Source organism: Ruegeria sp. AL2 (genome assembly GCF_056540845.1).
This window is the reverse complement of sequence record NZ_JBQFXM010000005.1, coordinates 1-109,503: the sequence shown is the minus strand read 5'-3', so window position 1 is coordinate 109,503 and position 109,503 is coordinate 1. Positions and strand designations below refer to the sequence as shown.

Sequence of the window (109,503 nt, the reverse complement as noted above, 5' to 3'; positions counted from 1 at the left end):
CGGTTGACCCGGCTGTTCAGACTGATGGATTTGCCGAACGCAACCAGATAGATGCCCTCGACCAGGGCAAGAACCCCCACAAAGATGGCGACATAGATGATCGCCTCCATAGGCAATTGCATACCCGGTTCTCCTACATTGTGGTTGGGTCGTAGATGGATGCGGGCAGATCAAAACCCCACAGACGGAAGCGTTCCGAATAGTGGCTGCGCACCCCAGTTGCCGTAAAGTGACCGATGATCTTGTTGTCAGGTGTCAGGCCAACACGTTGAAAACGAAAGATTTCCTGCATCGAAATCACGTCACCTTCCATACCGGTAATCTCGGTGATCGAGGTCATCCGGCGCGAGCCATCCTGCAATCGGCTGGCCTGAACGATTAGGTTCACAGCGCTTGCGATCTGGCTGCGGACGGCCTTAATGGGCATTTCGATGCCAGCCATCGCGATCATGTTCTCCAAACGTGAAATCCCGTCACGGGCCGAGTTCGCGTGGATCGTGGTCATCGAACCGTCGTGGCCAGTGTTCATGGCCTGCAACATGTCGATCACCTCGGCGCCGCGTGTCTCGCCGACGATGATGCGGTCAGGTCGCATACGCAGGGCGTTTTTCAGACAGTCGCGCGGGCTGACCTCACCTTTGCCTTCCACGTTAGGCGGTCGGCTTTCCATCCGGCCCACATGGGTTTGTTGCAGCTGAAGTTCCGCCGTATCCTCGATGGTCAGGATGCGTTCGGCATCGTCGATAAAGCTGGACAGAGCGTTGAGTGTGGTCGTTTTACCGGAACCGGTACCGCCCGACACGATGATATTAAGACGGGTTGATACGGCAGCCTGCAAATAGGCAGCCATTTCCTCGGTGAACGCACCGAAACTGACCAGATCATCAATACCCAGCTTGTCTTTTTTAAACTTACGAATCGAAACCAGAGACCCATCTACCGCGATAGGGGGCACCATGGCGTTGAATCGCGATCCATCGGCCAGTCGGGCGTCAACATAAGGGTTGGATTCATCAACACGACGGCCCACCGCAGACACGATCTTGTCGATGATCCGCATCAGGTGCTTTTCATCCTTGAACGTGATGTCGCTGATTTCCAGCTTACCAGCACGTTCCACGAATATCTGATGCGGTCCGTTGACCAGAATATCGTTGACCGTATCGTCCTGTAGCAGCGTCTCAAGCGGACCAAGACCCGTTACTTCGTCGTACAGTTCTTTGTTCAACTGCGATCGGTCATCGCGATTCAGAACGATGTTCCTGGTTTCCAGAACTTCGCTGGCGATTGCGCTGATTTCGGCTCGTAGCTCCGCTTCGGCTGCGGTCTCCAGAGCCGCTAGGTTCAGGTTCTCCAGCAACTCGCGATGCAGTTCGATCTTGATCTCACTCAGCCGTTCCTTGCGTTTTCGATCACGATCGGCCCCGGCAACCTCAGCCGTTTTTTTCTGAGGTTTACGTACGACGGCCGTTGCTGCGGGGCTGGGGGCAGCTTGTGCGGCGGGTGCCGCCGTTTCGACCGGCTGCGCTGCCGCTTTGACGGGCTGCGCTGCTGGCTGTTTTTTATATCTTGAGAACACGGCGATCCCCCCTTGGGATGATGTTACGCAGCTTCAGCGCTGTTGCTGCCAAGGCTGTGAAGTGATTTCGCCAGCTTCGCGATTTCCCGGCGAAGCGGGTTCTTGGCGGCTGAATTGGCCAGCGGCAAACCATGGTCGCCACTTTGCATGACAGGCTTGCCCCCATCAGGCAGCAGCAGGTCAATTGAGATGCCAAGGCTTTCCCCCATGCGTTTCACGCGGCTTTTTCCATTCAGGTCGGTGAATTTTGGGGCCCGGTTCAGCGCAAAGCGCAGCTTGTTGAAGGGCAGTTCTTCGGCCTGCAACGCGCGCTTGAGGCGCAGGGCATTCTGAGCGGACCGCATGTCGAGTTCGATCATTGCAAAATACACATGTGCCGCCTGCAAGATCGTTTCCGACCACAAGACCAGCGTCTTGGGCATATCCACAACCACATAGTCGAAATGCGTGCGGGCCATGTCAATCACGCGCTGGATGTCTTCGGGCGTAATCAGGTCCAATGGCACCATGTCGGATGGCGCGGTCAGAACTTGCAGTTTTTCTTCATATGTTTGAAGGGCTTGCGAGAAAACCTCGCTGTCCATCGAATCCGTGTCGGACAGCATTTCAAACACCGTCTCGCGACGCGCCAGGTCCAGATAGGTTGAAACCGTGCCGTATTGCAGATCCAGATCGATCAGACAGACGGACGGGGCATCCTTGTCCGATGCACAGGCCAGCTCCCAGGCCAGGTTCACCGCCAAAGTCGTGGAGCCCACGCCACCGGCAAGTCCCTGAACGACGAACAAAGCGCCTTCCTTTGATTCGCCATTTGCCAATGGAACAGCTGCGGCTTGTGCCATGACAACCGGATCGGGCTGCTTCATGCGTTCTACCGCTTCCTGCAATTCACCTTCCGGAAGCGGGTAGGGGACAAACTCGTCCGCGCCCTTGCGCAGCAGTTGGTGGAGCGAAGCAGGCGTGACGTCCTCGGCGATCAGGACGACCTTGATTTTCTTTTCCTTGGCCCGCGTGATGATTTCACCCATCAATGACAGGTTGTCTTCATCTTCCCCGTCGATTGCCAATGCAACGAATTCAAGCGCTTCGGCTTCTGGCTGGCTGAAAAAGGCCAGCGCTTCGGCAAAGCCCAAGTCGCCCCAGCGCTCGCCCAGAATGGTTTCCATGTCTTCAATCAGAAGATCAAAATTCTGGACATCCCGGCTTATGGTGCAGGCCAGGATTGCAGAAGTTTCGTCTTGCGGCGTTGCGCTGGTCATAAACACTATCCTCGTCGTGAGGGCTCAGCATGTCATATGAACGAATTCCGCCAGATTGATGTGCTGTCGCCCCAATACGGTCAAATTTGGCCGCAGGTCACCCTATTGTTCACAAAGTTGCTCTGAAGTTGGGCAAGAATTGGGCGCAAAAGAACCAATTGTAGGGAAATGGGCGACGATGTCGCCCATTTCGCGTATATTATTCACCCGCATCAGATGCGTCTGTCGCGGTCACCTGTTCAATCGTGCTCTTCCACGTCGCGCTTTCAACGTATTCGCGATAAATGACGTTGGCGTATTTGCCGTCCAGCAGTTGCGGGTGACGGTCAACAAAGCCAGAAACTTCCGTTACAGTCCGGCGGTTGCGGCGGTCCCGATTCGGTGTCGCGATCAACGGCTGCGTTTTTCCAAAGGATACAACGGCTTCAAGACGTGAACGCGAGATTCCTTGCCGTTCAAGGAATGCGACTACCGCTTGTGCGCGGCGCATCCCAAGACTCTTGTTGTAACTGGTTGATCCTACGGCATCCGTATGTCCGTAAACCCGGAACCTGGCTTCGGGGAACTGTTTGATCCAGTCAGCTTGCTGCAGCAGAATGCGTTGAGCTGATGCGTCCAGTTGCGAACTGTTGAAGGCAAAGTTCACTTGGCTGGGTACATCTGCGGCAAATCTGCGACCGAGAATCTGAGCATATGTCAACTCGCCGTTTTGAACCTGTATATTGTTCAATGTCGCGTTTCCGAAGGTTCCGGCATCGATCTCGTATCCGGCCTCGCGCGTACATGCGGCAACGGCGACCGTAAGACCCAGTGTGATGATCCACTTCTGCATTGGTCCTATCCTCCTGATCAATCTAGGACGTAGCCGTACGAGCTGCCGAAGTCCTGTTTGGCAACTTCGGATGCTCCGCCGGCTCCGGGACGCTGTGTACGAGCAACCCGACCATTCACGAACAGGTCAAATTCGCTGGGCGGTTTGACACGATCGGTAGGAAGGGCTAGCGCCTCGCCGCGTGTCGGCGTTACAAGATGCGCCGTGATGATGATCACAAGTTCGCTTTGAGCGCGTTGATAGTTCGCGCTGCGAAACAATGCGCCCAGCACCGGTACATCTCCCAGCCACGGAACCTGATTGCTGAGATCAGCAAAATCATCCTGAATCAGACCCGCAATGGCAAAGCTTTCCCCATCGCGCAGTTCAATCGTGGTCGTCGCACGACGGGTAATGAAGCTGGGAACAGAATCGCCGTTGATCGTAAAGTCCGAGCTTTGATCGATGCTGGAAACGGCAGTTCCCATTTCAAGGTTGATCAGGTTACCATCCACAACACGTGGGATGAAGTCCATCTCGACCCCGAAAGCCTTATATTCAATAGCTACGACGCCATCATCCTGTGGTACAGGAATCGGAACTTCGCCGCCGGCCAGGAATGTTGCTTCTTGCCCAGACAGGGCAGACAAATTTGGTTCGGCTAGGCTGCGGGCCAAACCCTTGCTTTCAAGCGCTTCCAGCAACAAGCGAACCTGCGTCGAGCCCGCGCCAAACCCAAACAGGATCGCGCCTGTATTTGTTTGAACGTTTGGGATGTTGTTCGCGATAGCGTTGTTCAGCGAAAGCTGGTTGTTGAGTGTGTTGAAACCGCCGGTAACGTCACTGCCGCCGAAACCAAGCGACGCTGTTAGGTTTTTGGCAACAGTACGATTCATCTCGGCAAAGCGTACTTTCAACATCACTTGCTGCACGCCACCTACAGACATCAGGTTCGATACACGTTCGGGCGCGTAGCGTTCAGCCAATTCAAGTGCGCGGGCCAGTTTGGCGGCGCTTGAAACCGTGCCGGACAGTACGATGCCATCATTGGCGGTGCGCACTTCAATCTGCTCGCTTGGCAGGATCTGACGCAGACGCTCTTTAAATTCGGTTACATCGGGCGAGACCCGGACACGTACGTTGGCAAGCAGATTTCCTGCGCCATCAAACAGTGTTAGCGTGGTCAGGCCAGGGGCCTTACCCAAAACATAGATTGTGCGATCCGAAAGCGAAGAGATATCCGCAATGCCTGCGTTGGCAATGCTGAGCTCTGCAAACGGTTGTTCGCTTTCCACAACAATCGCGCGATTCATCGGAACTTCCAGCGTTTCCACTGTGCCCTTTTTCACCACGCGAAGGGTTTCAGCCCAGGCGGCATCGCCGACAGGGCTCATAACAAGCGACAACCCCAGCAGGGTTGCGCTGATCCAGGAACGTATTGTCATGTGACCTGCCTCTCCGATCACGCCTCGTTTTTTGGGTCTTATGCCCTATGTGCTAAGAGACTGCGCGAAATCCGAATTTATTGCAATAATCAATGGTTTCTGGAATTTTCCTTATGTGGAGAATTGGCAACAACAACAAGAAAAGAGCCGCATCTGAGATGCGGCTCCGATCTTGTAACACTCTGAATTGGCGTCAATTTGTACAGGGTATAGGCACGTTGACAATCTCGCCGCCGCGTCTAATGCGTGTCGTGCAAACCTGTTCAACTTCTTTTTCGGGTTCCGGTGCGGCTGCCGTAATTCCAAGCAGTTTGCGCTGATCCACCTCGATTGCCGACGCAACTGAGTCATCCTGCACCCCAACAAGGGCCAGCGACAGGCGACCAGTGTTCTGCGCCTGCGCCAGCGCAGCAACCTGTTCCGGTGTGGCTGCGACCGTAACTGTGCGTGCAATCGTTGCACTTGCGACGTCCGAACCAGCGGTCTGGTCGACGGCGATGAGCTGAACGTTGGTTTCGATCAGTTTGGTGATGCCGCCAGAATTCCCTTCTACCGTTCCGCTCGATCCGGTCCAGTATATGTCGACATTATCGCCGGGGCGCAGGAATCCTGAAACACCAGAGGCCACGTCAACGCTAATCGCAAAGGCGCGCATACCTCTTTCAAGACGAGAGGTCAAACCGGCCGATTCGCCAGGCTGTGTGATCTTGACCTCCATGATCGCCTCATCCTTTTCCATGGTCCTCAGAACATAACGCTCATTGGCGCCTCTTTCGGGAAAGAGCACAGCGAGATCAGAGAATGTACCTGCGGGAATCGCGTTTTCCGGCCAGTCTACGGCGCGAATGTCCTCCTGCGTCAGGCGTTCACCGTATTTCAGCGCACGATTTGAAACGTAAACGGTTACCGTTGGAATGACATCGACTTTGGCATTGGCCAGCGCTTCTTCTGCCGCTTGTTTCTGCCGCGCCAATTCGCTTTGATAAGCCGCAATATAGTTGCGCGCCATGTAAACGGCGCCCCCAGCCAGAGCAACGCCGACAATCAGGACAAGTCCGAATACCGCTCGCATACATGCACCTCTTTCTTATTTAGTCGGATACTAAGCGGCCAAAGGGCCACTTTGAAACAGCCCAAGTGTTAAATGTAAATTGTGTCGAAATGTGGGACAAAAATGTCTGCTTGTTAGATTCTGCGTCAGCTTTCGCACAATTCCGCAAAACGACTGCTGTCATTTCCTTGCGGCAGGCCAGACGAAGAACAACGAAACAAACGCCGCGCCCCAAAAGGTCGCCGCGTTTATTTGCCCTACACGTTCGCCAACAAGCTCAGGAAGGCGCGTGAATGTGAAAACTCGCTGTGGTTCAGTTGGTTCCCGCTGTGACGAGACCGCCAGGCCCGGTGTTCGAGCCGGTGCTGACAACAGAGGAACTCATGGCTTGGTTGATGTTACCGCCGATACCATCAACACTTGAGCTGATGACGAGGTAGGTCGCGCTTGACAGACCGATGAGCACCGCGGTCAAAACCACCCAGTCAACGGTCACCGCTCCTGCTTCGTCCGATTTGAAGCGAGTAAGGAACTTTAGCATCTACTTATCTCCAATACGACAATTCAGTGTTTCCCATAACGTCGCCCAACAGTGGTTCGTTCGGATGGCGGAAATCAGGCCAAAAGTTGATTTTGGTGGAAATATCTAAGATTCTGCACTTTTTCACGTGTTACTTGTTGCGGTGAGACCTGAAAAAGGGCGTGACTAATTCGGTGGCGCTCGTGGTGTGGCGCGCGGAGTCATGTCTATTAGCCTGAATCTTTGCCTCAGAAGGTACCGGTCTTCTGAAACAAAAAAAACCGCGCCTGAAGGCGCGGTCTCGAAATCTTGCTAAACCAAAGGCTTAGTTGGTGCCTGCAGCTGTGATACCACCTGTTGCGGTGTTGCTGCCGGTGCTGATCGACGATGCTTGCAGAGCGGTGTTCACGTCTGTTGCCAGGCCGGTCGCGCCAGCCGAGATCTGCTGGTATGCAACGGCTGCCAGGCCGATGACTGCTGCGGTCAGAACAACCCAGTCAACTGTTACTGCGCCGTCTTCGTCTTTGCGGAAGTTCTTGATGAACTTGATCATGTTACGTCCCTCCTAAAGGATCAAAAAGAGTTTAACAAACCTCGGCGTTCTTCAGAGCTTTCTCTCTCAGTCCGCTCATGTCCGTCTCGGTATGGATTAATGTTTGCCTGTTGTGCGTGGCAGGAATTGGGCCAAACACAGATTTTTTTTCGTGCGGCTTAACTTTTTGGTCACTAAATGGGCAAAGCATTGTAAATAAAATAAAAAAAAATTCTTTGATCCGCACCAAGAGCTCCACAGCGGTGCAAATTTACGCCAAATGAGGCGAAATTGCCCCAATTCGCTTTGTTTTTCTGGCTTTGGGCGAAGATTCGCGGTTCAAATCGGGTAAAAAGAATACATGAGGCAGGCACATGACTCTCCGGAACGCACTTCAATGCGCCGGTGTACTGGCGTTTCTACTATCTGGTGTCGCACCCGGGTATGCGACCGAGGTTGAGCCGCGCGGAGTTTACAAGCGGATCAAAGCGCCCAAGCCGGGTGAGCGTCCTCGCGTGACCATTCAGATCACACCCGAGGAACACGCGGCCAAGCCCTCAGCCCCCAGCACAGGGGTGGAGCTGGTGGTTCCAGAAATCATAGCAAGAACCAAAGTGGTTCAGCCCACAGTGCCGGGAATCGGTGCCGCGCCTGACCCTAAAGGGTCGTACAAGGCATTCTGGGACCGCATCTCACCGCACATTGATGAAGGCGGGGCCGGGCGGCTTGATGCTGCAATAAACGCGCTGGCGGCGACGAATGTAAGATCACCCCGGCTGCAATCGCTGCAAGACATAGCGAAAGAACGTGGGATCGAGATTTTGCGATCAACCGTGGGAACCAATGTGTCGCCAGCACTGGTGCTGGCTGTCATTTCGGTTGAATCGGCCGGTCGCGCGGATGCCGTCAGTTCGGCCGGTGCACAGGGTCTTATGCAGTTGATGCCGGCCACAGCTGCCCGCTTTGGAGTTAAGGACAGTCTGCAACCCTCGCAGAACATCGCCGGGGGTGTGAAATACCTCAACTGGCTGATGGAAGAGTTCGGAAATGATCCGATCTTGGTTCTGGCCGGTTACAACGCTGGTGAGGGGGCTGTGCGTAAACACAGCGGCGTGCCGCCTTATGCCGAAACCCGAGACTATGTGCCCAAGGTTCTGGCCGCTTTCCAGATCGCGCGGGCTTTGTGCGCGACACCGCCGGATCTGATTTCAGATGGGTGCGTGTTCCAGACCTCAAACTGAAAAAGGCCCGCCTCGTTCCGGCGGGCCTTTTCTTTTGTTCAGCCGACGATTGTCGCTTCGGTCGCAGCGCGCATTTCGTCTTCACTGACACCTTCTGCCAGTTCAACGATCCTCAATCCGCCCTCGACCACGTCCAGAACGCCAAGATTGGTGATGATGCGATCCACGACGCCCTTGCCGGTCAGTGGCAGAGTGCATTCCTTCAGGACCTTGCTTTCACCGTGCTTGTTGGTGTGGTCCATAACCACGATCACGCGCCCAACGCCTGCAACCAGATCCATGGCACCGCCCATGCCTTTCACCAGCTTGCCAGGAATCATCCAGTTTGCCAGGTCGCCTTTCTCATCCACTTCCATGGCACCCAGGATCGCAGCAGCGATCTTGCCGCCCCGGATCATCGCAAAGGACGTAGCGCTGTCGAAATAGGCGGTGCGGGACAGTTCGGTGATTGTCTGTTTGCCCGCGTTGATCAGGTCCGGGTCTTCTTCACCCTCGTACGGGAAGGGACCCATACCCAGCATTCCGTTTTCGGATTGCAGAGTGATGTCCTTGTCGCCCACATAGTTCGCCACCAGCGTCGGAATACCGATGCCGAGGTTCACATACATGCCGTCGTCCAGTTCCTCTGCCGCGCGTGCGGCCATTTGATTGCGGTCCCAGGGCATTATGCGTCCTCCTTCTTGCGGGTGGTGCGCTGTTCGATGCGCTTTTCATGATCGCCCTGAATGATGCGATGCACATAGATGCCGGGCAGGTGGATCTTGTCCGGGTCCAGTGAGCCGCGCGGAACAATCTCTTCCACTTCGGCCACGCAGATCTTGCCGCAGGTGGCTGCGGGCACATTAAAGTTGCGGGCGGTCTTGCGGAACACCAGATTGCCGGTGTCGTCAGCTTTCCAGGCCTTGACGATGGCCAGATCGGCGAAGATTCCTTCCTCAAGGATGTAGGTCTCGCCGTTGAAATCCTTGTGCTCTTTCCCTTCCGCAATCACGGTGCCGACGCCCGTCTTGGTGTAGAAACCGGGAATACCGGCCCCACCGGCGCGCATCCGTTCGGCCAGTGTTCCTTGCGGGTTGAATTCCAGTTCCAGCTCACCGCTCAGATACTGGCGCATGAATTCGGCGTTTTCGCCCACATACGAGCTGATCATCTTTTTGACCTGCTTGGTCTGCAACAGGATGCCGATGCCGAAATCGTCCACACCGGCGTTATTCGACGCAAAGCTCAGGTCTTTGACGCCCGAATCCCTGATGGCAGCAAGCAACAGTTCGGGAATGCCGCACAGGCCAAACCCGCCCGCGGCAATCAGCATGCCATCCGTCAGCACCCCATCGAGTGCCTCGGCGGCATTGGCATAGACTTTCTTCATGGAAAACTCCCCCAATGACATGGTGATGGGCAGGTTTTGCCGCCACGTCATGGGGAAGTCAATGAAACCAGAAGGTTCAGGTATTTCTACGGTAGTTCAGCTTACAATAATGTCAGTCGGCGATCAGGATTCCGCAGGCGATGCGCCCCCCGGCACCGCCAATGGGTTGGCTAATGTGATCGTCGCCAGCTTCGTGGATGATGAAAGTTGACCCGTCCGCATCCAGCAATGCGCTCCCGTCACCCTCAAGTGAAACAAGGTTTGTAAAGGCCTCCATCTCGCCCACACCATCCTGTCCCACATATAGATTGGGCAGATCGCCGGGCTCGGGGCCCTCAGGGTTCAGCAGCCCATGTGCGCCTTCAACTTTGCCAACATGGCCTTGGGCCGTCTTGAACCCTTCACCGGCCTCGCAGACACCATGGCTGTGCAGGTGTAACCCATGTTTTCCCGGCGGCAGGTCAGTGACGCGTACGTGCAGCAGAACACCATTGGGCCCTTGCGTCGCCTTCGCCTGACCAATGACGTCGCCTTGCGCGTTGATGATTTCGGCTGTGGCAGATTTGACGTGATGCGCGGCCTGGCCCTGCGTGGCAGCCGCAACGCCTATCGCCGCAACAAGAATGGCGGTTCTGAACATGTCTCAACTCCTTTACTGATCAACGCAATCCTGTATCGCGTCAGTCCATAAACACGCAGGCCGGTTCCTTTATTCAGAAACCGGCCTGCGCGCTTTGTGACATGTCCCGGTCAAACGTCCGGATTATTCAGCCGCTTTCTTTGCTGCCTTCTTTTGGGGTGCAGCCTTTTTTTGGTGCCTTTCTTGGATGCGCGCTCATTGACCAGTTCTATGGCCATTTCCTGCGTCAGCTCTTCGGGCTTGATGTCTTTCGGGATGGTCGCGTTGACCTTTTCCCATTTTACATATGGCCCGTACCGTCCGTCCAGAACCTGCATCGCGCCGCCGTCTGGATGCTCGCCCAGGTCTTTCAAAGCTTTTGCCGCGGCGCGCCCGCGTCCGCCGGGATTGGCCCGTTTCTCGGCCAAAAGCTCAACGGCGCGGTTCATACCGATTTCGAACACATCGTTTGGGTCTTTGAGATTGGCATAGACCGGCTTGGCTTCATCGGCCAGCTGATGCATCAGATAGGGGCCAAAACGCCCGAAGTTCGCTGTGATCATGCCGCCTTCGGGGTGTTCACCGATCTGACGGGGCAGGGACAGAAGCGTCAGCGCCTTGTCCAGATCCATGTCATCCTTGCTCCAGCCGCGTGGAAGCGAGGAGCGCGGCGGCTTTTTGTTCTCGGGCGTGGGTTCGCCTCGCTGGACATACGGCCCAAAGCGACCGGATTTCAGCCAGATCTCATCCCCGGCGTCTTCGCCCAGCAATTGTTCGTCGCCTTCCGCGCCTTCACCGGCGATGGGCCGTGTATAGTTGCACTCCGGATAATTGCCGCAGCCCACGAACCCGCCAGTGCGCGAGGTTTTCAAGTGCAATTGCCCCAAACCGCATTTCGGGCAGATGCGCGGGTCGGACCCGTCCTCACGCGGGGGGTAAAGCTGTGGCGCCAATGCTTCGTCCAGCTTGTCCAGCACTTCCGAGATGCGCAGTTCGGATGTTTCACCAATCGCTACTGAGAAATCACGCCAGAACTTGCCCAGCAGATCCTTGTAGTCACGATCACCGGCGCTGACGTCATCCAGTTGCTCTTCCAGATTCGCGGTGAACTCGTAGCCAACATACTGGCGGAAGAAATTCAGCAGAAAGATAGTGACGATCCGGCCCTTTTCCTCGGGGATCAGCCGGTTCTTGTCCTTGCGTACATATTCGCGGTCCTGAATCGTGGTCACGATCGAGGCATAGGTCGACGGACGTCCGATCCCCAGCTCCTCCATCCGCTTGACCAAAGTGGCCTCGGTATAGCGCGGCGGCGGTTGCGTGTGATGCTGCAACGCCAGAACGGCTTCGTTATCTGCCATGATTGCGGCTTTGTCCGACTCGCTGGTGGCCTTGGCAAACTGATCGCGCAACGTAGTTTTAGAAAAGCGCGCGGGGTCGCCCTTCATGATCTGTGGCAGGCGCTTTTCGTCATCATCGGCGACATCATCGCGGCCTTCCTCATAGACGCGCATGAATCCGTCGAACAATACCACCTGACCGGTGGCACGCAGACCGACCTGACCGTCGTCACTGCCAATCTCGACCGTGGTGCGCTCTAACCGTGCTGCTGCCATCTGGCAGGCAATCGTCCGTTTCCAGATCAGATCATAAAGCTTGCGCTGATCTTCATCCGTGACCTTCAGCGCCTTTGCATCACGCGTCATATCCGTGGGGCGGATACACTCGTGTGCTTCCTGCGCGTTTTTGGCCTTGTTCTTGTACATACGCGGGCTGTCCGGCACATATTCTGCACCGTATCGATCCGCGATGGTGTCGCGCGTTGCCGTCACGGCCTCGGGGGCCATGTCGATCCCGTCGGTTCGCATATAGGTAATGTATCCGGCCTCATAGAGGCGCTGCGCCACCTGCATCGCATGGCGCGCGCCCATGCCGAATTTGCGGCTGGCCTCCTGTTGCAGGGTCGAAGTCATGAACGGCGCGCTTGGATTGCGCGCGGCGGGCTTGGCTTCGACCGAAGTCACATGCAGCGCGCGGCTGGTGACGGCCTGAACCGCCAGTTCGGCCTGTGTCGCGTTGGCCAGATCGTGCTTGTCCAGTTTCTTGCCCGCCAACGTGACCAGCCGCGCCACATAGGTTTGACCACGCGGTGTCTCGAACAGGGCCCGGACCGACCAGTACTCGACCGGCTTGAACGCTTCGATCTCCATCTCACGCTCGACGATCAGGCGCAGACAGACCGATTGCACCCGACCTGCGGATTTTGCACCGGGCAGTTTGCGCCACAGAACCGGTGACAGGTTGAAGCCAACAAGGTAATCCAAGGCGCGGCGCGCCAGATACGCTTCGACCAGGGGCATATCGACATCGCGCGGGTTTTTCATCGCCTCTGTCACCGCCTCTTTGGTGATGGCGTTGAAGGTCACCCGGCTGACCGGTGTATCTTTCTTGATCGATCGGCGCTTGGTCAGCGCTTCCTGCAAGTGCCAGCTGATCGCCTCGCCCTCACGATCAGGGTCGGTGGCGAGGATCAGCGCGTTGTCTTCTTTCAGCGCGTCGGCGATGGCCTTTACATGTTTGCGGCTGTCATTGCCCACTTCCCATGTCATGCAAAATCCATGGTCCGGATCGACCGATCCGTCCTTTGGCGGCAGGTCCCGCACATGGCCGTAAGAGGCCAGAACGGTGTAGTCAGGGCCGAGATATTTATTGATTGTTTTTGCTTTGGCCGGAGATTCTACAACAACTACGGGCATTTAAGGGGAAACCTCGCTCGACGAATTTGGCGCCTTTTATGGTGGTGCAAAATGTGTGGGGCAAGCGGGGATTGTCAATGCGTTCCTTTGGCAGGCGGAAAAGCGACGTGATTTCAGCATGATACCCGCGCCGACTGGCAAGCAGAGCGTTCGGCTGGGCATTCTTGCCTTCCATCCAAGTCAGCTTGCCAGAGACAACAACCCGCCCGGCTGGCGCTGGATTCGTCCGTCCAGTTCAAGGTCGACCAGCGCTGGCCCCAGATCCCCTGCCGAGGCCGCAATATCGCGCAGCAACTGGTCTTCGGCGATGGGGGAAGGTCCCAGCCGCTCAAGGATTTGCGCCTGCAAATCCTGTGCGGCAGGCCGTGGCTGCTTGGCAGGTGGCAGCTCGGGTTTTGCAAAGATCGGATCACCGTGCCGTGGCAGGGCCTCGACAACGTCGTCCACCGACCGGACCAGCGTTGCACCGTCCCGAATCAAAAGGTTGCACCCGGCAGCGCGGGCGTCGAACGGGTGGCCGGGCACGGCCAGAACCTCGCGCCCCTGATCCAGGGCGTCACGCGCCGTGATCAGGCTTCCGGATTTGGCGGCTGCCTCAACCACCACGACAGCTTGGGCCAGGCCCGAGATGATACGGTTGCGGCGCGGAAAATGCCTGGCCTGAGGTGTCACGCCCATCGGCTGTTCCGACAGCCGCAGTCCCTTGGTTGCAATATTATGCGCCAGTTCCGTGTTCTCGGCCGGGTAAATGACATCAACACCACCCGCCATGACGGCAACTGTGCCGGTGTCCAGCGACGCCATATGCGCTGCCGTATCAATGCCGCGCGCCAGACCCGAGACAATCACATGTCCCTTTTCACCCAAGGCGCGCGCCAGACCACGCGCCATCCGTGCGCCCAGCGAGGAACAGTTGCGCGCGCCCACCATCGCAATCGCCGGTTTCTGCAACAGCGACACATCCCCGATGGCCCAAAGCAAGGGCGGGGCATCGGATAGGTCGTTCAATGCGTTGGGGAAATCTGCGGACCCAAGGCACAAAAGCCGCGCTTTGGCGGCTTCTGCGGCCCTGAGTTCCGCCTCGATCACGCCGGGGGGACAGGTTTCATACCCATCTATTCCGGCGGCGCGCGCCATTTCAGGCAGCGCGGCCAGCGCGTTCTGCGCCGAGCCATGTTCACGCAGCAGCCGACGAAACGTCGCCGGGCCGACCTTGCGCGAGCGCAACAGGCGAAGCCACGAAAACCGGTCCTCTTCCGTGGTGGGTGGGAGTGGGGGGTGATTGGAAGAAAGCTGCTCTTCGGTCATCCGTTGCTCCGCCTGATTGCAGAACTGGTTTACGGGACAGGGGGTTAACAGCCTCTGAATCGCAGATAATTAGCAGCGATTTATCTGTATTTCTCGAAGAATACACCGATCAAGTGTCTGAAAATAAATAAAAGAATATTTTCCAACCGGCGCTCAAATCAATGGCGTCGGTTGGAGTGCTATCGAATCAAAGTGGCGCATGGTTAACCCTGCGCCTGCCTTTGCGCTTCTCTTCCGCCTCAGGCTGCCGACCCGCCGACAGTCAACCCGTCCATCAGCACCGTCGGTTGACCCACACCCACGGGCACCCATTGACCGTCCTTGCCACAGGTTCCCATACCCGGATCCAGCGCCATATCGTTGCCAAGGCCGCGGATGCGCTTCAAGGCCGATGGCCCGTCACCGATCAGCGTGGCGCCCTTGACCGGCGCGCCGATCTTGCCGTTTTCGACACGATACGCCTCGGTGCACGAGAAAACGAACTTGCCGTTGGTGATGTCGACCTGGCCGCCGCCGAATCCAACCGCCCAGATGCCGTCATTAATATCTGCCACCAAAGCCGCCGGATCAGCGTCGCCCCCCAACATGATCGTATTGGTCATGCGCGGCATGGGTTTGTGCGCATAGCTCTGTCGCCGCCCATTTCCCGTGGGTGCAACGCCCATCAGCCGGGCGTTTTGCCGATCCTGCATGTAGCCGGTCAGGATGCCATCCTCGATCAATACGGTGCGCGAACTGGGCGTGCCCTCATCATCCACAGTGATCGAGCCGCGACGGTCGGCAATCGTGCCGTCATCCACCACGGTCACGCCCTTAGATGCTATCTGTTGCCCCATCAGTCCGGCAAAGGCAGAGCTTCCCTTGCGGTTGAAATCGCCCTCAAGCCCGTGACCGATGGCTTCGTGCAGCAAAATACCGGGCCAGCCGGGACCAAGTGCAACCTCCATCACGCCGGCAGGGGCGGGAACCGCGTCCAGATTGACCAATGCGATGCGCAGGGCTTCGCGCGCCTTGGCCTGCCAGTCGGCAGGGTCGATCAACCCGCTCAGGCCAACCCGCCCGCCGCCACCGGCCGATCCGCTTTCGCGCCGCCCGTCCTGTTCAACAATGACCGAGACATTCACGCGCGTCATGGGGCGCACGTCACGCACCGTCACACCATCGGGTCGCAGAATTTCCACCTCCTGAACGGCGGCTGCGATCATTGCGCTGACCTGAACCACCCGCGGATCCAGGTCGCGGGCAAAGGCGTCAATCTCCCGCAGGGTTTCGATTTTCACCGGGAAGGCGGCGGATTCGATTGGGTCTTCGTCCGTGTACAGGCGCGTATTCGTGGGCCGGGGCGCTTCGGCGAGCGTTCCGCCTCCATCGCCAACCGCCAGTCGCGCGGTTTCAGCAGCACGTTTCAGCGCGGCAATCGATACATCAGTCGAATGCGCATATCCGGCAACTTCGCCCTGAACGGCGCGCAGGCCAAATCCCTCGGATGCGTCATAAGACGCGGTGCGAAGCCGCCCGTCGTCAAACACCAGAGATTCGGATTTCCGACGCTCGACAAACAGCTCTCCATCCTCGGCCCCGTCCGTTGCCGAGCGCAATATGGCCAGTGCTTCATCTTGCGGCAGGGCGCTCTCAAAGGGGCGAAACGGGGCTTCAGGCATGGGTAGCGACCTTTCGGGTTTGATCCAGATCAAAAATAGCGTCTGTTTGACGCAAGCATTTTGCTTTATCTACCCGCTGGAATATGGTTTTTAACGCGGCCAAAGACAACGGGAGAGGTGCGACCGATTCACACCTTTCCGTCAGGGACGCAAAGATCAAACGATCAGGACAGAACATGAAGAATGCTTTGATGCTTTCAGGGTTTATGACAGCCCTCTCCAGCCTACCCGCCATGGCTCAGGAGCTTGAGATTATCGGCAAGCCGGTAGACGGCGGCATGGGCTTTCAGCCCGCGGCCACCAGCCTTGCCACAGGAATCCAGAAGCTGGACAGCATGATTCTTGTGATCATCACCGCGGTCTGTCTGCTGGTTGCAGCTTTGCTGGTCTATTGCATCGTGCGCTACAATCAGCGCGCAAACCCGACCCCGGCACGTTTCTCGCACTATACCCCTGTTGAAATCGCCTGGACCCTGGGACCAATCCTGATTCTGGTGTTTATTGGCGCGTTCTCGTTGCCAGTTCTTTTCAAACAGCAGGAAATCCCCGAAGGTGACATCACCATCAAAGTCGTCGGCAACCAGTGGTACTGGACCTACGAGTATGTTGATCACGATTTCGCATTCGACAGCTATCTGCTGGGCCACCCGGCGACCCTGGACGAGGGCGCACGCCCTGCGGACGCGGACGTGACGCCGTTTGTTCTGGATGACGCAATGCGCGCTAAGCTGATCGATGCAGGCTACAGCGACGATGAATGGCTGCTGGCCACGGACACCGCAGTAGTCGTTCCGGTCGGCAAGGTCATCGTGATGCAGGTGACTGCATCCGACGTGATTCACTCGTGGACCATCCCGGCCTTTGGCGTAAAGCAGGACGGTGTGCCCGGACGTCTGGCCGAGCTGTGGTTCCAGGCCGACAAGGAAGGCATCTATTTTGGTCAGTGTTCGGAACTGTGCGGCAAGGACCACGCCTATATGCCGATTACCGTCAAGGTCGTAAGCCAGGAAGTCTATGACGAATGGCTGCAGGGCGCGATCGAAGAATACGCGGGCCTGCCGCAAAGCTATCAGGTCGCCTCGAATTGAACGCGATAGGGGCGGGTTGAACCCCGTCTGACACAAAACTCAGACTGCGCGGGCGATCCGCGCAGTTTTCGCCCCAAAAGGACCGGAAATGACCGACGCAAGCATCAATGCCAGCACAGTGACCGCCCGGGCGGACGAGGCCGGCTTTGGCGATTACTTCGCCCTGCTGAAGCCGCGCGTGATGTCGCTGGTCGTGTTCACGGCATTGGTCGGTTTGTTGGCGGCCCCTGTTCCTGTCCATCCCTTCGTCGGTTTTTGCGCCATCCTGTTCATCGCTATCGGCGGCGGAGCATCAGGCGCGTTGAACATGTGGTGGGACGCGGATATCGACCGTGTCATGAAGCGTACCAAATCCCGCCCGATCCCTTCTGGCAAGGTCGAGGAAGGCGAGGCGCTGGCCGTTGGTCTGGCTCTGTCGGGTCTGTCGGTGATCATGCTGGGCCTTGCGACCAACTGGTTCGCAGGCGCGTTTCTGGCCTTCACCATCTTCTTCTATGTTGTCGTCTACACGATGTGGCTGAAGCGTTCGACGCCGCAGAACATCGTGATCGGTGGCGCAGCTGGCGCGTTCCCTCCGGTGATTGGCTGGGTGGCCGCCACGGGATCGATGTCGGTCGAGCCTTGGCTGATGTTTGCCCTGACCTTCATGTGGACGCCGCCGCATTTCTGGGCGCTGGCCCTGTTCATGCGCTCGGACTATGACGACGCGGGCGTGCCGATGCTGACCGTCACCCACGGTCGCCGGGCGACACGTGTCCATATCCTAGTCTATACAGCACTGCTGGCCCTGCTGGCCGTCGGAACTGCATTTTCGGGCATTGGCGGCCCGATCTATCTGACCGTTGCACTGGTTCTGAACATCCTGTTCCTGCGGGGCGCGTGGAAAATCTCGCGCCGGACCGAGGACGATTCCGAGGCCGATAACTTCAAGGTTGAACGCGGTTTCTTCAAGCTGTCGCTGCTGTATCTGTTCCTGCATTTCGGTGCCGTTCTGGCCGAAGCCTTGCTAAAACCCTATGGTCTGGGGGGATGGTCATGAGCCTTCGCAAAGACCACGAGCTGCATCAGCGCCGGTTCAGCCGCAATCTGGGTGTGGGCCTGACGCTGGCTGCCTTTATCGTGATTATCTTTGGCCTGACCATCGTCAAGGTCTCGGGCACTGATTTCAACAGGGCGACGCAAGAGGTTCAGAACTGATGGCGTTGTCCGGTCCTCAGAAAACGGTTGTCCAGACCGTCGGCGTGGTTGTTCTGATGGGCAGTCTCGCCTGGGCGTCGGTGCCGTTTTACAACTGGTTCTGCCGGGTGACCGGATTTGGCGGCACCACTGGTGTTGCCGAAACTGCCCCCGATACTATTCTGGATCGCACCGTTACCATCCGCTTTGACGCGTCCAAGGCCAAGGATATGGAATGGGAGTTCAAGCCGGTCGTGCGCGAGATGGATGTGCGCATCGGCGAAACCGGCCTCGCCTTTTACGAGGCCTATAACCCGACAGACCGCCCCATTGCCGGGCAGGCGTCTTACAACGTGGCCCCCTATTCTGCGGGTGGGTATTTCCAGAAGATTGCCTGTTTCTGCTTTGAAGAGCAGGTGCTGCAACCTGGCGAACGCGTTGAGATGCCAGTGACGTTCTTCGTCGACCCGGAAATGGTCGAGGATCTTGAAGCCAAGTATGTTCATACGATCACGCTGTCGTATACATTCTACGAAATTGACCTGCCCGAGGGCTATGCCGCCCTCGATGCGCAGGCAGATACAAACACGAACTAACGCCTGTAGGTGAGGGACGCTGATGGCACATGCTAAAAACCACGATTATCACATTCTGGCCCCGTCGATCTGGCCTCTGATCGGCGCCGTCGGCGGCTTTGTCATGCTGTTCGGAGCCGTTCTCTGGATGCAAGGCATCACGCCCTTCATGTTCTGGGCCGGTCTGGCAGCGGTGCTTTATACGATGTTCGCCTGGTGGTCGGATGTGGTCGCAGAAAGCCGTCAGGGCGATCACACGCCTGTTGTCCGCATCGGTCTGCGTTACGGCTTCATCCTGTTCGTCATGTCCGAGGTGATGTTCTTTTTCGCCTGGTTCTGGTCGTTCTTCAAACATCGCATGTATCCGATGTACGACTATGCAGGCACCGAATACATCCAGCCGGATATTCATGCCGTTGACCCGTTCCACTTGCCGCTGATCAACACTCTGGTCCTGTTGCTGTCAGGCTGTGCGATCACCTGGGCGCACCATGCACTGGTGCATGACAATGACCGCAAGGCGCTGATCAATGGTCTGGCCATTGGCATCGTGCTGGGCATCGCCTTTACCTTCTTGCAGGGCTATGAATACGCCGAACTGCTCATGCATGAAGGCTGGGAATTCGGCGGTGACCAGTTCTATTCCAACTTCTTCATGGCAACGGGTTTCCACGGCGCACATGTGATCATCGGGACGATCTTCCTGACCGTCTGCCTGATCCGCGCGCTGAAGGGTGACTTCACCCCGGAAAAACACGTCGGGTTCGAAGCTGCGGCTTGGTACTGGCACTTCGTTGATGTAGTCTGGCTGTTCCTGTTCTTTGCCGTCTACATCTGGGGTCAGGCTCCGCTGATGTAACGCCGATCAGACCGATCAGTTGCAAAAGCCGCCCCAAGGGGCGGCTTTTTCTCTATGCGGGGCGCAAGATTGCGCTCCATACAATTGCGTGGTTGCAATTCAGCCCGCACGCCCCTTAACAAGACGCCGGTTCCTGCAAAGAAGTTTGGTCCTGACATGCGCCGTATCCTGTTCCTGCTGATCTTCGGCCTCGCCGGTTTGGGCGTGCTGCTGTCGCTGGGCTTCTGGCAGGTGCAGCGCCTGGCATGGAAGCAGGACGTTCTGGCCGAGATCGAAGATCGGATCTCGGCCACGCCGGTTTCCCTGCCGCCGCAGGTTTCGGTGGATCAAGACAAATACCTGCCGGTAACTGCGTCGGGCGAGATGGAGCCTGCGGAGATCCATGTTCTTGTGTCGCTCAAACAGGTCGGTGCGGGGTATCGTATCATTCAGCCGTTCAATACCGAGGGCCGGACCATTCTGATTGACCGGGGGTTCATCCCGACCACGGCCAAACAGGCCGGGCGGCGCAACGGCCAAATGGAGATTACCGGCAATCTGCATTGGCCAGATGAAATCGACAGTTACACGCCCGCACCTGATCTTGATGCCAACATCTGGTTCGCCCGCGATGTGCCCGCGCTTGCGGCTGCACTGGGCGCGGAGCCTGTTCTGCTGATCGCCCGTTCGCAAACCGATCCGAATGTGACACCGCTGCCGGTGGACACGGCGGGCATACCAAACGATCACCTGCAATATGCAATCACCTGGTTTGGTCTGGCTCTGGTCTGGGCAGCGATGACCGGGTACTTCCTGTGGCGCAGCCGTGCCAATTCTGAAAGTGACGCGACATGAAATATATCTCGACCCGCGGGCAGGCGCCCGAACTGACGTTTGAAGAGGCAATGTTGACCGGGCTTGCCCGCGACGGTGGCCTGTATCTGCCCGCCGAAATCCCGGTGATGTCGCAGGACGAGATCGCGGCGCTGGCCGGATTACCCTATGAAGAAATCGCATTCCGCGTGATGTGGCCCTATGTCAGCGGCTCATTCGCCGAGGCTGAGTTCAAGGCGATCATCGCCCGCGCTTATGAAGGTTTCGGCCACGATGCCCGCGCGCCATTGAAGCAGCTGAACGAGAACCACTTCCTGCTGGAACTGTTCCACGGCCCCACACTGGCCTTCAAGGACTTTGCCATGCAGCTGATCGGCCAGTTGTTCCAGGTGGCGCTGAAACGCCGTGGTGACCGTGTGACCATCGTCGGCGCGACCAGTGGGGATACCGGTTCAGCAGCGATCGAGGCGTTCCGCGGGCTGGACGCGGTGGATGTGTTCATCCTGTTCCCGCATGGCCGCGTGTCCGAGGTGCAGCGTCGACAGATGACGACGCCTGCGGACAGCAATGTACATGCTCTGGCCGTGGATGGCGATTTCGACGATTGTCAGGCTGCGCTGAAAGACATGTTCAACGATTTCGACTTCCGCGATGGCGTGAAACTGGCGGGTGTGAACTCGATCAACTTTGCCCGCGTCTTGGCGCAGATCGTTTATTACTTCTCGGCCGCCGTCAGTCTCGGCGCGCCGCATCGCAAGGTCAGCTTCACGGTGCCAACCGGCAACTTTGGCGACATCTTCGCAGGCTATCTGGCCAAGCGTATGGGGCTGCCGATTGACCGCCTTGTGGTGGCGACCAACCAGAACGACATTCTGCATCGCTGCCTGACAGGCGAGGGGTATTTCAAGGGTGAAACCATCCCTTCGATCAGCCCGTCGATGGATATTCAGGTCAGCTCGAATTTCGAACGCGCGCTCTATTATGCCTATGGTGAAGATGGCGGGGCCGTCGCACAATTGATGGATGAGCTGAAAAAGGGTGGTTTCAATATCAGCCAGGGTGCGATGGAAGCGCTGCGTGAGTATTTCGATTCGGGCCGTGTGTCCGAAGAGGAAACGTTGGCCACGATCAAATCCACGCTGGCGCACAGTGCCGAACTGGTCTGCCCGCACACCGCCGTGGGCATCAAGGTTGCCGAAGAGCACCGCGCGGCAGACGTTCCGATGATCACGCTGGCCACCGCGCACCCGGCGAAATTCCCGGCCGCGGTCGAGAAGGCGAGTGGCGAACATCCGCCTCTTCCCTCCCGCATGTCTGATCTGTATGAACGTCCGGAACGGGTGACCCGCATCGCCAATGATCTGGTTGCCCTTGAGGATCATATAAAAAGGCACATCGCTGAGTGACTGTCAGACAAGACCAACTGAAGAACGGGTTTCGTATCGTCAGTGAGCACATGCCGGGGCTGCAATCAGCGGCCATCGGCATCTGGGTAACCGCCGGTGGGCGGCATGAGCGGATCGAGCAGAACGGCATCGCGCATTTCCTTGAGCATATGGCGTTCAAGGGAACCGAGCGCCGTTCGGCCTTGCAGATTGCCGAGGCGATCGAGGATGTGGGCGGCTATATCAACGCCTATACCTCGCGCGAGGTGACGGCGTATTATGCACGCGTTCTGAAGGACGACGTAGCGCTGGCGATGGATGTCATCGGCGACATCGTTCTGAACCCGGTTTTCGATCCGCGCGAGATCGAGGTCGAGCGGGGCGTGATCCTTCAGGAAATCGGTCAGGCCCATGACACGCCCGACGATGTGATCTTTGACTGGCTGCAGGAGCAGAGCTATCACGACCAGCCCCTGGGCCGGACGATCCTGGGCCCAACGGAGCGGGTGAGTGCCTTCTCGCGTGAGGATCTGTCGGGCTTTGTGACGGAACATTATGGCCCCGAACAGATGATCCTGTCTGCAGCAGGTGCTGTGGATCACGATATGCTGATGAAACTGGCCGAAGAGATGTTTGGCCATCTGCAATCCCGTAAGGGTCTGATCCCCGAGGTTGCACGCTTTACCGGTGGCGAAGCCCGGCAGGTAAAAGAGCTGGAACAGGCGCATTTCGCTCTGGCGCTGGAAAGCCCCGGCTATCGCGACGATGCGATCTATACGGCGCAGATCTATTCGACCGCATTGGGCGGTGGCATGTCTTCGCGCCTGTTTCAGGAAGTGCGTGAAACACGTGGGCTGTGCTACACGATCTTTGCGCAGACCGGTGCCTATGCCGATACCGGAACAACCACGATCTATTCCGGAACTTCGGCCAATCAGGTGGCCGAGCTGGCGACGATCACGATCGATGAGATGAAGCGCGCCGCCGAGGACATGAGCCCCGAAGAGGTCGCCCGTGCCCGCGCCCAGATGAAGGCCGGGATGCTGATGGGGCTGGAAAGCCCGTCGAATCGGGCTGAGCGTCTGGCGCGGCTGGTGCAGATCTGGGGACGGGTACCTTCGCTGGAAGACACGGTCGCCAAGATCGATGCGGTCAGCACCGAAGACGTGCGCGCCTTTGCCGAAACCATGGCTGTTCAGGCCCCGGCGGCGCTGGCGCTTTACGGACCGGTCGCAGACGCACCGACATTGGCGGACTTGCAGGAGAGGCGTGCAGCGTGATGCTGTTGGGCAGACGCAAGCTGAAACTCGAGACCGCGCGGCTCAGCTTGCGCCCGCCTGTACATTCCGATTTCAATGATTGGGCAGCGTTGCGGCGCGCCTCAAAAGGTTACCTGACCCCGTGGGAGCCGATCTGGGCCAAGGATCACCTGAGCCGCAAATCCTTTACCAATCGGGTCTACTGGGCTCAGCGCTCGGTCGCGAGTGGCACAGCAATCCCGCTTTTCCTGTTTCGCCGTGAAGACAATGTGTTGGTCGGGGCGATCACGCTGGACAATATTCGGCGCGGCCCTGCGCAGGCCGGAACCCTGGGTTACTGGACCGGTGAATCCTTTGCCCGTCAGGGATACATGCGCGAAGCGATCGGCGCGATGGTGCATCACGCCTTTACCCGTCTGGATCTGAGCCGGATCGAAGCCGCGTGCCTGCCGGAAAACCGCGCGTCGCGCGGTTTGCTGGAAAGCTCAGGCTTCAAATATGAAGGCGTGGCGCAGTCATATCTGCAGATCAACGGGCGATGGCGGACGCATGTTCTCTATGCCAGCCTGCGGTCCGACCGGCGCGGCAAGACAGACGCGGGCTAGGGGGCTCTGCCCCCGTCGCGGCAAGCCGCACCTCCCCCGGGATATTTTTGGCCAGATGAACAAGGGGCATGACTTGGTGGCGAACTGCGCTACACTTCGGGTATGCGCTGGTTGGTTGCGGCATTGATGGTGATTTCGGGCGGGGCCGTGGCGCAGGAGCGGCGGCCGAGCCATTGTATCGCTATCGCCGATGCTGCGCCGGGGATCGAATATCTGCACAAAGCTGCGTGGCAGGACCCGGTACCGGAGTTTTCGGTGCGCATCAGCTATGTTGCGCATGCCGCCTTTATGATCCAGACCCGTGGCGGGTTGAATGTGGTGACCGATTTTACCGGGTTCATCGGGGGTGCCGATCTGATTCCCGATGTGGTGACAATGAACCATGCTCACGACACCCATTGGACGGCGCATCCCGACCCGGCGATCCCGCATGTCCTGCCAGGATGGGGAGAGTTCGGGCAGGGGATCGAACATTACCTGGATCTGGGCGAGATGCTGATACGCAATGTCCCGACCGATATCCGCTCGGCCTATGGCGGGGTAGAGGAACGCGGCAACTCGATCTTCGTGTTCGAGGTCGAAGGTCTGTGCATCGGTCATCTGGGACATTTGCATCATGTACCTTCAGACGAACAGTTTGCTGCGCTGGGTCGGTTGGATGTGGTCATGGCCGCCGTCGATGGCGGAACAACCATGCCCTTGCCTGACATGATCTCGGTTCTGAAGCGGCTGAAAAGCTCGGTGGTCATTCCGATGCACTGGTTCTCGGAGTTTTCGCTGGATCGCTTCCTCGTGGATATCCGGGATGAGTTCCCGGTTGAACGTGACGGCGTGTCCGAGATCACCGTCTCACTGCGTGACTTGCCGGACCGGCCAACGGTTGTCGTGCTGGAGCCGCGCTATCTGATTGATCTGGAATAAGGCTTGCCGTGGAGGAATCGGTTGGGCATTGAAAGCGTATGAGTTTGAACCCCGCTGATGACTGCATTGCCACGCTGATCTGCTCGAAACTGGGCGATCAGGTGCTGCGCCCGGTGACTGACCGGTATCTCGAAGAGCCGCGCGGGCGATATGCCGGACAGGCTGGCCTGCTGGCCTTGCCCCGCACAACCGAGGAGGTCTCGGTACTGGTGCAGTTGGCGTCCGAAATGCGTGTTCCCGTGGTGCCCTATGGCGGCGGAACCGGTCTGGTCGGGGGGCAGGTGATGCCGCATGGGCCAGCGCCCCTTGTGATTTCGCTGGAGCGGATGACGGCCATCCGGTCCGTCTATCCCACCGAAAACGTGCTGATTGCCGAGGCCGGTGCCATTTTGCAGGACGTCCAAGCCGCGGCCGAAGCGCAAGACCGCCTGTTTCCCTTGACGCTGGCGGCGCAGGGATCCTGTCGGATCGGGGGCAACCTGTCCACCAATGCGGGAGGCGTCAACGTCTTGCGATATGGCAATGCGCGCGACCTGTGCCTTGGGCTCGAGGCCATTCTGCCCAACGGTCAAATCTGGCATGGTCTCAGCCGGTTGCGAAAGGACAACACAGGCTATGACCTGCGCAACCTGCTGATCGGGGCCGAGGGCACGCTTGGGATCATCACTGCAGCCGCACTCAAGCTGTTTCCCCGGCCTGCCGGGATCGGGACGGCGATGTTTCAGGTGGCGTCACCCGAAGCCGCCATTTCCCTGCTGGCCCTGGCGCGTGATCGCGTGGGCGAGGCTGTCAGCACTTTCGAACTGATCCACCAGCAAGGGTTAGAGTTCTTGTCCGAGGTTCTGCCGGACGTCCGGCAACCGTTTAAGACACCGCCAGAGTGGAGCGTTCTGATCGAGTTGGGGCTGGCTCCGGGGCAGTCTCCGTCCGACGCGCTGGAGGATATCTTTGTCCGGGCGCAAGCACTTGGGCTGGTTCAGGATGGCGTGATTGCACAAAGCGAGGCGCAGCGCGGTGAGTTGTGGGCCGTGCGCGAGCGTATCCCCGAGGCCAACCGCCTGATCGGCTCGGTGTCGAGCCATGATATCTCGATCCCGATCTCAGGAATTCCGGATTTTGTGCGCCAAGGGGAAAAGGTGATTTCCAGTCTCGGGCCGTTCCGGATCAATTGCTTTGGCCATCTGGGGGATGGCAATCTGCATTACAATGTCTTTCCCCCGGAGGGGCAGCGCCGCGCGGAATTTGAAGGTCAGAGCGCCGTGGTCAAGCGGGCCGTGCATGATCTGGTCCACGCTTTTGACGGTTCGGTCAGCGCGGAACATGGCGTGGGCCGCACGAAAACGAGCGATCTGGAACGCTATGGCGATCCGGTAAAGCTAGATGCGATGCGGGCCATCAAGGCGGCGCTGGACCCCCATGGCATCATGAACCCCGGCGCGGTGCTGAAGGCGTGAACCTGACCCCGACCCTTGTTTCGCTATCCGAAGCTTGCCGCGTTAAAGCCCTTCGAATTCGCACAGGACATGCACGTCCATGCCCATATCTTCCAGTAGCTTGCGACCACCGAGGTCAGGCAGGTCGATAATGAACGCGCATGAGACGATCTCACCGCCCAAACGCTCGATCAGTTTGATGCCCGCCGCCGCAGTGCCGCCTGTGGCCAGCAGGTCGTCAACGACAAGGATCTTTTCCCCCGGTTGGATAGCGTCGTCGTGGATCTCGACAATCGCTTCACCATATTCCAGCTTGTAATCCTGGCTGATCGTTGTGCCGGGCAGCTTGCCTTTCTTGCGGATCGGCACGAAACCTAGGCTCAGTTGATGCGCAATCGCACCCCCAAGGATAAAGCCCCGCGCCTCGAGGCCGACAACCTTGTCGATGCGTTCCCCGGCATAGGGGTGCAGCATCTGGTCAATGGCCATCCGAAATCCGCGCGGGTCGGCAAACAGCGTCGTCACATCGCGAAACAGGATTCCTTCATGCGGGAAGTCGACAATCGTCCGGATGTAGTCTTTGACAGTCTTGTTCCTTGACATGAACCAACCTTTTTCCGCTTCAAATACCAAAACGTGTTTGGCCCAAGAGGGTTAGCCATGCAAGGAACAATTCATTCGCGCGATCACCAGCGGCGCTAAACCACAGCCTTGGGCAGCCCGTAATACTGGTGAAGTGTGACAGGTGGCAAAGACAAGTGCGGTTTACGCCAATTGCGTTGATTTCGCAAAAGAAAGGCTCGTGTGGTTCGAAGGTTCATTGCCATTTCCGTTCCGGTGCTGTTAAGTGCCAGATAACGACAATCACTATGCTATGTATACACAATGCATCGCCTAAAGTAACAAGCATTTGCTAGGAGCAACGCGCGTGCCAAAGAAAGACGGCAAGGGATCGACAAAGAAAAACAGCCAGCTGGTTCTGCGCCTGGACAAGGATGAACGCGACGCGTTTGTCGAGTTGTGCAGGGAGCTGGATACGTCTGCGGCCCGCGAAATCCGCCGGTTTATCCGCGGGTTCATGAAGGAAAACGCCGAAAACTGAAAAGGGATCAGGCCGGACGGCGTAGAACTGCCGTAACGACACCCATCCCGATCAGGGTCAGCCCGCCAAACCGCGTCATCCCCGTGATCACGCTGGCGCGGCCAATCAGCCGCCGCAACCGGTCGGCCAGCAACGCATAAGCCAGGGCATTCAGCCAGGCCAGTCCGACGAAAGTGGCGATCAGGATGGCAAATTGCGGCCCCAGTGGTTCAGCCGGGCGCAGGAACTGCGGCACAAAGGCGATGAAAAAGGCGATGGATTTCGGGTTCAGTGCCGTGACAGCGGCCGCATGTCCAAACACGCTGCGGGGGGTGATATCCCGCCCGGTCGCGACCGTTCCCAGACTACTTGCCGGTGCGCTGCGCAGCAGTTTAATCCCAAGCCAGACCAGATAGGCCGCACCGACCCATTTGAGGACGGAAAACAAGGTGGCCGAGGCCAGAACAAGCGCCCCCAAACCCAGCAAAGACGCCGTCATCGCCACAAGATCCCCCACTGCGACCCCTGTGGCCGAGGCCACGGCAACGCTGCGCCCCTTTGACAGCGCATAGCTCAGCACCAGCAATACGGTCGGGCCGGGGATCAGAAGCAAAGCAGTGGAGGCGGCGACAAAGGCCAGCCAGAGTTCAAGCGACATGGTGTCTCCTGTAAAGGTGTCGTCACACCAAGCCCTTGTATGATGCCAACGTCAAGCATCTGCCTTGATCGTTTGGCTGTTTTTGTGGCGACAAGATCGAGCACCTGTGCGTTTCTCGCATCTGAATCGCAAAGCTCATAGATTTAGGCAGTGTGACAAGGACTTGAAGTTTGGATGAAGCTTTGCTCATTCATCTTGAAACGGTCCTGAACCTGCCCAGACTAAAAGGCACAACATTGCAGGAGGCAAAGGTGCAGATCCAAAGTACAGATGTCAATTCGTTGAAGCGGATCAATCGCATCAAACGGTTGCTGCTTGGCCTCATGCTGGCCGGGGGCGTCGTGTATGGGATCATCGTTGGATACATGTACTTCAACCAGCAATCGCTGCTTTACAAGCCAGATGGTGAATTGCCTGATCCAGCCTCGGTTTCTTTGGCGGATATCGATGTGCTTTCACTGCCTATGTCCGATGGTACGGTTCTGACGGTTTGGGCCGCGCCGGCAGCCGTCGAAGGTGCCCCGACCGTATTGTTCTTTCACGGCCAGAGCGGCAATCTGAGCGACCGCGCGGCCCGATTTCAAGAGATACTGAACAGCGGCTACGGGCTTCTGGCGCCCAGCTTTCGCGGGATTCCGGGAAGTACAGGCGCGCCGTCCCAAGCAGGTTTGATCTCGGACGGATTAGAGTTGTTTGACCATTTGCGTAGGGCCGGAGAGCCAGTTGTTCTACACGGCCAAAGCCTTGGTACAGGAGTGGCTGCGGCGGTTGCGGCGCAACGGCCCGAGGCCGAGATGCTGGTGCTGGAAGCGCCATTTACTGCGACTGTGGATGTGGCGGCTGAACGCTATCCTTGGTTGCCCGTAGCGTCACTGATGCGCGACCAGTTTGCCACCCGCGACATCATCGGGACAATCGAGATGCCGACGTTGATCTTCCACGGCACAGATGATCAAACCGTTCCAGCGCATCACGGCGCGCGCCTTGCCGAGATGGGCGGTGAGAGGGTCGAGTTTTTCTCGATTCCCGGCGGAACCCACAACGACTTGTGGTCATACGGCCTGTGGCAGACCGTTCAAGACCGCCTGCCACAGAACTGATTTCAGAGAATTCGCCCGGCCACCGCGTCCAGTTTGGCCAGCAGCGCCGGATCGCGCTTTTCGGGCGCGGTGAGGATGGCATATTCCAGCGCCCGGTCACAGCCATGCGGGCAGGGCGCGCGGTCAGCCCCCAACAGGGCGGGAAGGCCCATGACCAGTGCACGGCCCTTGTCGGCATTGCCGGTCAGGGTCGCAATGATGGTGGTCACATCCACTTCACCATGATCCGGGTGCCAGCTGTCAAAATCGGTGACCATCGCTATCGAGGCATAACAAAGCTCGGCTTCGCGGGCGAGCTTGGCTTCGGGCATGTTGGTCATGCCGATCACGTCACATCCCCATTGCTCGCGATACATCTTCGATTCAGCAAGAGAAGAAAACTGCGGCCCTTCCATCGCCAGATAGGTGCCGCCGCGATGGATCGTGATACCGGCAGCCTTGCCCGCGGTCTCACAGGCGTCCGACAGGCGCGGGCAGGTCGGATGCGCAACACTGACATGGGCGACGCAGCCTGTTCCGAAAAAGCTCTTGTCGCGCGCAAATGTCCGGTCGATGAACTGATCGACGATGACAAAATCGCCCGGTGCCATGTGTTCGCGAAACGACCCGCAGGCCGAGACCGATATCACATCCGTCACACCAAGCCGTTTCAGTGCGTCGATATTGGCGCGATAGGGCACATCGGTGGGCGAATGCACATGCCCGCGCCCATGGCGCGGCAGAAAGGCCATCGCGACACCGTCCAGCGACCCGGTCAGGATCTGATCCGAAGGTGCCCCCCAAGGGGTATCGACACTGACCCAGTCCGCATTTTCCAGCCCATCGATGTCATAGATGCCTGATCCGCCGATAACGGCAATCCTGGTTTGGGTCACTGTCCTGCTCCGCCTGAGATACTGATATTGAGTTTGTGCGGGTTCGACCCGAAATTGACAAGAGGTCTATTCCTGTTTTGCCAGCAGGTTACGCTGTTGAGATTGCGTGTTGAAATCCGTCCAGGCGGCTCCAAACTCATCCAGAGGCCACGTCAGGTCTTGCGATTGACCATGCCTGTCACGAAACTCAAAACGATACGCATCCCCGTTCAGCATGGCATCCAGCAGGCCGTCGGCGCGATGATCCTCGAACGTACAGCTTAACCCTGTCAGGCAACCGGGACGCCGCGTGCGCCAGATCACATCCTGATCTTTCTCTATGCGGAATCCAGAAGGGTTGAAGAATGTACCCGGCTCAATTCCAAACTCGATTTTGAATCCATCTGGCTCAGGTGTGATGAACATGAACTGCGCCGCAAATTTCGGACGCAAGGAAAACACCTCAGCGCGCCTTATGTAACAGCGCTGCACCAAAGCACCGGCTTCCTCACGCTCGTCACAAATCGAATTCCAGATGCCGAAAATTTCATGGTGCGTGACACGCCAGTTTCCAGCCGTGTCATTCCCTTGCAAGTCCTGTGCAAAGGCGGGCAGGGCCGATAGAAATATGAGGGCAATCCAACGCATGAACTCACATTTGGGTGCTTGATCCGGGTGCCGCAAATCACGTTGCCGAGAGGCAAGTTATGCGCTGTGCGCATGGCTGCATCCCACCTCCTGCGGTGGCTTAACAGCGGCGCGCCCGCTACAACGACCCCTTCGCGCGAACATAATATCCTATAGGACTGTCCAATGCCCCGAGCCTTGCTGGCAAGTTTTGCCAACCGTATCGCCATACCCGATCTGCGCTGGGTGCCGGATGAGGGGCTGACCTTCTCTCGCCTGCGGATCGAGCTGCTGTCCGGCTTGACCGTGGCCCTCGCGCTGGTGCCCGAGGCCGTGGCCTTTGCTTTTGTGGCAGGCGTGCATCCGCTGGTGGGCCTCTATGCCGCGTTCCTTGTGGGGCTCATCACCGCGTTGATCGGCGGGCGACCCGGCATGATCTCGGGAGCGACGGGCGCGCTGGCGGTCGTCATGGTGGCTTTGGTGGCCGAACATGGGGTCGAATACCTGTTCGCGACGGTGGTTCTGATGGGGATCCTCCAGGTTATAGCCGGGGCGATGCACTGGGGCCGCTTCATCCGACTGGTGCCGCACCCGGTGATGCTGGGCTTTGTGAATGGCTTGGCCATCGTGATCTTTCTGGCCCAGATGGGCCAGTTCAAGGTGCCGGGTACCATGGAAAACACCGGTCACGGCATGGGTGGTGGAGAATGGCTCTCGGGTGCGCAGCTATACACCATGCTAGGCCTTGTGGCACTGACAATGGCGGTGATCTGGGTGGTGCCGCGCATCACGCGTCTCATTCCAGCACCTTTGGCCGGTATTCTGGTTGTCGCTGCGCTGGTGATCGGTCTGGGGCTGGATGTCCCGCGCGTCGGTGATCTGGCCTCGATCGAAGGTGGCCTGCCTGCCTTCCACATCCCGATGGTTCCGCTGAACTGGGGCACGCTTGAGATCATCCTGCCCTACGCCGTCATTCTGGCTGCGATTGGCCTGATCGAATCCCTGCTGACCCTGAACCTTGTGGGCGAGATCACCGGCAAGCGCGGCGGGGCTTCTCAGGAATGTATCGCGCAAGGTGCGTCGAATATCGTGACCGGCTTTTTCGGTGGCATGGGTGGCTGCGCGATGATCGGTCAGTCGATGATCAACGTGAAATCCGGTGGCCGGACCCGCATCGCGGGGATCGCTGCGGCGCTGTTTCTGCTGACCTTCATCTTGTTTGCCTCACCGCTGATCGAACAGATCCCGCTGGCCGCGCTGGTTGGGGTGATGTTCATGGTGGTGATCGGCACCTTTGCGTGGAACTCGTTCAAGATCCTGCGCAAGGTTCCACTGACCGACGCCTTTGTCATCGTACTGGTCACTGTCGTGACAGTGATGGAAGACCTCGCGGTCGCCGTTGTTGTCGGCGTCATTGTCTCGGCTCTGGCCTATGCGTGGAACAACGCCAAGCGCATCCACGCGGTCACCCGCGACTCGGCGACCGAAAAAGGGGCGAAGGTCTATGAAATCCAGGGACCGCTGTTCTTTGGGTCATCGGATGGCTTTATCGAACTTTTCGATGTGCCGAATGACCCGGAAACCGTCATCGTCGATTTCGCTGAAAGCCGTGTGGTGGACCAGTCGGCATTGCAAGCCATCGAAAACATCGCGGCCAAATACGAGGCCGCGGGTAAACGCGTCATGCTGCGCCACCTGAGCCGGGATTGCCACAAGCTGTTGAACAAGGCAGGCCACCTGATGGTCGACAGTGATGATGACCCGGATTATGAACTTGCCGTCGATTATTCGGTCCGTACCGGCATTCTGGGCGGCCACTGATCCTTTTGCGAGGCTCTGCCTCGCGCTCCGGGATATTTGAAGCCAGATGAATGAAGGATCCCTGCTTCATCTGGCCAAAAAATATCCCGGGGGAGCCGCCCGGAACGGGCGGTGGGGGCAGAGCCCCCGACAACCTCAATCATCCGGGCGATTGAGCGAGAACAGCTCGGACACGACCGAATAGTCCCGGTATCCAAGCCGCGCCAGAGGTTTGAACGAGGTTACGTCGAACTTGCCCTCCCGGATGTGGTCGTCGAGCAGATGAACGCCTGTCACTTCGCCAAACACGACGCGGTTGGCCGTGCCGGGCAGGGTCACGATCTGGGTGAGCTTGCATTCCAACGCCGCCGGGGCACCTTGTACGCGGGCACAGGGGATGGTTTCACATTCGACCGGGGTTAATCCGGCATGGGCAAATTCGTCCACCTCCTTGGGAAGGCTGGCCGAGCTGGCGTTCATCGCATCCTGATGCGCAAGCGCTACAACATTCACGCAGAATATACCTGTCGCCTCGATATTGGCGATACTGTCCTTGCCGCCGATCTGATCGTGTTTCGTGCCGGTTGTGGCAAACATCACCTGCGGCGGTGTGTAAGCAACCCCGTTGAAAAAGGAATAGGGTGCCAGATTGTTGATCCCATCCGCATCACGGGTCGAGATCCAGCCGATCGGGCGTGGCGTGATAATGGCGTTGAACGGGTTGTGCGGCAGGCCGTGGCCGTCTTCGGGGCGGTAGAACATCATATCTCCAAGCGTTTGCCCAAGGCGTAACGAAGTGCTAGGGCGATTTCCAGCAAGGAAAAGAGGGCAAACGTGCAGCAATTCGGGATCAGGCCGGAAGAGCCGGACGATTGGTGGGAAGTCGAGGCCCTATACGATCTGTGCTTTGCGCCGGGCCGTGAGGCGTTGTCGTCCTACCGGTTGCGCGATGATGTGCCGCCGGTTGCTGGTCTGTCTCTGGTCGCGCGCGACGGTCAGGGCATTCTGGCCGGGGCGATCCGCTTCTGGCCTGTCCATGTAGGCGAACACGATGCATTGTTGCTGGGGCCCGTTGCCGTGCACCCTACCCATCAGGGCGAGGGTCTGGGCGGATATCTGATCCATGCCGGTGTTGAAGCCGGGCGAAAACGCGGGTGGCAGCGGGTCATGCTGGTCGGTGACGAACCCTATTACAGGCGATTTGGTTTTGCGCGGCTGCAAGGTGTCGAGATGCCGCCGCCCACCAACCCGGACCGGGTGCTGGGGCTGGAACTGGCGCCCGGGGTCTGGTCCGGAGTTCATGGGGCCGTCACCCGCTGGACCCGCTGACCTATTGAATCGACACGGCTCAACGCCGATGTTGATAGGCAGGAGGACGCACATGCAGAACGTGGTTCTTGTCGAAAACGTGGATGCCGAGGCTGAACTGGATCGTTTGGCGGGTTATTACCGATCTGCCGGAGGGGCCGGTGTCAAACTGCTGAACAAGCTGGGCGGATCAGCCGAGTCACTGCTCGAGCAATTGCCCGAACCGGTTCGGAACGGCCTGACAGGGGCTACCGAGCAGGCGTTGTGGTTTGCGATGCACGCGGCTCAGGGGTCCCGGCGTGCGATCCCTGATCAGCAGCCCTGGGTCAATACCGCGCTTACCACGGCCATGGGTGCGGCCGGTGGGCTGGGCGGTGTATCAACAGCCCTGATGGAGCTGCCTGCAACAACCGCCATGCTGCTGCGTGCCATTCAGGGGGCCGCCGCGCGTGAAGGTTTCGACCCGTCCGCCGAGAACGTAAAGTTCGATTGTGTGCGGGTTTTGTCCGCATCGGGCCCGCTGTCGCATGATGACGGAGCGGATTTCGGCTTTTTCTCGGTGCGCCTGACACTGACCGGTCCGGCCATGCAGCGTCTGATTGCTGCCGTGGCACCACGCTTTTCGATCGTGCTGGGGCAAAAACTGGCGGCACAGTCCGTCCCGGTGCTCGGCGCATTGGCTGGTGGTGGAACGAACTATGTCTATTCGCGCTATTACCAGCAGATCGCGCGTGTGCATTTCGGCCTGCGAAGACTGGCGGTTGACGCCGATATCCCGCATGACGAGCTGGTGAAGCAGCTGTCAGCCCGCATGTGATCAACAAATGCGCCGTCACGCCAGACTTGGCGGACACCACTTCATATGGTAGTTTTTCAAGAAAATGGCGCTAAATAGGCGTGTCATGCGCGCCTATAAAGCCAACGGGTCCGTTGCCCGAACAAAAGGTGCGTCGCGCAATGAATGCAAGACCGGTGCCGCGTGTATTGACTGAGACTGCGGAACACCCTGTTTTGCGGCAATCTTCTGCCCTGTGTTATCGGATCCGGCATGGTCAGCCAGAGGTTTTGCTGATCACGACGCGCCGGGCCCAGCGCTGGATTATCCCCAAGGGGTGGCTCATCCCCGGGCTGACCCCATCAGAAACCGCAGTGCAGGAAGCTTGGGAAGAAGCGGGCGTGACGGGGCGATGCAGCACAGCGGGGCTGGGGCAGTTTCTGCACCTCAAGCATAGCCCAAATCAGCCCCCGACCTTGATACTGGTTGATGTTTTTGCGCTGCATGTACAGGTTATGTCGCAGGATTTCCCTGAACAGCACGAGCGCAGGCGCAAGTGGTTTGCGCCTAAAAAGGCAGCTCAAAAGGTCGGATCACCCGAGCTAGCCGATTTGTTACGCGACTTTAAGACATATACACATTAAGATAGTTCCAGAGAGGCTTGATATTGTCAGTCTGGTCGGTATCTATTCGCCAATCGCAATTTTGGACTGAACATGATTCAATACGCGTTGAAATGCAGTGAAGGCCACACATTCGACAGCTGGTTTCAATCCGCAGAAGCCTTTGACAAGCTGGCCTCTGCCAGGATGGTGACCTGCGCGATCTGCGGATGTACGCAGGTTGCGAAGGCGATCATGACACCGCGTGTCCGTCCGGCCCGGAGTGCGCAGGGAAAACCTGAAAACGCGCCTGCATCCAATGAACAGATCAACGTCGCCACCCCCTCGCCTGAGATCGCGAAGGTTCTGGCCGAGTTGCGCCGCCATGTGGAAAAGAACTCGGACTACGTTGGCAAGGATTTTGCAAGCGAGGCGCGCAAGATGCATCTGGGAGAGGCGCCAGAGCGTTCGATCTATGGTGAAGCCAGACCGGATGAAGCGAAATCGCTGATCGAAGATGGCGTGCCGGTGGCACCGCTGCCGTTTTTGCCCAGCAGAAAGACCAACTGATCCATGCATGTTGTGATCACCGGTGCCAATCGCGGTATCGGCCGCGCCCTTGCCACGCGCTACGACACCCGCGGTGACGCGGTCACCGGAACCGCGCGCGATGGCAGCGCGCAGGTGCGTCTGGACGTGGCGGCCCCTGCCCAACAGGCGGCAATGGCCGAACAGCTGAAAGGCCAGCCCGTTGATCTGCTGGTCTGCAATGCCGGGGTCTATCTGGACAAGGGGCACACGATCGACGGCTACCCCGCCGAAATGTGGGCGCAAAGCTTTGCCACCAACGTGACCGGCGTTTTCCTGACCGTTCAGGCCTTGTTGCCCAATCTGCGTGCCGCAGGCGGCAAAGTCGCGATCATCTCGTCGCAGATGGCGTCTCATACGCGGGCACCGGGGGGCAGCTATATCTACCGTGCCTCCAAGGCGGCGGCGTTGAATCTGGGGCGGAACCTGGCGACGGATCTGAAAGCCGACGGGATCGCCGTGGGCATCTATCATCCGGGCTGGGTACAAACCGACATGGGCGGCGCGGCCGCCGATATTGATGTCGATCAGGCCGTCTCGGGCCTGATGGAACGCTTTGAGGCCCTGTCGATCAGTTCAACCGGCTGTTTCGAGACCTATGACGGGCAGGCACACGCTTACTGACGGGTCAGCGCAGCTTTGGGAATTTCATAGACTTCACCGGGTTCAATATAGATAACCATCAAATCACCGCGCGTTTCATACGACATCTTCGAGGTGGAACTGCTGGAGTCCGGCACGCCTTCCTTGAAATAGATGCGGCGCACCTCTCCTCCACCAAGAGCAACCGCAAGCGTTATCGTGCCGTCGTCATGGCGGCGCAGTTCCGCATTGCAGCTTTGCATCGGGTCACCGGCATTTGCGGCGCAGGGCACTTTGCCCAGTGCATTCTTTCCGTCCGTTCCGGCCACACTGGCAACCTGGGCCAGTACAGGCGACGACAACAAAGTAACGGCAAGGGCTAGGCGAAACATGGGGAACCTCTTGATTTGGTTGTTACTCGCAGGCTGACACCGCACCTGCGCAATGTAAAGCGGCCCTGTGCCACAGGCGGGTCCTGTTTGCGCTCTTGCTCTTGGGGTGCCCCTCGCTTATGAGGCTCGGGACCTCTAATCCAAGGCGCGGAGACATTTGCCCCCATGCCCGTACTCGTTATGAAATTCGGCGGCACTTCGGTCGCCAACCTGGACCGCATCCGCCGCGCTGCCAAGCGTGTTGGTGTCGAAGTTGCCAAGGGCTATGACGTGATCGTCATCGTCTCGGCCATGTCGGGCAAGACCAACGAGCTGGTGGGCTGGGTGAACGAGACGTCGCCGCTGTTTGATGCACGCGAATACGATGCTGTTGTATCTTCGGGCGAAAATGTCACCGCTGGCCTGATGGCTCTGACATTGCAGGAAATGGATGTTCCGGCGCGCAGCTGGCAGGGCTGGCAAGTGCCGCTGCTGACAACCAGTGCGCATAGCCAGGCGCGGATCGAAGACATCCCGACCACGAACATCAACCAGAAATTCGGCGAAGGCATGAAAGTGGCCGTTGTGGCCGGGTTTCAGGGGCTCAGTCCCGAAGGCCGCATCACAACGCTGGGCCGGGGTGGCTCGGACACCACTGCTGTGGCTTTTGCCGCGGCGTTTGGTGCGGAACGCTGCGACATCTATACCGACGTGGATGGTGTCTATACCACCGATCCGCGCATCTGCGAAAAGGCCCGCAAGCTGCACAGGATCTCGTTCGAGGAAATGCTCGAACTGGCGTCGCTGGGCGCCAAGGTGCTGCAGACCCGCTCGGTCGAGTTGGCAATGCGCTACAAGGTGAAACTGCGCGTTCTTTCAAGTTTCGAAGAACAATCCGACGAGGCCGGTACGCTGGTCGTTGACGAGGAGGATATCATGGAATCCAATGTTGTGGCCGGTGTGGCCTATTCCCGTGACGAGGCCAAGATGACCGTCGTTTCGGTGGCGGACCGTCCCGGTATCGCCTCGACCATCTTCACCGCGCTCAGCGATGAGGGCGTCAATGTCGACATGATCGTGCAGAACATCTCGGACGAGGGACGCACGGACATGACCTTCTCGTGCCCCACCGATCAGGTGGTCCGTGCCGAAAAAGCGCTGCTGGCGATCAAGGACAAGGGCGAGCTCAACTATGCCGAACTGGTCGCCGATACCGGTGTCTGCAAGGTTTCGGTGGTGGGAATCGGTATGCGCTCGCAATCGGGTGTTGCGGCCAAAATGTTCAAGGTACTCTCGGATGAGGGGATCAACATCAAGGTCATCACAACCTCCGAGATCAAAATTTCCGTTCTTATCGACAGGAAATACATGGAACTTGCCGTTCAGGCACTGCATGATGCCTTTGAACTGGACAAGGCGGCCTGAGCTGATCGGCCAAGGGTTTCGCCTGACACACTGAATTGGTTGGGCCATGGCAGACGGCACGGAAACAGAATCCCGCAAGCTGCTGGGGCGGTTGCGCGAGGCGATGGCCAGCGAAGCCGCTGGGCAGGAGCGTCTTGATCAGATCACTCATCTGATCGCCGACAGCATGCGCAGCGAAGTGTGCTCGATATATCTGTTCCGCGATGAAGAGACCCTGGAACTCTGTGCGACCCAAGGGCTTGCGCCGGAATCGGTACACCAGACCCGGATGCGCATGGGCGAGGGGCTGGTGGGCCGGGTCGCCAAGACCGGCAAGGTGGTCAACACCCCGGACGCGCCGTCTGAAAAAGGGTTCCGGTATATGCCGGAAACCGGGGAAGAGCGGTTTTCGTCCTTTCTCGGCGTGCCGGTGCAGCGCCTTGGGGAAAAGCTGGGTGTTCTGGTTGTCCAGTCCCGCAAAGCGCGTGAATTTTCCGCCGACGAGATCTATGCGCTGGAAGTGGTGGCCATGGTGCTGGCCGAAATGGCCGAACTGGGCGCCTTTGTCGGCGAAGGCGCGGCCTTGTCGCCACGGCACCAGCAATCGGTTCTGCTGCGCGGCGGCCCGGCGCAGGAAGGTTCCGCCGAAGGCCATGTCTGGCTGCATGAACCCCGCGTGGTTGTCACCAATCCGATCGCCGAAGACCCGCACCGGGAACGCGAACGTCTGAATGAGGCAGTAGAAGAGCTGCGCGTCGGTGTCGACAAGATGCTCGAAATTTCCCGGGATGGTGATACCGAACAGCTCAAGGTGCTGGAAGCCTACCGGATGTTTGCCAATTCCAAAGGCTGGATGCGCCGGATGGAAGAGGACATTGCCCTGGGGCTCAGCGCCGAAGCCGCGGTCGAGAAAGAACAATCCCAGGCGCGCGCCCGGATGGGGCAGGTGTCTGATCCCTATCTGCGCGAACGGCTGGCGGATCTTGACGATCTCAGCAACCGTTTGTTGCGCATTCTGACCGGGCAGGGAAAAACCGACAGCGCCGATCTGCCACCCGATCCGATTCTGGTCGCGCGCAATATCGGCCCCGGCGACCTGTTGGAATACGGTCGGGCGCTGAAGGGGATCATCCTCGAAGAAGGTTCAGTCGGCAGTCACGCTACCATTGTGGCCCGTGCGCTGGCGATCCCTCTGGTGGTCCATGTGGGCCGGATCACGACCGAAGCGCTGAACGGCGACCACGTGCTGGTGGATGGCGATCAGGGCGTTGTTCACCTGCGTCCGGAAGACAGCGTGGTCAGCGCCTTCCGCGACAAAATCGCGATGCAGGCCAAGGCACAGGAACGCTATGCCTCGATCCGCGAAACCCCCTGTGTCACTCGCGACGGAACGCGCATCAATCTGGTGATGAACGCGGGTCTGATGGCCGACCTGCCATCGCTGGGAACGTCAGGTGCCGAGGGTGTTGGCCTGTTCCGAACCGAGCTGCAATTCCTGATCCGCAATAAGATGCCCAAACGGTCCGAGCTGGTCACTCAGTACCAGCGGGTTCTGGATGCCGCGGGCGACAAAAGGGTGGTGTTCCGCACGCTCGATATCGGGTCGGACAAGGTACTGCCCTATATGAAACACGTGGCCGAACCCAACCCGGCCCTGGGTTGGCGCGCCATTCGTGTCGGTCTGGACAAACGCGGCGTGATGCGGATGCAGTTGCAGGCCCTTCTGCGCGCCGCCAATGGTCGCCCGCTGACCGTCATGTTCCCCTTTGTCGCGCAGGCCGAGGAATATCGCGAAGCCCGCTGGGAAGTGAACAAAACCATCGAACGCGAAAAGCGACTGGGCCACGTTCTGCCCGAAACGCTTGAAGTCGGCGCGATGCTGGAAACCCCTTCACTGGCCTTTGCGCCGCAAAAGTTCTTTGACGAGGTCGATTTCATCTCGATCGGTGGGAATGACCTCAAGCAGTTCTTTTTTGCCGCTGACCGCGAAAATGAACTGGTCCGCCGCCGCTATGACACGTTGAATGTCAGTTTCCTGAGCCTGATGGAACGCATTGTCGAACGCTGCGGGCTTTCGGACACTCCGCTCAGTTTCTGTGGCGAGGATGCGGGCCGTCCGGTCGAGGCGCTGTGCCTTGCGGCCATGGGTATTCGCACCCTGTCTATGCGCCCGGCGTCGATTGGTCCGGTCAAAAGCCTGTTGCTGCGGTGCGACCTGATGGAGGTGCGAAAAATCATCGCCGACGCGCGCCATCGCGGCGAACAATCCGTACGTCCGGCCGTGATGGAATGGCTGCGCAGTCAGGTATAGCCCTCAAAACCTCGCTTTTTGGGGAAACTATGCTTGATTTTTTCGCGCAGGCTTTCTATCACGCAGGCAATGTTAGCGGTAACAGTGTGCCGCAGAGCCGTTTCATGCCGTGCTGAACTGATATCGGCAAACTCGAGAAGGAGCCTGTGATGGTTTCACGCGTAATTCCGGTAGAGCCGTTCGATCTTGTGTTGTTCGGCGCGACCGGGGATCTGGCGCAACGTAAGATCTTGCCGGGCTTGTACCATCGGTTCGAGGTCGGCCAGATGCCCGATGGGGCGCGGATCATCGGCACGGCGCGCTCGGATATCGACAGCGACGAATTTCGCGATCAGGTCCGCGCATCGATGCAGGAATTCGCACCAAAGTTCAAAAAGGACACGCTGGACCGGTTCCTGTCTCATGTTGAATACGTGCCGGTGGATGCACTGGGCGATGCCGGATGGTCCGATCTGTCCAAGCTGCTGCGCCCCGACGTGGTGCGGGCCTTTTACCTGTCGGTGGGTCCCAGCCTGTTTTCGGGCATTGCGCAGCGCCTGCATGACGCCGGTCTGGCCACGCCGGACAGTCGCATCGTTGTTGAAAAGCCTTTCGGTCATGACCTTGCCTCGGCCAGGGCGCTAAACGAAGGCTTGCGGGCGTGTTTCAAGGAACACCAGATTTATCGGATCGACCATTATTTGGGCAAGGAAACCGTGCAGAACCTGATGGCGCTGCGCTTTGCGAATTCCCTGTTCGAGCCGCTTTGGAATTCGACCCATGTCGACCATGTGCAGATCACCGTGGCGGAAACCGTCGGGGTCGAAGGGCGCGGGGCCTATTACGATCAATCCGGCGCGATGCGGGACATGATCCAGAACCATCTGGTGCAGTTGCTGTGCCTAACCGCGATGGAACCTCCGTCAAAGTTCTCTCCCAACGCGGTGCGTGACGAGAAGGTCAAGGTGATCGAGGCGCTGGAACCGGTCGAACCCAGGGATATCGCCCGTGGTCAATATCGCACGGGCAAGGGCGGTGACGGATACCTTGATCACGTTGGCAACCCCGCCAGCCGCACCGAAAGCTTCATTGCGCTCAAGGTCCATATCGGCAACTGGCGGTGGGCCGGGGTGCCGTTCTACCTGCGCACAGGCAAACGCCTGCGCGCACGTGCCTCTGAAATCGCGGTGTTCTTCCGCGACCCGCCACACACGATCTTTCCCAATGTCGGCCCGTTGCACGGCAACGTGCTGGTGATCCGCCTGCAACCAGACGAAGGCATCACCCTGCGCACGACGATAAAGGAACCGGGGCAGGGCGGGTTCCGCCTGTCCGATGTTGCTCTGGACATGAGCTTTGCCGACGCGCTGGGTGATGACTCGCAATCCCCGGACGCATATGAACGCCTGATCATGGATGTCATCCGGGGCGATCAGACCCTTTTCATGCGCGGGGACGAGGCCGAGGCCGCCTGGGCCTGGGTCGATCCCATCATTCACGGCTGGGAACAGCGCGGGGACAAACCCGCCAAGTACGATCAGGGCAGTTCAGGCCCCGAAGAAGCACTGATGCTGATGCATCGCGATGGGCGTCGCTGGCGTCAGATCGGAGGGTAATCATGGTTCACTCTGTCATTTCCGACGTCACCAAACGGATCATCGACCGCAGCGCCGATCTGCGCGGCCCCCATATCGACCGGATGGAACAGGCCAGATCCAAAGGTCCCGCCCGTGCGCACCTGTCCTGTAGTGGTCAGGCCCATGCCTATGCGGGTGCGGGTGAAGACCAGCAATCCATGGCCACCGGCACGGCGGGCAATCTGGGCATCGTCACCGCCTATAACGACATGCTGTCCGCCCATCAGCCCTTTGAAAGGTACCCCGCCCTGATCCGCGATGCGATCCGCGCCGCCGGAGGTACTGCTCAGGTCGCAGGTGGCGTGCCAGCCATGTGCGACGGTGTCACCCAAGGTGAAGCAGGGATGGAATTGTCGCTGTTTTCACGCGACGTGATTGCTCTGGCAACTGGCATTGCGCTCAGCCACAACACCTATGACGCGGCAGTCTTCCTCGGCGTCTGCGACAAGATTGTCCCCGGTCTGATCATCGGCGCGCAGGCGTTCGGGCATCTGCCTGCCGTGTTCCTGCCCGCAGGGCCAATGACCAGCGGTCTGCCCAATGACGAAAAGGCCAAGGTTCGCCAGAAATTCGCTGCCGGAGAGGTCGGGCGCGACGAACTGATGGCCGCCGAAATGGCCGCCTATCACGGCCCTGGCACCTGCACTTTCTACGGCACCGCAAATACCAACCAGATGCTGATGGAGTTCATGGGCCTGCACCTTCCGGGCTCCAGCTTCGTCAATCCCAACACGCCCTTGCGCGACGCGCTGACACAAGAGGGCGCGCGCCGCGCCCTGTCGCTCAGCGCGCTGGGAAACAGCTATACCCCGGTTTATCAGGTGCTCGACGAACGGGCCTTTGTGAACGGTATCGTCGGCCTGATGGCGACCGGAGGCTCGACCAATCTGCTGATCCACCTGATCGCCATGGCGCGTGCCGGGGGCATCGTGCTGGATTGGCAGGATTTCTCGGATATCTCCGCCGTGGTCCCGCTGGTCGCACGGGTCTATCCCAACGGTCTGGCCGACGTGAACCACTTCCACGCCGCAGGCGGGCTTGGGTTCACGATCGGCACGTTGCTCGAAGAAGGCTTGCTGCACCCCGATACGCTGACCGTCGCCGGGCAGGGCCTGCACAATTACACGCGCGAGCCCAAGCTAATCGATGGTGAGCTGACCTGGCAGGACGGCGCTGGCCACAGCCTGAATGACAAGATCGTCCGCCCCGCCCGCGACCCGTTCCAGCCCACCGGCGGCTTGTCGCGCCTGACCGGCAATCTGGGCACCGGGGTCATGAAGGTCTCGGCCGTCGCCCCCGAACATCAGGTGGTCGAGGCTCCGGTCCGCGTTTTCCACGACCAGGACGCGGTCAAGGCAGCCTTCAAGGCGGGCGAGTTCACCGGTGACGTCATCGTCGTCGTGCGCTTCCAGGGCCCCAAGGCCAACGGGATGCCGGAACTGCACTCGCTGACGCCCATGCTGTCGATCCTGCAGGGCCGGGGCCAGAAAGTGGCGCTGGTCACCGATGGCCGCATGTCTGGCGCATCCGGCAAAGTACCCGCCGCCATCCATGTCGTCCCCGAAGCGCTCGACCGTGGCCCCATTGCATACCTTCAGGATGGTGACATCCTGCGCGTCGATGCGGTCAGGGGTGATCTGGAAATCCTCACCGCTGGTGTTCTGGACCGCGCGCCCGTCACCGCCGACCTGTCCGCCAATCAACACGGTGCGGGGCGCGATCTTTTTGGTACGTTCCGCCAGAATGTCGGCTCGGCTGACACCGGTGCCAGCATTTTCGGAGTTTAATCTCATGTCCAAATCCCAACGCACCCGTGAAATCTGCGCACTGGCCCCGATCGTTCCGGTTCTGGTCGTCGATGACGTCGCGCAGGCCCGCCCGCTGGCCGAGGCATTGGTCGCCGGCGGTCTGCCAGCGCTCGAGGTCACCTTGCGCACGCCCGCCGCGCTCGACGCGATCCGCGCGATGGCCAAGGTGCCCGGCGGCGTGGTCGGCGCAGGTACGCTGGTCACACCCGAAGACGTCCGCGCCGCTAAAGAGGCGGGCGCGCAGTTTGGCGTCTCTCCGGGCGCAACCGACGCGCTCCTTGCGGCGTGCGAGGCCGAGGGCCTGCCGTTGCTGCCCGGTGCGGCCACGGCCAGCGAAGCGATGGCATTGCTGGAAAAAGGCTATGACATGCTGAAATTCTTCCCGGCCGAGGCCTCGGGCGGCGCGCCCGCACTCAAGGCAATCGGCGCGCCCCTGCCGCAGATCAGCTTTTGCCCGACAGGCGGGGTGTCGATGTCCAACGCCCGCGACTACCTGTCCCTGTCCAACGTGGTCTGCGCCGGTGGCAGCTGGGTCGCGCCCAAGCAGATGGTCGAAAGCGGTGACTGGGCCGGGATCGAAACACTTGCGCGCGAGGCGTCGAAGCTGGCGGATTGACGCCGCGAAGCCCCTCGGTAATGTGGGCGTCAACTCAGACAGGTTGACCCCATGACACAGACATCTGCCCTCTCTCAGGGGCGAACTTATTTGGCAATCCCGGGCCCGTCGGTGATGCCGGACGCGGTCCTGCAGGCGATGCATCGTCCGTCGCCCAATATCTACGATGGCGCGCTCATCGACATGATGCCCGCCCTGACCCGTGACCTGCGTCGGGTTGCACGCACAGGCCATGACGTTGCCATCTATATTGCCAATGGTCACGGCACGTGGGAGGCCGCTCTGTCAAACGTGATCGCCCCCGGCGAAACCGTTCTGGCTCCTGCCTCGGGCCGGTTCACCCATGGCTGGGCCGAGATGGCCGAAGGCATCGGGGCAAAGGTGCAGCTGATCGATTTCGGCACCTCATCCGCCTGGGATCTCGACCGAATTGCCGACGCTTTGCGCGCGGATAAAAGCCACCAGATCAAGGCCGTTCTCGCGGTTCATGTGGACACATCAAGCTCGATCCGCAACGATATCCCGGCACTGCGCAAACTGCTCAACGATCTGGACCACCCGGCGCTGTTGATGGCCGATTGCATCGCCTCGCTGGGATGCGACCGGTTCGAGATGGATGAATGGGGCGTCGATGTCACGGTCACCGCCTGCCAGAAAGGCCTGATGACCCCCGCAGGCACAGGCTTCGTCTTTTTCAACGACAAAGCACAGGCCAAGCGGGCCGCCATGCCGCGTGTGTCACGATATTGGGACTGGCAGCCGCGCGCTAACCCTGAACTGTTCTACCAGTATTTCGACGGTACCGCGCCGACGCATCACCTCTATGGTCTGCGCGCCGCGCTCGACCTGATCCATGCGGAAGGGATCGAACAGGTCTGGGCCCGCCATGAACGTCTGGCTACTGCCATCTGGGCGGCCTGCGAAACATGGGCCGAAGGCGGCGCGCTGCATCTGAACGTTGCCGACCGCGCCTACCGCAGTCACGCCGTCACTGCCCTGCGCCTGAACGGGGGGCGCGGCACGGCCCTGCGCGCGTTCGCTGAACATCAGCTGGGCCTGACACTGGGCATTGGCCTCGGGATGGAGGATTACGACAGCTGTTTCCGCCTCGGGCATATGGGCCATGTCAACGGGCAAATGGTGATGGCGATGCTGGGCGGTATGGAAACGGCCATGGTCGCGCTTGACGTCCCCCGTGGCAAAGGCGCGCTCGAGGCCGCCGCTGCCGTCCTGGCCGCCTGACACGCCTCAGACGAACAGCGCTGATCCGCCCCTTCATCTGGCCAAAAATATCCTCGGGGGGAATCGCGCTTTGCGCGATGGGGGCAGACAGCCCCCCTTTGACCCGATGGCAAGACAGACCAGCGCTAGTCCGTCTTTGCCCGCACTTCCGCGAGTGCCTTGGGCAAGGCGGCCGCGAAAGCATCCAGATCTGCTGTTTCACCACAGCTTATCCGGATGCACCTGTTCTGGGGCGTTGCAAACGGCATCCGGACAAACAGGCCCCGCGCAACCAGAGCCTCCAGAACCGCTCGGGCAAAATCCCCATCCCGCCCGCAATCAATCGTCACGAAATTGGTGGCCGAGGGCAGCGGCTCCAATCCGTTCTCGCGGGCAATCGTTCCTATCCGCTCACGCGCCTCTGCGATCTGTGCCTGAATGTGCTCCAGCCACGCACCATCCTGCAACGCGGCCAGCGCCCCGGCCTGCGCCGCGCGGTTCATGCCGAAATGATTGCGCACCTTGTTGAAGGCTGCAATCAGGTCGGGCGCTCCCATGGCATAGCCAACCCGTGCGCCCGCCATGCCATAGACCTTGGAAAATGTCCGCATCCGGATCACGCGAGGGTCGTCTGCGCTGACGGGTGCCGCTGTCCCAACTGGCGCGCATTCCACATAAGCCTCATCCAGAATCAGCAGGCACCCGTCGGGCAGGGCGTCCATTGCCGCCACGATATCCGCGCCGGAATGCCAGCTGCCCATCGGATTGTCCGGATTGGCCAGATAGACCAGCTTTGCACCCACCTCGGCCGCCTTCGCAAACAGGGCCGCCGGGTCTTCGTGATCCCCGGCATAGGGAACCTTGTGCAAAACGCCACCGAACCCGGCGACATGATAATTAAAGGTGGGATACGCCCCGTCCGAGGTCACAACCGCATCCCCGGGCCCTACAATCAGACGCACAAGATAACCCAGAAGCCCGTCAATCCCTTCGCCCACAACGATATTTTCGGAGGTTACCCCATGATACTCGGCCAAAGCATGGCGCAGATCGTGGTTCTCGGGATCACCATACATCCAGATATCAGACGCGGCCTGCTCCATGGCCCGGATCGCGTGGGGCGAGGGGCCAAACACGCTCTCGTTGGCGCCAAGACGGGCAATGAACGCCGCGCCGCGCTGACGCTCTTGCGTTTCGGGGCCCACAAAGGGCACGGTGGCGGGCAGGGATTGGGCAAGCGGGGTGTATCGTGGTCCTGTCATGCCTGCAGATAACCCCAAGCCCGAGCTTCGGGCAAGCGCGCACATCATCCCGCGCGTCAGAACGTATTGAAACACAAGTAAGGAGCGCAAATGCGCATACTGTCTGCCATTGTTCTTCTGGGCCTTGCCTATCTTCTGTTCTGGCCCGTTCCCGTTATCCCCGTCGCCGTTGAGATGCCGGAAGATGCCGGTTTCACAGGGGATTTCGCCGAGAACACCGTGCTGGACGCCGCGCAGCTGATCCACTTGCCCGATGGGGAAACCGGCCCCGAAGACATCGCCATCCTGCCCGACGGCGCGGTCTATACGACCAGCCGGTCTGGCACGCTCTATCGCATTGACGGGGCCGACCCTGTTGTGGCCGACCAACTCGGTGGGCGTCCTCTGGGTCTCAGGGCCGGACCGGATGGCGCGCTTTACATTGCCGACAGCTTTCGCGGCGTGATGCGCTGGACTGGGCCGGGCAAGCTTGAATCCGTGGTGGCCGATATCGACGGTGCGCCCGTGGTCTATGCAAACCAACTGGACGTGGCGCAGGACGGCACGATCTATTTTTCGAACTCTTCCGACCGGTTCGATCCCGAAACCATGGGCGGGACCAAGCCGACTTCGGTCCTGACCATCTGGGAACAATCCGATACAGGCTATGTCGCCCGTCACACACCCGATGGCCGCACCGAAAAGATTGCCACTGGGTTCGTCTATACCAATGGCATTGCGCTCTCACCTGACGCAGATTTCCTGCTGATCGCCGAGACCGGTCGCGCACGGGTACACAAGCTGTGGCTCAGCGGGCCCAAAGCCGGTCAGCAAGAGGTCTTGCTGCACAACCTGCCCGGCTATCCCGACAATCTCGAAGCACAAGGTGATGGCACCTACTGGATGGCCTTCGCCAGCCCGCGTGTCCCGTCCGAGGCACTGATGCCGTACCCCTTCCTGCGCAAGGTGGTCTGGCGGCTGGGTCCGGCTGTACGCCCGGCACCGATCCATCGGGGTATGCTGGTGAAGTTTGATGGTGAAGGCACGATCCTGCGCACGCTTCAAGACCCTCAAGGCCGTATTGGCATCACGACAGGGGGCCGGATCGTGGGCGATCAGTTCTATGTCATGACGCTCGATTCCCCCTGGTTCGGGCGGATGCCTGTCAGCGATCTGCCCTGACGTCGCAGTGGAATTCGGCGTCCCGTCCGGGCATGGTCGCCGCAACTGAATTTCGGGAGGTCCCCCATGTCACGTGTATCCGTCACCTATCAAGACCATGTTGCCCATGTCACCCTGACCAGAGGTGACAAGATGAATGCGCTGGATGACGCGATGGTCAAGGCATTGCTCTCTGCCGGGCAAGAGGTCGCCGCCTCGGACGCCCGCGCCGTGGTTTTGTCGGGCGAGGGGAAAAGCTTCTGCGCTGGGCTCGACATGGCGAGCTTTGCAAAGATGGCCCATATGGATCCCACCGAATGGCTGATGACCCGCAGCCATGAGGATGCCAACGAGATGCAGGAGCTGGCCCTGATCTGGCGTCGCGTACCGGTGCCGGTGATCTGCGCCATTCAGGGCGTCGCCTATGGTGGTGGCCTGCAAATTGCGCTGGGCGCGGATATCCGTATCGCGCACCCTGAGGCGAAACTGGCGGTGATGGAGATGAAATGGGGTATCATCCCCGATATGGGTGGCATGGTTCTGTTGCCCCGGCTTGTGCGTTCGGACGTTCTGCGTCTGCTGACCTACACGGCCCGGCCCATCGGTGCGCAGCAGGCGATGGATTGGGGGCTGGTCACGCAGCTTTCAGATGATCCGCTGACCGAAGCTCTGGCCATTGCCGAGAACATCGCCGGTCAAAGCCCCTCGGCCATCCGTGCCGCCAAGCGGCTGATCGAAGTGGCCGAAACCCAGCCCCGCGCGGATGTTCTCAAGGCGGAATCCGCCGAGCAGGTTGAGCTGATCGGCAAGCCGCATCAGATGGAGGTCGTGATGGCGCAGATGCAGGGCCGCAAGCCCGAGTTCAAGTGATCACCGCATGAAAGCCGCCGAGCATCGCGGGCCATGTTGTAACGCATCTCAAAATCGGCGTTTTCCGTCATCACGGCCTTACGTTCTGCCGAACCAACCAAGGGGCGATTAATCCCGGCAAGGGCGGGATGCGAAAGCGGCTACCGGATTCTGTTGCTCACCAGATGGGCCAGCCCACCGACCAGCAACCCCCAGACCGCGGCGCCCAGCCCAAAGACCGAGATACCCGATGCGGTGATCGCAAAGGTCAGCATCGCGGCCTCACGCTCGGCCGGAACCTCAAGTGCTGCGAAAATCGAATTGGCCAGCACGCCGATCAGGGCGACACCGGTCAATGTCCCCATCAACAGCGGATCGGCATGGGATGCAAAGCCGGTAATCGCCACGGCAAAGATGCCGAATACACCATAGAACACCCCACCCATGATGGCCGACCAGTACCGTTGCGCGGGATCGGGGTGGCTGTCCTCGTTGGAACACATCGCAGCCGTGATCGCCGCAAGGCAGGTGGCAGGCGCACCAAACGGAGCCGATAACAGGCTTGCCCCACCCACGGATGAAAACAGCCTGCCCGGCGCCGGGGTATAGCCAAAGCTGCGCATCACCGCGATGCCGGGAATATTCTGGGTCGCCATCGTGACGATAAACAGCGGGATGGCGATTCCGATGGTCGAGGCCAGCGAGAAACCGGGCATGGTCCAGACCGGTGCCGCCAGCCATCGCGCCGGGGTCACCGAGGTGTCGCCTGCGTTCAGCACCACAACCAGCGCGGCGGCGGCAACGGCCGCCGGAACGGCGAACAGCCGGTTGATCCGGCCCGCGATGAACCATGTCAGGATCACCGGCAGGGCTTGCTCGGGCAATTCGACTGCGGCCTGAAAGGGCAGAATGCAAAGCGGCAGCAGAACGCCCCCCAGCATGGCCTGTGCCAGAGTCGTCGGAATGGCGGCCGCTAGCCGCCCCAATGGCCGCCAGAGCCCGGCCAGAACCGTCAGCGCCCCTGCACACAGGAACGCGCCCGTTGCCTCGGAAAACCCCAGCGCCGGAGTCGCGGACACCGCCAGCAGCGCCGCCCCCGGTGTCGACCAAGCGACGCTGATCGGTTGCCGGTACCACAGGCTCAGCACAATGGCGGTCAGTCCCATTGCGATGGCCGCCATCATCAGACCCGAGGCCGCCTGCGCCGGAGACGCGTCCATCGCGGCCAGCCCCTGCAACACGATAGGAAAGGAACTGAAGAACCCGACAATGGCGACAACCAGCCCGGTCGAGACTGTCTGGAGCGGTGGGGCAAACTGGGTCATGACAGCCTCGGGCGGTTGGGGTTGGTGATTGCTAACAAGCGGCGGCAGGGGCGGGCAAGGTCTGAACGCGCAAAAGAAAACCCCGCCGGATCAGCGGCGGGGTTTGGGGTATGAGTATTTTGAAAAGGTGAAGATCAGGCGATCTCGGCCAGACGGGCCAGCGCCTCGTTCAGCTTGGCTTCTTCTTCCTCGCGGGCGGCGAGGTTGGCTTTGGCTTCCTCGACCACCTCGTCCGGGGCCGAGGCCACGAATTTGGGGTTGTTCAGACGCCCGCGCAAGCCACCCAGTTCCTTGGCCAGCTTGCCCTTGGCTTTCTCCAGCCGCTCCTTTTCCGCGCCGATGTCGATGATATCCGCCAACGGCAGGCCGAAGGAGGCTCCGGGGGCGGCAATCGAGATGGTGCCCTTGGGCAGCGCGTCCGCCTTAGTCAGGCTGTCGATGCGTGCCAGACGTTTGATCAGCGCCTCGTTGCGGTCCCACGCGGCTTGGCCGTTGGCGTCGATCTCGGTCACCAGCATCGGCACGTAGAGACCGGCAGGTACCCGCATCTGCGCACGGGCCGAGCGGGTGTTTTCGATTACCGAGATCACCCAGTTCATCTCACGATCCGCATCGGCGTCGACCAGTTCCGTGCCGTAGGTCGGCCAGTCGGCGTGGACGACCAATTTGGCGCGATTGCCGGTCAGGCCCCACAGCTCTTCGGTGATGAAGGGCATGATCGGGTGCAGCAGGACCATGCACTGATCCAGAACCCAGCGCATGGTGGCGCGGGTCTCGGTCTGAGCCTCGGCGTCGTCGCCCTGTAACAGAGGTTTCGACAGTTCCACGTACCAGTCGCAGACCTTGCCCCAGACAAAGGCATATAGCCCGTTCGCCGCATCGTTGAAGCGATAGCTTTCCAGCGCCGCGTCGACCTCGGCCCGCACGCGGGCGGTTTCGCCGATGATCCAACGGTTGACGGCGGCTTTGGGCTTCAACTCGCTAACGTCCAGTTGCGGCACGGCGTCGGTAAAGACCTCGTTCATCTCGGCAAAGCGGACGGCGTTCCACAGCTTGGTGCCGAAGTTGCGATAGCCGGTGATGCGTTCGCGCGACAGCTTCAGCACGCCGCCAATCGCCGCCATCGAGGCGTTGGTGAACCGCAGCGCGTCGGCGCCGAATTCGTCCACGATTTCAAGCGGGTCAATGACGTTGCCGGTGGTCTTGGACATCTTCTTGCCTTTCTCGTCGCGGACGAGCGAGTGCAGGTAGACGGTGTGGAACGGAACCTCGTTCACCACGGCCAGCTGCATCATCATCATCCGGGCGACCCAGAAGAACAGGATATCCGCGCCGGTGACCAAAACGCTGGTCGGGAAATAGCGGCGCATCTCGTCGGTATCCTCGGGCCAGCCCAGCGTGCCGATGGGCCAGAGGCCGGAGGAGAACCAGGTGTCGAGGACGTCGGGATCGCGGCGAATGATGACAAAGTCGCCGTTGCCTCTAAGCACAGCCGTTTCCACAGCATCGTCAAACATGTCGTTTCCATCGACATGTTCGGCTACGTGCGAAACACCGTAATAGTCACGAGCTGCATTCTGAGCTTCTTCGAAAGTAGCTGCGCAGAACGGTACCAATTCCGTGCTGTCGTAGTCGACACCGAAGGACTTCTGGCTCGGGTCTTTTTTTGGCCCATACCAAACCGGAATCTGATGCCCCCACCACAGTTGGCGCGAGATGCACCAGGGCTCGATGTTCTCCAGCCAGTGGTAATAGGTTTTCTCGCCCGACTCGGGGATGATCTTGACCGTGCCGTCCCTGACCGCGTCCAGCGCGGGGCCGACGACCTTTTCGGCGTCGACGAACCACTGATCGGTGAACATCGGCTCGATGACAACTTTCGAGCGGTCGCCAAAGGGCTGCATGATCGGCTTGCTCTCGACCAGCGGGACGAGTGCCGCCGGGTCGTCATCCTCGCCCAGTTTGGTGCCCAGACGCGGATCATCCGCGCGGGTCATCACGGCCAGACCGTCAGCAGTGATTTCCTCGACCACCTTCGCGCGCGCCTCGAACCGGTCCAGTCCGCGCAGGTGATCCGGGATCAGGTTGATCGCGTCGATCTCATTCTCGGTGAACGGCTTGCCACGCGCGTATTCCTGCGCCTTGCCCGCCTCTTCGGCGTAAGGCGCGCCATCAGCCCGCATCGCGCCCTTGGTGTCCATCAGGCGGTACATCGGAATGCCGCCGCGCTTGGCCACCATGTTGTCGTTGAAGTCATGCGCGCCGGTGATCTTCACCGCGCCCGAGCCGAAATCGGGATCGGGATACTCATCGGTGATGATCGGGATCTGGCGGCGATGCTCTTTCGGGCCAACCGGGATTTCGCACAGTTTGCCGACGATGGGCGCGTAGCGCTCATCCGACGGATGCACGGCCACAGCACCGTCGCCCAGCATGGTTTCCGGGCGGGTCGTCGCGATCGAGATATAATCCCGTTCTTCGCGAAAGATCACATTCCCATCTTCATCTTTTTCCAAATACTCATATGTCTCGCCGCCCGCCAAGGGGTACTTGAAGTGCCACATGTAGCCCGGCGTTTCAATATTCTCGACCTCAAGGTCCGAAATCGCCGTCTCGAAATGCGGGTCCCAATTGACCAGTCGCTTGCCGCGATAGATCAGGCCCTTTTCGTACATGTCGACAAAGACCTTGATAACAGCATCATGGAAGTTGGGTGAGTTTTCGTGCCCGGTGCGTGGGTCACCTGGCGCGCCCGCCATGGTAAAGGCATTGCGCGACCAGTCGCAGGAATTCCCCAACCGCGTCATCTGTTCGATAATCTTGCGGCCGTATTGCCCCTTCCAATCCCAGACCTTGGCCAGAAACTCCTCGCGCGCGTAGTCGGTGCGCTTCTTGCCCTCTTCGGCCATCAGTTTCTTTTCAACCTGCATCTGCGTGGCGATGCCGGCGTGGTCCTGACCAGGTTGCCACAGAGTGTCGAACCCGCGCATCCGGTGCCAGCGGATCAGAATATCCATCAGTGTATGGTTAAAGGCATGTCCCACATGCAGCGCGCCGGTCACGTTGGGCGGTGGCAGCATGATGCAAAAGCTCTCATCACGCGAACGGTTCGCGCCTGCCTTGAAGGCTCCGGCCTGTTCCCAGGCCTCATAGATACGGGCCTCGGCCTCGGCCGCGTTGAATGTCTTTTCCATCGCCATGGGATGCGTCCTGCGTCAACAAATTCGGGTCAGCGCCTGCAATAGCGAATGGAGACGGGAAGGGGAAGGCCCTGCGCGGCGACGATTGCCGATGTCACCCCGTGCCGGTCGCCTCGTTTCCGTACAGGTGCGTGCTTTGCGCCGCGCCTTGTGTCATCGCCTTGGCCTGATCCTCTCGAATGCGGGCATGAAGCGCCAAGGCTGGCGGCGAAAACAATTCGGTCGGTGGTTCGATGAGGATGAAATTGCCCACCCGGTCTTCGCCCCGCGCCAAGACCGCGTAATCGCGGTCCGCCACTTTTTGCTGTGCGTTCGGGTTCAGATACCGGATTGCCAGCCCGATCCGCCGATCGTCCGACATATTGGGTCCCGAGCCATGGATTGTGAGGCCATGGTGCAGCGACATTTGACCCGGCTGCAATTCGATATGCGTTTTGTCCTCGTCTGCCACATCGACAGCCACCTCCTGCCCGCGCGACAGCAGGTTGTTGTCTGAAAACGTGTCGTTATGGGGCAGGATCGGGTTTTTGTGGCTGCCCCTGACAAAGTCCATGCAGCCGCTTGCAATTGTGGCAGGCGACAATGCGATCCATGCGGTCATCTGATCCGGTGTTTCGCCCATCCCCCAATAGGTCAGGTCCTGATGCATTCCCACCACCTGAGTCGTGCGTGGCTCTTTGATGAACAGTTCCGCAGACCACAGCAGCAAGTCCGGCCCCAGTATTCCTTCGACGACGTCCAGAACTCTGGGGTCCAGTGCGATACGGGCGACCAGCGGCATCACCACATGGGCGTTCAGGCGCTTGTACATGTTCAGCGGCAGCGGAAGGTCGGCCACACGCCATGTCTTCTCGATCTGCTCCAGCTCGGCCCGAAACTGTGCGGTCTCATCCGGCGAAAAGACTGTGATGGGAAAGGCAAACCCGTCTTGCCAATACGCGTCGATCGATGGGGCGTCCAGACGGCCCTGTGACAGGGAAATGGGTTCGGGCATGGAGGACCTCCGGCAGGCTGCATTTTCAAACAGCCTACGAATCCCTCTGCGGCTCCTGCAATCCTGTTTACGACATCGGTGTCGCCACACGCTTTCATGCAAGGCGCTGGACATAAGCGAACGCAGGGCTAGTGTCGCCATCAAGGCAGTGACAGGAGCATCCCATGGAAAAATTCGGCAGAAGCCAGCCGGTCAAACGGACCGAGGATCAGAGGTTCCTGACCGGGCAGGGGCGCTATATGGACGATGTCGTGCCCGGCAATGCGTTGTTTGCCGCTTTCTTCCGCAGCCCTGTGGCCCATGGCGATATCACCGCGCTGGATCTTGAGGCTGCGCGGGATGCCGACGGGGTGCGGCTGGTCATGACACTGGACGATCTTGCAGCCTCGGGCATCGATACAGTGATGAATGCCGCAACCTTGACCAACCGCGACGGAACCGGCTCTGCCGCGCCGGATCGGCACATGCTGGCAAGGGACCGGGTGCGCTTTGTGGGCGAACCCGTGGCCGTTGTCATCGCTGATACGCTGGCGCAGGCGCAGGACGCGGTCGAGCTGATCTGGATAGATATCCGGGAACGCGCTGCCAAGCTGGACGTGAACGCGGGGGGTGAGGCCCTGCACCCGCAAGCGCCGGACAATCGCGCGTTTGACTGGGGCTTGGGTGATGAAGCCGCGACCAAAGCCGCCTTTCAGGCCGCCGCCCATACCGTCTCGCTGAACGTGCACGACAACCGCGTCATCATCAGCTCGCTCGAGCCGCGGGGCTGTCAGGCCGATTGGTCTGGCGGGCGTCTGCACTTTTCCTATGGCGGGCAGGGTGTCTGGGCGATGAAGGCACAACTGGCGCAAAAGCTGAAACTCGATGCGGATGCGATCCGTGTCACCACCCCGGATGTGGGGGGCGGGTTCGGCATGAAGGTGATGCCATATCCCGAATATTTCTGCGTGGCCGTGGCCGCGATGAAACTGGGTCAACCCGTGCACTGGATGTCTGACCGGTCCGAGGCAATGCTGTCCGATCACCACGGCCGCGATCTGACCTCTCTGGCCGAGCTGGCCTTTGATGCCGACCACCGGATCACCGCCTACCGCGTCCACAGCAAAGTCAACCTTGGTGCCTATAACAGTCATTTCGCGCAGGCGATCCAGACAAGCCTGTTCAGCAAGGTGCTGATGGGGGTCTATGACGTTCAGACCACCTATCTCCGGGTCGAGGGGTTCTATACAACGACAACACAGGTCGACGCCTATCGCGGTGCCGGACGTCCCGAGGCGATCTATGTGCTGGAACGCGTGATGGACCGCGCCGCACGCGAACTGGGCCTTGACCCGTGGGAGTTGCGTCGCAAAAACTTCATCAGACCCGGCGATTTCCCCTACACCTCTGCCACGGGTGAAACCTATGATGTCGGCGATTTCGACATGGTCCTGCGCCGCGCGGCCAGCCAGACCAGTGGGTTCGAAGCCCGCAAGGCCGCCGATGCCGAACGCGGTCTGATCCGGGGGCAGGGTCTTTGTTACTATATCGAAAGTATTTTGGGGGACCCTTCCGAGAACTCGAAGGTCGAGTTTTGCGCGGATGGCACGGTGAACCTTTATGTCGGCACACAATCGAACGGGCAGGGGCACGAGACGGTTTATGCCCAGTTCCTGTCCGATCAGACTGGCGTCCCGATGGACAGGATCACCGTCATTCAGGGCGATACCGACCGGCTTGGCCATGGCGGCGGAACCGGTGGCTCGCGCTCGGTGACGGTGCAAAGTACCGCGACCCTCGCCACCATTGACAAGATGATCGCCGCATTCACGCCTTATCTGGCCGATAAGATGGGGGTCGAGGACAGTGATGTGCGATTTGACCATGAAACATTCCGCGCGCCGGGCTCGAACCTGACGCCGACCCTGACCGAAGCCGCGGCTATGGCGCGCGCCGACGGGCGCTTGGACTTGCTGACGCATGAGTCCCGCGCGCAACTGGATGCCCGCAGCTATCCCAATGGCGCGCATGTTGCCGAGGTCGTGATCGATTCCGTCACCGGCGAAACCCGTGTGGACCGCTACACCGTGGTTGATGATTTCGGAAATCTTATCAACCCGATGCTGGCCGAAGGGCAGGTGCATGGCGGGGTGGTTCAGGGCATCGGGCAGGCGCTGTCGGAGCATGTGGTGCATGATGATCACGGACAACTGCTCACGGCATCGTTTATGGATTACGCCTTGCCCCGCGCGGTGGACGTACCCATGATAAAGTTTACCTCGGCGCCGGTGCCGTCAACTTCCAACCCGATGGGGATGAAAGGATGCGGCGAGGCCGGCACGGTGGGCGCTCTGGCCGCTGTGGCAAACGCGGTTCAGGACGCGCTCTGGGATCACGGGGTGCGGCAGGCGGATATGCCTTTCACACCTCACAAGGTTTGGGAATTGCTGACGCATGAATCTGTCGCGGCTAAGTAGGAAGGTTCTGGGATGGCTCGGGCGGCCCTTACGGTCCGAGCACTCCGCCGAAACGCGGCACCGCGAGCCGATCAGCCACGTCATTATCCTAGATGGCACCATGTCCACCCTCGAACCGGGGTTCGAAACCCATGCCGGTCAGACCTATCGCCTGTGCTGCGAAATGGGCAGCAAGGTGTCGGTGTTCTACGAGGCGGGCGTGCAGTGGGAAAGCTGGAAATCCACCATGGACGTGATGATGGGCCGGGGCATCAACCGCCAGATTCGCCGCGCCTATGGCTATCTGGCGTCGCGCTATAAGCCCGGTGACCGGATTTACTTCATCGGCTATTCCCGTGGCGCCTACGGCGTGCGCAGCTTGGCCGGGGTGATCGATATGATCGGCCTGCTCAAGGCCGAACACGCGACCGAGCGGAACATCCTGCAAGCCTACCGCCATTATGAATGCAATGTAAGCGGCACCGCCGCCCGCGATTTCCGCCGCAAGTTCTGCCATGACAACGTCAAGATCGAGATGGTCGGTGTCTGGGACACGGTCAAGGCGCTGGGCCTGCGCCTGCCGCTGCTGTGGCGCTGGGCCGAGGATCGTCATGCCTTTCACAACCACCAGCTGGGCCCGGCAACGCTCCATGGTTATCACGCGCTGGCCCTCGACGAAACGCGCGAGGTGTTCGAGCCGGTTCTGTGGCGATGCAAGCCCGAGTTCAATGGCCATGTGGAACAGGTCTGGTTCCGTGGCACCCATGGCGATATCGGCGGCCAGCTGAACGGCTATGAAGAGGCCCGGCCGCTCAGCAATATCTCGTTGATCTGGATGCTGGACAAGGCCGAGATGCACGGGCTGCCGATGCCCGAAGGCTGGCGCACCCGTTTCCCGACGGATGCCCATGCGCAATCGGTTGGAACCTGGCGCGGTTGGGGCAAGATCTTTCTGCTGCGCAAACACCGCAAGGTCGGGCGGGATCAGTCAGAACGCCTGCATGTCTCGGTCGCGCCGGATGAACTGCCGGGCTGGGTGGCGATGCCGAACCTGCCGACACATCCCGCGCAGTGAAAGGCAACCATGTGCCAGTGACTCCACGATCACCGGCACTTCAATGTCAGGTTCGAGCCCGGAGCAGTCATCCTTCGTTGCTTAAGCAGGAAAATAAATTGCGCATTTGACAACAAGTGTTTGCGGCCCTCATGCTAAAACTTAAAAATCGAGGTGGAACGACCAAAGGTAATTCCATGTTTAGATCATCAACCCGAAGTGAAGCAGAAAGTTTGTTAAGCGGACTTGCTCTTGGATTTTCTGCGGACCCATTCATGCGTTGGCTGTATCCTGAACCTGCCGATTTCCTTACCCACTTCCCGCGAGTAATGGACTTCTTTGGAGGGCGTGCATTTGAACAGGGCAGCGCGTTTCGAAACGATGATTTCACCGCTGGCGCACTTTGGCTTCCGCCAGGCATTTACCCCGATGAAGAACGGCTTGTCGCCTGTTTTGAGCAGACGGTCTCACCAGAAAAGCATAATGCGTTGTTCGAAACCTTTGGGCAGATGGACAATTATCATCCGGATGAGGACTGCTGGCATTTAGCTTTTATTGCGGTCGATCCATTTCGCCAAGGAAAAGGGTTGGGGTCCGCCTTGCTTGAATGCTGCCTCAAACGCTGTGACGAAGATGGAAGACCTGCTTACTTAGAGTCGACAAACCCTACAAATCTATCGCTGTATAAGCGCTATGGTTTTCAAGAGATGGGTCTAATCAAAGCCGACCAAGCCCCACCCCTGTTTCCGATGTTTCGAGCCGCCCAATAGCGATAGATCAAACGGCTGCATTGTCCGCTCAGCGGACCCCCATGAGATTAACAGAGAATGCCCGGTTCGAACCCATTCGGACTTTACTATGTTTCTGTGCTAGTTTGGAAATGTTGTGCGCGCCGTCGCATTGGAGGTTATCCACATGGCACACATTGCGCTGTTGCGGTCCATGTATTCGATGAAGGGTCGCCCAGTTGTTGATATCGGAGCGGGGGATGGCGTGTACTCAAAGCAACTTCATGCGGAGGGTGCACATGTAACCGCCATCGAAGTTGACCCCGCCAAAGTATCGAATGCGAAATCAAACTTGCCACCCGACGTTGATGTTCGACTAGGAACGGCAGAAAACTTGCCTTTGGAAACAAACTCACAGCAGTTGGCCTGTTTCTTCTTTTCTCTACATCACGTGCCAGCCAATCTGCACGAAGCCGCCTTCGATGAAGTTCGCCGGGTTTTGAGGCAAAACGGTCGATTGCATGTGGTCGAACCTTATCCGTATGGAACAATGTTTGACGTAGTTCGGATGGTCGAAGACGAGACGTCTGTGCGTACAAACTCCCACAACGTTTTGAATCGACTCGATAAAGACCAAAGCTACAGCTTGTTGGCCAAAAATGAGTATGTTTTGACCCGGGAGTACCCAACTTTTGAGTACTTTTTGGATAAGATCGTGCGACCTGATCCTGACCGGTATTCACAGTACGAAGCAGTGGCTTCCGATATGCGGCATACTTTTGAAAGCGTCATCGAAAGCGTCGATGGCAAGCGCGTCCTACATCAACCGTGCGCATCATATCACTACCAAGTTTTCACCTAGAGTTTTGACGGCCCAGTGTCCTAATTGTCCGCAAAGTTGACGCTCCGAACTAAGACACCCTCGCAGCATTCAGCGAGGGTGTTTTCTTTGTAAGAGCTCGTTACGTCTTGCGTCGTTCTTGACTATGCAACGCCTCCGGTAAGAGGCGTGGCGAAACGCCTGCGCCCTTTTCACGTTCCATAGACAAGATTTAGGTTCTTGTGTTCGCAATTACCGCCGCCGGTCGCGGCGCGAGCTCATGGGTTGGAAGGCCACGCCCACATGCGCCTCGCAATAGGGTTTGCCTGCCTCAACCGGCAGTCCGCAGAACCAGAAATCCTCGGTCGCGGGGTCGCCCACGGGCCACTTGCAGGTTTTCTCGGTCAGTTCCATCAGCGTCAGCTTCTTGGCTTTCTTCTCGATCTCGTTGACCTTGGCCAGCGCCTCGGGGCTGATTTCGTTGGCCGAGGGCTGCGGCGGCAGCGGCTGACCGGCCGGGATGATCTGGCGGCGCGCCGGAACGGCGGGTTTCGCCTCGGCAGCAGCAGCCGGGCGCGCCGGTTCTGTCTTTGGCATGGGTCTGGGCTTGGCTTCGGCCTTGGGCGCGGGTGCCGGTTTCTCTTTCGGTTCGGACTTGGCCGGGGCTGCGCCTGCTGTCCGGTTGGACAGGCCCAGGCGGTGGACCTTGCCAATCACCGCGTTGCGGGTCACGCCACCCAGTTCCTTGGCGATCTGGCTGGCCGACTGGCCTTCGCCCCACATCTTCTTCAGCAGTTCTACGCGCTCGTCTGTCCAGGACATCGTCAGCCTTTCAAAAGCGGAAAGCGGCCCCGGATTCGGGCCGCCTTGGGAATTCGTCTCAGCCCCCTATTCTAAACACTGCGGCCCGAGTTACAAGCTGTCTTCGAATCAGGTTGAGGGCAAAGCATGCAGAATCCCGCAGAACAGACCGCACGCAGCTTTGGAGCGGTCAACTGGATGGGGCTTTACACGCTGGCGCAGCGCGAAATCCGGCGCTTTCTTTCGGTCTGGACCCAGACCGTTCTGGCGCCTCTGGTCACGGCTGGCCTGTTCCTGCTGATCTTCACAATCGCCATTGGGCCCAGCCGCCCTGACGTCATGGGCGTGCCGTTTGTGGTGTTTCTGGCACCGGGGATCCTGATGATGACGGTGATCCAGAACGCCTTTGCCAATACCTCCTCTTCGATGGTGATTGCAAAGGTGCAGGGCAATATCGTCGACACGCTGATGCCGCCGCTGTCCCCGCTCGAGATCCTGCTGGGGTATCTTGCCGGTGGCATCGCCCGTGGCCTGATGATCGCGCTGGTGATTTCGATTGCTTTGCTGGTTTTGCTGTCCATCGCGCCCCAGCACCCGTTGATTGCGCTGATCTTTGTTGTTCTGGGGGGCGCATTCATGGGCGCGCTGGGCCTCTTTGCCGGGATCTTTGCGAACAAGTTCGACCAGATGGCCGCGATCACCAACTTCATCGTCACACCTCTGGCCTTCCTGTCGGGCACCTTCTATTCGGTCGAGGCGCTGCCTTCTGTCCTGAACCGCCTGACCCACCTGAACCCGGTCTTCTACCTGATCGATGGGCTGCGTTACGGCATGATCGGCGTGTCCGACAGCTCTCCGTGGTTGGGCATGGCGGTTTGTGGTTTTGCCACGCTGGCCATCGGGCTGATCACCTGGCAAATACTGCGCACCGGCTATCGGCTTAAGGCTTAACCGGGCTCTGCCAGCCTATCGGGCGACAGGGCAGGCTTGGGTTCGCCCAGCCGCGGATGCAAGCGGGCCGAGACAGCCCATGCCCCAAACAAAGCAATCCCGCCTGCCGCGAACACACCGGCCACCGGTGCCGCCAGCAAGACCAGAGCTGCAATACCGGGCGTCAGAATGCCCGAGACATCGCGGTAACTGGAATAAATCGCCGACATCTCGGTTCGCTCAGACGGTTTCACGGCCATAAGGAAGGGCAATCCGGCGCAGATATCCAGAACGATCAGCCAGACAGACCCCAGAACCAGCGCAGCCACCGAGGCGACAGGCCATCCCGCGACCAATCCGGCTGCGAAAAAGCAGCCCCCGGCAGCAGCAAACCCGATGCGAACAGCCGACCTGAGCGACCGCGTCTGGACCCAGCGCAGGATCAAAGGGGCGGCCAGCAGCATGGCGTTTGTGCACGACAGAAGGATGCCGCCCAGTTGTTCTCCCAGCCCGTTTTGGATGGCGAAAATGGGCAGGTAGACCACATATATCCACCACCCGCAGGACCGGATCATTGCAAACAGATATCCGGCAACCAATCTGGGTTGAACAAAGAACCGGGGAAGAAAGGCCAACGGGTTGTTGGCCGGACCACGGGCCTTGGTGATCAGCTTGCCATTGCCCAGACGCATGCGCCAGAACTGCGCCAGCATGACCAGCGCTGCACCGGCACTGATGACAAACGGGGCAGGGTGCCACAGCTCCATCAGCAGGACACCGGCCATTGGGCCGCCCGTCCATCCCAAAGCGCTGTAGAACATGCGGCTGGTCTCGCACCGGCCAAGTTCGATCTTGCTGATGTAATCCAGCACATAGGTGTTGAAGCAGATGAAAGTGACAACCGTGGCCATGGTATTTAGGGCCAATGCGCCGACCACGGCCTCGGGGCTGCCCTCGATCGCCAGCGATGCACCACAGATGAACATGACACAACCGGTGGAATAGGCCCATCTGCGCGGTACAAAACGGATCAGGAACGGCACCATCAACCCGACCAGCAGGGACAGGATGCCAATCAGGAAATACAGGAATGACACGGACGAGGCATCGCCCAGCGCCCGGTACATCGCCAGCGGAAAGACTGAAATCAGGATGCCACGCACGATGGCTTCAATCCCGGCCAGAATCCCAAAATCGCGAACTGATGGGGCAGGCGCGTGGCGGACCCATTCAGGTATTCGGCGTTCATGCATGACAAACTCGCAAATCAACTCAGCCCAGAATGCGCCTGCTGCTTTGCCGTTCATGGGGGTTTGCGACACAAAGGTCGCCCCTGAACCGCAAGGACGGTTTTTTCTGTCAGGTCCGGCGGTTTACTGCCTCGCGCCAGACCAGGATCAGCCCTCCGGTCAGAATCGTGACCGCGCCAATCAGACTGATCCGGTCGGGGATCACATCAAACACCGCAAAATCGTACAGCGCGGCGAAAATCAACGTGGCATAGCTGATCGGGGCCACGAATGACGCGTCCGCCCGTGCCATGCCGTTGATGAAACAAACCTGCGCGCAGGCCATCAGCAGGCCGATCCCCACCAGTGCAACCCATTGCTGCGGCGTAGGCATTTGAAACACAAAGCTGACCGCGACCGTAGCGATCACCAGCCCCATCGTGTTGTTGATCAGCAGAATCTGGATCGGAGCCTCGCGCCCCGACAGTTTCTTGATAAAGATCAGCTCCATCCCGATAAACGCCGCCGCAGCCAGCGCCAGAAGGGCGGCGGGCTGAAAACTTGCAGGTGTCGGGCGCAGCAGGATCACCGCACCCACAAGGGCCACGGCCGCCGCCAGCCAGCGCCACCGGCCGACCCGCTCCCCCAATAGCGGAATGGCCAGTACCATACCAAAGACAGGGTTCAGAAAGGAAATCGCCGTCGCATCCGCCATCGGAATGAACGCAACAGACGCGAACATCAACGTCACCCCGGCCCAGCCAAAGCTGGTTCGCCCGACATGCAGCCCCCAATGGGGCCGTCCCAGCCGGGGGCGAAGCACTGCGACCGCCGACAGGATGGCAAACAGAGCAAACAGAAACCGCCCGTGACTGATCTGCATCGCGTGCAAGGGAGGCCCGAGTGTCTCCGTCCCCAACGCCTTGGCCAACAGCGTCGTCGCCGCGATAAAGGCGGTCGCGACAAAGATCAGCCCTGCGGCCACAGCAGGATTTTGCGCCTTCGGGGTGAACATGGGCGAAAGCGGTGCGCCAAAACGGGGGCCTTGGCAAGACGCAAATCTGCGCTCAGCGCAAAACCGGAGGGGCAGCCAGCGCCGCCTTGGCTTGTTTGAGGCTGTTCAAAAACCGCTCTGCCCGTGCGATCCGTGCTTCGACCTCGTCAATCCGGTCCTGCAAAAACGCCTCGCCGTCAAAGCTGTCGGGATCGGCGGCTTCCAACTGCCCCAGCAACATGACCAGCTCTGCAATGCTGATGCCTGCCGCCTGTGCATCTGCAACTTGCTCCAGCGTGATCAGCGCTTCTTCGGGATAGTCGCGATAGCTGTTGGTGTTGTCCGGCCCCGGAGTTGACCGGATCAGCCCTTGGCGTTCATAAAACCTCAGCGTGTCACGGCTCAGCCCGCTGCGCCGCGCAAGTTCCCCGATCCGCATGTTTCAAAACCGTTGACTCAACTCCATGGTTTTGATCCTATGTCAGACAGTTATTCTCTGCAAGGACAAGCACCATGGGTCCCAAATGCCAAAGTTGCGGCATGCCGCTGTCAAAAGACCCCCAGGGCGGCGGGTCCGAAGCTGGCGGCGGGCGCAGCACGCGTTACTGCTCGCTGTGTTACGAAAACGGTGCGTTCCGCCATCCCGACGCATCGCTGGAAGAGTTTCAGTCTCACTGCGTCGATGCCCTTGTCGCCAAAGGCATGCCCCGCATCCTTGCCTGGGCTTTCACCCGCGGCATGGGCAAGCTCGACCGCTGGCGCTCGGCGTAATGATCCGGTGGCAATTTTGACCCTGCGGCAATAATGGGGTTTTCAGGCTGTCTTTTCACGTCTATAGAGCGGCCATGATCAAACGCGCACATATCCAGTTGCTCCGACGCCGACGCCGCTCTGCGTAATCGGCCTGTTTGATCCCATGTGCCTGCCAAATTGGCACAATTCTCACCAAATCTGTTGACGAAGCGGGCCTTCGTGTATCACTCACGAGGCTCAAACGACCCGAAAAGGATGATCCCATGATCCCGTCCGTTCTGCCGACCTATAACCGCGCGCCCCTATCATTTGTAAAGGGCGAAGGCGCCTGGCTGACTGAAGCGGATGGCCGACGTTTTCTGGACCTCGGCGCAGGGATCGCGGTGAACGCGCTGGGCCATGCCCATCCGGCGCTGGTGGCCGCCCTGACGGAACAGGCCCACGCGCTGTGGCATGTCTCGAACCTCTACAACATCCCGCAACAGCAGGCACTGGCAGACAAGCTGGTCGAACACACCTTTGCGGATACGGTATTCTTCACGAATTCCGGCACCGAAGCCTGTGAACTGGCCGTGAAGATGGCCCGCAAGTATTTCTATGACAAAGGCCAGCCCGAACGGGTTGAGATCATCACCTTCGACGGCTCGTTCCATGGCCGGTCGTCGGCGGGCATCGCAGCGGCCGGGTCCGAGAAGATGACCAAAGGCTTTGGCCCGCTTTTGCCGGGCTTTGTCCACGTCACCTTTGGCGATCTCGACGGTGTCACCGACGCCATCACGGAAAATACCGCAGCCATCCTGATCGAACCGATTCAGGGCGAGGGCGGCATCCGCCCCGTGCCCGATGCCGAGCTCAAGGCCCTGCGCGCCATTTGCGACGAACACGGTCTGCTGCTGATCCTGGACGAGGTGCAATGCGGCGTCGGTCGTACCGGCAGGCTCTTCGCCCATGAATGGGCGGGGATCACCCCGGATATCATAATGGTCGCCAAAGGCATCGGCGGTGGTTTCCCCCTCGGCGCCGTGCTGGCAACCGAAGACGCGGCATCCGGCATGACCGCAGGCACGCATGGCTCCACCTATGGCGGCAACCCGCTGGGCTGTGCCGTGGGCTGTGCCGTGATCGATCAGGTCGCCACACCCGCCTTCCTCGAAGGTGTCAACCGCAAGGCCGGCCTGTTGCGCCAGAAACTCGAAGGTCTGGTTGCCGATCACCCCGAGGTTTTCGAAGAGGTGCGCGGATCGGGCCTGATGCTCGGCCTGAAATGCAAGGCGCCAAATATCGACGTGGTCAATGCGGGCTATGACAATCTGGTCATCACCGTCCCTGCCGCCGACAACGTCATCCGCCTGCTGCCGCCCCTGACCCTGACCGAGGATGACATCGCCCAGGCCATGATCCGCCTCGACAAGGCCGCCAATCAGATCGAAACCCAGCTCGCAACTGCCTGAGCTTCATCTTTTCCCAAATACTCCGGGGGTGTGGGGGCTGGCCCCCACCGCCTGACCAGCCAAAAGCGAAGCGATATGAATCACTTTCTCGACATCCACAAAACCGATGCCACCGCGTTGCGGTTCATGATCGATCAGGCGGGCGCGATGAAACAGGCGCGTCTGGGCCGTCCCAAGGCCGCCCCTGACGACGAACAGCCGCTGAAAGACCGCATGGTCGCGCTGATCTTCGAAAAACCCTCGACCCGGACGCGCGTGTCCTTTGACGTCGGTGTACGCCAGATGGGCGGCCAGACCATGGTGCTGTCGGGCAAGGACATGCAGTTGGGTCACGGCGAAACTATTGCCGATACCGCCCGTGTGCTGTCGCGTTATGTCGACATGATCATGATCCGCACCTTCGATGAGACCATCCTGACCGAAATGGCCGAGTATTCCGACGTGCCCGTCATCAACGGTCTGACCGATCGTACCCATCCCTGCCAGATCATGGCCGACGTGCTGACGTTCGAGGAACACCGCGGCCCCATCGCAGGAAAGAAAGTGGTCTGGACCGGTGATGGCAACAATGTCTGCGCCTCGTTCCTGCACGCGGCGGGTCAATTCGGCTTCGATCTGACCTTCAGTGGCCCGGCCCAGCTTGATCCGGAAGAAGAATTCTTGGGGTTTGCCCGCCAGAAGGGTTCCAGAGTCGTCATCGAACGGGACCCACACAAAGCGGTCGAGGGCGCGGATCTGGTGGTTGCCGACACCTGGGTTTCGATGCATGACAGCCAATCCGCCAAGGAACGTCGCCACAACATGCTGCGCCCCTATCAGGTCAACGCGGAACTCATGTCACATGCCAAACCCGACGCGCTGTTCATGCACTGCCTGCCCGCGCATCGTGAGGAAGAAGCAACCTCCGAGGTCATGGACGGCCCGAACTCGGTCATCTTCGATGAGGCCGAAAACCGCCTGCACGCACAAAAGGCCGTAATGCGCTGGTGTCTGGGCGTTTAAGATCAACTTGCAGTTTCGAGAGGGCCATCAGGCTCTCTCATGACCCCCGGAGCATTCAATGCCTCACGTTACCCTGGAATTCTCCAAATCTCTGGACGACACCCATGATTTCCAGATGATTTGCGAGCGGCTGCATACCGTTCTCGCAAAACATGATGAAATCGACGCCTCAGCGCTCAAGATCCGCGCCGCGCCGATTGCCTATTCCTACATCGGAACGCAACCGCAGACCTTCGTGCATGCCACGCTGCTGTTGATGCGCGGCCGGGATGAGGCCACGCGGGCCGAGCTTAACGCCATCATTCTGGACGTTCTGGCCCAGACCATGCCCGAGGTCGGCAGCATCACCGTGCAGGATGTCGAGATGACCCGCGCCACCTATGCAAAGCGTTTGGCTGGTTGACGCGGACCCGGCAGGGTTCCTCGGTGGTTTAACGCCGATCCACCTCCCAAATCCGCAACTTGGCGAGTGTTCCCGCGCTCACCAATATCACCAGCGCGCACAGAGCGACCTTGGTCATCGTCTCCATCGTACCTTCGATCAGCAGTGCGTGAATGACGCTACCCAGAATGGTTACCATGGCCAGTCCTGCATGGCCCAGGCGCCAGACCCGAAACCGCAAGTTTAGTCGCTGCCGAAAAATCCCCATTGCCGCCGCCGCAAAACCCGCCCACATGGCGATGACCCCCCATGTCGGAAAAGGTGTTGCAGACACGAAAAGCAATGCGTCCGCCACATCAGGCGGGCTTGTGATCCACAAGCCGGTCACATGGATCATAATGCTTGCAGCAAGGGCCAAGCCACACCGCCTGTGCCAATGGTGGCTGTTGACCGGAGAAAGTCCGGGCAACCAACGCCCGGCCAGCAAGGGTTGCAGCAGAAGAAGACACATCCCGATGATGCCTGCGAAACCGGCGACGATGTAAATCGGCTCTCGCCACGCCAGATAGGGGCTGAAAGCCGCTGCTACGACCGGTGCCAGAAGTGCGGCGATCAATGCCGCCCAGATCGCAACGCGCTTTAACACCTGTCAGACAGGTTGCAGCACGAAATGTGCAGCAAGGGTTTTGTCCTTCGCGCTCGCCATCACAGGGCGCAGGAACACAGTCTCAAATTCACCGCTGTCATAGGCCAGATGCCCGTGCGGTTGACCAAAAGCAGGCACAATCTGAGGCATTTCCAACCGGAATTCTCCGTTCGCATCGGTTAGTGTCGCCCCATGGCTGCGCTGGTCACGTTCATGCCCCTCGGTCGTGTGGGCCCATATCTGGATGCGCTGGCCGGGCAGGGGGGCTCCGTCGCCCGCGCGCCGCACGGTGCCGGTCATCCAGAACCCGCCGCCGCCGATGCGCTTCACGATCGGCGCACCGGGCCTGTAATTGTTCGACCCGCCCCGCATCGACGGTGTCGGCGCAAGACCGGCGGCGTGCGCAGGTGTGAAAATGCCGGTCATACCGGCTGCAAGTGTACCAATCCCTGTCGCAACAAACTTGCGGCGGTTGATTTCGAGTCGGGCCATTGCATCCACTCCTGTCGGTTGAATCCCATCTTCGACTGGCTTCCCTGAACCGGCGACACCCGATGTCTAAAGATAGCACGATTGTTCATGATTCCGAGAGTCGCGAAGGAGCGTGCCAAATACGCCATTCCACGCCTTTGTGAGTATCTGCAAATCGTTCCAGGGACTACACGATCATTGTGCAAAAATGCACTTTTCATGCGATACTTTCCCAATACCTTCAGCATGGGCGAACATGAAGCCGTCTCGGAGGACCAAAAAAGGAGATCAGGATTGAGTTGGAACCCCACCCATGACCCCGAATGCGCCTCCGAAAAAAATGCGCTGGAAACACTCATCATTCCTCGCGCCCGCGATCTGGGCGGGTTCGAGGTGCGCCGCGCGCTGCCCTCGGTCAAACGCCAACTGGTTGGCCCATTCATCTTCTTCGATCAGGTCGGCCCGGCAGAATTCGTCACCGAAGGCGGCATTGACGTGCGTCCGCACCCCCATATCGGGCTGGGAACCGTCACTTACCTCTATCAGGGCGAATTCGAACATCGCGACAGCCTCGGCACTCACCAGATGATTTACCCCGGCGAGGTCAACTGGATGGTTGCAGGCCGTGGCGTGACCCATTCCGAGCGCACCAGCGAAGAAACGCGCGGTAAAGGCCACAAGCTGTTCGGCATTCAGACCTGGCTTGCCCTGCCCGAAACGCAGGAGGATATGGCCCCCGAGTTCGAACACCACAAGCAAGGTGCGCTGCCCCATATCCAAGACAGGGGCGTCAGCGCACGGCTGATCCTCGGCACTGCTTATGGCGAATCCAGCCCCGTGACGATGCTGTCCGAGACCTTTTATCTGGATGTTGAACTCGCCCCCGGCGCGACTTTCCCGCTGCCCGACGACCATGAGGATCGCGGTGTCTATGTCACGCAAGGATCAATCGAGATTGCTGGCGACACATTCGACGAAGGCCGCATGATGGTGTTCCGCCCCGGTGACAGGTTGTCGGCCCGAGCGGGTCCGCAGGGTGCGCGGCTGATGCTGCTGGGCGGCGCCACTTTGAACAAGGATCGCTATATCTGGTGGAATTTCGTCTCATCCTCGAAAGAAAAGATCGAGACGGCGATTCATGAGTGGAAAAGCGCCGATTGGGTCAATGGCGCCTTCCATCTTCCGACAGGGGATGACCGCGAATTTATCGCCATTTCAGAACAGCTTGAGCGCACAAAGCCCCGGCTGGCCCGCCCGCGAGCGGCGTCAGGGGCGGGTGGGCTTGTGTAACCGTCCGTTTGCGGTGATCCTTTCTGGTATACCAGAGGGGGTATCATGAAACTTGTCATCGCAGGCGCGGGCAGCATCGGCTGCTACTGCGGCGGTTTACTGGCCCGCTCGGGGCATGCGGTGACCTTGCTGGGCCGTGCCCGTGTACTGGACCCCATCCGCGAACATGGGCTGACGGTCACGAATTACGATGGCCTCAATTACCATGTTGCGGCGGAAGCCCTGACACTCAGCACGGATCCCGCCTGCCTGGATCAGGCCGAGCTGGTCATTGTCACCGTCAAATCCGGGGCAACGGCGGATATGGCCGGTCATATCGCGGACGCCGCTTGTTGGGACGCGCCCGTCCTGTCCTGGCAAAACGGGATCGAGAATGCGGCGACCCTGCGCAAGGCACTTCCCGGTCGCGATGTGCGCGCGGGAATGGTCCCCTTCAACGTGGTCCCGAGCGGCCCCGCCACCTATCACCGGGCCACGTCGGGCGAAATTGTGATCCAGAACGGCCCCGGCGACCTGGCCACTGCCCTTAGCAGCCCGGACCTGCCCGTTATCGCAAGTGACCGGATCGAGGCGGTGCAATGGGGCAAGCTGGTAGTCAACCTGAACAACGCGCTGAACGCGCTGTCAGGCCTGCCGCTTGTGGATCAGCTGCTCAGCCGTGACTGGCGCAACCTCATGGCCGACCAGATGGTCGAGGCGCTGTCCGTTCTCAAGGCGGCCGGGCATCCGGTGGCCTCGACAACGCCGCTTCCGGCGTGGCTGACGCCGCATATCCTGCGCCTGCCGACACCTTTGTTCAGCCGGATCGCGGCGCGGATGCTCACCATCGACCCCACCGCCCGGACCTCGATGGCCTACGACCTGATGGCCGAGCGGCAAACGGAAATCGACAGCCTTCAGGGCCATATCATTCGGCTGGGACATGAAACCGGGGTGCCCACCCCCCTGTGCACAAAAGTGTCAGACCTGATCAAACACGCGCCTGATCATCCGCTGTCCCCGGAACAGATCAGGCTCTGATCCCGGTCGTCAGACGAGGCCGGTCAGTATCCAGAAAATCACGGCCGACATGGCGGCGGCGGCGGGCACGGTCACGACCCAGGCTGCAATGATCGTCATGAAATGCGACCGCCGCACCAGCTTGCGCCGCCGGAATTCTTCGGGGGCCAGCTTCTGCGCTGTCGCGTTTCTCCCATTGTTCTGCTTCCGCCTGCGATCCGACTGCCATTCGCGATAGAACCCGACGCCAAAGATTGCGCCAACGGCGATATGCGTGGAACTGACCGGCAGGCCCAGCCAGCTGGCCACAATGACAGTGATCGCCGCCGACAGTGCGACGCAAAAGGCCCGCATCGGGTTCAGCTTGGTGATCTGGCTGCCGACCATCCGGATCAACTTGGGCCCGAACAGAAACAGGCCGAACGATATCCCGAACGCGCCGATGATCATCACCCATAACGGGATCGAAACCTTTTGGGCGAAATCTCCGAACTCAGCCGCGTGTACAATCGCCGCCAGAGGGCCGACCGCGTTGGCCACATCATTGGCGCCGTGGGCAAAACTCAGAAACGCGGCCGATATCACCAATGGCAGGCCGAACAGGGTTTTCAGCGACCGGGTCCGGTTCTCCATCCCCTCGGATTTGCGGCGTACCCAGGGAACCGTCAGCGCCCAGACCAGCACGCCGCTGCCCAGACCGATCAGCAGCGCCACCTCCAGTTCGATCTTCACGATCCGCTTCAGACCCTTGACCGACAGATAGGTGGCAAACGCTGCCGCCATCACCGCCACAAGGATCGGCACCCAACGCCGCGCGGCAGCGATCTTGTCGTCCTGATACTGGATCTTGGTCTTGATCAGTGCCAGGAATGCCGCCGCAATCACGCCGCCAAGAACCGGAGAGATCACCCAGCTGGCGGCAATCGCGCCCATCGTGCCCCAGCTCACCGCGCTCAGACCGGCAGCGGCAATCCCCGCGCCCATGACCCCGCCCACAACCGAATGCGTTGTCGACACTGGCGCACCGATCCAGGTCGCCAGATTGACCCACATGGCGGACGAAATCAGCGCCGCCATCATGGCCCAGATGAACACATTGGTGTTCTGCACCGAGGCCGGGTCGATGATCCCCTTCGAGATGGTCGAGACGACGTCGCCTCCCGCAAGCAAAGCGCCCGCGCTTTCGGCAACGGCGGCGATCACGATGGCACCGCCCATGGTCAGCGCGTTCGCACCCACCGCGGGACCCATGTTGTTGGCCACGTCATTGGCACCGATATTGATCGCCATATAGGCCCCGAACGCAGCCGCAGCCACGACGATATAGGTGCCGTCGGCCCGACCGAACAGCACCGCCGCCATCAATCCGGCAAGCACCATGAACGCCAGTGCAATTCCCGGCGCCAGCAGCGGGCGGGCGACATGAAGATTGGCGATTTCGACGCGCGAGATGCGTTGCAGGTCGCTGTCAAGCGACTGCCAGCGCGGTTTTGAATTTGTGTCAGACATGGGCTTGGTCAAAGTTTCGCAGATCGCCCGCAGCTAACGGTTTCCCGGTTCAGGGGCAAGCGCGCAGCCATCAAATTGTTGCGAAACGGCTACATCTGTCGCAGCAGCGCCTGCAACTCGGGCTCCTGCACCCGTTTGGCGGCTTCTGCCGGTGAAAACCACTGACGTTTGCGCTTATCCACTTCGGGAAAATCATCGGCAAGTTCTCGCACGGAAACCCGGTAGACGCGGGTCAGGACCGACTGTGCCGATCCCCCCTTGAAGATCTTGTCATAGGTGAATTGGCCGATGGGCTCCTTGTCGACCGCTTCTGCACGCACGCCAGCCTCTTCCCACGCCTCCAGCAGGGCCGTCTCCAACCCGTCCAGACCATTGACAGGCCAGCCCTTCGGGATGATCCAGCGCCCGGTTTCGCGGCTGGTGATCAGCAGAACCTCGTCTTGATCCTCGTGCTTGCGCGTGCACAGGGCCGCAAACTGCACCCTTTGGGGACGCAGGAATAAGGGGCGTCCGACCTCTTCCCAGATATTTCGCAGCCAAGCACTCATGATATGTTCTTCAAATCCTGTTTCTGTCTTCGAAACCTGTGTGCGTAACAACAATAATGCCAGACTTCAATGAAATGTCCGCTTATTTCTGATTATGACCGGTTCTTCGGTCAATTTACTGTGATTTGTGAGATTTCGTGCAACAGCCCCGAAAGCCTGAGCCGCTTGCCGGAAGCAACGCGGCAATGGGTCTATTCCTGCCTGCGTTTGGCCCTCAGCGTCGGGTCGGCCTGTGTCGGGTCTTCGGGCCATGGATGTTTGGGGTATTGCGCCCGCATATCCTTGCGCACATCCGCATAAGACCCGGCCCAGAACCCCGGCAGATCGCGGGTAATCTGGATCGGGCGCTGCGCCGGGGACAGCAGCGTAATCTTCAGGGGCTGTCCGCCAACCACCGGATGCCGGGTCACTCCGAACAGCTCCTGCAACCGAACCGAGATTTCGGGGACCGCCGCGCCATAATCGATTGGTACCTTGCGCCCCAGGGGTGTTTCAAACGATCCCGGTGCGCGCCGGTCCAGTTCCTGGGACTGGGTCCAGTCCAGCCGCGCGCGCAAGGCGGGCAGTGGGTCGAACCGTTTCCAGTCCTCCGCGCTTTTGACACCGGACAGCATCGGCAACAGCCAGTCGTCCAGCTCGGCCATCAGACCCTCGACTGAAAAGTCGGGCAGGTCCACCCCGTCGGCGCGCACCAGTTCCACCCGCGCGGCTAGCCGTGCGGCGGCCCCGTCCAGCCGCAATCCCAGATCGCGCACCCCGTCCAGCATCGCACGCGCCACGGCGGCGTCCGGGACATCCTTCCAGATGCGGTCGTCCAGCGTGATCGCCCCAAACCGCTCCTGCTGTCGTGACACAACCCGCCGCTCACGTTTTGACCAGGCGCAAACCTCGGCCCAATGGATCTGGTCCGCGAACAGTTCGCGGATCTCGCGTTCCGAAATCTGGGTGGCCATCCGCACCTTTGCCTCGCGCGGGTTTCCATCGGTGTCGGTGACAACCAGAAAAGGCGCCGCCGCCAGCGAATCGCCGCTGTCCAGCACGACACCTTTGCCCCCCGACAACACATAACGCGGCGCATCGCCCTTGCGCCGCTGTCCGATACGATCGGGATAGGCGAGGGCGGCCATGGCAGCAGCGCTCAGATCATCCGTCTTGCTTCCGGCCTGTTTCCTCAACCGCTTGGCCTCGGCATTGATCCGATCCACGGCGCCCATGTTCACCTGCCAGACCCGGTTGCGCTGAAAGGTGCGCACATCCCGAAGTGCCTCTTGCCGCAAGGCGATATCCACCGGCGCGCCGCGCAGGGGGTCGCGCTCGGCCATCAAGGCGGCCAAAGGCGCGGCACTCGGTCCGGCCCGCACCAGCATATGCCCCAGCCGGGGATGCAACGGCAGCGCCGCCAGCGCCCGCCCGTGTTCGGTGATCCGCCCCTTGCCGTCCAGCGCGCCCAGCATCGCCAGAAGGGCGCGCGCTTCGGCCATCGCGCCTTCGGGTGGCGGGGTCAGAAAGGCCAGATCGGCGGCATCCGCGCCCCACAGCGCCAGCTCCAGCGCCAGCCCGGTCAGATCGGCGGCTTCAATCTCGGCCGGCGGGTACGCGGCCAGCGCGCCATCCTCCCCCTTTGACCACAGCCGGTAACACAGCCCCTCTGCCACACGGCCCGCACGACCCGCGCGTTGCGTGGCCTCGGCCCGTGTCACCCGCTGGGTCACCAGTCGGGACATGCCCGAGCCCGGATCAAACCGTGCCCGCCGCGCTTGCCCCATATCCACCACCACCCGGATATCGGGGATCGTCAGCGAGGTTTCGGCAATCGACGTCGCCAGCACCACCTTGCGCCCGGTCTCAACCGGGGAAATCGCTGCGCGCTGGGCCGCAAAGGGCATGGCTCCGAACAGCGGGCGCACCGTGCAACTGGCGGGCAGGCGTCCGGTCAGGGCTGCCTCCGCCCGCCGGATTTCACCTTCACCGGGCAGAAACACCAAGATCCCGCCACCGATGGCGCGGGTCTCGCGCTCGGCCTCAACGACCAGATCGACCAATGCATCCAGCCGCCGTGCCTGAGGCCCCAATGGCCGGTCCAGCCAGCGCATCTCGACAGGAAAACTCCGGCCTTCCGACGTAACCAGCGGCGCGGCCATCAGGCGCCCCACCGGGTCCGCGTCCAATGTGGCCGACATGGCCAGCAGAATCAGATCGTCCCGCAGCGCGCCCGTGACCTCAAGGCACAGGGCCAACCCCAGATCCGCGTTTAGCGAGCGTTCGTGGAATTCATCAAAGATCACCGCCCCGATGCCCGGCAGGTCAGGGTCCGATTGCAGCATCCGGGTCAGAATGCCCTCGGTCACCACCTCGATCCTTGTGTCTTTTGACACTTTCGCATCGCCCCGCACGCGATAGCCAACACTCTGGCCTGCGCGCTCTCCCAGTGTCTCTGCCATCCGCTCTGCCGCGGCCCGTGCCGCCAGCCGCCGCGGCTCCAGCATCACGATCCTGCCGCCGCACAGACCCGCCTCCAGCATCGCCAGCGGAACCCGCGTGGTCTTGCCCGCACCGGGCGGTGCTTGCAGCACGGCCCGCCCCTGCGTCCGCAGGGCGTCCAGCAGGCCGGGTATGGCATCGTCTATGGGCAGGCGTAGGGTCATCCGGCCCTTATCCGCGATCCCGCAGGTGGCGTCCAGTTTCCGCGCTCACATCAGCAAATCGCCCTGCACGAAATGACGCAGGCTGCGCGATCTTCGCACTTCCTGCCGCCTCCGGTCTGGACAAACACCCCCCAAGCACGGCAACTGTTCCTGCCTCTAGGAACGGGACAAGAATGCAGACAGACAGCCTGAGCGACAGAATTCTGAAGGGCGAGCGCCGGGCGCTGGCGCGTGCGATCACCCTTGTTGAAAGCAATCGCGCCGATCACCGGGCACAGGCCAGCGACCTTCTGGCCCAGCTTGCCGGTTCGGGGCGTCAGGCGCTGCGTATCGGTCTGTCCGGCACACCCGGCGTGGGCAAGTCCACCTTCATCGAAAGCTTTGGCATGATGCTGACGGGGCAGGGGCTGCGCGTCGCGGTTCTGGCGGTCGATCCCAGCTCGGCCCGCTCGGGCGGCTCGATCCTGGGCGACAAGACCCGGATGGAACGCCTGAGCCGCGAGCACAACGCCTTCATCCGGCCCTCTCCCAGCCAGAGCCACCTTGGCGGCGTCGCCCGCCGCACCCGCGAGGCCATCGCCCTGTGCGAGGCCGCAGGCTATGACGTGGTGTTGATCGAAACCGTGGGCGTGGGACAGTCGGAAACTGTGGTGTCCGAACTGTCAGACCTGTTCCTGCTGCTGCTGGCCCCGGCGGGTGGGGACGAGTTGCAGGGCGTCAAGCGCGGCATCATGGAAATGGCGGACATCATTCTGGTCAACAAGGCCGATGGCGACCTGAAAGCCACCGCCACCCGCACCTGCGCGGATTATGCCGGCGCACTGCGGCTGCTGCGCAAACGCCCGCAGGACCCCGAAGGCTTCCCCAAGGCAATGACCGTTTCCGCCGTCGAAGAACACGGGCTGGAACAGGCCTGGGACGAAATGCAAACCCTGACCCAATGGCGCCGCGACACCGGTATCTGGGAGGCAAACCGCGCTGCCCAGGCCCGCTACTGGTTCGATCAGGAGGTCCGCCACGCCCTTCTCGCCCGTCTCGATACACCGCAGGCCCGCGCCGAGATGGAGCGCCTGAATGACGAAGTCTCGCAGGGACGACTCAGCCCGGCGGTTGCTGCCGGACAACTTCTGGACACGCTCGGCTGAAGGGCCGTCATGGCCGCTTCACCTTTTGCCAAATACTCTCGCCAACGGCATGGCCCGTCCGGGCCATTCCTGCATGGCAGGCAAAATGAAAGATTTCGCGCGGCCCGTCTTGACCCTCCGCGCGATTCCCACTACACGCATCCAACCAGTTTTCGGGCGCGACTTCGGGTTGCGCCCCTTGTGATTTGGCCGCGGGTACCTAGCCCGGCCTCCAGAAACAAAGGAAGAAACCATGTCGCGCCGTTGCGAACTGACCGGAAAAGGCCCGATGACTGGCAACAATGTCAGCCACGCCAAAAACAGAACTCGTCGTCGTTTTCTGCCGAACCTGAACGACGTTACCCTGCAGTCCGAAACTCTGGGCCGTGGCGTCAAGCTGCGCATCTCGGCGGCTGCGCTGCGTTCGGTTGACCACCGCGGTGGTCTGGACGCGTTCCTGGCCAAAGCCAAGGACGATGAGCTGTCGGCAAATGCTCTGAAAGTGAAGAAAGAAATCGCCAAGGCGCAAGCTTCGGCCTAAGGTCTTTCACTTAACAGTTCTTCAGGCCCTGCACCCTATCGGTGCGGGGCCTTTTCTGTTGGGCCAGTCCCTTTCGGCCTCCATTGTTTTCAATATGGAACTAATTTTTCGCCATTGGTGAACTTCTTCACATACAGGTTTCCGAATCTGACCTAACGTCACTGTCATCCATCAGGCGGGGGCCAAATTATGACGTTAAAAAGTTTTTATCTTTTCCTGTTTCTGGCCGCGGTATTCCGCAAGGCGATTACAACCTGCACACGGATGCAGCGCTGGGTGAACCGGTCCCATACCAGCTTCACCACAGACAGGGTGAAAAGACCCGGACTGGATTATTGAAAAACAGCTTCAAGCGCGACCCTTTGGCGCTTGAAGCTTTTCCCGTTGCTGACCTATAGCTGGGTCAGAATGAGACCTTCTGTTACCAGATTTCTGCCTTATGTGCTGACCCTGTTGCTGGTTCTGACCGGGCAGGGGCTGGCCATGTCGCGCGGTATGGACAAGGCGGTGGGTCAGATGGTGCTGTGTACGGGCACTGGCCCGGTTGTCGTCTATATGGACGAAAACGGGCAACCGACCGCCCCGCCGCATTACTGCCCGGACTACGCAATATCCTTGCTGGGGGCCGTTGCGGTTGCCGAACAGGCACTGCCAGCCGCGCCGGAACAGGCGCAACCAGCACCGCTGCGGCATCTGGGCAACCAGATCGCCCTTCCGGTTCCCGCAACCCCGGCCCGCGCGCCTCCTGTCAGCGTTTGAAATCCACCCTTTTCAAACCTTTATACAGGAGAGGCACGATGTCCCTCAAAACCACTCTGCTCGCAACCCTGGCCGCCGTGTCGCTGGCCATCCCCGCCTTTGCCGAAGGCACCATCACGGTTGACGACGCCTATGCCCGGTCCTCGGGCAAGACCGCCATCGCCGGTGCTGCGTTCATGATGATCCATAATCAGGGTGACGCGGATGACCGGCTGATCGGTGTAACCTCGGACGCGGCAGCTCGTGTTGAATTGCACACGCACCAGGTCGATGAAAACGGCGTGGCCAAGATGGTGCATGTCGAAGAAGGATTTGCCATTCCAGCCGGTGAAACCCACATGCTGAAACGCGGCGGCGACCATGTGATGTTCATGGGGCTGACGGCCCCGTTCGAACAGGACGCCATGGTTCCGGTCACGCTGATCTTTGAAAAGGCAGGCGAGGTCGAGATCGAGATTCCCGTGGATCTGGAGCGTCAGGACAAAGGCGGCCACGGATCACATTCGAACTAAGGCAACGCCTGTCTTCGGGCCGCGCGGCAGCCCTCATCCATGCGTCAGGCCGGGCTTTGCCCGGCCTGTTTTCCATGCGGCCGCGGATGGCGTTATTTGTTGATGGTTTTCAGGCCGACACGGTCGCCCGCCTGATGGAATCGCGAGGCCAGCCAGAACATGACAGCGGCCATGGCCAGCGCCGAGAATGCGATACCCCAGCCCAGCGCAACCAGCGCCACCGCAGGCCAGATCATCAGGACAAGCCCGACGACAAGCGCGACAAATCCCGAAACGCGCATGGAACCGCGCTGCGGGTCACTTGGATGCATCTGCCCGGCAGCCGCCAAGGATCCGATCCCGATGATCAGCGCCCATGCGCCCAACAGGAAAAACGCCAGTTTCACCGTGCCTTCCGGCCAGATCAGCAGGACAAGCCCGATCAGAAGCGCGCCGATCGCAGCACCTCCCAGCACCCCGCGACGGCCAACACCCAAAAGCGTCAGCCCACCGTCGAGGATCAGCAACACACCGACCAGCCGCAGCAGCAGCGCGATGCTGCCCGATGGCCAGAACAGGGCCGCGATGCCCACAAGCCCGGCCAGCACCCCGCGCAACAGAAAAGTCCACCACAGGCTGGAAAGCTGTTCCCCCAGCATGTCACGCCCGGCCATGCTGCCGTCATCCAGGATTTCACCGGTGCGGGGGTCTTGATCAGTCATGGGGCATCCTCCAGTCGCTATTGCAGATAGTGTACACAAATTAAGCCAGCGTTGTCTGTAGCTTAAGAATATCCCGCAAGAAGCGGCCCGACCCATCGCGGAACCGTCTCGGATGCCCTGCCGACAATGCGCTCGTCAAAGCCCGACGGCCCGGGCGTCGGTTCCAGATTGATCTCGACCGTCCGCGCACCCGCCGCCTGCGCCTCGTGGACAAAGGCCGCCGCCGGATAGACCTGACCCGAGGTGCCGATGGCGGCAAAGATCGATGCGCTGGCAAGGTGGTCGTAGATGTCGTCCATGTAATAAGGCATCTCGCCGAACCAGACCACATCGGGCCGGGCGGTGGGCTGGCCGCAGGCGGGGCAGGGCTCGGCAACGGCCATCTCAGGCGGGGCGGGCCAGCGATGATCGCACCCGGAACACAGGGCACCCGCCAATGTGCCATGCATGTGGATGACACCCGTCGCACCGCCCGCTTCATGCAGGCTGTCTACGTTCTGGGTCACGATCACGACCTCTGCGGGCCAGCCCTGCTGCAACCGGGCCAGCGCCATGTGGGCCGCGTTGGGCTGCACGGCGGCGGCCTGAACGCGGCGCGCATTGTAAAACCCCTGCACCAAGGCGGGATCGCGCGCAAAGCCCTCGGGCGTGGCCACATCCTCGATCCGGTGCTGCGCCCACAGCCCGCCTTCGTCGCGAAAGGTGCTCAGCCCGCTTTCAGCCGAAATCCCGGCCCCGGTCAGAATGACGATCTTTCCCATATCCCCTCCGCGCGTTACACCTTGGCCATGACACACCGTATCCTCTTTGTCTGCCTGGGCAATATCTGCCGCTCTCCCGCGGCCGAGGGCGTCTTTCGCGCCCGCGCACCGCATCATGCAACCGACAGTGCCGGAACCATGGGCTGGCACGCGGGCAATCCACCCTATGGCCCGATGCAGAAGGCCGCAAACCGCAGAGGCGTCGACCTCGGCGACCTGCGCGCTCGCCAGTTCACCGTCGCGGATTTCGACCGGTTCGACCTGATCATCGGCATGGATGCCCAAAACATCGCCGATATCGAAGACCTGCGCCCGTCGGGCAACGGCACGCCGGTTCGCCTGCTGACGGATTTCGCCCCTCAGACCGGTGCCGATCACGTACCCGATCCGTATTACACGCGGGATTTCGACGGCGCGCTGGACCTGATCGAAGCGGCGGTCGAGGGGCTTGCCGCCCATCTGGACACCTAGCCGCCGGTCACCCGCAACTGGCCGCTCAGCCAGGGCAGCTTGGCAACCGCCGGGTCCACGATCTGGTTCTGCATCAGGCGCCGGGTCATGCCCGCAACCTCCTGCGGGACCTGATCGGACCACTCGGTGCGCGCCAGCAGCGATATGTTGCGCGAGAACTCTCCGAACGGGGCAGGGTGCGCCTCCAGCCCCTCATGGAACCGCGCCGCGCGCATGAAGCCCAGCGGCGTGGTGATCGCCCAGCCCAGACCCCGCGCCACCATGGCCATCAGCGCCATGTGCGAGCCGATCTCGAACCGTTCCTCGAACACCTGCGACCGGCGCGCCAGATGCGCCTCGATCTGGCGGCTGATCAGCTGCTCGCGGGCATAGCGCAGAAACGGCAGCCGCTCCTGCACGGCCTCGACCCCGCCCGATCCCTGCGGCGCCACCAGAATGAACGGATCATGGACCAGCGGGTATTCGACCACCCCCTCCAGCACTTCGCCGCTATGGGCGGTGACCGCCATATGCAGGCGCTGCTCGGCCAGCGCCTCGAACAGATCAAGGCTCGACAGGGTGATCAGCTTGAATTTCGACCGGGTCAGGCTGTCGGCCAGCAAGGTGGCCAGCCGGGGCGTCAAATCATTGTCGAAATCGTCGATCAGCCCGATCGACAGCGTGGTCAGATGCCCCAGATCCATGACCGACAGCTCGCTCTGGGCCATGTGCAGCTCGGCCAGAACCGCCTCGGCCCGCGCAAGGAAACTGCGCCCGGCCTGCGTCAGCCGCATCGGCCGCCGCCCGTGATCGACCAATTCGGTCCCCAGCGCGTTTTCCAGATTGCGCAATTGCTGCGAAACGGATGGCTGGCTGAGTCCCGTGATCTCGGCGGCCTGCGCCACCGATCCCGTCCGCGCCAAAGCCTCGAACACTTCAAGGCCCCGCAGAGTCAGCCCTTTCATTACCATGCAATACACCTTTCGCTGCGCCTTTCTGGGGCGCAGCGTGGATCAGGTCAAGCATTCTGAACGGGTTAGCTGCAGATCGCCTGCGCCATCTGGCCAAAGTTCTGGTACCGGTCCCACAGCGCATCATCGCGCGCGGATTTCGACATCTTCAGCACCTGCGCTTGATGGGGGTCCTTGAACCATTTCGCCACGGTCTTCTGATCACTGCGCGTCAACGCCTGATCCGCCACGCGCTGAATGCAGCTGCACCGGTCCCGCGTCGCGGCCGAGCGGTCCGACGCCATGCACGCCTGCCTGATCTGCGCCGCATCCGCGACCTGAGCCACCGCCGTCAGCGATGCCGCACAAAATGCGATAATGAGGAACTGTTTCATACTCGAGCCTCGTTTTTGCCTGCCCGGACGGGTCTTGCGCCCCTCTCGGTCTGCGGCGGAGTATGAATCAAACGGGCCCGCGGATCAATCATACGTTGCGAAAAAGTGATTGCACGGTCCGGAAACGATACATCCCCACCACCCCCGTAGGCCGGGCTTCAGCCCGGCTTTTGCCAACGGCAATCGAATTCGTTGCGCTCTGCGATCCAACTTGATCACCAGTTTCACGCATGTAGGGTGCTTCGGTGAATATCCTAAGAACGCGGAAAGATATATGAAACTGCGGATACCTGCCTACCTGCTTGTTGCGACGCTGATGTCTGTGATCGGAACGGTAGAGCACACCTTCGCTCAAGATCGGTCAGATGAACTAAATAGGCCCGTCAGAGTTCTTGTGGTGGGAATTACTAATCAGCTTCTTCAGGAAGTGAAGGTCTTAGATGCGGACAAGAAAATTGATTTCAGCTTTCCGTCGAGCAATCTGTCAGATTTTGACATGCTTCTTGCACTCGTGGATGAGTTTGAGGAAGCAAGCGAGTTGAAAATAGCCACCGAATTGGACGTGGAGGAATCGTTTGTTGTGAATGAGGGTGAGGCACCCTTCTCAATTGAAGTAAGTGTGCGTTTTGTTGAAAGAGTTCGACCATTCGACCTGATCGCAGTTGATCGCCGCCAGTTCTACGCAAGAGATATTTCTTGCCATAGCGTTTTTCTCAAAGATCTCATCTTGTCTCCGGATTTTTCTCAAACAGCACAAAGAGAAAGTCACTACAAGCTGACTGAGGATTGTGCGCCGGCCTCATAGTTGTCCGGTTGGTGCAAGTGGACGGATACTCGGAACATCTATCATTGATCAATTGTGGGATCGAACACACTGTTATCCCACCTTGACCAACCCACGATTCCTCTACATATCCCCAACCCATGACAGACCTCGCTCATATCCGCAATTTCTCCATCGTCGCGCATATCGACCATGGCAAATCCACCCTTGCTGACCGGCTCATCCAGGAGACCGGGACAGTGCAGGATCGTGACATGAAGGAACAGCTGCTCGACAGCATGGATATCGAGCGCGAGCGTGGCATCACCATCAAGGCCAACACCGTCCGCATCGACTATACCGCCGATAATGGCGAGACATATGTGCTGAACCTGATCGACACCCCCGGCCACGTGGATTTCGCCTACGAGGTCAGCCGGTCGATGCGCGCGGTCGAGGGCTCGCTGCTGGTCGTGGACAGCACCCAGGGGGTCGAGGCGCAGACGCTGGCGAACGTGTATCAGGCCATCGACGCCGATCATGAGATCGTGCCGGTCCTGAACAAGATCGACCTGCCCGCGTCCGATTGTGACCGCGTGGCCGAGCAGATCGAGGACGTGATCGGCATCGACGCCAGCGACGCCATCCGGGTCAGCGCCAAGACCGGGCAGGGCATCCACGAGACGCTGGAAGCGATCGTGCACAAATTGCCCGCGCCGCAGGGCACTCTGGACGCGCCGCTCAAGGCGATGCTGGTGGATTCGTGGTACGACGCCTATCTGGGCGTCATCGTTCTGGTCCGCATCATGGACGGCACGCTGAAAAAGGGGATGCGGGTCAAGTTCATGTCGAACGGCACCCTCCATCATGTCGACCGCGTCGGTGTCTTCCGCCCGGAAATGCAGATGATCGACAGCCTCGGCCCGGGTGAGATCGGATTCCTGACCGCCTCGATCAAGCAGGTCCGCGACACCCGCGTCGGCGACACCATCACCAATGACCGGGGTGGCGCCGAAGTCGCCCTGCCGGGCTTCAAACCCGCGCAGCCGGTGGTGTTCTGTGGCCTCTTCCCGGTGGATTCCGCCGAATTCGAAGACCTGCGCGACGCGATCGAGAAGCTGGCCCTGAACGACGCCTCATTCTCGTATGAAATGGAAACCTCGGCTGCGCTTGGCTTTGGCTTCCGCTGCGGCTTCCTGGGCCTGCTGCACCTCGAGGTCATCCGCGACCGGATCGAGCGTGAATACGATATCGACCTCATCACCACCGCGCCCAGCGTGATCTATCACGTCTACATGAAAGACGGCGTGATGATCGAGCTGCACAACCCCGCCGACATGCCCGACCTGTCCAAGGTCGACCACCTTGAGGAACCGCGCATCAAGGCGACCATTCTGGTGCCCGACGAATATCTCGGCGACGTGCTGAAACTCTGCCAGGACCGCCGCGGCATCCAGATGGACCTTACCTATGCGGGCCAGCGCGCCATGGTCGTCTATGACCTGCCCCTGAACGAGGTTGTCTTTGACTTCTACGACCGCCTGAAATCGGTGACCAAGGGCTATGCCAGCTTCGACTACCAGATGACCGGCTACCGTCAGGACGCGCTGGTCAAGATGTCGATCCTTGTGAATGACGAACCGGTCGACGCGCTGTCGACCATGGTTCACCGCGACCGGGCCGAGATGCGGGGCCGCGCGATGTGCGAAAAGCTCAAGGACCTGATCCCGCGCCACATGTTCAAAATCCCGATCCAGGCCGCCATCGGAGGCAAGGTCATCGCCCGCGAGACCCTGTCCGCCCTGCGCAAGGACGTGACCGCCAAATGCTACGGCGGCGACGCCACCCGGAAACGCAAACTGCTGGACAAGCAGAAGGCGGGGAAAAAGAAGATGCGCCAGTTCGGGAAGGTCGATATCCCGCAGGAGGCGTTTATTAGCGCCTTAAAAATGGACAGCTAAAAGCTGGCCATTTTTAAGGCGGGTGGGCGAAAGCGGTTGGCGCAGCCAACTGCGTGCCGACAGGGTTGGGTTGTTGGTGAATCAACCGACTCTGCAACAGTCTTGACGTGCCGACTTGCGTGCATCCAATTCAAATATGAAATCAGTCTATGGGTTTGTACTGTGGAGCAGTTGGACAGAATACTTGAACGCCTGAATGCACAGCGCGGTCCTGGCATTCAATTCGCAACATTCCTTAGAGACATTGCTGATAACGAAAGCCGATGGGAGAAGTACGGCGGCAGTTATGCAGGAAACGTAGTGAATATGCAGATTGTGGCAGTAGAAAACTCACTGATCCTGCTGTGTAGTAGGCTTTGGGACCAGAGCAGAGACGCTGAGTCAGTACCAAATGCGATGCAACTGATCTTGGAGCTATGTCCGGCGATACTACGGCGAAGGAAGGCCGACTTAGATTCACTTATAGTCAGTTCTTGGGAAGAGAAGCAGCATCAAATGCTGGGCAAGATTTTGTCAGAATATCAAAGGCTGCTCAACTGCAGAACAAAGAACGTTTTGAGGGTAATGAGGTCTGAGAACTTGGCGCATCTGGTTGCCGAAAGCCGAGATCGAGCAAGGCTGTTTCCTGATGGTTTCGAAAAACACAAAGTCACTCGCTACGACCTATACGAGTTCTCAGAGGATTCATTGAAGCTGATCGAGAGGATGCGCCATTTGGTGCTAGGCGACGTATCCGACTACAATAGTTCTCGTGATCAATTTCTTAGTTACTGTAAGTCTTACTGGGAAAATATGCCTTGCTTCAAAGATTGCGAATAGTTGCCCATTTCGTCTCCCAACCCAAAAAACTGTTGTTTTTCTGACTAACAACGAATTCTACCCACCCGCCCGGCGGCACCGCCGGGCCGCGCCGACCCGCTCCCGTCAAACCGAAGGTTTGCCTCCGGCAAAACGGGCGGTGTGTTTGCGCCCCTCTTCGGTTCCATCGACCACCCGTAGGGCGGGCTTCAGCCCGCCAATCCACCACTCCCCCATTTCCCCGACCTCAAAACCAACGCGCATGGATTGGCTGCGTCCGGTGGCGGGCTGAAGCCCGCCCTACGGGGTGGTGTTCAAATTTCGGGAAAATGGCAAACAGTGATACACTCCCGGCATTCCAATCAATTGATAAACGGAGGGATTGCCATGGACGCGCAACTTCGGGCGCAATACGCCATCAGCCGGTTTCAAGACTACCACGTCATCATGCGCACCACGCTGTTCTGCTTTGTCGGTATCGCCGCCATCATCAGCTTTGCGCCCGACGGTTATGCGCTGGCTCAGGCCATTCTGGTCATCGCCACAACCGCCTACGGCATTCTGGCGGGCGGGGCCACTTTGGATGATCTGGTCAACCTGCGGTCTGATATCGACGGGGAATTCGCCAATACCCATTATGCCAAGGGGTTGCAGGACAGGAACACAAAAGGGTTGAAGCTGGTCTCTCACGCGCTGATTGGCCTGACCGGGCTGGTCCTGCTGATCGCAGCTTTTGCCTAGACCGTCGCGACATCCGTAGGGCGGGGTTGGTTTGGCGGTTGTACCTGCGCTTGCGCCGTTAGGGCTCTGGCCGTTTGGGGCCCTCAAATCTGCGGGTCAACCGTCTGACCCACACCTCACCCGCGCGGCACCAAATGCAACCATTGCATCGGAAAACCGCGACCCTCGGACAGGATCGGCCATTTGAAATCATCCCCCAACCGGATGATTTCATCCATCTCGGACGTGTCGCGCACGCTTCCGTCCACATAGGCGACATCAAAATACCCGGCGCAGAACGCTTCGATCGCTTTGAGTTTCGCATCGCCATCCTCCACCATCTGGGGGTGCAGTTCGATCAGGAATTCCGATCTGCGGAAATGCGTCAGAAAATCTTCGGTCAACAGGCGGAATTCGACGCCCTCGATATCGATCAGAAAGAAGATGTCCGCCGGGTCGGGGGCCACGCTTGCGATATTTGCAACCGTGTCCGTCAGCGCATCCCCAAATACCGTCACGCGGTCGCCCACGCCGTTATGTTCCGCCGTTTCGCGGATGACTTCCCGGCCTTTTGCCGAAACCTCAAAGCACACGCTTTTTTCGAACTGCCCCGCGGCCACCAGCCCGACGCCCCAAAAGCCGTCCGCCGCGCCGATATCCACCAGCACCGGCTTGTCCGAGTTGCTCAGCACCTTCAGGTTCTGCTGCTCATACAGGCCAAAGATTTTCGTGGCCGTATCCGAATGCCCACCCCAGAATGCGTTTTCGACAAAGCGAAACCCCTTCATCGGCCCGCACAGCACCTGTCCGCGGCTTTGTTCCAGCACGAACAGCGAAAACTCGTTGCGGAACCTGCGCACAATGCTCTTGAACTCTCGATGTTGTCGTTTTGGAAATCGCATGTTCTGTCTGGGGCTTTTCATGTTGGGTAGGACGCCCCCGGATGAGGGCAGTTGCCTGAAATCCCTGTTTAAGTTGAGGCGCGCGGTGTTGGAAGGAAAAACACAGTGCGCAATACCGGGCAGGGTGGGGTTTTCTTCTTGTCCACCTTTCCCGCGCATGAACCCTTGATGAAGTTTCCTTCAGACAGGTTGCAACCGCCGCGCGCGTATCCAATCTCAGTCACAGGCCACCACGGCCCGCATCCCAAAGGAGGGTGCCGATCATCAGATCAGAGATTTCCGTAGCCTGCGCACCGGGACTGTTTTCGACCCCGTTCCGGCCCGTCAGGTGAACCGAAGCGTTTCCGGCCCGGTCGGGTTGTTAAGGGGTATGAGCCGCCATTGCTCACGGATTGCGGCGGAGGGGGTGTTGGTACCACCGCCGGGCCGGAACGCTTCTCAGAAACGGAACCAGCGTCTCCATCGTGCGGAGGCAGGCCGGGCGGCCAGTTCACCGCCTGCGACAGGATCCAGACCGCCCCGCGCCAGAATGCGGCGTTCCTCGGCGCGGGTCATCTGGATCTCGCGGACCTTCAGCGCGGCCTCGCGTGCGGTGACATAGCGGCCGTCCGGTCCCGGTTCCATACCGGGGATGTTGCGCCCCTTCGACCACATCCCCCGCAGCCCCGACAGCGGGTGTTTCCACCCGATCTCCTCATCATCCTGCAACTGCCAGATCCGGTTGGCCTCGGTCATCGAGACCAGCGCGGCCAGCGGCTTGCCGTGCCGGGTCAGGATGATCACCTCGCGCGGGTCCTGGGCGCGGGTGATCAGCGGCCCCAGATGGGCGCGGGCGTAGGAAATGGTGCAGCGCATCGGCGAATCTCCGTCTGTACGATTCGTAAGATTGGAGGTCCGAGCGTTGTACAAATCGCACAATTTTGGCCTAACGGACCGCGCGGAGCGTTTTGCACCCGCAGCATCGCAGGAATTTCGGGCGCCGGGGTCACGTCCGGTTTTTTCCGCCCTCAACCCTTCGCGGGATCGGGGATTCTGGGGTTATCCACAAAATTCTCCCGCCGGATATCAACATCTTATCCCCGTCTAATTTTCATGCTGCAGTGCTATTTTCTTGTCGGATGCAGGGCGTGGTGCAACAGTCATCTCACCGCACAGGGTCTTCGGAACCGGGGCGGGACGCAAAGGCCAAGGGGGTCTGAGCAGAGGAAGGCGGATCTTAGGATTTGCATTTAACTGCAAAGGCTTACCGGTTGGTGATCAGCCAGATATGGGTCTCGGACCCAGGTCGGGTGGCCATCTTCTCAAACGGTCGATGCATGTCGCGATGGACCTTAGGGGACAAAGCGGCGGCTGCAGTCTCTCAGGGGGCTGGGGCGACTGGATCGGAGTGCTCCTCGGGGTGCGTCGACCCGGTAAGGCGTCAGGGCGTATCCGTAAGGGTACATGCAAAGACCGCGTCTGCGCACCTGACGCCTTTTCTTATGCCGAAATTCGGTTTCATACAGGCTACCACTCACCCCTGCCGAACGGGAACGGGGCTCTTCTGCGTGCGCGAAAGAGCCCCGATTTAGTGTCAGATATGCAATGCCGCGTCTATGCACCTGTAGGGCTAGACTACTGCGTGTGGGCGCAATCTTCAACCATATATTGCGTTAGAGTCCGGGTTGCCCGCAAGATAAGCGCGTTTACAGGCTTTCCTGCACGTCCGAAGCTGCGTTCTGGATTGCATCCCCGGCCTTTTCGATATCTTTACCCGCGCCTTTGGCGGTTTCGCAGGCGGTCAGTGCAAACAGGCTCAGGCCAATCAGAATTACGCGGATCATGTGTGTCTCCTCAGTGCTCGATACGGATTCGGTAGCACCTTTCTCGACACCAAGCCAGAGCTAGCCTTTGTCCTCACCGCAGAACAGCTCGTACACCACTTCAAGCATCCGGCGCGGGCGGTCATCGGCCAACCGGTAGAAGATGGTTTTGCCCTCTCTGCGCGGTATCACAAGCCCCTCCAGACGCAGGCGGGAAAGCTGTTGCGAAACAGCGGCTTGTCTGGCGGACAACAGCTCTTCCAACTCGGTGACAGATTTCTCACCGGAGACCAGGTGACACAGGATCATCAGCCGGCCTTCGTGACTGATTGCCTTGAGGAAGTTGGACGCGCGTGTCGCATTATCGACCATATGATCCAGGTCGTGTTGCGACATGTCCTGGGACAGCTGTGGAAGTGCCATCGAATGTGTTCCTTGTGAACCCGTTGACCGGGCGTAGTTTCCGTTACGTAAAGCTCGTCGCCTGCGAGCCCCTTCAGTACATGTTTCGATCAATTATTGCTATATGTATGAATCAAAAAACCGTGATCAGAAAAGGGGAACCCGCAGCCGTTTTTCCCGCAGCCCCTTGTGCAGGGCGCAATCACGGATGTGGTGGTACTGCGAGGCAGCGGCAGGTGTGGCAATCTTATTGGCGTTGGTCCACATTCGTTCCGTGTTCTCACCGACACCCCCTTGCAGCCCCCCGGAGCCAACACTAAGACTCAGGTAACACTTGTTGGGATAATGTCCCGATCCACAGCAAAACAGGCAGGTTGCGAATGTTCGATCCCGTAGATACCTACATGAATACGCTTGTCCCCATGGTCGTTGAGCAGACCAGCCGGGGCGAGCGCGCTTATGATATTTTCTCCCGCCTTCTGAAAGAGCGGATCATTTTCATCAACGGCCCGATTCACGATGGCATGAGCCATCTGATCGTGGCCCAGCTGCTGCACCTTGAAGCGGAAAACCCCAAAAAGGAAATCTCGATCTACATCAACTCGCCCGGTGGCGTTGTGACCAGCGGTTTGTCGATTTACGATACAATGCAGTATATCAAGCCGAAATGTTCCACTTTGGTGATCGGTCAGGCCGCCTCGATGGGATCGGTTCTGCTGGCCGGTGGCGAGAAAGGGATGCGCTTTTCGCTGCCCAACAGCCGGATCATGGTGCACCAGCCCAGCGGCGGATATCAGGGCCAGGCCAGTGATATCATGATCCACGCGGCCGAGACGCAAAAACTCAAGGATCGCCTTTATGATATCTATGTACGTCATACCGGGCAGACGAAAAAAGCAGTTGAAAAAGCGCTGGACCGTGACAATTTCATGAGCCCGGAAGAGGCCAAGGAATGGGGCCACATCGACGAGATCGTGGAAAACCGCGCAAAAACGGACGCGGATGAGGTCTGAGTTCCGGAGCCTGCGTTACCGGCACAGGAACCATTTTGAGATTGTAGCGGCCAAAACGCTGGCCTAAGCTGCACGAACAGGCGAAAACGCATCCCCGCCGGGGGTGCTGGGATGAGGCCCGAAAGGTAGATCATGGCGACGAATTCAGGCGGTGACGGGAAAAACACGCTCTACTGCAGCTTCTGCGGCAAAAGCCAGCATGAGGTGCGTAAGCTGATCGCAGGCCCGACCGTTTTCATCTGTGATGAATGTGTCGAACTTTGCATGGACATCATCCGCGAAGAGACCAAGGCCAGCGGGCTGAAGTCTTCGGACGGCGTTCCGACGCCCAAGGATATCTGTGAGGTGCTGGACGATTACGTGATCGGCCAGTCCACCGCAAAACGCGTCCTGTCGGTTGCGGTCCACAACCACTACAAACGTCTGAACCACGCCCAGAAGGCGGGCAATGATATCGAACTGGCGAAATCCAATATTCTGCTGATCGGCCCCACCGGCTGTGGCAAGACGCTGCTTGCGCAGACACTGGCCCGGATACTGGATGTTCCCTTTACCATGGCCGATGCCACCACGCTGACCGAAGCCGGTTACGTGGGCGAGGATGTTGAAAACATCATTCTCAAGCTTTTGCAGGCCAGCGAATACAATGTCGAACGCGCGCAGCGCGGCATCGTCTATATCGACGAAGTCGACAAGATCACCCGCAAATCCGAGAACCCGTCGATCACGCGCGACGTGTCCGGTGAGGGCGTGCAGCAGGCGCTGCTGAAACTGATGGAAGGCACCGTGGCCAGCGTTCCGCCGCAGGGCGGCCGCAAACACCCGCAGCAGGAGTTCCTGCAGGTGGACACCACGAACATCCTGTTCATCTGTGGCGGTGCTTTTGCGGGTCTGGACAGGATCATTGCACAACGCGGCAAGGGCTCGGCCATGGGCTTTGGTGCCGATGTGCGTGACAATGACGAGCGCGGCGTGGGCGAGATCTTCAAGGATCTGGAACCCGAAGATCTGTTGAAATTCGGGCTGATCCCTGAATTCGTGGGCCGTCTGCCGGTTCTGGCAACGCTTGAGGATCTGGACGAAGAAGCGCTGGTCACCATCCTGACCAAGCCAAAGAACGCGCTGGTCAAGCAATACCAGCGCCTGTTTGAGCTGGAAGATGTTGAGCTGGGCTTCACCGATGACGCGCTGAAGGCAATTGCCAAGAAGGCCATCGAGCGCAAGACCGGTGCACGCGGCCTGCGGTCTATTCTCGAGGATATCCTGCTGGACACCATGTTCGAACTGCCGGGCATGAAAAATGTCAGCGAGGTTGTGGTGAACGAAGAGGCGGTAATGTCCGACGCGCAGCCGCTGTTCATCTATGCCGATGCGGCCAAGGAATCGGCCTCGGCGGGTTGAGGCCGGTCTTTTCGCGGCGGCGGTGGGACTTCAGTTGAACAGGTTCAGGGGGCTCTGCCCCCGCTGCCCTTCGGGCATCTCCCCCGGGATATTTATAGCCAGATGAAGCTGGGGGATCCGTCGCTCGCACGCGCAGGCATGCGCGGTCAGGCGGCGGGAACTTAGCAAGTTTTCGAACGACAAAGGTGACAGGTTATGACTGTGAAACGCATTTCTTCGGGCGGTGAGTTTGAGGCGAAAGTCGGCTATTGCCGCGCGGTGGTTGCGGGTGGCTGGGTTCATGTCGCCGGGACCGTCGGGCAGGGCGAGGACGTGGTGGCGCAATGCCGGTCTGCGCTGGACATCATCGGCAAGGCGTTGGCTGAGGCGGGTGCGGGTTTTGAAGATGTGGTTCGGGTCACCTACATGTTGCCGGACCGCAATGAATTCGCGCCGTGCTGGCCGGTTCTGGCCGAGACGTTTGGTGCCAACCCACCGGCTGCGACGATGATCGAATGCGGTTTGATTGATCCGAAGTACCGGATCGAGATCGAAGTGACCGCCTTCCTGCCGCAGTGACGCTGGAAGCCCAAGGGGCACTGGACCTTGGCGAGCCTTTGGTCCATACCTTCTCTCGACCGAAATGCCGGAGGCAGCCGATGGGAATCCTGAACAGTCTTTTACGAGCCGTGACCTGGTGGAACGGGTCAACACTGAACACGCAGCTCTATACGGCGCGCAAGGGTGTGAAAGTGGGCGAAGACAATGAAGGCAATGTGTTTTATCGCACCGCCGACGACAGCAGGCGCTGGGTGATTTTCAATGGCGAGGCCGAAGCCAGCCGGGTTGACCCGGAATGGCACGGCTGGTTGCACCGCACCTGGGACGAACCCCCGACCGACAAACCGCTGCCGCACAAAGCCTGGGAAAAACCGCATCAGGAGAACCTGACAGGTACGGCGCTGGCCTATGCGCCTGCCGGGTCGCTGCGGCGGGCCCAGCCGGTTGAGCGCAGGGATTACGAGGCCTGGAGCCCGGAATAAACGAGGCGAAGATGTCGACCCATAACTGGACCGAAGTTGTTGTCGGAGGCGTCGTATTGGCCGGTGCCCTTGCTTTTGGTGTTTATGCCAGCCAATCGACCGGCCTGTCGCAAGGTGCTGCGGGCTATGAGCTGGGCGCCTCGTTCCGGTCGCTGGAAGGGGTTGGCGTCGGCACGGATGTCCGTCTTGCCGGCGTGAAAATCGGCACCGTTACCGGGGTCAAGCTGAACCCGGACACCTATCGTGCCGACACGACTTTCTCTGTTGCCGAAGGCGTTCTTGTACCCGATGACAGCGCCATCGTGATCTCGTCCGAAGGGCTGTTGGGTGGAAACTTTGTCGAAGTCATGCCCGGCGGTTCGCCCTTCTTTTTTGAACCCGGAGACGAGATTCAGGATACCCAGGGTGCGGTCAGCCTAATCTCGCTGCTGGTCAAGTTCGTAGCCGGAGATGGCGGCGAATGATGCGCGCCGCCCTGATTGCCCTGTTGCTGGCTGGAACCGGCGCCGCCGCGCAGCAGAAAGTCAACTCTGGCCCCGGCGCCATGCTGCGCGGGCTCGACAAAGTCAGTGGCCAGACGGTTGATATCGAATTGCAGACAGGTCAGACCGAAGCTGTGTTCGGGCTGGATGTGGCGCTGGGGGATTGCCGGTATCCGGTGGATAACCCGACAGGCGATGCCTTCGCCTATCTGACCATTTGGGAAACGGGCAAAGCGGATCAGCTGTTTGATGGCTGGATGATCGCGACCTCTCCAGCGCTGAATGCGCTGGATCACGCGCGGTATGACGTTTGGGTCATCCGCTGTATCACACCTTCTGCGGACTGAGTGATCGGCGCGGCAAAGTCGGCGCTCTGGTTCAGGGCTTCTTCCAGTTCTTTCTTGTAAGCACCACGCAGGATTTCGATCGCCCCAAGGGACGCCAGATGCGCGGTCAGGAACTGCGTGTCAAACAGGTGAAAGCCGGTTTGCCGCAGCCGGTCCACAAGATAGGCGAGCGCGATTTTCGAGGCATCCGTGCGACGCGAAAACATGCTTTCGCCAAAAAACGCGGCCCCCAGCGTCACGCCATATACGCCGCCCACCAGCGCCGCTCCGTCCCAGACTTCCAGTGAATGCGCATAGCCTGATTGATGCAGCTGGCGATAAAGGGCGTGCAGTTCCGCGTTGATCCAGGTGTCGGACCGGTCAGCGCACCCGTCGACGACGCCGGAAAAATCCCGGTTGATTGAAATCCCGAACCCGCAGTTCCGGATGCGGCGGGCCAGACTGCGCGAGATGTGGAACCCGTCCAGCGGAAATATCCCGCGAAACTTGGGGTCAACCCAGAACAGTTCAGGATCGTCGCGGTGTTCGGCCATCGGGAAAATACCGATGGAATACCCGTGCAACAGCAGTTCGGGGGTCAGGCTCATGCCGGTGATAGGGCGACCAGAGGGCGCGGGCCCTCTGGTACCTGGACCTTATTTTTCCATGTTCTCCGCAAGCCAGCGCTCCAGCCAGTGGATGTTGTATGCGCCGCTGTGCAGATCGGGCTCCTGCAACAGGGCGTGGAACAGGGGCACGGTGGTGTCGATGCCGTCTACGATCAGCTCCCCCAAAGCCCGCTTCAGGCGCGCCAGCGCTTCGTTGCGGTCGCGGCCGTGCACGATCAGCTTGGCAATCAGCGAGTCGTAATAAGGCGGGATCGAATAGCCGTCATACAGCGCCGAATCCATCCGCACGCCCAGACCGCCCGGCGCGTGATAGGCCGTGATCTTGCCCGGGCAGGGTGAAAACTTCGGCAGCTTCTCTGCGTTGATCCGGACCTCGATGGCGTGACCGTTGATCTTCAGATCGTCCTGACCGAATGACATCGGCTCACCTGCGGCAACAAGAATTTGTTCGCGCACCAGATCGACGTCAAAGATGCCCTCGGTCACCGGGTGTTCCACCTGCAGGCGGGTGTTCATCTCGATGAAATAGAACTCGCCCTTTTCATACAGGAACTCGATGGTGCCCGCGCCGATATAGTTGATCTTGGCCACCGCGTCGGCGCAGATCTTGCCGATCCGGGCACGCTCTTCGGCGGTGATGCAGGGGCCGGGGGCCTCTTCAAAGACCTTCTGGTGACGGCGCTGCAACGAACAATCGCGCTCGCCCAGATGCACCGCATTGCCCTTGCCGTCGCCAAAGACCTGAATCTCGATATGGCGCGGCGTGGTCAGGTATTTCTCGATATAGACCTCGTCATTGCCAAAGGCGGCCTTGCCTTCGGCGCGTGCGGTCATAAAGGCGCTTTCCATCTCGTCCGCGTTCATCGCGACTTTCATGCCGCGCCCACCGCCGCCAGCGGTGGCTTTGATGATGACGGGATAGCCGAATTCCTCACCGATGCGTTTGGCGTCGGCCAGCGCGGGAACGCCACCGTCCGAGCCGGGAACACAAGGCACACCCAGCGCCTTCATCGTGTCCTTGGCGGTGATCTTGTCGCCCATGACGCGGATATGTTCCGCGGTGGGGCCGATGAACGTGATGCCATGATCTTCGACGATCTGCACGAACTCGGCGTTTTCGGACAAAAAGCCATAGCCGGGATGGATCGCCTGCGCGCCGGTAATCTCACAGGCCGAGATGATGGCGGGCACCGACAGATAGCTTTGCGGGCTGGGCGGGGGGCCGATGCACACCGATTCGTCCGCCATGCGCACATGCATCGCGTCGCTGTCGGCGGTTGAGTGGACGGCAACCGTCTTTATCCCCATCTCGCGTGCGGCGCGGATGACGCGCAGGGCGATCTCGCCTCGGTTGGCTATCAGGATCTTGTCGAACATGGGCCCGCCTTACTCGATGATAACCAGAGGGGTGCCGAACTCAACAGCGTCGCCATCGCCCACCAGCACGCGCTTGATGGTGCCTGATTTGGGGGCGTGGATGTGGTTCATGGTCTTCATCGCTTCGACGATCAGCAGCGTGTCGCCTTCGGACACTGTCGCGCCGACGGAAATGAAAGCGGGCGCTCCGGGTTCCGGCTGCATATAGACCGTGCCCACCATAGGCGAGGTGACAGCGCCCGGATGGCTGGCCGGATCTTCGGCGGCAGCAGGGGCCGCCGCGGGGGCCGCAGCCGGTGCCGCAACGGAGGCGGGCGCTGCTGCAGGAACAGCCATCTGAACCGGAGCGGCCACGGTCTGTGTCATACGGCTGACGCGCACGTTCAGGCTGTCTTCTTCGCCATATTCGCGTTTGACCTGCAACTCGGTCAGATCGTTTTCGCGCAGCAACTCGGCCAGAGCCTTGATGAATGCCACATCCGCTTCGTGTTTGGTGTCTGTCATGAGTATCCTCGACGGTTCCCCTTTGGCCCGTCTGTTTCTTGCGGGCTCTGATCAAATTACGCAGGGTTATAGGCTAAGCGGCGGTGCATGAAAAGCGCCGACTCGCACCATCTGGCATGCGTTTCACGCGTAATTTAAAGGGTCGGACAGGTCACAGGGGCATCCCCGATAATTTGGCGACCAGTTCAGACAGCTTTCGTGCGCCGAATTTTTCAAGCAAACGGGCGCGGTAAGCTTCGATTGTGCGGTAACTCAGTCCCAGCTCTGCTCCGATCTCCTTGGCCGACAGGCCACGGCAGGACAGGATGGCCACTTCGCGTTCACGGATGGTCAGTTCAACCAGCGGTCGTTCCTCGGATATGTCGGAAAAGCTCCAGATGCCGTGGCGGAACGGGTCGTCGGGCGTCAGCGACCGACCCCGGGCGCGGCACCAGAACAGGTCCCCGCTGCGGCGGCGCATGACACGCTCATCCGTGTAGTACCCGGTGCCGCGCATCACCTGCAGGCTGCGCTCACCGATCCTCTCCCAATCAGCGACCGAAGGGTAAAGGTGCAACAGCGGCATGTTGCGATAGTCGTTTTCTTCTCCGCCAAAGGTGCGGGCAAATTGCAGGTTGCAGCGCCGGATGATCCGGTTTTCCAGCTCAACAAGCCCGATCGGCGCATATTCAAAGGCGGGGTCGCTCATGTGTGTATGGTGCCGGGAAAGCGCGCGGAAATGAAGGGGGGATGCGATGTCTTGCGCCAGATTGACGCCCGAAACCGAAGGCTTGGTCTGCGCCAAGTTGTGAAAGTTGTAAATTCCAGTTGAAAAGAAATGGTTAACCTCCGGAAACAGATGCTATAATCTGAAAACGAATGTGAATTCCGCCGGATCTGAATTCAGGGAAAGTAGACATGCGCGACACGTTGACAGGCAGCCGCATTCGCGAAAGACGCCAGATTGCCGGACTGCGGCAGGCGGAACTGGCGCGGCAGGCCGGCGTATCGGCGTCTTATCTGAACCTGATCGAACATAATCGCCGCAGGATCGGGGGCAAGTTGCTGGTCGATATCGCGGCGGCGCTGGGCGTTGAACCTTCGGTCCTGACACAAGGGATCGAGGCAACTCTGGTTTCCGCCCTGCGTGAAGCGGCCGAAGAAGCGGTCGGGCAACAGGCCGAGGTTGACGGGCTTGAGGAGTTTGCCGGTCGTTTTCCCGGCTGGGCCGGTGTTCTGGCGCAGATGCATCGCCGTGTCGTGTCTTTGGAGCGGAACGTCGAAACCCTGTCCGACCGCCTTACGCACGACCCGCAACTGGCCGCGTCGATGCACGAGGTTCTGTCAACCGCCGCAGCCATACGCTCGACCGCCGCGATCCTTGCGGATACGCAAGATATCGAGGCCGAATGGCGCGAGCGTTTCCACAAGAACCTGCATCAGGATGCCGAACGGCTGGCAGGCAGTTCCAAGGCGCTGGTGACCTTCCTCGACGAAAGCGACTCGGCAGTTGATCCACGTGCCGTTCCCCTGGAAGAGGTCGAAGCCTTCTTTGAAACCCGCGGCTACACGATTTCCGAACTGGAAGACGGTGGCGATGTGGACGCGGTTGACCTGAGCGGGCTCAATACCTCGGCGGCGCGCACCGTCGCGCGCGAAGTTCTCAGAATCTATCGCGCAGACGCGCAGGCCCTGCCGCTGGAGGCCGTCAAAGCGGTTGTTCAACAGGGTGATCCGAACCCCATCGAACTGGCGCAGCGGTTCTCGGTTGATTTTGCCACCGTCCTCAGGCGGCTGGCTTTTCTGCCGGATGGCATCCTGTCACAACCGGTTGGCATGGTGCTGTGCGACGCGTCCGGAAGTATCCTGTTTCTCAAACCGATTCAGGGGTTTACCTTGCCCCGGCATGGCGATGTCTGCCCACTTTGGCCGCTGTTCACAGCCCTCAGCCGTCCGCTGGTGCCGGTGCGCAAGCAGGTCGTCCTGACCGGCAGGTCCTCGGCCCTGTTCGACTGCGTTGCCTATGCCTGGCCGCATGCAGTGTCGGGATACGATCAGGACCCGGCCTATCGCTCGGTCATGGTGGTGCGCCCTGTCAGGGACCCGTCAGACACGGTGCCGGTCACTCAGGTGGGGCCGAATTGCCGTGTCTGCCCAAACCGCGATTGCAAAGCCCGGCGCGAGCCGTCGATTTTGAGCGAAGGTTTTTGACACGTTCATGACAGACCGCTTAATCTGGCGGGAACCGGTCCCGGGATGGAAGGCCGGTTATGGGAGGAATTGAACATATGAGCCGAAAGGTTCTGCTGATTGAGGACGAACCGAACATCGCCGAGGCTATCCGGTTCCTGCTGTCGCGCGAGGGATGGCAGGTCGAAACGCATGGCGATGGAACGGATGCGGTTCAGGTGATCCAGGGGGCGCAGCCCGATCTGGTCATTCTGGATGTCATGCTGCCGGGCAAGAACGGTATGGATATCCTTCGGGAACTCAGAAAAATGGAGGAACTGGCAGGCTTGCCGGTTCTGATGCTGACCGCACGGGGTCAGTCGCGCGACCGGGAAATGGCCGAAAACGCAGGCGTCAGCCGCTTCATGACCAAACCGTTTTCCAATGCCGAAGTTCTGACGGCCGTGCGTGACCTTCACGCGCAGGCGACGCGCATTTGATGTCCGGCGAGGGCAACAAGACCAAACCACCGGGCGCACGCCCTTCGCTTTTTCTGGAACGTCAAAGCTATCGTCGTCACAGGTTGACGGATGCCGCCCGGATTTTGCCCTTTCTGGGCGCGGCTCTACTGGCCCTTCCGTTATTGTGGCCGGATCGGTCTGGCGGGGATGCGGCGGTGCCCTTGTCCTCGGCGATGTATTACATATTCCTCTGCTGGGGCGCGCTGATCCTGGCCGGGTTTGTCTTTGGGCTGGCCGCCCGCCGCATGGCCGCGCGTGAAGGATCGGACACGGGCGCTGAGTGATGGCCACCATAAATATTCTGATTCTGGTTTGCCTTGGCTATGTCGTGTTCCTGTTCGCGGTGGCCTTCGCCGCGGATCGCATGGCTGCGGCCGGGCGTGGCAAATGGTTGCGTTCGCCCGTGATCTACACTTTGTCCCTGTCGATCTATTGCACTGCCTGGACGTTTTATGGCGCGGTGGGCAACGCCGCGCGGTCGGGGCTGGAGTTTGTCACCATCTACCTCGGTCCGACGCTGGTGATGGTCGGCTGGTGGTGGGGGCTGCGCAAGCTGGTGCGCGTCGGGCGCAGCCAGCGGGTCACCTCGATCGCCGACCTGCTGTCGTCCCGGTATGGCAAGTCGAACACGCTGGCGGTCTGCGTGACCATTCTGGCGGTGCTAGGCGGCACGCCCTATATCGCACTGCAACTGCAGTCGATTACCCTGTCCTTCTCGATCTTTGCCGAGGCTGACCCGTCAGGCCTCTACCGCGAAGGGTCCAGCGTGTTTTGGGTCGCGGCTGGTCTGGCCGTGTTTGCCATCCTGTTCGGCACCCGCAATCTGGACGTGAACGAACGTCACCATGGCGTGGTCACGGCCATCGCGGTCGAAGCCGTTGTCAAACTGTTTGCGCTGATCGCCGTGGGCGTTTTCGTGGTGTGGGGGATCGCGGGCGGCATTGGCCCGATGATGGACCGGATCGACGCCTCGGAAATCGGCCAGTGGAACGTCGATGCCGGACGTTGGGCGACGTTCATCTTTCTGTCCGCCGCCGCCTTTATCTGCCTGCCCCGGATGTTTCAGGTGATGGTGGTGGAAAACGATGACGAAGGCCATCTCAGAACCGCTGCCTGGGCTTTCCCGCTCTACCTGCTGTTCATGAGCCTGTTTGTCGTGCCCATCGCCGTAGTCGGTCTCGACCTGCTGCCCCAGGGTGCCAACCCAGACCTGTTCGTGCTGACCGTGCCGCTGTCCCAAGGCAATGACTGGCTGGCAATGCTGTCCTTCATCGGCGGGTTTTCCTCGGCAACCTCGATGGTCATCGTCAGTGCGATGGCCCTGTCGACAATGGTGTCGAACCATGTGGTCATGCCCATCTGGCTGAACACGCAGGAAGGCACCGGCTCGGTATCGGGCGATGTGCGCAACATTGTTCTTATGGCACGCCGAGTTTCCATTGCCGCCATCATTGCGCTGGGCTTTTTCTACTACCGGCTGTCCGGTGGCGGTGCGGCGCTGGCCTCGATCGGGTTGATCGCCTTTGCCGGTATCTCGCAGATTCTGCCAGCGTTGGTTGGGGGGCTGTTCTGGCGCAGGGCGACCCGGACCGGGGCGCTGATCGGGCTGACCGTCGGCTTTGTGCTGTGGATTTACACCCTGCTGCTGCCGGGAATGGGCGGGGCGTGGATGCCCGAAACCGTGCTGCAAAACGGCTTGTTCGGTCTCGGCTGGCTGCGCCCTCATGCCCTGTTCGGGATCGAGGGGATCGATCCGATGGTGCATACGGTGATGTGGTCCTTGTCCCTGAATACGCTTGCCTTCTGCGTCGCGTCCCTGCTCAGCTTTCCCAGCCCGTTGGAACGGTTGCAAGGGGCGCAGTTCGTCAACGTCTTCGATCACTCGGTCGCGCCGCGCGGTTGGTCCGGGTCAGTGGCGCAAAGCGAAGACCTGATGATCATGACGCAGCGCATTCTGGGCACCGGCCCCACACAGGAGTTCTTTCAGGCCGAGGCGCAAAAACAGGGTGGCCGTTCGCACCTGCCAGAGCCGACGCCGGGCTTTCTCAACCGTCTGGAACGCGAGCTCAGTGGCTCGGTCGGCGCGGCCATGGCCCATGCGATGATCGGCCAGATCGTGGGCGGATCGTCGGTCTCGGTCGAGGATCTGCTGGCCGTGGCCGACGAATCCGCGCAATTGCTGGAATATTCCGGCCAGCTCGAAGAAAAGTCCTCTGAACTCAGCCGAACCGCACGCCAGCTGCGCGAGGCCAACGCCAAGCTCACCCAGATTTCTGAACAGAAGGACAGCTTCCTGAGCCAGGTCAGTCATGAATTGCGCACACCGATGACCTCGATCAGGGCGTTTTCGGAAATCATGCGCGACACCGATGGCCTCAGCCGCCAGGAGCAGACCCGCTATGCCGCGATCATTCATGACGAAGCCCTGCGCCTGACCCGGCTGCTCGATGATCTGCTGGATCTGAGCGTGCTGGAAAACGGGCAGGTCAGCCTCAATCTCAGTGATGACAGCCTGCGCTCGGTTCTGGACCGCGCCGTGCCAAGCGCTCTGGCCGGGGCGGACCGAAAGATCACCGTCCGCCGGACCCGCACGGCCGAACGTATCTTTCTGCATACGGATCTGGATCGGTTGGGGCAGGTGTTCATCAACCTGATCTCGAACGCGCAGAAATATTGCGACGCGGACGATCCGGTGCTGGTCATTTCCGCCCATGATGTCGGCGGCCGGGTCATCGTCGACTTCATCGACAATGGCAGCGGCATCCCACCGGGTGCGCGCTCGATGGTGTTTGAAAAATTTGCCCGCGTGGGCGGCGACAAAGCTGGCGGAGCGGGGCTTGGTCTGGCCATCTGCCGCGAAATCATGCAGCGGCTGGGGGGAGAGATCACCTATCTGCCGGGGCAGGGCGGCGCGGCCTTCCGGATTAGCCTGCCACAGGCCTATCAGCAGGCGGCGCAGTGACGCGGCCATAAAGAACTTGGTAACGCCCGCGGGTGTAAACCGGTTGCCAGGTGCTGGAACAATTGGTGATCGGGCGTCATGTCACAAGATGTCAATGCCGCGTTGGCGCGCAAACTGTCCGTCGGGCAAAAGGATCTGGGGGATCGCCCGCGTTCGGTTCTGCGGGCGCTGCGCCTTGGGTTCGCGCGGGCTGCGGGCGACCGGCTGAACCTGCCGCTTGCGGTTATCGGGGCAAAACAATCCAGCCAGTCGCAGGACGTGCCGGGGGACGCGGCGGGGCAGGATTGGCTGCTGCTGGTGTTTGACGGCCCTGAAGGCCGCGCCGCGGCCTGTCTGAACCCGAATGTGGTCTCGGCCATTGTTCAGGCCCAGACCATTGGTCAGGTTCTGCCCGGTGACCCCGGCGCACGCACGTTCACGGATACGGACGCCGCCATCGTGGCTCCCTTGATCGAAGCCGCGTTGACCGGTTCCGCCGCGTTGTTCGACGCCTCATCGGATCAGATTTGCCTTGCGGGGCTGGAATATTCTTTTCGCGCCAAGGATTTGCGCACCCTGTCGCTGGCGATGACGGAAGAGGTGTATCGCATTTTCGAACTGACCGTCGATCTGGCGAACGGAGAGCAGCAGGGTCGCATCTCGGTTTTTCTGCCAGAACATCCTGCCGTCTCGGATGTGGCAGAAGATACCGGGGAAAAGGCTGATCTGCGCATGGATCAGTGTTCGGGCGTGATGCGGGCGGAACTGACCGCCGCGCTGTGCCGCATGTCTCTGTCCCTGTCCGACCTGTCCGGAATGCGGATCGGGGACATTCTGCCGTTGCGCGGGGCGCGTCTGGACAGGACCGAGGTTCTGACGATCGACCGGACACGCGCCGGTATCGGTCGCCTTGGGCAATGCGGTGGTCTCCGGGCCGTGCGGTTGAATGAAACCGCTGCATTGCCAGCCCTGACTGGTTCTGACGCGCAGGACTTCATCGCCAGCAAAAGTGGAACACCACCGCAAGATCACCCGGTTGAACCGGCTGTGCATGATGCGCACGCCCAGACCGTCCCGGCCGGGGTGTCAGATCTCACAGATAGCGATCTGATCGTGAACGATTCAGAACGGATGGTCGCGGAAATCACGCAGCTGGCGGGGCTGGCGCCCCCGGAGTCCGCCAGCTAGGTTAAGGGGCACCTAGCCGCCATTGTCGCGCATCTGTTCCAGCATGGGGCGCAGATTGTCCAACTGATACCCGGCTTTGCCGGTCGCACTCAGGATGTCGTCCGTGCTCATGTGGTCGCACTGGCCCAGCGCCCAGACAACCGAACACCGCGTGCCCGAGGCACAATAGGCCAGAACAGGACCTCTGCCGTTTTCCGCCATGTCGCGCTGCCGCTTCACGTTCTCAGGTGTCATCGTCTGGTGGGTCAGCTCCAGCACCTCATATTCCATACCGGCGGCCCGCACCGCTTCGCCGATCGCATCGGATTGCATGGCCGGGGGAACTTCGGCATTGGGCCGGTTGCAGATCACCTTGGCAAAGCCAGCCTCGGCGATGGCCGGAACATCCTCGACCGTGATCTGCGGCGAGACAGCATAGCGGGGGGTAATCTGACGAATCTCCATGCCAATTCCTTAGGCCGCGTTTGCCGCCCTGTCCAGCTGCGCGCCCAGCGGTGGTGCCACGAACATCCCAGCCGCCATTGCAACCAGAAAGACCAGCCCGCCCAGCCCGCCATAGCTCAGCGAGGCCATTGCCGGTCCGGGGCACAGCCCGGCCAATCCCCAGCCCATCCCGAACAGAACCGAACCCACGATCAGCCTGCGATCAACCTCGGGCTTGGCAGGGGGTGGAAAGGCTCCGCCGGTCAGGGCGTTTTGGCGACCTGTAGTCATCCGCCATGCCACAAGCATCGGCAGAATGGCACCGGCCATCACAAAGGCCAGCGTCGGATCCCAGTTGCCAAACACATCCAGCCAGCCCTGAACTTTTGTGGTGTCCGTCATGCCCGAAATCAGCAACCCGGCACCGAACAGTGATCCGGCGATCAACGCAATGATAAGACGCATCAGATCACTCCCATCACATGACGCAGCAGCACAAGGGTCACGCCCCCGGCAAGGATATAGAAAACGGTGGCCACGATGCCGCGCAGCGAGAACCGAGAGATCCCGCACACCCCGTGCCCCGAGGTACAGCCATTGGCGATCCGTGTACCGATACCGACCAGCAGCCCGGCCAGAATGACAACACCCAGATTGCTGGTAAGATGCGTCTGAGCCTCGGGCAGGATCAACGGGCGCAGAAGAAGGGGCATTCCGACAAGCCCCGCAATAAAGGCCAGCTTTTCGGCCATGCTCCCCTTGGCGCTGCCATCGACAAGGCCGCCCAGAATGCCGCTTGCGCCCATGATCCTGCCATTGCCCAGCAGGTAAACCGCCCCGGCCAGACCGATCACCAGACCGCCGCACAGCCCCCAGATCCACTCTATATTCATGTGGGAATTCCCTTTGTGATTTGTTGTTCCCGCGTCACAGCTTGTTGACCGGCAGTTTCAGGAAAACATCGCCCTGTTCATCCGCCGGAGGCATCTGACCGGCCCGCATGTTGACCTGCAAAGACGGCAGGATCAGCCGCGGCATGGCCAGCGTGGCGTCCCGCGCGTCGCGCATCTCCACGAATTCTTCGATGCTGCGCCCCTGTCCGATATGGACGTTCAGCGCCTTTTGTTCACCTACCGTTGTCTCCCACGCGTATTCGTCGCGGCCCGGAGCCTTGTAATCATGCCCGACATAGATGCGGGTGTTGTCCGGCAGCGACAGTATCTTCTGGATCGACTGGAACAGCGTAGCCGACGATCCTCCGGGGAAATCACAACGTGCGGTACCAAAATCGGGCATGAACAGTGTGTCACCGACAAATGCGGCGTCGCCAATCACATAGGTCATGCAAGCCGGTGTGTGACCCGGCGTATGCAGCACGTCGCCCCGCATCTGGCCGATGTGAAAACTGTCGCCTTCCTTGAACAGCGCATCAAACTGGCTGCCATCGCGCTGAAACTCGGTTCCTTCGTTGAAAACCTTGCCGAACGTGTCCTGCACGGTGACGATCTGATCGCCAATCCCGATCTTGCCGCCCAGCTCCTGTTGCAGATAGGGGGCCGCCGACAGGTGATCGGCATGGACATGGCTTTCCAGAATCCACTCGACCTTAAGGTCCTGCGCGCGCACAAAATCGATGATCTTGTCCGCCGAGGTTGTCGACGTCCGCCCTGAGGCATGGTCGAAATCCAGCACGCTGTCGATGATGGCGCAGGCCCGCCCCTGAGGTTCATGAACCACATAGGAAACCGTGAAGGTCTGCTCGTCAAAAAACGCTTTCACTTTCGGTGTCATGATCTTCTCCGTTTCGGTCACGCATATCATATATGTGAATTGGAATGTGATGCAATATCGAACCTGCATTTGATGCCGGTCAAAGCAACCGCTGAAATCCTGGCTTAATCTTTAGCCTATCCGCGTCAGATTGCCGAAACTTCGACCATGGCAGGCAATTTCCCGCACAAGGTTGCGATATTATCTGCGGGTCGCAATCCCGTTACGTATATTGGGGATACTGGCGCCACTTGGGAGGATGGTTATGACACCGACTGGTCTTTATTCCGAAGCCGAGCAGCTTGAACGTAAGCTTGTAAACGCGGGTCTGGAAACGCGTTTGGCGCTTCAGCCGAGTGTAAGTAAGGTTGTTGACCGAATGCGGCAGCAGGGGATGGAGGTGCCTTCGCGCTTGCGTCGTCTGGATGCGGCCTTGTGCGAAGACGCGATTGAAGCGCAGTTTGATAACTTGCCGGTGTGAACCGGATGGTCATCCAAGGGATATCCCGAGGATGACCAGCATCAATCCAAGCACGGACAGAAACAGCGAGGCCAGGTTCCAGGGCAGGACCCCCTGAACCACCGCGCGCAGCTCGTCATCCGACAGACCGGCCTTGCGTGCCCGCATCACGCGAAGAATGCACCAGACCAGACCGGCAAGCCCGGCCACAGACAGGGCCGCACCGCCCCAGGTGATGAATTCAAACATGGTTCCCCGCATATCCTCGTGAACTGATCACGCGCTTAACGGATCGGTTGGGGTCATACAAGTGCGCCGGCCCAATGGGTGCTTGCGACCCGGGCGGCAGCACTGTATCCGGCATTCCACACCAGGGTTTCAGCCTCTGGAACAGGCGCGTCAGGCAGGTGCCCCAGATGATCGGGCCACCGCCGTTCACTGCCAACAACAGGCTGTCCACTTCTGGTTGCAGGTCCATAACCGGGAACAAAAAAGATGAGCATGTCTGAAGAAGCAGAAGCAAATTACAAGGTCACCGCGGGCGAGCTGCGCCAGTTTGTGGAACGTATCGAGCGCCTTGAGATGGATAAGAAAGACATCGCCGACCAGATCAAAGAGGTCTACGCCGAAAGCAAGTCGCGCGGTTATGACGTAAAGGCCCTGCGCAGCATCATTTCCCTCAGAAAAAGGGACAAGGATGACATCGCCGAGCAAGAGGCCGTTATCGAAATGTACAAAGAAGCGCTGGGCATGACCTAAGCCCGACCGCCACGAAAAACGCTCCGCCGCAGTCCATCCCCTGGTCTGCGTAGCGGAGAAATATCAGGGTCAGACTCCCCTGTTCCGGGGCCTTCAACCGCAGCTATCATTTCATTTTGCGTGGTCGGTTTCGTCCGACGCCAAGTGATCAGAGCAGTCGCGCGATCCCGCAGGCACTGCACTTGACGCCTCCGGGCTGTATCGAACCGCCCATAAACTAAACTCGAACCACTATAGCCTCTGAAACGCCTATGGCCAAAGGCGCCGACCCGCGTGATGAACCTGATCGGAACACCCGCATTGATTGCCGCAATGAAGGCATAGGCGGTTTCTACGGCCGGAAAACCAGCCGCCGCACCGGTCCCATCAACTTGGACGGGCCAAAACAGCCACTAAGGTCATTTTGCAACCGAAACTGAGAAATCTAGGGAAAACTCCGCGCCAAAACTCAAATCCTCAGAAACAGACAGAATACTGCGCGTTTCCACACAGCCTCCGGACAATGCAGACGTCTTTCGACTCGGATGAATTAAATAAAAGTGGTCAAGCTGGGAACTCTACTTGATTCAGAACCATACCACTTGGCAACTAACTTCATTGAGTTGCGTGGCGCTCTTTTTCCGGCCAGAATTCATCCACAACGACATATGCGATAATTACAAAGAAGGCGGCACTAGCAACTTGTAATACTCGAGTGATGCTCTTGACGTCAGCCTCGTCTGAAAACGGTGCAACAGACCCACCATACACAATCAGAGCCGTTGTAATAGCAGAGCCGGCGGCAGCTGCGAGCGGGACTTGAGATTTTCCAAGTGCTCCGAGGGTCAGACAGAAGAAAAAACATAGCAGAACGGGTGTCAGAATAACCGGAGCTATTACGTTTATTTCATAGCATATGATGGATACTGCCGCCCCAAGAAGGTTTGCCGTCAGCATAGCTTTTGCAACGGTTTTGCCTGCGGCAGGCATAGCCGCAAGTTGCTGGCTCAGCAGAGCGACAAAAAACAGAACCAGCAATGCGGACGCTCCGGAAATAAAGAACGCCATAGCAAACGGAACTGTTACAAGCGACATCCTGACAATTCGGCGATGGGGGTCGAAGTCCGGCGACGTTGCTGCCTTCTTTTGAGCCGCCGTTTGAGGTTCAGCGGGTATCAACACGAACATCAGCGTCGATATGAAGCCTGCAAAAAGCAGGTTCAACGGTATCCAATACACGAGCACCAAAGCCAGATTCTGAGATTGCAGAACCAGGTTTGGAATCATCAAGGCCCCCATGAGGGCGATGACACCCGGCAATACTCCGGCACCAGAAACTGACCAAATGAACGACAGGATTATTCCAATGGCCACGAGGATGAGGAACACAAGAGGATATGGCGAGAAGATTGACGAGACCAGGAAGGAAATGAACATCAATCCAATTGAAAAGACAAACAACTTAGCAAATGCTGCCAAAGGCAAAGCGGCAGGCGCTTGAAGAAAAAGGGCAGTGAAAACCGCCCCGACGACGGCGAGTGGCCACCCGAGAAACAGGCCCAATGTAAATACACCGGTAACACCTAGCGCAAGCCGGGTGACAGAGCGCCGGTCCTCAGTACGCATAGGACAGAATTGATACCACACGGATGTAGGTACGGCCCACGAGGTTCAGCAACGAGTTGTCACTAAGATACATAATCACATCGGCCTGCCCGTTCAGTTGGAAACGAAGATCATCTTCAGCACTACCAGCTTCATAGCCGGGCAAGATAATCCTGACCGGGAACCTTTCCGGCTCACGCAAAAATCCCTTTGTGCTTGGTGGGCTAGCCAATTTTCCGGGTTCATCACCGCCACTCAAAGACACAGCAGCACTGAAGCTCTCAATGACGCCCGTAACAATTTGACCGGGATGCATATCCAACACTACATCAACCGGAGACCCCACCGAAGCTCTTCCCAAGTTGTTCTCGGTAAAGTACGCCTCGATCCAAATGTCGGTTGCATCCAGAAATGTCAGAAGATCTTGGCCGGATCTCGCATACGTTCCGGGGGCTATCAGCAGATTCGAGATTATACCTGTCGCCGGAGCACGCAGTTCAGTCCATTCAAGGTTTAGTTCTGCATCCGCCAAGGCCGCCAACGCGCGCTGGATTTTCGGGTTATCAATCCCGTCAACACCAAGCCGCTGCTTCGCCTTTTCAAGATCTGCTTTTGCGTTCTCAAAGTTCGCCTCGGACTGTGCCAGTTGCCCTCGGGCATCATCGGCCTTTGAGACGGCAATCAACCCTTTCTTTTCAAGCGCAAACACACGCTCCGTCTGCAGACGCATGGTGTCGAGATCACTCTGCGCCCTTGCCAGTTTGGCTTGCGCGCCGCTTACTTCCGCTGACGACGCTCCCACTTCCTGAGTGGCTGCCTCGAGATCGGCTTCGGCTTTGTCGCGATCAATTTCGTAAGGTCTGGCATCAATCCGAACTAGAACGTCTCCTGCCGAAACGACCTGACCGTTTTCAACAAGAACCTCGGTCACCGTCCCAGTGACCTGCGGAACGATCTGGGTCGCCACGGCCTTTACTCTGGCGTTCCCGGTGAAAGGTGTCTTGCGGTCAGCGACCAGATACCAGACGAGAAAGATGAGAATGACAGCCAATGTAGACCAGATCGTTTTCCTCATTTCGCCACTCCTTCAGCGGCGTTTTCGGTGCCCGGTGAGGCGTCGATCCAGACTTTGAACAACTCATAGAAGACAGCAAACAAAACGGGGCCCATGAAAATGCCGATTAAGCCATAGGCCATCATGCCTCCTAGCACCCCGATGAGGATCACAAGCATGGGCGTATCAAGGCCTTTTGAGATAAATACGGGCCGCAGGAAGCTGTCCATAATTGTTACGGGAATCGCCAGTATGGTGAAGATCAAAGCTGCACCTCCGGACATGGAACTCCATGCGTAGATGATAACAGGCAAAAGAACCAAGCCGGGTCCAATCTGGATGATCGAGAGGATCAGGCAGATGAACGCCAGCGTGGCGGCCGAGCCAATCCCGAACAGCACCAACAATACCCAAACGACCACCGCTTGAATCGCTGCAACGCCGATTACACCCTTTGTTACATTACGGATCGTTGCCCCCGCCAATGTTACGAATTCACCGCCACGCGGCGCAAATACACGGTTTGCAAAGTGCTGAAGGCCCTGAACCAGATTCGGCCCTGGGCTAAACAAAGCCCCCATTATCAATACCGACAATGCAAGGCCGAGAAGTCCAATTCCGATCCCCAGCACCTTTCCAAATAAGGATTTAGTGATCTCAAGAATCTGGGCGCCGTATTTTGCAAGCGCACCGTCCAGATTCCGTTCGAACATTCCCCAGACATCGGCAATTTTTCCTCCGACTAGCGGTAGTTCCTTGATACCTTCGGGCGCTGGGGGGATTTTCAATTCACCCCTGTCTGCTTGTTCCGCGAATTCAGACCCAAGTTCTGCGGCACCAGACACCGCAGTTGCGACTGGCCCGAGGGTCAGAACAAGACCCATCAAAACCAAGATCGTCGCTGTAAGCTTCTTTCGGCCTCCTAACTTGGACTGCATCCAATTAAATACCGGGTAAAGCGCCACACAGAGGATCGTTGCCCAGATAACTACGCTTGCAAGCGGGGCCACCATGACCAGAGCGCTGTAAAGGAATAGTCCGAGAAAGAGCAATCGTATCGCCAGATCGACAATCTTCGCGTCCTGGGTCTTTTCCATTCCATCCCTCCACTAGCTGTTTTCTGAACATTACACTCAAAAAGCAAAATATGTATATATGTTTTAGTTTTATGCGTCCGCCTATCAGCTTGAAGACACAAGTTAATCTGGGGCGCGGCCTGAGGTGCCTAGGGTCAGGATGCATTGATTTCCAACGCGCTGCGTGATTCACGGCTCGGAAAACGGAGCGGTGTCATGAGCGATCTTTACTGGCTGACC

116 protein-coding genes (1 of these 116 only partly in view) are annotated in these 109,503 nt (G+C 59.6%); 62 read left to right on the top strand and 54 right to left on the bottom strand.

What is annotated here, in order from left to right:
• The 8 genes from ACR0ID_RS09285 to ACR0ID_RS09250 form a co-directional block, all read right to left on the bottom strand.
• A protein-coding gene (locus tag ACR0ID_RS09285; RefSeq protein ID WP_480518841.1) for a type II secretion system F family protein crosses the window boundary here: on the bottom strand, positions 1–122 show its 5' portion. The gene continues 847 nt to the left of window position 1, outside the view; only the first 122 of its 969 coding nucleotides appear in the window; it begins with the start codon at positions 120–122; the stop codon falls past the left edge of the window.
• Positions 123–133: 11 nt separating this feature from the next.
• On the bottom strand, positions 134–1,579 hold the full coding sequence (locus ACR0ID_RS09280; RefSeq protein WP_480473713.1) for a TadA family conjugal transfer-associated ATPase: 1,446 nt from the start codon (positions 1,577–1,579) through the stop codon (positions 134–136).
• Positions 1,580–1,602: 23 nt separating this feature from the next.
• Positions 1,603–2,838 carry a CpaE/TadZ family protein gene (locus ACR0ID_RS09275; protein WP_480473712.1) on the bottom strand — a complete coding sequence of 412 codons (1,236 nt, stop codon included), beginning with the start codon at positions 2,836–2,838 and terminating at the stop codon, positions 1,603–1,605.
• Positions 2,839–3,037: 199 nt separating this feature from the next.
• Positions 3,038–3,670 carry an OmpA family protein gene (locus ACR0ID_RS09270; RefSeq protein WP_480518846.1) on the bottom strand — a complete coding sequence of 211 codons (633 nt, stop codon included), beginning with the start codon at positions 3,668–3,670 and terminating at the stop codon, positions 3,038–3,040.
• Between the two features lie 17 nt (positions 3,671–3,687).
• Positions 3,688–5,094: a type II and III secretion system protein family protein gene (locus tag ACR0ID_RS09265; RefSeq protein WP_480604992.1), complete on the bottom strand. Its 1,407-nt coding sequence runs from the start codon at positions 5,092–5,094 to the stop codon at positions 3,688–3,690.
• Positions 5,095–5,287: 193 nt separating this feature from the next.
• A complete protein-coding gene (cpaB, locus tag ACR0ID_RS09260; RefSeq protein WP_480604990.1) occupies positions 5,288–6,166 on the bottom strand; it encodes a Flp pilus assembly protein CpaB in 879 nt (292 codons plus the stop codon).
• 292 nt (positions 6,167–6,458) lie between these two features.
• Complete coding sequence (locus ACR0ID_RS09255) at positions 6,459–6,686, bottom strand: hypothetical protein (RefSeq protein WP_480518852.1); 228 nt, start codon at positions 6,684–6,686, stop codon at positions 6,459–6,461.
• Between the two features lie 304 nt (positions 6,687–6,990).
• Complete coding sequence (locus tag ACR0ID_RS09250) at positions 6,991–7,218, bottom strand: Flp family type IVb pilin (protein WP_171724432.1); 228 nt, start codon at positions 7,216–7,218, stop codon at positions 6,991–6,993.
• A gap of 353 nt (positions 7,219–7,571) precedes the next feature.
• Between ACR0ID_RS09250 and ACR0ID_RS09245 the strand changes: the two genes are divergently transcribed.
• Entirely contained in the window at positions 7,572–8,438 is an 867-nt protein-coding gene (locus tag ACR0ID_RS09245) for a lytic transglycosylase domain-containing protein (protein WP_480518854.1), read from the top strand.
• A gap of 38 nt (positions 8,439–8,476) precedes the next feature.
• Here ACR0ID_RS09245 and ACR0ID_RS09240 read toward each other — a convergent pair whose 3' ends face one another.
• From ACR0ID_RS09240 to tldD, 6 genes are all read right to left on the bottom strand, one after another.
• Positions 8,477–9,103 (bottom strand): 3-oxoacid CoA-transferase subunit B, encoded by a 627-nt coding sequence (locus tag ACR0ID_RS09240; RefSeq protein ID WP_480473704.1) that lies wholly within the window; start codon positions 9,101–9,103, stop codon positions 8,477–8,479.
• The gene (locus ACR0ID_RS09235) at positions 9,103–9,807 is read right to left on the bottom strand and encodes a CoA transferase subunit A (protein WP_209505579.1); all 705 of its coding nucleotides are present in this window, start codon (positions 9,805–9,807) and stop codon (positions 9,103–9,105) included. The genes ACR0ID_RS09240 and ACR0ID_RS09235 overlap by 1 nt, the downstream gene beginning before the upstream one ends.
• Before the next feature lie 112 nt (positions 9,808–9,919).
• Positions 9,920–10,447 (bottom strand): superoxide dismutase family protein, encoded by a 528-nt coding sequence (locus tag ACR0ID_RS09230; protein WP_480554473.1) that lies wholly within the window; start codon positions 10,445–10,447, stop codon positions 9,920–9,922.
• A gap of 110 nt (positions 10,448–10,557) precedes the next feature.
• Positions 10,558–13,182 carry a type I DNA topoisomerase gene (topA, locus tag ACR0ID_RS09225; RefSeq protein WP_480604988.1) on the bottom strand — a complete coding sequence of 875 codons (2,625 nt, stop codon included), beginning with the start codon at positions 13,180–13,182 and terminating at the stop codon, positions 10,558–10,560.
• Positions 13,183–13,362: 180 nt separating this feature from the next.
• Positions 13,363–14,490 carry a DNA-processing protein DprA gene (gene dprA / locus ACR0ID_RS09220; RefSeq protein ID WP_480604986.1) on the bottom strand — a complete coding sequence of 376 codons (1,128 nt, stop codon included), beginning with the start codon at positions 14,488–14,490 and terminating at the stop codon, positions 13,363–13,365.
• A gap of 239 nt (positions 14,491–14,729) precedes the next feature.
• A complete protein-coding gene (gene tldD, locus ACR0ID_RS09215; protein WP_480604984.1) occupies positions 14,730–16,151 on the bottom strand; it encodes a metalloprotease TldD in 1,422 nt (473 codons plus the stop codon).
• 176 nt (positions 16,152–16,327) lie between these two features.
• Between tldD and coxB the strand changes: the two genes are divergently transcribed.
• From coxB to ACR0ID_RS09160, 11 genes are all read left to right on the top strand, one after another.
• The gene (gene coxB, locus ACR0ID_RS09210; protein WP_480473697.1) at positions 16,328–17,239 is read left to right on the top strand and encodes a cytochrome c oxidase subunit II; all 912 of its coding nucleotides are present in this window, start codon (positions 16,328–16,330) and stop codon (positions 17,237–17,239) included.
• An 88-nt stretch (positions 17,240–17,327) separates the two neighbouring features.
• Entirely contained in the window at positions 17,328–18,278 is a 951-nt protein-coding gene (cyoE, locus tag ACR0ID_RS09205; RefSeq protein ID WP_480518862.1) for a heme o synthase, read from the top strand.
• Positions 18,275–18,436 carry a hypothetical protein gene (locus ACR0ID_RS09200; RefSeq protein ID WP_267363054.1) on the top strand — a complete coding sequence of 54 codons (162 nt, stop codon included), beginning with the start codon at positions 18,275–18,277 and terminating at the stop codon, positions 18,434–18,436. The genes cyoE and ACR0ID_RS09200 overlap by 4 nt, the downstream gene beginning before the upstream one ends.
• Positions 18,436–19,011: a cytochrome c oxidase assembly protein gene (locus tag ACR0ID_RS09195; RefSeq protein ID WP_480484379.1), complete on the top strand. Its 576-nt coding sequence runs from the start codon at positions 18,436–18,438 to the stop codon at positions 19,009–19,011. The genes ACR0ID_RS09200 and ACR0ID_RS09195 overlap by 1 nt, the downstream gene beginning before the upstream one ends.
• Positions 19,012–19,033: 22 nt before the next feature.
• Complete coding sequence (locus ACR0ID_RS09190) at positions 19,034–19,849, top strand: cytochrome c oxidase subunit 3 (RefSeq protein WP_480495164.1); 816 nt, start codon at positions 19,034–19,036, stop codon at positions 19,847–19,849.
• A 156-nt stretch (positions 19,850–20,005) separates the two neighbouring features.
• Positions 20,006–20,683, top strand: a complete 678-nt coding sequence (locus ACR0ID_RS09185) for an SURF1 family protein (RefSeq protein ID WP_480473693.1) — start codon at positions 20,006–20,008, stop codon at positions 20,681–20,683.
• The gene (gene thrC, locus ACR0ID_RS09180; RefSeq protein ID WP_480604982.1) at positions 20,680–22,068 is read left to right on the top strand and encodes a threonine synthase; all 1,389 of its coding nucleotides are present in this window, start codon (positions 20,680–20,682) and stop codon (positions 22,066–22,068) included. The genes ACR0ID_RS09185 and thrC overlap by 4 nt, the downstream gene beginning before the upstream one ends.
• On the top strand, positions 22,065–23,327 hold the full coding sequence (locus ACR0ID_RS09175) for a M16 family metallopeptidase (protein WP_480604980.1): 1,263 nt from the start codon (positions 22,065–22,067) through the stop codon (positions 23,325–23,327). The genes thrC and ACR0ID_RS09175 overlap by 4 nt, the downstream gene beginning before the upstream one ends.
• Positions 23,327–23,911, top strand: a complete 585-nt coding sequence (locus tag ACR0ID_RS09170; protein ID WP_209505614.1) for a GNAT family N-acetyltransferase — start codon at positions 23,327–23,329, stop codon at positions 23,909–23,911. Before ACR0ID_RS09175 ends, ACR0ID_RS09170 begins: the two co-directional genes overlap by 1 nt.
• A 102-nt stretch (positions 23,912–24,013) precedes the next feature.
• On the top strand, positions 24,014–24,832 hold the full coding sequence (locus ACR0ID_RS09165; RefSeq protein ID WP_480604978.1) for an MBL fold metallo-hydrolase: 819 nt from the start codon (positions 24,014–24,016) through the stop codon (positions 24,830–24,832).
• 38 nt (positions 24,833–24,870) lie between these two features.
• Positions 24,871–26,286 carry an FAD-binding oxidoreductase gene (locus tag ACR0ID_RS09160; protein WP_480604976.1) on the top strand — a complete coding sequence of 472 codons (1,416 nt, stop codon included), beginning with the start codon at positions 24,871–24,873 and terminating at the stop codon, positions 26,284–26,286.
• A 42-nt stretch (positions 26,287–26,328) separates the two neighbouring features.
• Here ACR0ID_RS09160 and ACR0ID_RS09155 read toward each other — a convergent pair whose 3' ends face one another.
• A complete protein-coding gene (locus ACR0ID_RS09155; RefSeq protein ID WP_480473688.1) occupies positions 26,329–26,868 on the bottom strand; it encodes an adenine phosphoribosyltransferase in 540 nt (179 codons plus the stop codon).
• A 325-nt stretch (positions 26,869–27,193) separates the two neighbouring features.
• Between ACR0ID_RS09155 and ACR0ID_RS09150 the strand changes: the two genes are divergently transcribed.
• Positions 27,194–27,367, top strand: a complete 174-nt coding sequence (locus tag ACR0ID_RS09150) for a hypothetical protein (protein ID WP_209505622.1) — start codon at positions 27,194–27,196, stop codon at positions 27,365–27,367.
• A gap of 7 nt (positions 27,368–27,374) precedes the next feature.
• Here the strand turns inward: ACR0ID_RS09150 and ACR0ID_RS09145 are convergent, their stop codons facing one another.
• A complete protein-coding gene (locus ACR0ID_RS09145) occupies positions 27,375–28,004 on the bottom strand; it encodes a LysE family translocator (protein ID WP_480604974.1) in 630 nt (209 codons plus the stop codon).
• A gap of 251 nt (positions 28,005–28,255) precedes the next feature.
• Here ACR0ID_RS09145 and ACR0ID_RS09140 point away from each other — a divergent pair, with 251 nt between their 5' ends.
• Positions 28,256–29,104 (top strand): alpha/beta hydrolase, encoded by an 849-nt coding sequence (locus tag ACR0ID_RS09140; RefSeq protein ID WP_480604972.1) that lies wholly within the window; start codon positions 28,256–28,258, stop codon positions 29,102–29,104.
• Between the two features lie 2 nt (positions 29,105–29,106).
• Here ACR0ID_RS09140 and ACR0ID_RS09135 read toward each other — a convergent pair whose 3' ends face one another.
• The gene (locus ACR0ID_RS09135) at positions 29,107–29,979 is read right to left on the bottom strand and encodes an S-methyl-5'-thioadenosine phosphorylase (RefSeq protein ID WP_480604970.1); all 873 of its coding nucleotides are present in this window, start codon (positions 29,977–29,979) and stop codon (positions 29,107–29,109) included.
• 66 nt (positions 29,980–30,045) lie between these two features.
• A complete protein-coding gene (locus ACR0ID_RS09130; protein ID WP_480473682.1) occupies positions 30,046–30,606 on the bottom strand; it encodes an invasion associated locus B family protein in 561 nt (186 codons plus the stop codon).
• Positions 30,607–30,771: 165 nt separating this feature from the next.
• On the opposite strand from ACR0ID_RS09130, the gene ACR0ID_RS09125 reads away from it, so the two are divergent.
• Positions 30,772–32,406 (top strand): SulP family inorganic anion transporter, encoded by a 1,635-nt coding sequence (locus ACR0ID_RS09125; RefSeq protein WP_480518881.1) that lies wholly within the window; start codon positions 30,772–30,774, stop codon positions 32,404–32,406.
• A gap of 135 nt (positions 32,407–32,541) precedes the next feature.
• On the opposite strand, the gene ACR0ID_RS09120 is transcribed toward ACR0ID_RS09125, so the two are convergent.
• A complete protein-coding gene (locus ACR0ID_RS09120; protein WP_480604968.1) occupies positions 32,542–33,147 on the bottom strand; it encodes a flavin reductase family protein in 606 nt (201 codons plus the stop codon).
• Between the two features lie 72 nt (positions 33,148–33,219).
• On the opposite strand from ACR0ID_RS09120, the gene ACR0ID_RS09115 reads away from it, so the two are divergent.
• The 5 genes from ACR0ID_RS09115 (at position 33,220) to ACR0ID_RS09095 (ending at position 36,282) form a co-directional block, all read left to right on the top strand.
• On the top strand, positions 33,220–33,714 hold the full coding sequence (locus ACR0ID_RS09115; RefSeq protein WP_480554457.1) for a GNAT family N-acetyltransferase: 495 nt from the start codon (positions 33,220–33,222) through the stop codon (positions 33,712–33,714).
• Positions 33,715–33,766: 52 nt separating this feature from the next.
• Positions 33,767–34,510, top strand: coding sequence for an EcsC family protein (locus tag ACR0ID_RS09110; protein ID WP_480554455.1), 744 nt, complete (start codon positions 33,767–33,769; stop codon positions 34,508–34,510).
• 140 nt (positions 34,511–34,650) lie between these two features.
• Positions 34,651–35,112 carry an NUDIX hydrolase gene (locus tag ACR0ID_RS09105; RefSeq protein ID WP_480554454.1) on the top strand — a complete coding sequence of 154 codons (462 nt, stop codon included), beginning with the start codon at positions 34,651–34,653 and terminating at the stop codon, positions 35,110–35,112.
• A gap of 72 nt (positions 35,113–35,184) precedes the next feature.
• Positions 35,185–35,640, top strand: a complete 456-nt coding sequence (locus ACR0ID_RS09100) for a DUF1178 family protein (RefSeq protein WP_480554453.1) — start codon at positions 35,185–35,187, stop codon at positions 35,638–35,640.
• 3 nt (positions 35,641–35,643) lie between these two features.
• The gene (locus tag ACR0ID_RS09095; RefSeq protein ID WP_480604966.1) at positions 35,644–36,282 is read left to right on the top strand and encodes an SDR family NAD(P)-dependent oxidoreductase; all 639 of its coding nucleotides are present in this window, start codon (positions 35,644–35,646) and stop codon (positions 36,280–36,282) included.
• On the opposite strand, the gene ACR0ID_RS09090 is transcribed toward ACR0ID_RS09095, so the two are convergent.
• Positions 36,276–36,632, bottom strand: coding sequence for a hypothetical protein (locus ACR0ID_RS09090; RefSeq protein WP_480604964.1), 357 nt, complete (start codon positions 36,630–36,632; stop codon positions 36,276–36,278). The two genes, ACR0ID_RS09095 and ACR0ID_RS09090, sit on opposite strands and share 7 nt — an antisense overlap.
• A 165-nt stretch (positions 36,633–36,797) precedes the next feature.
• Here ACR0ID_RS09090 and ACR0ID_RS09085 point away from each other — a divergent pair, with 165 nt between their 5' ends.
• The 6 genes from ACR0ID_RS09085 to ACR0ID_RS09060 all read left to right on the top strand — a co-directional run bounded on the left by ACR0ID_RS09085 (position 36,798) and on the right by ACR0ID_RS09060 (position 45,608).
• On the top strand, positions 36,798–38,036 hold the full coding sequence (locus ACR0ID_RS09085; RefSeq protein ID WP_480473670.1) for an aspartate kinase: 1,239 nt from the start codon (positions 36,798–36,800) through the stop codon (positions 38,034–38,036).
• Positions 38,037–38,082: 46 nt separating this feature from the next.
• Positions 38,083–40,326: a phosphoenolpyruvate--protein phosphotransferase gene (ptsP, locus tag ACR0ID_RS09080; RefSeq protein ID WP_480473669.1), complete on the top strand. Its 2,244-nt coding sequence runs from the start codon at positions 38,083–38,085 to the stop codon at positions 40,324–40,326.
• 149 nt (positions 40,327–40,475) lie between these two features.
• Positions 40,476–41,921, top strand: coding sequence for a glucose-6-phosphate dehydrogenase (gene zwf / locus ACR0ID_RS09075; protein ID WP_480473668.1), 1,446 nt, complete (start codon positions 40,476–40,478; stop codon positions 41,919–41,921).
• Between the two features lie 2 nt (positions 41,922–41,923).
• Entirely contained in the window at positions 41,924–43,729 is a 1,806-nt protein-coding gene (edd, locus tag ACR0ID_RS09070) for a phosphogluconate dehydratase (protein ID WP_480604962.1), read from the top strand.
• Positions 43,730–43,733: 4 nt separating this feature from the next.
• Complete coding sequence (locus ACR0ID_RS09065) at positions 43,734–44,366, top strand: bifunctional 4-hydroxy-2-oxoglutarate aldolase/2-dehydro-3-deoxy-phosphogluconate aldolase (RefSeq protein WP_480554448.1); 633 nt, start codon at positions 43,734–43,736, stop codon at positions 44,364–44,366.
• A gap of 51 nt (positions 44,367–44,417) precedes the next feature.
• Positions 44,418–45,608, top strand: coding sequence for a pyridoxal-phosphate-dependent aminotransferase family protein (locus ACR0ID_RS09060; RefSeq protein ID WP_480604960.1), 1,191 nt, complete (start codon positions 44,418–44,420; stop codon positions 45,606–45,608).
• A 125-nt stretch (positions 45,609–45,733) separates the two neighbouring features.
• Here the strand turns inward: ACR0ID_RS09060 and ACR0ID_RS09055 are convergent, their stop codons facing one another.
• The gene (locus ACR0ID_RS09055) at positions 45,734–46,849 is read right to left on the bottom strand and encodes a pyridoxal phosphate-dependent aminotransferase (protein ID WP_480604958.1); all 1,116 of its coding nucleotides are present in this window, start codon (positions 46,847–46,849) and stop codon (positions 45,734–45,736) included.
• Between the two features lie 90 nt (positions 46,850–46,939).
• On the opposite strand from ACR0ID_RS09055, the gene ACR0ID_RS09050 reads away from it, so the two are divergent.
• Positions 46,940–48,010 carry an SMP-30/gluconolactonase/LRE family protein gene (locus tag ACR0ID_RS09050; protein ID WP_480604956.1) on the top strand — a complete coding sequence of 357 codons (1,071 nt, stop codon included), beginning with the start codon at positions 46,940–46,942 and terminating at the stop codon, positions 48,008–48,010.
• A 66-nt stretch (positions 48,011–48,076) separates the two neighbouring features.
• Entirely contained in the window at positions 48,077–48,859 is a 783-nt protein-coding gene (locus ACR0ID_RS09045; RefSeq protein ID WP_209505660.1) for a crotonase/enoyl-CoA hydratase family protein, read from the top strand.
• Positions 48,860–48,999: 140 nt separating this feature from the next.
• On the opposite strand, the gene ACR0ID_RS09040 is transcribed toward ACR0ID_RS09045, so the two are convergent.
• From ACR0ID_RS09040 to ACR0ID_RS09030, 3 genes are all read right to left on the bottom strand, one after another.
• Positions 49,000–50,163: a benzoate/H(+) symporter BenE family transporter gene (locus tag ACR0ID_RS09040; RefSeq protein WP_480604955.1), complete on the bottom strand. Its 1,164-nt coding sequence runs from the start codon at positions 50,161–50,163 to the stop codon at positions 49,000–49,002.
• A gap of 134 nt (positions 50,164–50,297) precedes the next feature.
• A complete protein-coding gene (locus tag ACR0ID_RS09035; RefSeq protein ID WP_480604953.1) occupies positions 50,298–53,363 on the bottom strand; it encodes a valine--tRNA ligase in 3,066 nt (1,021 codons plus the stop codon).
• A 94-nt stretch (positions 53,364–53,457) separates the two neighbouring features.
• Entirely contained in the window at positions 53,458–54,357 is a 900-nt protein-coding gene (locus ACR0ID_RS09030) for a phytanoyl-CoA dioxygenase family protein (RefSeq protein ID WP_480518906.1), read from the bottom strand.
• A gap of 164 nt (positions 54,358–54,521) precedes the next feature.
• On the opposite strand from ACR0ID_RS09030, the gene ACR0ID_RS09025 reads away from it, so the two are divergent.
• The 4 genes from ACR0ID_RS09025 to ACR0ID_RS09010 all read left to right on the top strand — a co-directional run bounded on the left by ACR0ID_RS09025 (position 54,522) and on the right by ACR0ID_RS09010 (position 59,436).
• Positions 54,522–56,813, top strand: a complete 2,292-nt coding sequence (locus ACR0ID_RS09025) for a xanthine dehydrogenase family protein molybdopterin-binding subunit (protein ID WP_480604950.1) — start codon at positions 54,522–54,524, stop codon at positions 56,811–56,813.
• Entirely contained in the window at positions 56,791–57,867 is a 1,077-nt protein-coding gene (locus tag ACR0ID_RS09020; protein WP_209505670.1) for a DUF2235 domain-containing protein, read from the top strand. Before ACR0ID_RS09025 ends, ACR0ID_RS09020 begins: the two co-directional genes overlap by 23 nt.
• A gap of 131 nt (positions 57,868–57,998) precedes the next feature.
• On the top strand, positions 57,999–58,616 hold the full coding sequence (locus ACR0ID_RS09015) for a GNAT family N-acetyltransferase (protein WP_480518910.1): 618 nt from the start codon (positions 57,999–58,001) through the stop codon (positions 58,614–58,616).
• A 145-nt stretch (positions 58,617–58,761) separates the two neighbouring features.
• Positions 58,762–59,436, top strand: a complete 675-nt coding sequence (locus ACR0ID_RS09010) for a class I SAM-dependent methyltransferase (RefSeq protein WP_480555999.1) — start codon at positions 58,762–58,764, stop codon at positions 59,434–59,436.
• Positions 59,437–59,646: 210 nt separating this feature from the next.
• Here the strand turns inward: ACR0ID_RS09010 and ACR0ID_RS09005 are convergent, their stop codons facing one another.
• Positions 59,647–60,216 carry a GcrA family cell cycle regulator gene (locus tag ACR0ID_RS09005; RefSeq protein ID WP_267363457.1) on the bottom strand — a complete coding sequence of 190 codons (570 nt, stop codon included), beginning with the start codon at positions 60,214–60,216 and terminating at the stop codon, positions 59,647–59,649.
• A 126-nt stretch (positions 60,217–60,342) separates the two neighbouring features.
• Between ACR0ID_RS09005 and ACR0ID_RS09000 the strand changes: the two genes are divergently transcribed.
• Positions 60,343–61,146: an ABC transporter permease gene (locus tag ACR0ID_RS09000; RefSeq protein ID WP_480604948.1), complete on the top strand. Its 804-nt coding sequence runs from the start codon at positions 60,343–60,345 to the stop codon at positions 61,144–61,146.
• Here the strand turns inward: ACR0ID_RS09000 and ACR0ID_RS08995 are convergent.
• The 3 genes from ACR0ID_RS08995 to ACR0ID_RS08985 form a co-directional block, all read right to left on the bottom strand.
• A complete protein-coding gene (locus ACR0ID_RS08995; RefSeq protein WP_480476807.1) occupies positions 61,143–62,378 on the bottom strand; it encodes an MFS transporter in 1,236 nt (411 codons plus the stop codon). The genes ACR0ID_RS09000 and ACR0ID_RS08995 overlap by 4 nt on opposite strands.
• Before the next feature lie 106 nt (positions 62,379–62,484).
• Positions 62,485–63,369, bottom strand: a complete 885-nt coding sequence (locus ACR0ID_RS08990) for a DMT family transporter (protein ID WP_480473653.1) — start codon at positions 63,367–63,369, stop codon at positions 62,485–62,487.
• Between the two features lie 52 nt (positions 63,370–63,421).
• Positions 63,422–63,787 carry a MerR family transcriptional regulator gene (locus tag ACR0ID_RS08985; protein ID WP_480604946.1) on the bottom strand — a complete coding sequence of 122 codons (366 nt, stop codon included), beginning with the start codon at positions 63,785–63,787 and terminating at the stop codon, positions 63,422–63,424.
• Between the two features lie 74 nt (positions 63,788–63,861).
• On the opposite strand from ACR0ID_RS08985, the gene ACR0ID_RS08980 reads away from it, so the two are divergent.
• The 4 genes from ACR0ID_RS08980 to ACR0ID_RS08965 all read left to right on the top strand — a co-directional run bounded on the left by ACR0ID_RS08980 (position 63,862) and on the right by ACR0ID_RS08965 (position 66,957).
• Positions 63,862–64,119, top strand: coding sequence for a zinc ribbon domain-containing protein (locus ACR0ID_RS08980; RefSeq protein WP_480495119.1), 258 nt, complete (start codon positions 63,862–63,864; stop codon positions 64,117–64,119).
• A gap of 245 nt (positions 64,120–64,364) precedes the next feature.
• A complete protein-coding gene (locus ACR0ID_RS08975) occupies positions 64,365–65,552 on the top strand; it encodes an acetylornithine transaminase (RefSeq protein WP_480604944.1) in 1,188 nt (395 codons plus the stop codon).
• A gap of 75 nt (positions 65,553–65,627) precedes the next feature.
• The gene (gene argF / locus ACR0ID_RS08970) at positions 65,628–66,554 is read left to right on the top strand and encodes an ornithine carbamoyltransferase (RefSeq protein ID WP_480604942.1); all 927 of its coding nucleotides are present in this window, start codon (positions 65,628–65,630) and stop codon (positions 66,552–66,554) included.
• 58 nt (positions 66,555–66,612) lie between these two features.
• Positions 66,613–66,957, top strand: coding sequence for a 5-carboxymethyl-2-hydroxymuconate Delta-isomerase (locus tag ACR0ID_RS08965; protein ID WP_480604940.1), 345 nt, complete (start codon positions 66,613–66,615; stop codon positions 66,955–66,957).
• Positions 66,958–66,985: 28 nt separating this feature from the next.
• Here the strand turns inward: ACR0ID_RS08965 and ACR0ID_RS08960 are convergent, their stop codons facing one another.
• Together ACR0ID_RS08960 and ACR0ID_RS08955 are read right to left on the bottom strand one after the other, a co-directional pair.
• Positions 66,986–67,582: a ferric reductase-like transmembrane domain-containing protein gene (locus tag ACR0ID_RS08960; RefSeq protein ID WP_480604938.1), complete on the bottom strand. Its 597-nt coding sequence runs from the start codon at positions 67,580–67,582 to the stop codon at positions 66,986–66,988.
• A 3-nt stretch (positions 67,583–67,585) separates the two neighbouring features.
• Positions 67,586–68,074, bottom strand: coding sequence for a peptidase associated/transthyretin-like domain-containing protein (locus ACR0ID_RS08955; RefSeq protein ID WP_480604936.1), 489 nt, complete (start codon positions 68,072–68,074; stop codon positions 67,586–67,588).
• A gap of 273 nt (positions 68,075–68,347) precedes the next feature.
• Here ACR0ID_RS08955 and ACR0ID_RS08950 point away from each other — a divergent pair, with 273 nt between their 5' ends.
• Positions 68,348–69,343, top strand: a complete 996-nt coding sequence (locus ACR0ID_RS08950; RefSeq protein WP_480604935.1) for a pirin family protein — start codon at positions 68,348–68,350, stop codon at positions 69,341–69,343.
• A gap of 45 nt (positions 69,344–69,388) precedes the next feature.
• Positions 69,389–70,363 (top strand): 2-dehydropantoate 2-reductase, encoded by a 975-nt coding sequence (locus tag ACR0ID_RS08945; RefSeq protein ID WP_480604933.1) that lies wholly within the window; start codon positions 69,389–69,391, stop codon positions 70,361–70,363.
• 9 nt (positions 70,364–70,372) lie between these two features.
• On the opposite strand, the gene ACR0ID_RS08940 is transcribed toward ACR0ID_RS08945, so the two are convergent.
• From ACR0ID_RS08940 to hrpB, 3 genes are all read right to left on the bottom strand, one after another.
• Positions 70,373–71,851, bottom strand: a complete 1,479-nt coding sequence (locus ACR0ID_RS08940; RefSeq protein WP_480604932.1) for an inorganic phosphate transporter — start codon at positions 71,849–71,851, stop codon at positions 70,373–70,375.
• A gap of 89 nt (positions 71,852–71,940) precedes the next feature.
• Positions 71,941–72,399, bottom strand: a complete 459-nt coding sequence (locus tag ACR0ID_RS08935; protein ID WP_480507833.1) for an NUDIX hydrolase — start codon at positions 72,397–72,399, stop codon at positions 71,941–71,943.
• Positions 72,400–72,590: 191 nt separating this feature from the next.
• Positions 72,591–75,044, bottom strand: a complete 2,454-nt coding sequence (gene hrpB / locus ACR0ID_RS08930) for an ATP-dependent helicase HrpB (protein WP_480604930.1) — start codon at positions 75,042–75,044, stop codon at positions 72,591–72,593.
• Between the two features lie 173 nt (positions 75,045–75,217).
• Between hrpB and meaB the strand changes: the two genes are divergently transcribed.
• The 5 genes from meaB (at position 75,218) to ACR0ID_RS08905 (ending at position 77,980) form a co-directional block, all read left to right on the top strand.
• Positions 75,218–76,189 (top strand): methylmalonyl Co-A mutase-associated GTPase MeaB, encoded by a 972-nt coding sequence (meaB, locus tag ACR0ID_RS08925; RefSeq protein WP_480473639.1) that lies wholly within the window; start codon positions 75,218–75,220, stop codon positions 76,187–76,189.
• Between the two features lie 232 nt (positions 76,190–76,421).
• Positions 76,422–76,709 (top strand): 50S ribosomal protein L28, encoded by a 288-nt coding sequence (gene rpmB, locus ACR0ID_RS08920; protein WP_008756960.1) that lies wholly within the window; start codon positions 76,422–76,424, stop codon positions 76,707–76,709.
• 189 nt (positions 76,710–76,898) lie between these two features.
• Positions 76,899–77,048: a hypothetical protein gene (locus ACR0ID_RS08915; RefSeq protein WP_480555992.1), complete on the top strand. Its 150-nt coding sequence runs from the start codon at positions 76,899–76,901 to the stop codon at positions 77,046–77,048.
• A 69-nt stretch (positions 77,049–77,117) separates the two neighbouring features.
• The gene (locus tag ACR0ID_RS08910; RefSeq protein WP_480495098.1) at positions 77,118–77,468 is read left to right on the top strand and encodes a hypothetical protein; all 351 of its coding nucleotides are present in this window, start codon (positions 77,118–77,120) and stop codon (positions 77,466–77,468) included.
• A gap of 38 nt (positions 77,469–77,506) precedes the next feature.
• The gene (locus ACR0ID_RS08905; RefSeq protein WP_480604928.1) at positions 77,507–77,980 is read left to right on the top strand and encodes a copper chaperone PCu(A)C; all 474 of its coding nucleotides are present in this window, start codon (positions 77,507–77,509) and stop codon (positions 77,978–77,980) included.
• A gap of 92 nt (positions 77,981–78,072) precedes the next feature.
• Here the strand turns inward: ACR0ID_RS08905 and ACR0ID_RS08900 are convergent, their stop codons facing one another.
• Positions 78,073–78,681: an HdeD family acid-resistance protein gene (locus tag ACR0ID_RS08900; protein WP_480604926.1), complete on the bottom strand. Its 609-nt coding sequence runs from the start codon at positions 78,679–78,681 to the stop codon at positions 78,073–78,075.
• Between the two features lie 62 nt (positions 78,682–78,743).
• Positions 78,744–79,442, bottom strand: a complete 699-nt coding sequence (locus ACR0ID_RS08895; RefSeq protein WP_480604924.1) for an NAD-dependent deacylase — start codon at positions 79,440–79,442, stop codon at positions 78,744–78,746.
• A 27-nt stretch (positions 79,443–79,469) separates the two neighbouring features.
• Between ACR0ID_RS08895 and ACR0ID_RS08890 the strand changes: the two genes are divergently transcribed.
• The gene (locus ACR0ID_RS08890; protein ID WP_480604922.1) at positions 79,470–79,913 is read left to right on the top strand and encodes a low molecular weight protein-tyrosine-phosphatase; all 444 of its coding nucleotides are present in this window, start codon (positions 79,470–79,472) and stop codon (positions 79,911–79,913) included.
• On the opposite strand, the gene ACR0ID_RS08885 is transcribed toward ACR0ID_RS08890, so the two are convergent.
• Together ACR0ID_RS08885 and ACR0ID_RS08880 are read right to left on the bottom strand one after the other, a co-directional pair.
• Entirely contained in the window at positions 79,910–80,863 is a 954-nt protein-coding gene (locus ACR0ID_RS08885) for a LysR family transcriptional regulator (RefSeq protein ID WP_480473633.1), read from the bottom strand. The genes ACR0ID_RS08890 and ACR0ID_RS08885 overlap by 4 nt on opposite strands.
• Positions 80,864–80,928: 65 nt before the next feature.
• Entirely contained in the window at positions 80,929–81,237 is a 309-nt protein-coding gene (locus tag ACR0ID_RS08880) for a hypothetical protein (protein ID WP_480473632.1), read from the bottom strand.
• A 274-nt stretch (positions 81,238–81,511) separates the two neighbouring features.
• On the opposite strand from ACR0ID_RS08880, the gene ACR0ID_RS08875 reads away from it, so the two are divergent.
• The 3 genes from ACR0ID_RS08875 to ACR0ID_RS08865 all read left to right on the top strand — a co-directional run bounded on the left by ACR0ID_RS08875 (position 81,512) and on the right by ACR0ID_RS08865 (position 84,780).
• Entirely contained in the window at positions 81,512–82,042 is a 531-nt protein-coding gene (locus ACR0ID_RS08875; RefSeq protein WP_480604920.1) for a hypothetical protein, read from the top strand.
• 119 nt (positions 82,043–82,161) lie between these two features.
• Positions 82,162–83,961: a translation elongation factor 4 gene (gene lepA / locus ACR0ID_RS08870; protein ID WP_480604918.1), complete on the top strand. Its 1,800-nt coding sequence runs from the start codon at positions 82,162–82,164 to the stop codon at positions 83,959–83,961.
• Positions 83,962–84,123: 162 nt separating this feature from the next.
• Complete coding sequence (locus tag ACR0ID_RS08865) at positions 84,124–84,780, top strand: AbiU2 domain-containing protein (RefSeq protein ID WP_480604916.1); 657 nt, start codon at positions 84,124–84,126, stop codon at positions 84,778–84,780.
• A 105-nt stretch (positions 84,781–84,885) separates the two neighbouring features.
• Here the strand turns inward: ACR0ID_RS08865 and ACR0ID_RS08860 are convergent, their stop codons facing one another.
• A complete protein-coding gene (locus tag ACR0ID_RS08860; RefSeq protein ID WP_480604914.1) occupies positions 84,886–85,023 on the bottom strand; it encodes a hypothetical protein in 138 nt (45 codons plus the stop codon).
• A 123-nt stretch (positions 85,024–85,146) separates the two neighbouring features.
• Between ACR0ID_RS08860 and ACR0ID_RS08855 the strand changes: the two genes are divergently transcribed.
• Complete coding sequence (locus ACR0ID_RS08855; protein WP_480518951.1) at positions 85,147–85,500, top strand: hypothetical protein; 354 nt, start codon at positions 85,147–85,149, stop codon at positions 85,498–85,500.
• Positions 85,501–85,616: 116 nt separating this feature from the next.
• Here the strand turns inward: ACR0ID_RS08855 and ACR0ID_RS08850 are convergent, their stop codons facing one another.
• From ACR0ID_RS08850 to ACR0ID_RS08835, 4 genes are all read right to left on the bottom strand, one after another.
• Entirely contained in the window at positions 85,617–86,381 is a 765-nt protein-coding gene (locus tag ACR0ID_RS08850; protein WP_480604912.1) for a hypothetical protein, read from the bottom strand.
• A gap of 438 nt (positions 86,382–86,819) precedes the next feature.
• Positions 86,820–87,236, bottom strand: coding sequence for a type II toxin-antitoxin system Phd/YefM family antitoxin (locus ACR0ID_RS08845; protein ID WP_480518955.1), 417 nt, complete (start codon positions 87,234–87,236; stop codon positions 86,820–86,822).
• A gap of 830 nt (positions 87,237–88,066) precedes the next feature.
• Positions 88,067–88,204 (bottom strand): entericidin A/B family lipoprotein, encoded by a 138-nt coding sequence (locus ACR0ID_RS08840; protein WP_209505735.1) that lies wholly within the window; start codon positions 88,202–88,204, stop codon positions 88,067–88,069.
• A 60-nt stretch (positions 88,205–88,264) separates the two neighbouring features.
• Positions 88,265–88,606, bottom strand: coding sequence for an ArsR/SmtB family transcription factor (locus tag ACR0ID_RS08835; protein ID WP_480604910.1), 342 nt, complete (start codon positions 88,604–88,606; stop codon positions 88,265–88,267).
• 359 nt (positions 88,607–88,965) lie between these two features.
• Between ACR0ID_RS08835 and ACR0ID_RS08830 the strand changes: the two genes are divergently transcribed.
• The 6 genes from ACR0ID_RS08830 to ACR0ID_RS08805 all read left to right on the top strand — a co-directional run bounded on the left by ACR0ID_RS08830 (position 88,966) and on the right by ACR0ID_RS08805 (position 92,850).
• Complete coding sequence (locus ACR0ID_RS08830) at positions 88,966–89,598, top strand: ATP-dependent Clp protease proteolytic subunit (protein ID WP_480473624.1); 633 nt, start codon at positions 88,966–88,968, stop codon at positions 89,596–89,598.
• 132 nt (positions 89,599–89,730) lie between these two features.
• Positions 89,731–90,999 (top strand): ATP-dependent Clp protease ATP-binding subunit ClpX, encoded by a 1,269-nt coding sequence (gene clpX, locus ACR0ID_RS08825; protein ID WP_480473623.1) that lies wholly within the window; start codon positions 89,731–89,733, stop codon positions 90,997–90,999.
• Positions 91,000–91,194: 195 nt separating this feature from the next.
• A complete protein-coding gene (locus tag ACR0ID_RS08820; RefSeq protein WP_480604908.1) occupies positions 91,195–91,557 on the top strand; it encodes a RidA family protein in 363 nt (120 codons plus the stop codon).
• 80 nt (positions 91,558–91,637) lie between these two features.
• Positions 91,638–92,021: an NADH:ubiquinone oxidoreductase subunit NDUFA12 gene (locus tag ACR0ID_RS08815; RefSeq protein WP_209505745.1), complete on the top strand. Its 384-nt coding sequence runs from the start codon at positions 91,638–91,640 to the stop codon at positions 92,019–92,021.
• A gap of 11 nt (positions 92,022–92,032) precedes the next feature.
• Positions 92,033–92,485 carry an outer membrane lipid asymmetry maintenance protein MlaD gene (gene mlaD, locus ACR0ID_RS08810; RefSeq protein WP_480507449.1) on the top strand — a complete coding sequence of 151 codons (453 nt, stop codon included), beginning with the start codon at positions 92,033–92,035 and terminating at the stop codon, positions 92,483–92,485.
• Positions 92,482–92,850: a DUF2155 domain-containing protein gene (locus tag ACR0ID_RS08805; protein WP_480488407.1), complete on the top strand. Its 369-nt coding sequence runs from the start codon at positions 92,482–92,484 to the stop codon at positions 92,848–92,850. The genes mlaD and ACR0ID_RS08805 overlap by 4 nt, the downstream gene beginning before the upstream one ends.
• On the opposite strand, the gene aat is transcribed toward ACR0ID_RS08805, so the two are convergent.
• The 4 genes from aat to ACR0ID_RS08785 all read right to left on the bottom strand — a co-directional run bounded on the left by aat (position 92,796) and on the right by ACR0ID_RS08785 (position 96,027).
• A complete protein-coding gene (gene aat / locus ACR0ID_RS08800; protein WP_480604906.1) occupies positions 92,796–93,437 on the bottom strand; it encodes a leucyl/phenylalanyl-tRNA--protein transferase in 642 nt (213 codons plus the stop codon). The genes ACR0ID_RS08805 and aat overlap by 55 nt on opposite strands.
• A gap of 48 nt (positions 93,438–93,485) precedes the next feature.
• Entirely contained in the window at positions 93,486–94,835 is a 1,350-nt protein-coding gene (gene accC, locus ACR0ID_RS08795; protein ID WP_480604904.1) for an acetyl-CoA carboxylase biotin carboxylase subunit, read from the bottom strand.
• Positions 94,836–94,844: 9 nt separating this feature from the next.
• A complete protein-coding gene (accB, locus tag ACR0ID_RS08790) occupies positions 94,845–95,339 on the bottom strand; it encodes an acetyl-CoA carboxylase biotin carboxyl carrier protein (protein ID WP_480604902.1) in 495 nt (164 codons plus the stop codon).
• 151 nt (positions 95,340–95,490) lie between these two features.
• On the bottom strand, positions 95,491–96,027 hold the full coding sequence (locus tag ACR0ID_RS08785; RefSeq protein WP_209505755.1) for a LuxR C-terminal-related transcriptional regulator: 537 nt from the start codon (positions 96,025–96,027) through the stop codon (positions 95,491–95,493).
• A gap of 209 nt (positions 96,028–96,236) precedes the next feature.
• Between ACR0ID_RS08785 and ACR0ID_RS08780 the strand changes: the two genes are divergently transcribed.
• From ACR0ID_RS08780 to ACR0ID_RS08760, 5 genes are all read left to right on the top strand, one after another.
• Positions 96,237–97,529, top strand: a complete 1,293-nt coding sequence (locus tag ACR0ID_RS08780; RefSeq protein ID WP_480604900.1) for a helix-turn-helix domain-containing protein — start codon at positions 96,237–96,239, stop codon at positions 97,527–97,529.
• 77 nt (positions 97,530–97,606) lie between these two features.
• A complete protein-coding gene (locus ACR0ID_RS08775) occupies positions 97,607–97,987 on the top strand; it encodes a response regulator transcription factor (RefSeq protein WP_480473617.1) in 381 nt (126 codons plus the stop codon).
• Positions 97,987–98,292 carry a hypothetical protein gene (locus ACR0ID_RS08770; protein ID WP_480518966.1) on the top strand — a complete coding sequence of 102 codons (306 nt, stop codon included), beginning with the start codon at positions 97,987–97,989 and terminating at the stop codon, positions 98,290–98,292. Before ACR0ID_RS08775 ends, ACR0ID_RS08770 begins: the two co-directional genes overlap by 1 nt.
• Complete coding sequence (locus ACR0ID_RS08765) at positions 98,292–100,970, top strand: ATP-binding protein (RefSeq protein WP_480604898.1); 2,679 nt, start codon at positions 98,292–98,294, stop codon at positions 100,968–100,970. Before ACR0ID_RS08770 ends, ACR0ID_RS08765 begins: the two co-directional genes overlap by 1 nt.
• Positions 100,971–101,048: 78 nt before the next feature.
• Positions 101,049–102,137, top strand: a complete 1,089-nt coding sequence (locus ACR0ID_RS08760; RefSeq protein WP_480518970.1) for a FliM/FliN family flagellar motor switch protein — start codon at positions 101,049–101,051, stop codon at positions 102,135–102,137.
• 12 nt (positions 102,138–102,149) lie between these two features.
• Here ACR0ID_RS08760 and ACR0ID_RS08755 read toward each other — a convergent pair whose 3' ends face one another.
• From ACR0ID_RS08755 to ACR0ID_RS08740, 4 genes are read right to left on the bottom strand one after another with little or no spacing between them, the layout of a single operon-like run.
• Entirely contained in the window at positions 102,150–102,581 is a 432-nt protein-coding gene (locus ACR0ID_RS08755) for a protein tyrosine phosphatase family protein (protein ID WP_480604895.1), read from the bottom strand.
• 9 nt (positions 102,582–102,590) lie between these two features.
• A complete protein-coding gene (locus tag ACR0ID_RS08750; RefSeq protein ID WP_480518974.1) occupies positions 102,591–103,025 on the bottom strand; it encodes a DUF6691 family protein in 435 nt (144 codons plus the stop codon).
• A complete protein-coding gene (locus ACR0ID_RS08745; protein WP_480495067.1) occupies positions 103,025–103,453 on the bottom strand; it encodes a YeeE/YedE family protein in 429 nt (142 codons plus the stop codon). Before ACR0ID_RS08745 ends, ACR0ID_RS08750 begins: the two co-directional genes overlap by 1 nt.
• A 34-nt stretch (positions 103,454–103,487) precedes the next feature.
• Positions 103,488–104,351: an MBL fold metallo-hydrolase gene (locus ACR0ID_RS08740; RefSeq protein WP_480473612.1), complete on the bottom strand. Its 864-nt coding sequence runs from the start codon at positions 104,349–104,351 to the stop codon at positions 103,488–103,490.
• A 244-nt stretch (positions 104,352–104,595) separates the two neighbouring features.
• On the opposite strand from ACR0ID_RS08740, the gene ACR0ID_RS08735 reads away from it, so the two are divergent.
• The gene (locus tag ACR0ID_RS08735) at positions 104,596–104,811 is read left to right on the top strand and encodes a hypothetical protein (protein WP_480473611.1); all 216 of its coding nucleotides are present in this window, start codon (positions 104,596–104,598) and stop codon (positions 104,809–104,811) included.
• Positions 104,812–104,820: 9 nt separating this feature from the next.
• Here the strand turns inward: ACR0ID_RS08735 and ACR0ID_RS08730 are convergent, their stop codons facing one another.
• On the bottom strand, positions 104,821–105,039 hold the full coding sequence (locus tag ACR0ID_RS08730) for a hypothetical protein (RefSeq protein WP_209505778.1): 219 nt from the start codon (positions 105,037–105,039) through the stop codon (positions 104,821–104,823).
• Positions 105,040–105,285: 246 nt separating this feature from the next.
• On the opposite strand from ACR0ID_RS08730, the gene ACR0ID_RS08725 reads away from it, so the two are divergent.
• Complete coding sequence (locus ACR0ID_RS08725) at positions 105,286–105,549, top strand: DUF2312 domain-containing protein (RefSeq protein WP_480604892.1); 264 nt, start codon at positions 105,286–105,288, stop codon at positions 105,547–105,549.
• A gap of 594 nt (positions 105,550–106,143) precedes the next feature.
• Here ACR0ID_RS08725 and ACR0ID_RS08720 read toward each other — a convergent pair.
• Genes ACR0ID_RS08720 through ACR0ID_RS08710 form a run of 3 tightly spaced genes read right to left on the bottom strand, consistent with a single transcriptional unit; the run spans position 106,144 to position 109,284 of the window.
• Positions 106,144–107,154, bottom strand: a complete 1,011-nt coding sequence (locus ACR0ID_RS08720; RefSeq protein ID WP_480604890.1) for a DUF2955 domain-containing protein — start codon at positions 107,152–107,154, stop codon at positions 106,144–106,146.
• Positions 107,144–108,208, bottom strand: a complete 1,065-nt coding sequence (locus ACR0ID_RS08715) for an HlyD family secretion protein (RefSeq protein WP_480518978.1) — start codon at positions 108,206–108,208, stop codon at positions 107,144–107,146. Before ACR0ID_RS08715 ends, ACR0ID_RS08720 begins: the two co-directional genes overlap by 11 nt.
• Complete coding sequence (locus ACR0ID_RS08710) at positions 108,205–109,284, bottom strand: AI-2E family transporter (RefSeq protein WP_480518980.1); 1,080 nt, start codon at positions 109,282–109,284, stop codon at positions 108,205–108,207. The genes ACR0ID_RS08715 and ACR0ID_RS08710 overlap by 4 nt, the downstream gene beginning before the upstream one ends.
• Between the last annotated feature and the right edge of the window lie 219 nt (positions 109,285–109,503).

What these genes read in the sequence shown, in the direction of transcription:
- ACR0ID_RS09035 (WP_480604953.1), bottom strand. Translation starts at nt 53,363, where the DNA reads ATGGCGATGGAAAAGACATTCAACGCGGCCGAGGCCGAGGCCCGTATC.
- coxB (WP_480473697.1), top strand. Translation starts at nt 16,328, where the DNA reads ATGAAGAATGCTTTGATGCTTTCAGGGTTTATGACAGCCCTCTCCAGC.
- ACR0ID_RS09010 (WP_480555999.1), top strand. Translation starts at nt 58,762, where the DNA reads ATGGCACACATTGCGCTGTTGCGGTCCATGTATTCGATGAAGGGTCGC.
- lepA (WP_480604918.1), top strand. Translation starts at nt 82,162, where the DNA reads ATGACAGACCTCGCTCATATCCGCAATTTCTCCATCGTCGCGCATATC.
- clpX (WP_480473623.1), top strand. Translation starts at nt 89,731, where the DNA reads ATGGCGACGAATTCAGGCGGTGACGGGAAAAACACGCTCTACTGCAGC.
- ACR0ID_RS09095 (WP_480604966.1), top strand. Translation starts at nt 35,644, where the DNA reads ATGCATGTTGTGATCACCGGTGCCAATCGCGGTATCGGCCGCGCCCTT.
- ACR0ID_RS08880 (WP_480473632.1), bottom strand. Translation starts at nt 81,237, where the DNA reads ATGAAACAGTTCCTCATTATCGCATTTTGTGCGGCATCGCTGACGGCG.
- cyoE (WP_480518862.1), top strand. Translation starts at nt 17,328, where the DNA reads ATGACCGACGCAAGCATCAATGCCAGCACAGTGACCGCCCGGGCGGAC.
- ACR0ID_RS09125 (WP_480518881.1), top strand. Translation starts at nt 30,772, where the DNA reads ATGCCCCGAGCCTTGCTGGCAAGTTTTGCCAACCGTATCGCCATACCC.
- ACR0ID_RS09145 (WP_480604974.1), bottom strand. Translation starts at nt 28,004, where the DNA reads ATGTCGCTTGAACTCTGGCTGGCCTTTGTCGCCGCCTCCACTGCTTTG.
- ACR0ID_RS08740 (WP_480473612.1), bottom strand. Translation starts at nt 104,351, where the DNA reads ATGACACCGAAAGTGAAAGCGTTTTTTGACGAGCAGACCTTCACGGTT.
- ACR0ID_RS08910 (WP_480495098.1), top strand. Translation starts at nt 77,118, where the DNA reads ATGAGACCTTCTGTTACCAGATTTCTGCCTTATGTGCTGACCCTGTTG.
- ACR0ID_RS09085 (WP_480473670.1), top strand. Translation starts at nt 36,798, where the DNA reads ATGCCCGTACTCGTTATGAAATTCGGCGGCACTTCGGTCGCCAACCTG.
- ACR0ID_RS09255 (WP_480518852.1), bottom strand. Translation starts at nt 6,686, where the DNA reads ATGCTAAAGTTCCTTACTCGCTTCAAATCGGACGAAGCAGGAGCGGTG.
- argF (WP_480604942.1), top strand. Translation starts at nt 65,628, where the DNA reads ATGAATCACTTTCTCGACATCCACAAAACCGATGCCACCGCGTTGCGG.
- ACR0ID_RS08845 (WP_480518955.1), bottom strand. Translation starts at nt 87,236, where the DNA reads ATGCGCTGCACCATTTCCTACGCCCGCGCCCATCTGGGGCCGCTGATC.
- ACR0ID_RS08760 (WP_480518970.1), top strand. Translation starts at nt 101,049, where the DNA reads ATGTCACAAGATGTCAATGCCGCGTTGGCGCGCAAACTGTCCGTCGGG.
- ACR0ID_RS08940 (WP_480604932.1), bottom strand. Translation starts at nt 71,851, where the DNA reads ATGTCTGACACAAATTCAAAACCGCGCTGGCAGTCGCTTGACAGCGAC.
- ACR0ID_RS08860 (WP_480604914.1), bottom strand. Translation starts at nt 85,023, where the DNA reads ATGCGCGTTGGTTTTGAGGTCGGGGAAATGGGGGAGTGGTGGATTGGC.
- ACR0ID_RS09170 (WP_209505614.1), top strand. Translation starts at nt 23,327, where the DNA reads ATGCTGTTGGGCAGACGCAAGCTGAAACTCGAGACCGCGCGGCTCAGC.
- ACR0ID_RS09105 (WP_480554454.1), top strand. Translation starts at nt 34,651, where the DNA reads ATGAATGCAAGACCGGTGCCGCGTGTATTGACTGAGACTGCGGAACAC.
- ACR0ID_RS08955 (WP_480604936.1), bottom strand. Translation starts at nt 68,074, where the DNA reads ATGGCCCGACTCGAAATCAACCGCCGCAAGTTTGTTGCGACAGGGATT.
- ACR0ID_RS08720 (WP_480604890.1), bottom strand. Translation starts at nt 107,154, where the DNA reads ATGCGTACTGAGGACCGGCGCTCTGTCACCCGGCTTGCGCTAGGTGTT.
- ACR0ID_RS08890 (WP_480604922.1), top strand. Translation starts at nt 79,470, where the DNA reads ATGACACACCGTATCCTCTTTGTCTGCCTGGGCAATATCTGCCGCTCT.
- accC (WP_480604904.1), bottom strand. Translation starts at nt 94,835, where the DNA reads ATGTTCGACAAGATCCTGATAGCCAACCGAGGCGAGATCGCCCTGCGC.
- ACR0ID_RS09050 (WP_480604956.1), top strand. Translation starts at nt 46,940, where the DNA reads ATGCGCATACTGTCTGCCATTGTTCTTCTGGGCCTTGCCTATCTTCTG.
- ACR0ID_RS09100 (WP_480554453.1), top strand. Translation starts at nt 35,185, where the DNA reads ATGATTCAATACGCGTTGAAATGCAGTGAAGGCCACACATTCGACAGC.
- ACR0ID_RS08980 (WP_480495119.1), top strand. Translation starts at nt 63,862, where the DNA reads ATGGGTCCCAAATGCCAAAGTTGCGGCATGCCGCTGTCAAAAGACCCC.
- ACR0ID_RS08730 (WP_209505778.1), bottom strand. Translation starts at nt 105,039, where the DNA reads ATGTTTGAATTCATCACCTGGGGCGGTGCGGCCCTGTCTGTGGCCGGG.
- ACR0ID_RS08750 (WP_480518974.1), bottom strand. Translation starts at nt 103,025, where the DNA reads ATGCGTCTTATCATTGCGTTGATCGCCGGATCACTGTTCGGTGCCGGG.
- ACR0ID_RS09230 (WP_480554473.1), bottom strand. Translation starts at nt 10,447, where the DNA reads ATGTTCAGAACCGCCATTCTTGTTGCGGCGATAGGCGTTGCGGCTGCC.
- ACR0ID_RS08770 (WP_480518966.1), top strand. Translation starts at nt 97,987, where the DNA reads ATGTCCGGCGAGGGCAACAAGACCAAACCACCGGGCGCACGCCCTTCG.
- ACR0ID_RS09165 (WP_480604978.1), top strand. Translation starts at nt 24,014, where the DNA reads ATGCGCTGGTTGGTTGCGGCATTGATGGTGATTTCGGGCGGGGCCGTG.
- ACR0ID_RS09250 (WP_171724432.1), bottom strand. Translation starts at nt 7,218, where the DNA reads ATGATCAAGTTCATCAAGAACTTCCGCAAAGACGAAGACGGCGCAGTA.
- ACR0ID_RS08855 (WP_480518951.1), top strand. Translation starts at nt 85,147, where the DNA reads ATGGACGCGCAACTTCGGGCGCAATACGCCATCAGCCGGTTTCAAGAC.
- ACR0ID_RS09110 (WP_480554455.1), top strand. Translation starts at nt 33,767, where the DNA reads ATGCAGAACGTGGTTCTTGTCGAAAACGTGGATGCCGAGGCTGAACTG.
- ACR0ID_RS09245 (WP_480518854.1), top strand. Translation starts at nt 7,572, where the DNA reads ATGACTCTCCGGAACGCACTTCAATGCGCCGGTGTACTGGCGTTTCTA.
- ACR0ID_RS09005 (WP_267363457.1), bottom strand. Translation starts at nt 60,216, where the DNA reads ATGTCCTGGACAGACGAGCGCGTAGAACTGCTGAAGAAGATGTGGGGC.
- ACR0ID_RS09190 (WP_480495164.1), top strand. Translation starts at nt 19,034, where the DNA reads ATGGCACATGCTAAAAACCACGATTATCACATTCTGGCCCCGTCGATC.
- ACR0ID_RS08965 (WP_480604940.1), top strand. Translation starts at nt 66,613, where the DNA reads ATGCCTCACGTTACCCTGGAATTCTCCAAATCTCTGGACGACACCCAT.
- aat (WP_480604906.1), bottom strand. Translation starts at nt 93,437, where the DNA reads ATGAGCCTGACCCCCGAACTGCTGTTGCACGGGTATTCCATCGGTATT.
- ACR0ID_RS08715 (WP_480518978.1), bottom strand. Translation starts at nt 108,208, where the DNA reads ATGAGGAAAACGATCTGGTCTACATTGGCTGTCATTCTCATCTTTCTC.
- ACR0ID_RS09055 (WP_480604958.1), bottom strand. Translation starts at nt 46,849, where the DNA reads ATGACAGGACCACGATACACCCCGCTTGCCCAATCCCTGCCCGCCACC.
- ACR0ID_RS09120 (WP_480604968.1), bottom strand. Translation starts at nt 33,147, where the DNA reads ATGTTCTACCGCCCCGAAGACGGCCACGGCCTGCCGCACAACCCGTTC.
- ACR0ID_RS09240 (WP_480473704.1), bottom strand. Translation starts at nt 9,103, where the DNA reads ATGCCCTGGGACCGCAATCAAATGGCCGCACGCGCGGCAGAGGAACTG.
- ACR0ID_RS09025 (WP_480604950.1), top strand. Translation starts at nt 54,522, where the DNA reads ATGGAAAAATTCGGCAGAAGCCAGCCGGTCAAACGGACCGAGGATCAG.
- ACR0ID_RS09235 (WP_209505579.1), bottom strand. Translation starts at nt 9,807, where the DNA reads ATGAAGAAAGTCTATGCCAATGCCGCCGAGGCACTCGATGGGGTGCTG.
- ACR0ID_RS09060 (WP_480604960.1), top strand. Translation starts at nt 44,418, where the DNA reads ATGACACAGACATCTGCCCTCTCTCAGGGGCGAACTTATTTGGCAATC.
- hrpB (WP_480604930.1), bottom strand. Translation starts at nt 75,044, where the DNA reads ATGACCCTACGCCTGCCCATAGACGATGCCATACCCGGCCTGCTGGAC.
- meaB (WP_480473639.1), top strand. Translation starts at nt 75,218, where the DNA reads ATGCAGACAGACAGCCTGAGCGACAGAATTCTGAAGGGCGAGCGCCGG.
- ACR0ID_RS09090 (WP_480604964.1), bottom strand. Translation starts at nt 36,632, where the DNA reads ATGTTTCGCCTAGCCCTTGCCGTTACTTTGTTGTCGTCGCCTGTACTG.
- ACR0ID_RS08805 (WP_480488407.1), top strand. Translation starts at nt 92,482, where the DNA reads ATGATGCGCGCCGCCCTGATTGCCCTGTTGCTGGCTGGAACCGGCGCC.
- mlaD (WP_480507449.1), top strand. Translation starts at nt 92,033, where the DNA reads ATGTCGACCCATAACTGGACCGAAGTTGTTGTCGGAGGCGTCGTATTG.
- ACR0ID_RS08765 (WP_480604898.1), top strand. Translation starts at nt 98,292, where the DNA reads ATGGCCACCATAAATATTCTGATTCTGGTTTGCCTTGGCTATGTCGTG.
- ACR0ID_RS08935 (WP_480507833.1), bottom strand. Translation starts at nt 72,399, where the DNA reads ATGAGTGCTTGGCTGCGAAATATCTGGGAAGAGGTCGGACGCCCCTTA.
- ACR0ID_RS08780 (WP_480604900.1), top strand. Translation starts at nt 96,237, where the DNA reads ATGCGCGACACGTTGACAGGCAGCCGCATTCGCGAAAGACGCCAGATT.
- ACR0ID_RS08835 (WP_480604910.1), bottom strand. Translation starts at nt 88,606, where the DNA reads ATGGCACTTCCACAGCTGTCCCAGGACATGTCGCAACACGACCTGGAT.
- ACR0ID_RS08985 (WP_480604946.1), bottom strand. Translation starts at nt 63,787, where the DNA reads ATGCGGATCGGGGAACTTGCGCGGCGCAGCGGGCTGAGCCGTGACACG.
- ACR0ID_RS08710 (WP_480518980.1), bottom strand. Translation starts at nt 109,284, where the DNA reads ATGGAAAAGACCCAGGACGCGAAGATTGTCGATCTGGCGATACGATTG.
- ACR0ID_RS09030 (WP_480518906.1), bottom strand. Translation starts at nt 54,357, where the DNA reads ATGCCCGAACCCATTTCCCTGTCACAGGGCCGTCTGGACGCCCCATCG.
- accB (WP_480604902.1), bottom strand. Translation starts at nt 95,339, where the DNA reads ATGACAGACACCAAACACGAAGCGGATGTGGCATTCATCAAGGCTCTG.
- ACR0ID_RS08885 (WP_480473633.1), bottom strand. Translation starts at nt 80,863, where the DNA reads ATGGTAATGAAAGGGCTGACTCTGCGGGGCCTTGAAGTGTTCGAGGCT.
- ACR0ID_RS08785 (WP_209505755.1), bottom strand. Translation starts at nt 96,027, where the DNA reads ATGAGCGACCCCGCCTTTGAATATGCGCCGATCGGGCTTGTTGAGCTG.
- ACR0ID_RS09275 (WP_480473712.1), bottom strand. Translation starts at nt 2,838, where the DNA reads ATGACCAGCGCAACGCCGCAAGACGAAACTTCTGCAATCCTGGCCTGC.
- ACR0ID_RS08840 (WP_209505735.1), bottom strand. Translation starts at nt 88,204, where the DNA reads ATGATCCGCGTAATTCTGATTGGCCTGAGCCTGTTTGCACTGACCGCC.
- ACR0ID_RS08725 (WP_480604892.1), top strand. Translation starts at nt 105,286, where the DNA reads ATGAGCATGTCTGAAGAAGCAGAAGCAAATTACAAGGTCACCGCGGGC.
- ACR0ID_RS08820 (WP_480604908.1), top strand. Translation starts at nt 91,195, where the DNA reads ATGACTGTGAAACGCATTTCTTCGGGCGGTGAGTTTGAGGCGAAAGTC.
- ACR0ID_RS09185 (WP_480473693.1), top strand. Translation starts at nt 20,006, where the DNA reads ATGCGCCGTATCCTGTTCCTGCTGATCTTCGGCCTCGCCGGTTTGGGC.
- ACR0ID_RS09160 (WP_480604976.1), top strand. Translation starts at nt 24,871, where the DNA reads ATGAGTTTGAACCCCGCTGATGACTGCATTGCCACGCTGATCTGCTCG.
- ACR0ID_RS08850 (WP_480604912.1), bottom strand. Translation starts at nt 86,381, where the DNA reads ATGCGATTTCCAAAACGACAACATCGAGAGTTCAAGAGCATTGTGCGC.
- ACR0ID_RS09000 (WP_480604948.1), top strand. Translation starts at nt 60,343, where the DNA reads ATGCAGAATCCCGCAGAACAGACCGCACGCAGCTTTGGAGCGGTCAAC.
- zwf (WP_480473668.1), top strand. Translation starts at nt 40,476, where the DNA reads ATGGTTTCACGCGTAATTCCGGTAGAGCCGTTCGATCTTGTGTTGTTC.
- edd (WP_480604962.1), top strand. Translation starts at nt 41,924, where the DNA reads ATGGTTCACTCTGTCATTTCCGACGTCACCAAACGGATCATCGACCGC.
- ACR0ID_RS09015 (WP_480518910.1), top strand. Translation starts at nt 57,999, where the DNA reads ATGCTAAAACTTAAAAATCGAGGTGGAACGACCAAAGGTAATTCCATG.
- ACR0ID_RS08995 (WP_480476807.1), bottom strand. Translation starts at nt 62,378, where the DNA reads ATGCATGAACGCCGAATACCTGAATGGGTCCGCCACGCGCCTGCCCCA.
- ACR0ID_RS08905 (WP_480604928.1), top strand. Translation starts at nt 77,507, where the DNA reads ATGTCCCTCAAAACCACTCTGCTCGCAACCCTGGCCGCCGTGTCGCTG.
- ACR0ID_RS08735 (WP_480473611.1), top strand. Translation starts at nt 104,596, where the DNA reads ATGACACCGACTGGTCTTTATTCCGAAGCCGAGCAGCTTGAACGTAAG.
- ACR0ID_RS09200 (WP_267363054.1), top strand. Translation starts at nt 18,275, where the DNA reads ATGAGCCTTCGCAAAGACCACGAGCTGCATCAGCGCCGGTTCAGCCGC.
- ACR0ID_RS08895 (WP_480604924.1), bottom strand. Translation starts at nt 79,442, where the DNA reads ATGGGAAAGATCGTCATTCTGACCGGGGCCGGGATTTCGGCTGAAAGC.
- ACR0ID_RS09065 (WP_480554448.1), top strand. Translation starts at nt 43,734, where the DNA reads ATGTCCAAATCCCAACGCACCCGTGAAATCTGCGCACTGGCCCCGATC.
- ACR0ID_RS09040 (WP_480604955.1), bottom strand. Translation starts at nt 50,163, where the DNA reads ATGACCCAGTTTGCCCCACCGCTCCAGACAGTCTCGACCGGGCTGGTT.
- ACR0ID_RS09045 (WP_209505660.1), top strand. Translation starts at nt 48,077, where the DNA reads ATGTCACGTGTATCCGTCACCTATCAAGACCATGTTGCCCATGTCACC.
- ACR0ID_RS08875 (WP_480604920.1), top strand. Translation starts at nt 81,512, where the DNA reads ATGAAACTGCGGATACCTGCCTACCTGCTTGTTGCGACGCTGATGTCT.
- ACR0ID_RS08915 (WP_480555992.1), top strand. Translation starts at nt 76,899, where the DNA reads ATGACGTTAAAAAGTTTTTATCTTTTCCTGTTTCTGGCCGCGGTATTC.
- ACR0ID_RS08830 (WP_480473624.1), top strand. Translation starts at nt 88,966, where the DNA reads ATGTTCGATCCCGTAGATACCTACATGAATACGCTTGTCCCCATGGTC.
- ACR0ID_RS08815 (WP_209505745.1), top strand. Translation starts at nt 91,638, where the DNA reads ATGGGAATCCTGAACAGTCTTTTACGAGCCGTGACCTGGTGGAACGGG.
- ACR0ID_RS09020 (WP_209505670.1), top strand. Translation starts at nt 56,791, where the DNA reads ATGAATCTGTCGCGGCTAAGTAGGAAGGTTCTGGGATGGCTCGGGCGG.
- ACR0ID_RS09195 (WP_480484379.1), top strand. Translation starts at nt 18,436, where the DNA reads ATGGCGTTGTCCGGTCCTCAGAAAACGGTTGTCCAGACCGTCGGCGTG.
- ACR0ID_RS08900 (WP_480604926.1), bottom strand. Translation starts at nt 78,681, where the DNA reads ATGACTGATCAAGACCCCCGCACCGGTGAAATCCTGGATGACGGCAGC.
- ACR0ID_RS09130 (WP_480473682.1), bottom strand. Translation starts at nt 30,606, where the DNA reads ATGCGTTGGATTGCCCTCATATTTCTATCGGCCCTGCCCGCCTTTGCA.
- ptsP (WP_480473669.1), top strand. Translation starts at nt 38,083, where the DNA reads ATGGCAGACGGCACGGAAACAGAATCCCGCAAGCTGCTGGGGCGGTTG.
- tldD (WP_480604984.1), bottom strand. Translation starts at nt 16,151, where the DNA reads ATGCCTGAAGCCCCGTTTCGCCCCTTTGAGAGCGCCCTGCCGCAAGAT.
- ACR0ID_RS08775 (WP_480473617.1), top strand. Translation starts at nt 97,607, where the DNA reads ATGAGCCGAAAGGTTCTGCTGATTGAGGACGAACCGAACATCGCCGAG.
- dprA (WP_480604986.1), bottom strand. Translation starts at nt 14,490, where the DNA reads ATGACCGAAGAGCAGCTTTCTTCCAATCACCCCCCACTCCCACCCACC.
- ACR0ID_RS09265 (WP_480604992.1), bottom strand. Translation starts at nt 5,094, where the DNA reads ATGACAATACGTTCCTGGATCAGCGCAACCCTGCTGGGGTTGTCGCTT.
- ACR0ID_RS09270 (WP_480518846.1), bottom strand. Translation starts at nt 3,670, where the DNA reads ATGCAGAAGTGGATCATCACACTGGGTCTTACGGTCGCCGTTGCCGCA.
- thrC (WP_480604982.1), top strand. Translation starts at nt 20,680, where the DNA reads ATGAAATATATCTCGACCCGCGGGCAGGCGCCCGAACTGACGTTTGAA.
- rpmB (WP_008756960.1), top strand. Translation starts at nt 76,422, where the DNA reads ATGTCGCGCCGTTGCGAACTGACCGGAAAAGGCCCGATGACTGGCAAC.
- ACR0ID_RS08745 (WP_480495067.1), bottom strand. Translation starts at nt 103,453, where the DNA reads ATGAATATAGAGTGGATCTGGGGGCTGTGCGGCGGTCTGGTGATCGGT.
- ACR0ID_RS09155 (WP_480473688.1), bottom strand. Translation starts at nt 26,868, where the DNA reads ATGTCAAGGAACAAGACTGTCAAAGACTACATCCGGACGATTGTCGAC.
- topA (WP_480604988.1), bottom strand. Translation starts at nt 13,182, where the DNA reads ATGCCCGTAGTTGTTGTAGAATCTCCGGCCAAAGCAAAAACAATCAAT.
- cpaB (WP_480604990.1), bottom strand. Translation starts at nt 6,166, where the DNA reads ATGCGAGCGGTATTCGGACTTGTCCTGATTGTCGGCGTTGCTCTGGCT.
- ACR0ID_RS08945 (WP_480604933.1), top strand. Translation starts at nt 69,389, where the DNA reads ATGAAACTTGTCATCGCAGGCGCGGGCAGCATCGGCTGCTACTGCGGC.
- ACR0ID_RS08990 (WP_480473653.1), bottom strand. Translation starts at nt 63,369, where the DNA reads ATGTTCACCCCGAAGGCGCAAAATCCTGCTGTGGCCGCAGGGCTGATC.
- ACR0ID_RS08755 (WP_480604895.1), bottom strand. Translation starts at nt 102,581, where the DNA reads ATGGAGATTCGTCAGATTACCCCCCGCTATGCTGTCTCGCCGCAGATC.
- ACR0ID_RS08975 (WP_480604944.1), top strand. Translation starts at nt 64,365, where the DNA reads ATGATCCCGTCCGTTCTGCCGACCTATAACCGCGCGCCCCTATCATTT.